The organism is Segatella copri (assembly GCF_949820605.1).
Lineage (GTDB): Bacteria > Bacteroidota > Bacteroidia > Bacteroidales > Bacteroidaceae > Prevotella.
In genome coordinates this window covers 1,429,215-1,544,557 of record NZ_CATKVU010000006.1, presented here as the reverse complement: position 1 = coordinate 1,544,557, position 115,343 = coordinate 1,429,215, and the positions used below count along the sequence as shown (strand labels likewise).

The 115,343-nt window shown below is 44.7% G+C and carries 97 protein-coding genes and 1 pseudogene (2 of these 98 cut by a window edge); 69 read left to right on the top strand and 29 right to left on the bottom strand.

All coding sequences use genetic code 11. The annotated features are described in order from the left end of the window. A protein-coding gene (gene panD, locus RCO84_RS07640) for an aspartate 1-decarboxylase (protein WP_117586254.1) crosses the window boundary here: on the top strand, window positions 1-140 show its 3' portion. 205 nt of this gene lie to the left of the window's left edge; 140 of the gene's 345 nt are visible here — the last part of the coding sequence; its start codon lies off the left edge, out of view; its stop codon occupies window positions 138-140. Between the two features lie 251 nt (window positions 141-391). Here panD and RCO84_RS07635 read toward each other — a convergent pair whose 3' ends face one another. Both RCO84_RS07635 and RCO84_RS07630 read right to left on the bottom strand, forming a co-directional pair. Continuing rightward, window positions 392-3,862: an AAA family ATPase gene (locus RCO84_RS07635; RefSeq protein WP_317584605.1), complete on the bottom strand. Its 3,471-nt coding sequence runs from the start codon at window positions 3,860-3,862 to the stop codon at window positions 392-394. Then, a complete protein-coding gene (locus RCO84_RS07630) occupies window positions 3,859-5,166 on the bottom strand; it encodes an exonuclease SbcCD subunit D (protein ID WP_317584604.1) in 1,308 nt (435 codons plus the stop codon). The genes RCO84_RS07635 and RCO84_RS07630 overlap by 4 nt, the downstream gene beginning before the upstream one ends. Window positions 5,167-5,647: 481 nt before the next feature. On the opposite strand from RCO84_RS07630, the gene RCO84_RS07625 reads away from it, so the two are divergent. Further along, window positions 5,648-6,286 carry an HU family DNA-binding protein gene (locus RCO84_RS07625; protein WP_153087073.1) on the top strand — a complete coding sequence of 213 codons (639 nt, stop codon included), beginning with the start codon at window positions 5,648-5,650 and terminating at the stop codon, window positions 6,284-6,286. A gap of 309 nt (window positions 6,287-6,595) precedes the next feature. Here the strand turns inward: RCO84_RS07625 and RCO84_RS07620 are convergent, their stop codons facing one another. Further along, entirely contained in the window at window positions 6,596-7,087 is a 492-nt protein-coding gene (locus RCO84_RS07620; protein WP_144150639.1) for a DUF6169 family protein, read from the bottom strand. Window positions 7,088-7,779: 692 nt separating this feature from the next. Here RCO84_RS07620 and RCO84_RS07615 point away from each other — a divergent pair. From RCO84_RS07615 to RCO84_RS07600, 4 genes are all read left to right on the top strand, one after another. Continuing rightward, complete coding sequence (locus RCO84_RS07615) at window positions 7,780-7,902, top strand: hypothetical protein (protein ID WP_260849528.1); 123 nt, start codon at window positions 7,780-7,782, stop codon at window positions 7,900-7,902. 151 nt (window positions 7,903-8,053) lie between these two features. Next, the gene (locus RCO84_RS07610) at window positions 8,054-10,012 is read left to right on the top strand and encodes a BspA family leucine-rich repeat surface protein (protein WP_317584603.1); all 1,959 of its coding nucleotides are present in this window, start codon (window positions 8,054-8,056) and stop codon (window positions 10,010-10,012) included. A gap of 18 nt (window positions 10,013-10,030) precedes the next feature. Beyond that, on the top strand, window positions 10,031-10,870 hold the full coding sequence (locus RCO84_RS07605) for a hypothetical protein (RefSeq protein ID WP_317584601.1): 840 nt from the start codon (window positions 10,031-10,033) through the stop codon (window positions 10,868-10,870). Between the two features lie 15 nt (window positions 10,871-10,885). Continuing rightward, window positions 10,886-11,047, top strand: coding sequence for a hypothetical protein (locus RCO84_RS07600; protein WP_287586085.1), 162 nt, complete (start codon window positions 10,886-10,888; stop codon window positions 11,045-11,047). Between the two features lie 222 nt (window positions 11,048-11,269). Here the strand turns inward: RCO84_RS07600 and RCO84_RS07595 are convergent, their stop codons facing one another. The 8 genes from RCO84_RS07595 to pheS all read right to left on the bottom strand — a co-directional run bounded on the left by RCO84_RS07595 (window position 11,270) and on the right by pheS (window position 20,029). Then, on the bottom strand, window positions 11,270-11,551 hold the full coding sequence (locus RCO84_RS07595) for a hypothetical protein (protein WP_317572375.1): 282 nt from the start codon (window positions 11,549-11,551) through the stop codon (window positions 11,270-11,272). 219 nt (window positions 11,552-11,770) lie between these two features. Beyond that, entirely contained in the window at window positions 11,771-12,580 is an 810-nt protein-coding gene (locus RCO84_RS07590; RefSeq protein ID WP_317584600.1) for a HesA/MoeB/ThiF family protein, read from the bottom strand. A 173-nt stretch (window positions 12,581-12,753) separates the two neighbouring features. Beyond that, window positions 12,754-13,179: a biotin/lipoyl-containing protein gene (locus RCO84_RS07585; protein ID WP_022120280.1), complete on the bottom strand. Its 426-nt coding sequence runs from the start codon at window positions 13,177-13,179 to the stop codon at window positions 12,754-12,756. A 10-nt stretch (window positions 13,180-13,189) separates the two neighbouring features. Next, window positions 13,190-13,339: a hypothetical protein gene (locus RCO84_RS07580; protein WP_176425588.1), complete on the bottom strand. Its 150-nt coding sequence runs from the start codon at window positions 13,337-13,339 to the stop codon at window positions 13,190-13,192. Window positions 13,340-13,458: 119 nt separating this feature from the next. Then, complete coding sequence (locus RCO84_RS07575; protein ID WP_117726979.1) at window positions 13,459-15,024, bottom strand: acyl-CoA carboxylase subunit beta; 1,566 nt, start codon at window positions 15,022-15,024, stop codon at window positions 13,459-13,461. A gap of 177 nt (window positions 15,025-15,201) precedes the next feature. Next, window positions 15,202-17,613, bottom strand: coding sequence for a TonB-dependent receptor (locus tag RCO84_RS07570; protein WP_118140723.1), 2,412 nt, complete (start codon window positions 17,611-17,613; stop codon window positions 15,202-15,204). A 791-nt stretch (window positions 17,614-18,404) separates the two neighbouring features. Beyond that, the gene (locus RCO84_RS07565) at window positions 18,405-18,956 is read right to left on the bottom strand and encodes a DUF3332 domain-containing protein (protein WP_040552794.1); all 552 of its coding nucleotides are present in this window, start codon (window positions 18,954-18,956) and stop codon (window positions 18,405-18,407) included. Between the two features lie 32 nt (window positions 18,957-18,988). Further along, on the bottom strand, window positions 18,989-20,029 hold the full coding sequence (gene pheS / locus RCO84_RS07560; protein WP_117586270.1) for a phenylalanine--tRNA ligase subunit alpha: 1,041 nt from the start codon (window positions 20,027-20,029) through the stop codon (window positions 18,989-18,991). A gap of 114 nt (window positions 20,030-20,143) precedes the next feature. Between pheS and RCO84_RS07555 the strand changes: the two genes are divergently transcribed. The 3 genes from RCO84_RS07555 to RCO84_RS07545 are packed head-to-tail and all read left to right on the top strand — an operon-like array spanning window position 20,144 to window position 22,907. Continuing rightward, complete coding sequence (locus RCO84_RS07555) at window positions 20,144-21,001, top strand: DUF4348 domain-containing protein (RefSeq protein WP_144150651.1); 858 nt, start codon at window positions 20,144-20,146, stop codon at window positions 20,999-21,001. A 33-nt stretch (window positions 21,002-21,034) separates the two neighbouring features. After that, a complete protein-coding gene (murB, locus tag RCO84_RS07550; RefSeq protein ID WP_317584597.1) occupies window positions 21,035-22,090 on the top strand; it encodes a UDP-N-acetylmuramate dehydrogenase in 1,056 nt (351 codons plus the stop codon). A 37-nt stretch (window positions 22,091-22,127) separates the two neighbouring features. Then, on the top strand, window positions 22,128-22,907 hold the full coding sequence (locus RCO84_RS07545) for an MBL fold metallo-hydrolase (protein ID WP_317584596.1): 780 nt from the start codon (window positions 22,128-22,130) through the stop codon (window positions 22,905-22,907). 256 nt (window positions 22,908-23,163) lie between these two features. On the opposite strand, the gene RCO84_RS07540 is transcribed toward RCO84_RS07545, so the two are convergent. The 3 genes from RCO84_RS07540 to RCO84_RS07530 are packed head-to-tail and all read right to left on the bottom strand — an operon-like array spanning window position 23,164 to window position 24,024. Continuing rightward, a complete protein-coding gene (locus RCO84_RS07540) occupies window positions 23,164-23,427 on the bottom strand; it encodes a hypothetical protein (protein WP_118065427.1) in 264 nt (87 codons plus the stop codon). A gap of 15 nt (window positions 23,428-23,442) precedes the next feature. Further along, window positions 23,443-23,796, bottom strand: coding sequence for a phage holin family protein (locus RCO84_RS07535; RefSeq protein ID WP_118065445.1), 354 nt, complete (start codon window positions 23,794-23,796; stop codon window positions 23,443-23,445). Window positions 23,797-23,811: 15 nt separating this feature from the next. Continuing rightward, the gene (locus RCO84_RS07530; protein ID WP_006846877.1) at window positions 23,812-24,024 is read right to left on the bottom strand and encodes a YtxH domain-containing protein; all 213 of its coding nucleotides are present in this window, start codon (window positions 24,022-24,024) and stop codon (window positions 23,812-23,814) included. A gap of 263 nt (window positions 24,025-24,287) precedes the next feature. On the opposite strand from RCO84_RS07530, the gene RCO84_RS07525 reads away from it, so the two are divergent. From RCO84_RS07525 to RCO84_RS07510, 4 genes are all read left to right on the top strand, one after another. After that, the gene (locus RCO84_RS07525; protein WP_287819213.1) at window positions 24,288-24,773 is read left to right on the top strand and encodes an SPOR domain-containing protein; all 486 of its coding nucleotides are present in this window, start codon (window positions 24,288-24,290) and stop codon (window positions 24,771-24,773) included. A 37-nt stretch (window positions 24,774-24,810) separates the two neighbouring features. Continuing rightward, window positions 24,811-25,224 carry a Holliday junction resolvase RuvX gene (gene ruvX / locus RCO84_RS07520; RefSeq protein ID WP_144150657.1) on the top strand — a complete coding sequence of 138 codons (414 nt, stop codon included), beginning with the start codon at window positions 24,811-24,813 and terminating at the stop codon, window positions 25,222-25,224. Beyond that, on the top strand, window positions 25,224-25,781 hold the full coding sequence (gene def, locus RCO84_RS07515) for a peptide deformylase (protein ID WP_144150659.1): 558 nt from the start codon (window positions 25,224-25,226) through the stop codon (window positions 25,779-25,781). Before ruvX ends, def begins: the two co-directional genes overlap by 1 nt. Before the next feature lie 103 nt (window positions 25,782-25,884). Further along, a complete protein-coding gene (locus RCO84_RS07510) occupies window positions 25,885-27,849 on the top strand; it encodes a tetratricopeptide repeat protein (protein ID WP_144150661.1) in 1,965 nt (654 codons plus the stop codon). Window positions 27,850-27,907: 58 nt separating this feature from the next. Here the strand turns inward: RCO84_RS07510 and RCO84_RS07505 are convergent, their stop codons facing one another. Then, the gene (locus RCO84_RS07505; protein ID WP_144150663.1) at window positions 27,908-30,127 is read right to left on the bottom strand and encodes a RelA/SpoT family protein; all 2,220 of its coding nucleotides are present in this window, start codon (window positions 30,125-30,127) and stop codon (window positions 27,908-27,910) included. 675 nt (window positions 30,128-30,802) lie between these two features. Between RCO84_RS07505 and RCO84_RS07500 the strand changes: the two genes are divergently transcribed. After that, window positions 30,803-32,386 (top strand): DUF4301 family protein, encoded by a 1,584-nt coding sequence (locus tag RCO84_RS07500; RefSeq protein WP_317584594.1) that lies wholly within the window; start codon window positions 30,803-30,805, stop codon window positions 32,384-32,386. Window positions 32,387-33,052: 666 nt separating this feature from the next. On the opposite strand, the gene RCO84_RS07495 is transcribed toward RCO84_RS07500, so the two are convergent. Next, window positions 33,053-34,084, bottom strand: coding sequence for an asparaginase (locus RCO84_RS07495; RefSeq protein WP_144150667.1), 1,032 nt, complete (start codon window positions 34,082-34,084; stop codon window positions 33,053-33,055). A 284-nt stretch (window positions 34,085-34,368) separates the two neighbouring features. On the opposite strand from RCO84_RS07495, the gene thrS reads away from it, so the two are divergent. The 4 genes from thrS to rplT all read left to right on the top strand — a co-directional run bounded on the left by thrS (window position 34,369) and on the right by rplT (window position 37,810). Continuing rightward, window positions 34,369-36,321: a threonine--tRNA ligase gene (gene thrS, locus RCO84_RS07490; RefSeq protein ID WP_144150669.1), complete on the top strand. Its 1,953-nt coding sequence runs from the start codon at window positions 34,369-34,371 to the stop codon at window positions 36,319-36,321. A 144-nt stretch (window positions 36,322-36,465) separates the two neighbouring features. After that, on the top strand, window positions 36,466-37,152 hold the full coding sequence (gene infC, locus RCO84_RS07485; RefSeq protein WP_144150671.1) for a translation initiation factor IF-3: 687 nt from the start codon (window positions 36,466-36,468) through the stop codon (window positions 37,150-37,152). A gap of 76 nt (window positions 37,153-37,228) precedes the next feature. After that, complete coding sequence (rpmI, locus tag RCO84_RS07480) at window positions 37,229-37,426, top strand: 50S ribosomal protein L35 (RefSeq protein WP_006846865.1); 198 nt, start codon at window positions 37,229-37,231, stop codon at window positions 37,424-37,426. A 39-nt stretch (window positions 37,427-37,465) separates the two neighbouring features. Further along, window positions 37,466-37,810, top strand: a complete 345-nt coding sequence (gene rplT, locus RCO84_RS07475; RefSeq protein WP_006846863.1) for a 50S ribosomal protein L20 — start codon at window positions 37,466-37,468, stop codon at window positions 37,808-37,810. A 275-nt stretch (window positions 37,811-38,085) separates the two neighbouring features. Here rplT and RCO84_RS07470 read toward each other — a convergent pair whose 3' ends face one another. From RCO84_RS07470 to rpsA, 4 genes are all read right to left on the bottom strand, one after another. After that, window positions 38,086-39,660 (bottom strand): calycin-like domain-containing protein, encoded by a 1,575-nt coding sequence (locus RCO84_RS07470; RefSeq protein ID WP_317584592.1) that lies wholly within the window; start codon window positions 39,658-39,660, stop codon window positions 38,086-38,088. An 83-nt stretch (window positions 39,661-39,743) separates the two neighbouring features. Continuing rightward, window positions 39,744-40,508, bottom strand: coding sequence for a porin family protein (locus RCO84_RS07465; protein WP_287613142.1), 765 nt, complete (start codon window positions 40,506-40,508; stop codon window positions 39,744-39,746). Between the two features lie 93 nt (window positions 40,509-40,601). Further along, the gene (locus RCO84_RS07460; RefSeq protein WP_317584587.1) at window positions 40,602-41,762 is read right to left on the bottom strand and encodes a PCMD domain-containing protein; all 1,161 of its coding nucleotides are present in this window, start codon (window positions 41,760-41,762) and stop codon (window positions 40,602-40,604) included. A gap of 367 nt (window positions 41,763-42,129) precedes the next feature. Then, window positions 42,130-43,914: a 30S ribosomal protein S1 gene (rpsA, locus tag RCO84_RS07455; RefSeq protein ID WP_264903878.1), complete on the bottom strand. Its 1,785-nt coding sequence runs from the start codon at window positions 43,912-43,914 to the stop codon at window positions 42,130-42,132. Window positions 43,915-44,364: 450 nt separating this feature from the next. Between rpsA and RCO84_RS07450 the strand changes: the two genes are divergently transcribed. The 15 genes from RCO84_RS07450 to RCO84_RS07380 all read left to right on the top strand — a co-directional run bounded on the left by RCO84_RS07450 (window position 44,365) and on the right by RCO84_RS07380 (window position 59,802). Then, on the top strand, window positions 44,365-45,813 hold the full coding sequence (locus RCO84_RS07450) for an SLC13 family permease (RefSeq protein ID WP_144150681.1): 1,449 nt from the start codon (window positions 44,365-44,367) through the stop codon (window positions 45,811-45,813). 138 nt (window positions 45,814-45,951) lie between these two features. Beyond that, the gene (pfkA, locus tag RCO84_RS07445) at window positions 45,952-46,929 is read left to right on the top strand and encodes a 6-phosphofructokinase (protein WP_144150683.1); all 978 of its coding nucleotides are present in this window, start codon (window positions 45,952-45,954) and stop codon (window positions 46,927-46,929) included. Between the two features lie 208 nt (window positions 46,930-47,137). After that, window positions 47,138-48,664 carry a F0F1 ATP synthase subunit beta gene (gene atpD, locus RCO84_RS07440; RefSeq protein WP_118189917.1) on the top strand — a complete coding sequence of 509 codons (1,527 nt, stop codon included), beginning with the start codon at window positions 47,138-47,140 and terminating at the stop codon, window positions 48,662-48,664. Between the two features lie 18 nt (window positions 48,665-48,682). Beyond that, complete coding sequence (gene atpC, locus RCO84_RS07435) at window positions 48,683-48,922, top strand: ATP synthase F1 subunit epsilon (RefSeq protein ID WP_022121941.1); 240 nt, start codon at window positions 48,683-48,685, stop codon at window positions 48,920-48,922. Window positions 48,923-48,958: 36 nt separating this feature from the next. Then, on the top strand, window positions 48,959-49,402 hold the full coding sequence (locus RCO84_RS07430; RefSeq protein ID WP_287581955.1) for a hypothetical protein: 444 nt from the start codon (window positions 48,959-48,961) through the stop codon (window positions 49,400-49,402). Between the two features lie 48 nt (window positions 49,403-49,450). Beyond that, window positions 49,451-50,560: a F0F1 ATP synthase subunit A gene (locus RCO84_RS07425; RefSeq protein ID WP_118079075.1), complete on the top strand. Its 1,110-nt coding sequence runs from the start codon at window positions 49,451-49,453 to the stop codon at window positions 50,558-50,560. Window positions 50,561-50,640: 80 nt separating this feature from the next. After that, window positions 50,641-50,880 (top strand): ATP synthase F0 subunit C, encoded by a 240-nt coding sequence (gene atpE, locus RCO84_RS07420; RefSeq protein WP_006846851.1) that lies wholly within the window; start codon window positions 50,641-50,643, stop codon window positions 50,878-50,880. Window positions 50,881-51,017: 137 nt separating this feature from the next. After that, window positions 51,018-51,518, top strand: coding sequence for a F0F1 ATP synthase subunit B (gene atpF, locus RCO84_RS07415; protein ID WP_317584585.1), 501 nt, complete (start codon window positions 51,018-51,020; stop codon window positions 51,516-51,518). Between the two features lie 8 nt (window positions 51,519-51,526). Next, on the top strand, window positions 51,527-52,063 hold the full coding sequence (locus RCO84_RS07410; protein WP_022121944.1) for a F0F1 ATP synthase subunit delta: 537 nt from the start codon (window positions 51,527-51,529) through the stop codon (window positions 52,061-52,063). A 23-nt stretch (window positions 52,064-52,086) separates the two neighbouring features. Further along, a complete protein-coding gene (atpA, locus tag RCO84_RS07405; RefSeq protein WP_118079073.1) occupies window positions 52,087-53,673 on the top strand; it encodes a F0F1 ATP synthase subunit alpha in 1,587 nt (528 codons plus the stop codon). Between the two features lie 6 nt (window positions 53,674-53,679). After that, window positions 53,680-54,654, top strand: coding sequence for a F0F1 ATP synthase subunit gamma (locus RCO84_RS07400; protein ID WP_022121946.1), 975 nt, complete (start codon window positions 53,680-53,682; stop codon window positions 54,652-54,654). 395 nt (window positions 54,655-55,049) lie between these two features. Then, the gene (locus RCO84_RS07395) at window positions 55,050-55,709 is read left to right on the top strand and encodes a UpxY family transcription antiterminator (protein ID WP_317584584.1); all 660 of its coding nucleotides are present in this window, start codon (window positions 55,050-55,052) and stop codon (window positions 55,707-55,709) included. Window positions 55,710-55,715: 6 nt separating this feature from the next. After that, window positions 55,716-56,513, top strand: a complete 798-nt coding sequence (locus RCO84_RS07390) for a polysaccharide biosynthesis/export family protein (RefSeq protein WP_317584582.1) — start codon at window positions 55,716-55,718, stop codon at window positions 56,511-56,513. Window positions 56,514-56,563: 50 nt separating this feature from the next. Next, entirely contained in the window at window positions 56,564-59,059 is a 2,496-nt protein-coding gene (locus RCO84_RS07385; protein WP_317584581.1) for a GumC family protein, read from the top strand. A gap of 26 nt (window positions 59,060-59,085) precedes the next feature. Next, entirely contained in the window at window positions 59,086-59,802 is a 717-nt protein-coding gene (locus RCO84_RS07380) for a tyrosine-protein phosphatase (RefSeq protein WP_317584578.1), read from the top strand. Window positions 59,803-59,840: 38 nt separating this feature from the next. Here the strand turns inward: RCO84_RS07380 and RCO84_RS07375 are convergent, their stop codons facing one another. The 5 genes from RCO84_RS07375 to RCO84_RS07355 all read right to left on the bottom strand — a co-directional run bounded on the left by RCO84_RS07375 (window position 59,841) and on the right by RCO84_RS07355 (window position 63,814). Beyond that, window positions 59,841-59,933 (bottom strand): smalltalk protein, encoded by a 93-nt coding sequence (locus tag RCO84_RS07375; RefSeq protein WP_153073356.1) that lies wholly within the window; start codon window positions 59,931-59,933, stop codon window positions 59,841-59,843. A gap of 62 nt (window positions 59,934-59,995) precedes the next feature. Next, the gene (locus RCO84_RS07370) at window positions 59,996-60,508 is read right to left on the bottom strand and encodes an N-acetylmuramoyl-L-alanine amidase (protein WP_317584576.1); all 513 of its coding nucleotides are present in this window, start codon (window positions 60,506-60,508) and stop codon (window positions 59,996-59,998) included. Between the two features lie 50 nt (window positions 60,509-60,558). Next, window positions 60,559-61,068: an HU family DNA-binding protein gene (locus tag RCO84_RS07365; RefSeq protein WP_317584574.1), complete on the bottom strand. Its 510-nt coding sequence runs from the start codon at window positions 61,066-61,068 to the stop codon at window positions 60,559-60,561. 161 nt (window positions 61,069-61,229) lie between these two features. Continuing rightward, window positions 61,230-61,439, bottom strand: a complete 210-nt coding sequence (locus tag RCO84_RS07360; protein ID WP_117692838.1) for a DUF4248 domain-containing protein — start codon at window positions 61,437-61,439, stop codon at window positions 61,230-61,232. A 101-nt stretch (window positions 61,440-61,540) separates the two neighbouring features. Then, complete coding sequence (locus RCO84_RS07355; protein WP_317584572.1) at window positions 61,541-63,814, bottom strand: BT4734/BF3469 family protein; 2,274 nt, start codon at window positions 63,812-63,814, stop codon at window positions 61,541-61,543. Between the two features lie 279 nt (window positions 63,815-64,093). Here RCO84_RS07355 and RCO84_RS07350 point away from each other — a divergent pair, with 279 nt between their 5' ends. The 14 genes and pseudogenes from RCO84_RS07350 (at window position 64,094) to RCO84_RS07285 (ending at window position 77,954) form a co-directional block, all read left to right on the top strand. Further along, the gene (locus RCO84_RS07350) at window positions 64,094-64,357 is read left to right on the top strand and encodes a hypothetical protein (protein WP_118079067.1); all 264 of its coding nucleotides are present in this window, start codon (window positions 64,094-64,096) and stop codon (window positions 64,355-64,357) included. Between the two features lie 600 nt (window positions 64,358-64,957). Then, window positions 64,958-66,121 (top strand): AAA family ATPase, encoded by a 1,164-nt coding sequence (locus tag RCO84_RS07345; RefSeq protein WP_144150699.1) that lies wholly within the window; start codon window positions 64,958-64,960, stop codon window positions 66,119-66,121. Next, window positions 66,118-66,801, top strand: coding sequence for a hypothetical protein (locus RCO84_RS07340; RefSeq protein ID WP_317584569.1), 684 nt, complete (start codon window positions 66,118-66,120; stop codon window positions 66,799-66,801). The genes RCO84_RS07345 and RCO84_RS07340 overlap by 4 nt, the downstream gene beginning before the upstream one ends. Window positions 66,802-66,896: 95 nt before the next feature. Then, window positions 66,897-67,181, top strand: coding sequence for a hypothetical protein (locus tag RCO84_RS07335; protein ID WP_118085530.1), 285 nt, complete (start codon window positions 66,897-66,899; stop codon window positions 67,179-67,181). After that, a complete protein-coding gene (locus tag RCO84_RS07330; protein WP_317584567.1) occupies window positions 67,172-67,510 on the top strand; it encodes a type II toxin-antitoxin system RelE/ParE family toxin in 339 nt (112 codons plus the stop codon). Before RCO84_RS07335 ends, RCO84_RS07330 begins: the two co-directional genes overlap by 10 nt. A 360-nt stretch (window positions 67,511-67,870) precedes the next feature. After that, complete coding sequence (locus RCO84_RS07325) at window positions 67,871-69,196, top strand: nucleotide sugar dehydrogenase (protein ID WP_317584565.1); 1,326 nt, start codon at window positions 67,871-67,873, stop codon at window positions 69,194-69,196. Between the two features lie 146 nt (window positions 69,197-69,342). After that, window positions 69,343-70,623 carry an AAA family ATPase gene (locus RCO84_RS07320; protein WP_144150707.1) on the top strand — a complete coding sequence of 427 codons (1,281 nt, stop codon included), beginning with the start codon at window positions 69,343-69,345 and terminating at the stop codon, window positions 70,621-70,623. A 1-nt stretch (window position 70,624) separates the two neighbouring features. Next, window positions 70,625-71,236, top strand: coding sequence for an RloB family protein (locus RCO84_RS07315; RefSeq protein ID WP_144150709.1), 612 nt, complete (start codon window positions 70,625-70,627; stop codon window positions 71,234-71,236). Window positions 71,237-71,257: 21 nt separating this feature from the next. Then, window positions 71,258-71,512 (top strand): annotated as a pseudogene (locus RCO84_RS07310) (UDP binding domain-containing protein); the annotation flags it as partial. Between the two features lie 178 nt (window positions 71,513-71,690). Beyond that, entirely contained in the window at window positions 71,691-73,016 is a 1,326-nt protein-coding gene (locus RCO84_RS07305; RefSeq protein WP_317584563.1) for a UDP binding domain-containing protein, read from the top strand. A 24-nt stretch (window positions 73,017-73,040) separates the two neighbouring features. Then, window positions 73,041-73,853, top strand: a complete 813-nt coding sequence (locus tag RCO84_RS07300; RefSeq protein ID WP_317584562.1) for a hypothetical protein — start codon at window positions 73,041-73,043, stop codon at window positions 73,851-73,853. A gap of 5 nt (window positions 73,854-73,858) precedes the next feature. Beyond that, window positions 73,859-74,608 carry a caspase family protein gene (locus RCO84_RS07295; protein WP_317584560.1) on the top strand — a complete coding sequence of 250 codons (750 nt, stop codon included), beginning with the start codon at window positions 73,859-73,861 and terminating at the stop codon, window positions 74,606-74,608. 392 nt (window positions 74,609-75,000) lie between these two features. Then, a complete protein-coding gene (locus RCO84_RS07290) occupies window positions 75,001-76,152 on the top strand; it encodes an IS110 family transposase (RefSeq protein ID WP_144155788.1) in 1,152 nt (383 codons plus the stop codon). A 71-nt stretch (window positions 76,153-76,223) separates the two neighbouring features. Beyond that, entirely contained in the window at window positions 76,224-77,954 is a 1,731-nt protein-coding gene (locus RCO84_RS07285) for an IS1182 family transposase (protein WP_317585505.1), read from the top strand. 222 nt (window positions 77,955-78,176) lie between these two features. Here RCO84_RS07285 and RCO84_RS07280 read toward each other — a convergent pair whose 3' ends face one another. Continuing rightward, window positions 78,177-79,382, bottom strand: coding sequence for an IS256 family transposase (locus RCO84_RS07280; RefSeq protein WP_317584557.1), 1,206 nt, complete (start codon window positions 79,380-79,382; stop codon window positions 78,177-78,179). Between the two features lie 454 nt (window positions 79,383-79,836). Here RCO84_RS07280 and RCO84_RS07275 point away from each other — a divergent pair, with 454 nt between their 5' ends. The 15 genes from RCO84_RS07275 to RCO84_RS07205 all read left to right on the top strand — a co-directional run bounded on the left by RCO84_RS07275 (window position 79,837) and on the right by RCO84_RS07205 (window position 96,018). After that, window positions 79,837-81,159 (top strand): lipopolysaccharide biosynthesis protein, encoded by a 1,323-nt coding sequence (locus RCO84_RS07275; RefSeq protein WP_317584554.1) that lies wholly within the window; start codon window positions 79,837-79,839, stop codon window positions 81,157-81,159. Between the two features lie 2 nt (window positions 81,160-81,161). After that, the gene (locus RCO84_RS07270; protein WP_317584552.1) at window positions 81,162-82,409 is read left to right on the top strand and encodes a hypothetical protein; all 1,248 of its coding nucleotides are present in this window, start codon (window positions 81,162-81,164) and stop codon (window positions 82,407-82,409) included. Continuing rightward, window positions 82,399-83,199: a glycosyltransferase family 2 protein gene (locus RCO84_RS07265; protein ID WP_317584550.1), complete on the top strand. Its 801-nt coding sequence runs from the start codon at window positions 82,399-82,401 to the stop codon at window positions 83,197-83,199. Before RCO84_RS07270 ends, RCO84_RS07265 begins: the two co-directional genes overlap by 11 nt. Before the next feature lie 35 nt (window positions 83,200-83,234). Further along, window positions 83,235-84,521 carry a hypothetical protein gene (locus RCO84_RS07260; RefSeq protein ID WP_317584547.1) on the top strand — a complete coding sequence of 429 codons (1,287 nt, stop codon included), beginning with the start codon at window positions 83,235-83,237 and terminating at the stop codon, window positions 84,519-84,521. 5 nt (window positions 84,522-84,526) lie between these two features. Beyond that, window positions 84,527-85,654: a glycosyltransferase gene (locus RCO84_RS07255; protein WP_317584544.1), complete on the top strand. Its 1,128-nt coding sequence runs from the start codon at window positions 84,527-84,529 to the stop codon at window positions 85,652-85,654. 291 nt (window positions 85,655-85,945) lie between these two features. Next, window positions 85,946-86,587 carry a hypothetical protein gene (locus RCO84_RS07250; protein WP_317584542.1) on the top strand — a complete coding sequence of 214 codons (642 nt, stop codon included), beginning with the start codon at window positions 85,946-85,948 and terminating at the stop codon, window positions 86,585-86,587. A 175-nt stretch (window positions 86,588-86,762) separates the two neighbouring features. Next, on the top strand, window positions 86,763-87,938 hold the full coding sequence (locus tag RCO84_RS07245; RefSeq protein ID WP_317584539.1) for a polysaccharide pyruvyl transferase family protein: 1,176 nt from the start codon (window positions 86,763-86,765) through the stop codon (window positions 87,936-87,938). Next, complete coding sequence (locus RCO84_RS07240; protein WP_317584536.1) at window positions 87,928-89,145, top strand: Coenzyme F420 hydrogenase/dehydrogenase, beta subunit C-terminal domain; 1,218 nt, start codon at window positions 87,928-87,930, stop codon at window positions 89,143-89,145. Before RCO84_RS07245 ends, RCO84_RS07240 begins: the two co-directional genes overlap by 11 nt. Beyond that, window positions 89,133-89,702, top strand: coding sequence for a putative colanic acid biosynthesis acetyltransferase (locus RCO84_RS07235; protein ID WP_317584534.1), 570 nt, complete (start codon window positions 89,133-89,135; stop codon window positions 89,700-89,702). The genes RCO84_RS07240 and RCO84_RS07235 overlap by 13 nt, the downstream gene beginning before the upstream one ends. A gap of 5 nt (window positions 89,703-89,707) precedes the next feature. Then, window positions 89,708-90,607, top strand: a complete 900-nt coding sequence (locus RCO84_RS07230; protein ID WP_317584532.1) for a glycosyltransferase family 2 protein — start codon at window positions 89,708-89,710, stop codon at window positions 90,605-90,607. 25 nt (window positions 90,608-90,632) lie between these two features. Then, window positions 90,633-91,400, top strand: a complete 768-nt coding sequence (locus RCO84_RS07225; protein ID WP_317584529.1) for a glycosyltransferase family 2 protein — start codon at window positions 90,633-90,635, stop codon at window positions 91,398-91,400. Window positions 91,401-91,419: 19 nt separating this feature from the next. After that, complete coding sequence (locus RCO84_RS07220) at window positions 91,420-92,535, top strand: MraY family glycosyltransferase (RefSeq protein ID WP_317584527.1); 1,116 nt, start codon at window positions 91,420-91,422, stop codon at window positions 92,533-92,535. A gap of 321 nt (window positions 92,536-92,856) precedes the next feature. After that, a complete protein-coding gene (locus RCO84_RS07215; protein ID WP_144150738.1) occupies window positions 92,857-93,963 on the top strand; it encodes an ATP-binding protein in 1,107 nt (368 codons plus the stop codon). Next, the gene (locus tag RCO84_RS07210; RefSeq protein WP_144150740.1) at window positions 93,956-94,429 is read left to right on the top strand and encodes a hypothetical protein; all 474 of its coding nucleotides are present in this window, start codon (window positions 93,956-93,958) and stop codon (window positions 94,427-94,429) included. The genes RCO84_RS07215 and RCO84_RS07210 overlap by 8 nt, the downstream gene beginning before the upstream one ends. Before the next feature lie 23 nt (window positions 94,430-94,452). Beyond that, window positions 94,453-96,018 carry an ATP-binding protein gene (locus tag RCO84_RS07205; protein WP_317584526.1) on the top strand — a complete coding sequence of 522 codons (1,566 nt, stop codon included), beginning with the start codon at window positions 94,453-94,455 and terminating at the stop codon, window positions 96,016-96,018. 51 nt (window positions 96,019-96,069) lie between these two features. Here RCO84_RS07205 and recQ read toward each other — a convergent pair whose 3' ends face one another. Further along, window positions 96,070-97,932, bottom strand: coding sequence for a DNA helicase RecQ (gene recQ, locus RCO84_RS07200; protein ID WP_317584523.1), 1,863 nt, complete (start codon window positions 97,930-97,932; stop codon window positions 96,070-96,072). A gap of 207 nt (window positions 97,933-98,139) precedes the next feature. Here recQ and RCO84_RS07195 point away from each other — a divergent pair, with 207 nt between their 5' ends. Further along, window positions 98,140-100,146 (top strand): dipeptidyl-peptidase 3 family protein, encoded by a 2,007-nt coding sequence (locus tag RCO84_RS07195; protein WP_317584521.1) that lies wholly within the window; start codon window positions 98,140-98,142, stop codon window positions 100,144-100,146. 11 nt (window positions 100,147-100,157) lie between these two features. Beyond that, a complete protein-coding gene (locus tag RCO84_RS07190; protein ID WP_006846843.1) occupies window positions 100,158-100,658 on the top strand; it encodes an NUDIX hydrolase in 501 nt (166 codons plus the stop codon). Window positions 100,659-100,805: 147 nt separating this feature from the next. On the opposite strand, the gene RCO84_RS07185 is transcribed toward RCO84_RS07190, so the two are convergent. Further along, window positions 100,806-101,420, bottom strand: a complete 615-nt coding sequence (locus RCO84_RS07185; protein ID WP_118066560.1) for a DNA alkylation repair protein — start codon at window positions 101,418-101,420, stop codon at window positions 100,806-100,808. A gap of 27 nt (window positions 101,421-101,447) precedes the next feature. Beyond that, window positions 101,448-102,308: a 4-(cytidine 5'-diphospho)-2-C-methyl-D-erythritol kinase gene (gene ispE, locus RCO84_RS07180; RefSeq protein ID WP_117692879.1), complete on the bottom strand. Its 861-nt coding sequence runs from the start codon at window positions 102,306-102,308 to the stop codon at window positions 101,448-101,450. A 177-nt stretch (window positions 102,309-102,485) separates the two neighbouring features. Between ispE and RCO84_RS07175 the strand changes: the two genes are divergently transcribed. From RCO84_RS07175 to ileS, 5 genes are all read left to right on the top strand, one after another. Next, window positions 102,486-103,625: a DUF2027 domain-containing protein gene (locus RCO84_RS07175; protein ID WP_118141458.1), complete on the top strand. Its 1,140-nt coding sequence runs from the start codon at window positions 102,486-102,488 to the stop codon at window positions 103,623-103,625. 6 nt (window positions 103,626-103,631) lie between these two features. After that, window positions 103,632-105,626 carry an NAD(+) synthase gene (locus RCO84_RS07170; RefSeq protein ID WP_317584520.1) on the top strand — a complete coding sequence of 665 codons (1,995 nt, stop codon included), beginning with the start codon at window positions 103,632-103,634 and terminating at the stop codon, window positions 105,624-105,626. Window positions 105,627-105,885: 259 nt separating this feature from the next. After that, window positions 105,886-109,263: an alpha-amylase family glycosyl hydrolase gene (locus RCO84_RS07165; RefSeq protein ID WP_317584519.1), complete on the top strand. Its 3,378-nt coding sequence runs from the start codon at window positions 105,886-105,888 to the stop codon at window positions 109,261-109,263. Between the two features lie 290 nt (window positions 109,264-109,553). After that, window positions 109,554-112,904 carry an alpha-amylase family glycosyl hydrolase gene (locus RCO84_RS07160; protein WP_317584517.1) on the top strand — a complete coding sequence of 1,117 codons (3,351 nt, stop codon included), beginning with the start codon at window positions 109,554-109,556 and terminating at the stop codon, window positions 112,902-112,904. A 222-nt stretch (window positions 112,905-113,126) separates the two neighbouring features. Continuing rightward, on the top strand, window positions 113,127-115,343 hold the 5' portion of the coding sequence (gene ileS / locus RCO84_RS07155) for an isoleucine--tRNA ligase (RefSeq protein ID WP_317584515.1). The gene runs 1,395 nt beyond the window's last position; 2,217 of the gene's 3,612 nt are visible here — the first part of the coding sequence; it begins with the start codon at window positions 113,127-113,129; the stop codon falls past the right edge of the window.

Below are 115,343 nucleotides of genomic sequence, written 5' to 3'. Positions count from 1 at the left end.
TCTGCCTGAACGGTGCTGCAGCCCGCAAGGTGCAGGTGGGCGATACCGTCATCATCATCGCTTATGCCCTGATGGACTTTGAGGAGGCTAAGACCTTCCAGCCAACCGTGGTTTTCCCTAAAGAGGGAAATAAGGTTTAAATATCGTATGATGATATAGAATTGTATAAAGAATGATAATCTCGTATGATAATCATAAAGAATATGCGTTCCTGTGGATAGATGAATCCGTAGGAACGCATATTTGTTTTGTGACGATAAACTTGCGTTTCGGTGTGGCGAAATAGCGGTAAGCCACATAGATGGTGATGCCCTGTTCACGATGGATAATGTATGTGTACCCTATATATAATGGTGTAATTACTATTTTATGAAGGTATAATTAAGATGGGTTAAGGATAGATCTCGATATGGCTGCTGCCGGAGTTGCCATTCTTGATAATCCTTATCTGGGTGGTGATGCGCTCGCTCATCGTGTCGGTATGACTGATGACGCCCACCTTCTTGCCTTGCGAACTTTGCAGCATGGCGAGGGAGTCGATGACGGTGGCTAAGGTATCGGGGTCGAGGGTTCCGAAGCCTTCGTCGATGAACAGGTTCTCGAAGGAGATGTTGCGGGAGGACAATGCCGACAAGCCCAAGGCGAGACCCAGACTTACGATAAAGGTTTCGCCACCTGATAGGGAGGTGGTGTCTCGGATATCGTCGGCACGGTCGTGGTCGATGACTCTGATGCCCAGCGAATGCTTTACCTGCTGCAGTTCGTAACGGCTGTTGAACTTTCTGATTTCCTGGTTGGCGTGCGCTATCAGGAAACTGAGCGTATAGCATTGGGCTATCTTGCGCAGCGTTTTGCCGTCTGCTCCGATGGCATCCGTAATGGCTGTCCAGTCGTCCTTTTCCTGTGTTACGAGTTGCAGAGCCTCAGCCTTGTCACCCAACTGCTTCACGGCTTCCTGATGGTTCTGCATTCTGGCGTTGGCAGCAATCAGTTCGTTGCGCTGGCTTCTCTCCTGATACTCCTGCTGAATGGCTAGGAGAGCATCACGGCTTTGTGCAGGCTGATGTTCCAAGTGCTGTTGATGCGCCTTTTCTGCGCTCTGGTAAAGGGCGGTAGTTGAAGCCACGGCTTTCTCCTTTTCGTCCTTTTCCCGTCGGATAGCATTCCAGTCTTCGACAGAGTGAAGCATCTCCCGGATGGTATTTCGGTCGATAAGGCTTGGTTCGATACTTCTTTTCTCGATGCCTTTTTCTTTAGAATCAGTCTCCTCGGAGTCTTTTCCTTCGTTGCTCTTTTCTTCAAGCTGCTTATTGTATTCCTCAATCCAAAGGTCGAGTTCCTTTTCCTTCGTCTGCAGAGTCTCCTTTGTTGTCTTGTTCTGAGACAGCATGGTTTGATGCGAACCTTTACTGTTGGCGAGTTCAGCCTTCAGTTTGTTAATATTCTCGTTCTGAGTATCAGCTGCTTTCGTTGCCTCATCCTTTGCTGCTGTCAGTCTTTGTTCTGCCGCATCTGGTTCTTCGCCATTCAGAATCTGCTTATATTTCTCCTGCCATTCCTCCATTTCCTTCTTGGCGCTATTCCATGTCTGAAGGGCTTTCACGTAAGCCTCCTCCTTGCTCTTTTGCTGTGAGATGAGGTTGATGGTAAGTGCTTTCTGCTCAGCCAGTTTTGTGGCGCAGGTTGATGCAGTTTCCTGGACTTCGTTCAGTATTGTAGAAGCCTTGCTTTCATACGCAGCTTCATCCTTCACAGCCTTATCCTTGAGTTGGGTCAGCCGTTCTATCTCTTTCTGAATCTTGTTAAAGAGGCTCAGTTTGCTGCTCGCATCTTTCGCCTTGTTTTCATAGATAGGCAAGAGCGATTTCAGTTCTGCCTCTGCCTTCGGAATCTTTGGATACTGGGCGATGAGCGCCTTCCATTCCTCTTCGTAAGTTGCGATTTCTCCCGAGAGCTTTTCCTGTTGTTTCTGGAGCGTCTGTACTTCGCCGTCGTTCTGTTTTCTTTCGCCGGAAAGATCCTTCTCCTCTTTCTGCTGCAGTTTCAGTAGATCCTCCTTGGCTTTCAGAAGTTGCGAGAGTTCCGTGGTGGCTTCCTCAAACTGCCTGTTGTCGGTATGATAAGGATGGGTCGTGCTGCCACAGAGCGGACAAGGTTTGCCTTCGGTCAGGTTGGCACGATGAATCTCCCATTTCTCGCTCACCATGAGGGTATAGGCATTTCTCAGCGTCAGGGACTCTTGGGTCAGCGCCTCGATGGTCAACTTGCCCAGCGCTTCATCTATCTCTGCGTTTCTCTTGCCCAAGACCAGGATGCGCTCCTCATTCTTCTGCTTTTCTGTTGTGGCAACATCGAGATGAGCCACAACCTTGATGGCTTGCTGGACATCCTGCAGTTTCCTGTCGGCTACAGTCTTGCTGTTCTGCAGTTCCTCTATATTCTGTCCGGCAGTCTTATTTCTTTCCGTCTCCCAAGCCTGTTCAGCGGCTTGCGTCGCTTCGTGAAGAACCTGTTTCTGCTTGGCAATCTCTTCCTGTGTCGCTTTGAGGGCGAGGTTTGCTTTCTCCGTTTCTGCTTCCCATTTTTGGATGTTTCGGGCGTTTTCCTCCACGTCTTTCAGGGCAGTTTGATTCTCTTTCTGAGCCAACTCCAATGCCTCTTTCTTTTCTTTCAGATTCGGCATAGCCGCTTCCATTTTGGTTTTCAGCGCTCTTGCTTCAGCGATGACCGGCTGCGCCTTTTCCAGCTGTTCCTGTGCCTTGCTGACTGCTTCCTTCAGACTGGCGAGAGTTTTCTCGCTTTCGTCGATGGCAGACTCTTGACTTTTGATGTTTCCTTCCGCTTTCAGAATGTTTTCTTCCTGCTCGTGGATGCTTTGCGTCTGTCGCTCTACTTCCTGCAGCTGGTTGACGGCAGGCTGTACTTCATCGTGCAACTGCAGACGGAGAATCTGGGCTTGCATCGCTTTAATGGCATCTGCTGCTTGCTCCATATCTGTTTGGCAGATAGTGATTTGCTTGATTTGCTTATCGTTTTCCTCAAACCATTGCAGGTCTTTCGAAATGGCTTGCAACTGGCTGTCGAGTTCCTTCTCAGCCTTTTCCAACCGGGCGATTTCCTCCTTCAGTTGGGCAAGTTCTTCATCGTTCAGCAGGTTCTGTTTTACGGCTTCCACCGATGCTGCCATCTGGTTATAGGCATCCGTCGCCTGGTCTTTCGCCTTCTTGATTTCAGTAGCGATGTTCGTATAAGTTTCCTCGCATCCGATGAGTTTTTCCAGGAGTTCGTACCGCTCGTTTTCCTTCGCCGTCAGGAAGTTGGCAAACGAGCCTTGGGCGATGAGTACGGTACGGAGAAACTGGTCGTAGTCGAGTCCGATGATGTTCGGCAGCTCGTTCCAGTCGGCAGTTTCCTCCGTTATCTCTTCGCTGTTTCTCGTGATTTTATAAAGCGCAGTCTTGGCGTTCTCGTAGCGCACTCTCTGGAATCTGACGTGCCATTCTGCGCGGTAGATGCTGCCGTTGTTGGCAAGGAAGGTGAGTTTGCTGTAGCCTTCCTTCTTGCCACGTGTCAGGATGTTTCGGCTGTCGGTAGGAGCCAGACGGTTACTTTCGCTGGCATCGGCAGCTCCGAAAATCTCGATGTTCTGGTTCTTGTCTCCTTTCTTTCTGGGATAGCGAGGGGCGCGGTTGTAGAGAGCCAGACAGATGGCGTCGAGTAGGGTAGACTTGCCACTTCCCGTCGGACCTACGATGCTGAAGATGGTGCTCTCGCCTAAGGCACCTTCTTCAAAGTTGATGACCTCGCCTCCCTGTTTGTCAAGCGAAGCGAGGTTGAGTATTTCGAGTTGTAGGAATTTCATAATGATGATGTCGTTAATAAATCGGATAACATTTTCTCCTGTCTTTCGTTCATCGGGGCGTTGTGTCTGATGGCGAAGGCTTCTTTCAGCGTGTCGAGCGGAGGACGGTTGATGATGTCTTCTATGCTGGTGATGTGCTGGGAACCCTGGATGGTGGAGAGGTCCAGTTGCGGGATGATGCGCTGGATTTTGCAGAGCACGGCATCCTTTTCGTTGACGAGTTTCTCCAGTTCCTTGATGTCATCGCTGGTCAGTTTCTCCTGTTTCACTTTCAGCATCACGTAGTCGAAATGGTCGCTCAGTTCGCCGTCAGTTCTCTCCGAGAGTTCTGAATTGATGAGCTTCTGCCATTTCTTGAAGGTCAGTTCTTCCTCATCTTCGGGCAGGATGCGGAGGGCGTGCTGAGGCTTGTATTCCAGGAAATCTACTTTCCATTCCTTACTCTTGCCGGTTTCCTTTCCTTCCTCCTCTTCTCCGTGTTCTATGGTGATGAGGTCGATGCCGTGAGTGTAGTCTTTCTCGGCAAACGACATCGGGAGGATACTTCCCGTATATCTTGCCCAGTCGGTGTTCCAGATATGTTGCCGTTTGTGGATGTGTCCGCAAGTCATATAGTCGGGATGGTCGTTCCATCCTTCCAGGTCCACTTCCTCCTGTCCGCCGATGATGATTTTCTCGCTCGCATCCTTTTTGGCGATATCCGAACCCTTGGCGTACATGTGTGCCATCATGATGCATTTCCTGCCCGGGTATTTCTTTCGAGCCTCAGCCGTCAGTTCTCTCAGAAAGTCGTTGACTCCCTGCGAGTAACTGGCGTTCTGCACCACATCGCTTCTTAGGAAAGGTACGGCGAGTATGATGACTTCTTCTCCTGCCTCGTTGGTTACGGGGATGATGAGGTCATCGAAGGAATAGATCCAATGTCCGCCGGTCTTATCATCGTCCTCGCTTTCTCCCTGCTGCCAGATTTTCCTTACGTTTCCTCTTATTTCCACGTGGTATCGGGTGAGTAGCGGACGGGGAGCCTCCAGTCGGCTGGCGGAATCGTGGTTGCCGGCGGTAATGATGACCTGCATGTTCGGGCACAGTTGGGTAGCATCGGCAAGAAACTCGTAATAAACGGTCTGTGCCGCTGCCGATGGATTTCCGTTATCAAAGATGTCTCCTGCGATGAGGAGAGCATCGGGCTTTTGTTCAGCGATTTGTTCCAGGAGCCATTTCAGGAAATGCTTGTGTTCCGGCAGACGGTCGTTGCCGTGAAACAGGTTGCCCAGGTGCCAGTCGCTGGTTGCTAATATCTTCATACTCATAAGAATGTCTAATCTTAGTCTTTTTCTTTGTCTTTGGCTTGCAATCCTTTAGCCTTTGGTTTGCAATCCTTTGACCTTTGGTTTGCAATCCTTTGGCCTTTGGTTTGCAATCTGACTACAAAGTTAACACAATTATTTGGGATACGCAAAGAAATAAGCTCAAAAAACGAAGAATTATGGCCGGAAAAGTAAAGATATTCAGGAAAAGTCTTGTTTTATATCTGATAAAGTTGTATCTTTGCAAGGTAGAAATCTTCGTTCACCGACGTTGAACCGCCATTCACCGACGTTGAACCGCCGTTCAGCGACGTTGAACGGACATTCAGCGTCGGTGAACGGAGATTTCTCCTAGGATAAAATACTTTTCTTCCTAGGTTTGTGGTCTTTTCTTCTTAGGTATGATCATAAATACTATAGGATGCAAAGGCTGCTGCAATAAGGAGTGATAACAATCTTAATAAGAAAGGAAACAGATATGGCTAAGTACAAGTTGCAAGAGTTGAATGATTTGCGTGATGAAGGCAAGCGCAGAGTTTATCCCAAGATGGTGACCAACCGTACACTATCCAGAAAAGAGTTCGTCAAGATGATGCAGAACTACCATCGCGGTATTTCGGAAAGTACCACGGAGGCTGTATTGACCGATGTGGTTGATATGCTGACAGACATGCTCTCCATGGGGTACAACGTGAATCTGGAAGGTTTCGGCACCTTCTCCCTCTCTCTCGCTTTCGAGGATGAGAAGCCTAGGGAAATTCTGAATCCAGATGATAAGATGACGTACCGCAAGGTGGGCGTGAAGGACATCAACTTCAAGGCGTCTCCTGAGTTTATCAAGGATGTGAAGCGTGAAACCGACCGTGACCTGGAGCGTGATATGGGTGGTGTAAAGGTTATCCGTAAGCAGCTCTATTCCAGGGAAGAGCGCATCGCCCGTGCCCTGGAGGTGATAGAGAAGAACGGAGTCCTCACCCTAGGCGATTATGCCTCCATCAACAACCTGAGCCGTACTGCTGCCTCTATGGAACTGAAGGAGCTGACAAATGACAAGACTTCGCCGATAGATTCGTTAGGTCGTGGCAGCCATAAGGTTTGGGTGAAGAGAAAAGAATAAAAAACAGGAGTGTGGCAATAGGTGGCAATAGGTGATAATAAAAAATGCCCTCATTGCCACGCTTAAAACGCTAAATACCAGAGCGTTATCAGAAAGTGTGGCAATAGTGATATTAGTTTAGAGAAAAAAGATTTTTCTTTAGATAATTGAACTTTCGCAAGTTTTACCCCACGCGCCCTGAAAGGGCAAAAGCTCCTAGCCCAGGGCAACACCCTGGGTATTAGGGTGTTGTAACCTTGCGCCCTGTAAGGGCAAAAGCCTTGAATATATGCTGCTTTATAACCAATTTTATTTGGAATTTGCAAGAAACTATTTCTCTTTTAAATCATTTGCCGACTTTTCGAAATCAGCTTTGATTTCATCTAATAGTGGATTTCTGTTTTCTACAATGATAGAAGAGTAGAATCCTTGACCTTCAATGGTTGTGTTAGCAGACTGGATGGTATACTTTTGTGGGTCTGCATATTCCTTGAACCATCTTATAAATAAACGGTTTCTAACTTCTTCACGGTTGTCACTTGTGTCGCAAATATATAGTAAGACGTTCAAGTTTTGAAGGAAGAACTCCTCAATGATGGCAATAATCGTTGTGCTTATTTTATTATCGTATGAGCCATGGATTTTATTGTCATTGTGTATGCAAAATTGATAGCTCATACAACCGCCAAGAGGAAACTCTTCCGTAAAAGAAATGGTATAGTTAATCCCCTTGTCTGTTGCAAACAGATAATCACCCTTATCTGAGCATATAACTCGATAAGGTGATTTGCTGTTAATGTGATGTAGAGACAATTCTTTCATGCGTTTGCAAATTTAGCATAAATGTCAATGCCATCATATTGTTTTGCTCTTTCGAGCATCTCCTCTTTATGTTTTAGGAGTTGTTTAAACTTTCTGATGGTTTCCTCCTTTGAATTGTTCTTTGTTGCTTGCATAATAACCTCCTTTTTAATGTTATTGTTATTAATTTGGTGGCAAAGATAAGAAAAGTAAATGAGATATGCAAGAAAAAAGACCTAAAATTTTGTGAAGCCAATTCTTTTTCGTACTTTTGCAACCGTCTTGCTGTGGATGGCTGGCGATGAGTCGCCGGCTAAGTAAAAGTCCATGGCTTGGCCTATCATAATTAAGAAAGACGTGTACTACGTTTTCTTCTGACCTATTGAAACCTAGGAAATTTCAAAAGAGGCATTCAGATGAAGACAGCGGTAGGCGCCTTCGCTTTATGTGTGTATGTACACAGGCATAGGTGTGCCCTTTCCATTCGTTTGGATAGGGTACATCCTGTGCTATTATATATGCAAGTTTGGCGTAGGTTTCTGTTGCTTCTTATTCTTGTTGCCAAAGGTTTTCCTAGGACCTCAATAGGCAAGGGTAATGCGAGTAATATGATTCCTACGCTTTTCTTTTTATTATAGCCATTACAAACACGAACAATCTTCTCTGCTTAAGGAATCGGTGGAGTATATTTTGTAGAGCTAGGAGACACCGATATGGCAAAGAAAATAGATTTGCAAGCTTTGCGCCAGCAGATAAATGAGCTTCAGATTGATAAAGATTTGAACAGGGGAAAGCTGCACCCTCTTTCGGAGAAATTCACTATATTTGCAACATGAAGGAAATATAGAAACTATACCAAGGATAGAGTTAGCCCTGATTATCATCGGGGGGGCATCCATATTTATCTTCTTAATAAACCTCTTGTATTTTCTGGAGTGAACTTAACAATAAGCAGACAAATTTAAATAACAATTATAATATTAATTTATGAAAAAAATTACCAATCAATTCAATGGATCGCATGCCGACCGTATTAACAATGGGGGAGGTAGGTTCCGAAGGATCGCTCTGTTCCCATTGATGTTGTTCATGTTGTTGCTTGTGCCTACCAGTATGGTGGCGCAGACAGATTATGACAACACAGTAACCTTCACAGCCTTAGAGGGTAATCCTTTGGGCATATCTGATGCAGAAAGTTACCATAAACTCTTTGATGGCCAAAAGAAAGAAGGCAATTCCACCAAGTGGTGCTGCAATTTCTATGGCAGTGCCTATGTCATCTTCGAAGCTAGCAAGGCAGGAATTCCTGTGGGCTACACCATCACAACTGGTAACGACAACTCCAATTGGAATGGCCGTAACCCTAAGTCGTGGAAACTCTATGGAAACAATGAAGGCAAAGATGGAGAATGGACGCTCATTCAGGAGGTGAACAACGATACGAAGCTTCAGGATGTGAACTATACTTCTTACGACTTCACCTGCGGGGGAGGTAAATCTTACAAATATTTCAAATGGGAAATATCGGCTACTCATAGCGGAGACGTGTTGCAGGTATGCGAATTTGAACTCAAACTCCAAACTTGTACGCACACAAATGCCGATGGCTCGTCTGCCCTTGGCAATGCAATAAAAACTGTGGAAACTACTTGCACCGAGCATGGCTATACCACATACAAATGCTCTATTTGCCACTCAACAGTAAAAAAATATAAGACTGATGAGCTAAAGAAGCATACACTCACTCACCATGAAGCTACAGATGCGATAAAGGAACACTGGCTGTGTAATGTATGCCACAAATACTTTAGCGACGCAAATGCCACTCAAGAGGTTAGTTATGCCAGCCTTTTATATAAGGGTTACGCCGTGTTTGACGGAAGCACAAGAACGCTTACATTCAGATATGGTCCTTCCAAGCCCGAAGGAGCTTATGACTTGAACGAAGGCACTAATTCCCCTGCGTGGGAGAAACAACGAGCCAATATCGAAAAGGTAGTCTTTGATGCCTCGTTTGCTAATGCAAGGCCAACGAGTTGTTATAAATGGTTCTGGGCTTTTAATAACTTGGCACAAATTGTAGGTATTGAATATCTTAATACTGAAAAAGTAACCAACATGGACTGGATGTTCTCTGGCTACTCTAATCTTCCCTCGCTCGACCTCTCTAACTTCGATACTCGGAACGTGACAAGTATGAGAGGTATGTTCAATGCCTGTAAAGGTATTGGCTCGCTCGACCTCTCTAACTTCAATACTCAGAACGTGACAGATATGTGCTGTATGTTCTGGGGGTGCTCTGAGCTTACCTCACTCGACCTCACTAACTTCGATACTCAGAACGTAGAAGATATGAGTGCTATGTTCATAGATTGCTCTAATCTTACAACCATCTATGTTGGTGACAAATTTGTCACAACAAACGTAAGTAATGGAGCTAATATGTTTGCTGGCTGCAAAAAACTCAAAGACTATACTAATAGCAAGACAGATCACAACTATGCCAACTGCACGACTGGTTACTTTACTCCTGGATGTGGGTATGCCATGTTTGACGGTGTTACTGGAACTCTTACATTCAGCTACAAGGGAGTCAAGCCCGAAGGTGCTTATGACCTTAATGTGGGGGAAAATTATCCTGGTTGGTATCAACAAGCATCTAAGATAAAGAAGGTAGTCTTCGATGCTTCGTTTGCCAATGCAAGACCAACGAGCTGTAATGTGTGGTTCTTTAATTGCAGTAATCTGACCACAATAGAAGGCATTGAGTATCTTAACACAGCGAAAGTGACGAATATGGAAAGTATGTTCGATTACTGCGAGTCTCTCAAATCTCTCGACCTCACTAAATTCAACACAGAGAAGGTGACGAATATGCAGGATATGTTCCTGCTCTGCCACGCTCTCACAACCATCTACGCCAGCGATAAGTTTGTTACGAACTAGGTTACTCATGGTAATGATATGTTCTATGGTTGCGAAAAACTCAACGGCTATGACGGTAGCAAGACCAACTACAAATATGCCAACTACAAGACTGGCTACTTCAGCAAGCTGGTAGGTAAGAATGGCGACGAAAAGATTGGGGCATCAGGAGAAACTCTTACAGCAGCGAGTCTTGCTCTTGACGATGAAAAGGACTTTGTGGCTTACGAACCGTTCTCAGCCAAGGCTGCATCTTATAGCCGTGAAATGAAGGAAGGCACCACATGGGCAACGCTCTGCTTGCCTTTCGAGGTGTCGCTTGCAGATAAGAACTTCCGTGCCTTCAAACTGCTTTCGGCTAACGAGAGCACAAGCACCATTCAGCTCGAAGAGATTGAGACAAGCATCACAGCAGGCACTCCTGTTATCATCAAGATGAACAATGGTGAGACCACTTTCAGCATCTCTGAAGCCAACAAGGAGATTGCGCAAAAGGTAGTATCTGCTGCTGATGGTAGCTATCTGCTCCAGGGTCTCTATACAAAGAAGGTGTTCGACAAGGTTGCTGACAACAACTGCTACATCGTGAAGGGCGACAAACTGATGAACCCTACCAAGCTGTTGGAGAACACAAGCACAACACAGGTGGGCAGCAAGCCTTTCCGTGCTTACATGGTAGACAACACTTCATCATCTGCTGGTGCTAAGATGTTCAGCATCGCCATCGGTGACAACACAACAGCCATCGACAGCCTCAACACCATTGCAGACGATAAGGCTGTATATTATGACCTGCAGGGCAATCGCCTCAGCGCTCCTCAGAAGGGCATCAACATCGTGAAGCGTGGCAGCAAGACAATGAAAGTTATCATCAAATAAAAAGAACTGAGAATTATGAAAAAGAAAGAATATATAAAGCCAGAACTGAATGTCTACCAAATGGAGACTATATCTATCCTCGCGGGCTCTGAAATATTGAAAGCAAAGGAAGAGGATTATAGCGAAGGATCGGTTAGTGACTATCGCGATGCAAGTGGCAGCATTTGGGCAGACTAAAAAGCCTCACCTTCAATAATAATGATACCCCATGGCATGAGTGCCATGGGGTATTATCATATTTGCGCTCTGTTTCGTCTGCCATTTCTTGGAAACGACTAGCTTCCTCACCATAGAGTGTTGGTATTGCTTTTATTGCTAGTGCCATAATTCTGTTCCTCCTATTAATTATATTGTTATTTATGTCGCTGCAAAAATAGTGCAAGGAATACGGGAGGAAAGTTACGGAAAAAGCTTATTCAGTTTATTCTTGCAGTTCTTTCTAAAATCTTCTATACTGATAGAACGTTTCCAATCTTCTAGCCACGGGTCTTGTGCCGTTAGTTCTTTTTCAAAGTCATCTGCATTTGACCATGTTCGTTCTTCATTTAGTTTATTGAAAAACTCTTCTTCATTATAGCTAACACCTGTCCTTTCATACTCCGCCTCAATAGCTTCAATCCTAGCCATGGCTTCTTCTTCATTAGCCGGATGCCAGCCAATAGGATATCTTTTCTCTTTCATAAGCTTGCGTATTTTATCTGCTGCAAAAATACGATTATTATCTGAATCATGCAAGAAAAATGGGAGAAATGTTTTTAAAGTATCTTATAATCAAGGTTTTTGTTCTTTGTTGGGCTTGGGGACGGTTCTGAAAAAAAGTCACAATACCTAGCTGATAGAGCTGGGTATTGTGACTTTGCTTTTTGTTATATGTGTTTATTCGAAAATAATCACTAAATCTTAGTGGTGTTTCAAATCACACGCAGCCTGCTCGTAGTCGATGAGATGATCGATGGTAGGGTGGTCGCCGCAGATTTCACAGGATGCACGCTTCTTTACCTTGATGGTGCGGAAGTTCATCGTCTTGGCATCAAAGGTGAGCAATCGGTCGGTGAGCAGTTCGCCCACACCGAGGAAGTACTTCAACGCCTCGGCAGCCTGGATGGTTCCGAGCATACCAGCGATGGCACCAAGGACTCCTGCCTGGCTACTGGTAGGAACAGTGCCTGCTGGAGGTGGCTCCTTGAAGAAACAACGGTAACAAGCCGTGCCTGGCAGATGGGTGAAGGTCTGCCCCTGGAATCTCAGGATGCCGCCATGCGAGAATGCCTTGCCCAGTCGCACACAGGCATCATTGATGAGGAACTTCACCGGGAAGTTATCGGTGCAATCGATGATGAAATCCCATGGCTTGATGATTTCCTCGGCATTGTCTGAGGCGAGGAAAGTATGATATGTTGTCACCTCTACATCAGGATTGATGGCAATCATCTTCTCCTTGGCGCTTTCCACCTTAGGAGTATTCAAGTCTTTGGTCTGATGGATAACCTGGCGTTGCAGGTTACTGAGGTCAACCACATCGGCATCCACGATACCGATATGTCCCACGCCAGCTGCAGCGAGGTAGAGGGCAACTGGGGACCCCAATCCTCCAGCACCCACGATGAGTACCTTGGCATTGAGGAGCTTTTCCTGTCCCTCGAGGCCTACATCCTGAAGGAGGATGTGGCGGCTGTATCTTTCTATCTGTTCTTCTGTTAAATCTATCATTTTATTGTACTTTATGTCTTTTTTCTTTAGTAAAAAAATTACTTTGTATAGCAGTTTATGCTCATACAGCAGTATAGAAAAAGGTCGCAAACAATTAACAGCTTGCGACCTTTGATATTCTTTATAAATTCCCGAATCAGGAAGTATAATTCTCTCATTCTCAAATTCTTGATTTACTCGATAACTACGAGTGCATCCTCTTCGAGCACAGCCTGTCCAGGTTTTACGCAGATAGCAGTAACCTTACCATCCTTCTCAGCCTCGATGTTGTTCTGCATCTTCATAGCCTCGAGAACGACAACAGTATCACCTGCCTTTACCTCCTGACCAACAGCTACCTCGATGCTGGTGATAGTACCAGGGAGAGGAGCCTTTACAGCATTGGCTGTATTTACGTTGGCAGCTGGAGTAGCCTCAGCATCATCAGATGCTGCAGCTGGCTGACCGAGCACAACCTTTTTCTTCTCTGGCTCAGCCTCCTGTTCCATTTCAACCTTGTAAGCTTCGCCATTCACGTTCACGCTTGCGATGTTACCCTCAACAGCGTCAATCTGAACCTTGTATTCTTTTCCGTCAATTGTATATTTAAACTCTTTCATTTCTATTACATTATGGTTTAGCTGTTAAACTCAAGAACTTGGCGTTCCACATCGTCTGACGTGGCTTGATAGTGATGATGCCAGGCTCCTTGTCGTGTACGTTATTGCCCTGATACTCATAGAGTGCCATGGCAATCGCAGCATAAATATTCTTATCCATTCGTTTTTACTTTAATTTTGAGTGTTGATTGTTGAGTGTTGAATTAGGCTTGCGCCCTTCTGTTATGTTGAGTCTGTATATAACTCAACATTCTACACTCAACATTCAACATTTCTATATTACATTGGCATACAGCCATGCTTCTTAGCTGGCAAGCTCTGACGCTTGGTAGCGAGCTGAGCCAAACCACGGCAGATGCGGAAACGGGTGTTACGTGGCTCGATGACATCATCGATGTAACCATACTGAGCTGCCTGATATGGATTAGCAAACTTGTCAGTATACTCCTGCTCCTTTTCAGCCAGGAATGCCTTTACATCCTCGCCAGCTTCCTTCTTAGCCTTGGCTTCCTTACCACAGAGAACGGCAACGGCACCGCTGGCACCCATTACGGCAATCTCTGAAGATGGCCAAGCGAAGTTCAAGTCGGCACGCAACTGCTTGCAACCCATCACGATGTGGCTACCACCATAGCTCTTACGCAATGTGATAGTAATCTTTGGCACGGTAGCCTCGCCGTAAGCGTAGAGCAACTGTGCACCGTGGAGGATGACAGCATTGTACTCCTGACCTGTACCTGGCAAGAATCCTGGTACGTCAACGAGAGATACGATAGGAATATTGAAGGCATCGCAGAAACGAACGAAGCGGGCTGCCTTGCGGCTAGCGTTTACATCGAGTACACCTGCGTAAGCTGCTGGCTGGTTGGCTACGATACCAACGCTCTGACCATTGAAGCGGGCGAAACCTGTGATGATGTTCTTGGCGAACTTAGGCTGAACCTCGAAGAACTCTCCGTTATCGGTTACTGCACCAATCACCTTATACATATCGTATGCCTGGTTTGGATCGTCTGGGATAATCTCGTTCAGAGTATCGTCCATGCGGTCGATAGGGTCTGTGCACTCTACGCGTGGAGCTTCTTCTGTATTGTTGCTAGGGATGTAAGAGAGCAGGCTCTTGATCATCTCGATAGCCTCTTCCTCAGTCTTAGCAGCGAAGTGGGTTACACCACTCTTGGTTGCGTGAACAGATGCACCACCGAGGTGCTCTGCATCGATGTCCTCACCAGTTACGGTCTTGACAACCTTAGGACCAGTCAGGAACATGTAAGAAGTCTGCTCCTTCATGATGATGAAGTCGGTCAAACCTGGAGAGTAAACGGCACCACCGGCGCAAGGGCCCATGATAGCAGAAATCTGTGGGATGACACCAGAAGCGAGGATGTTGCGCTCGAAAATCTCACCATAACCAGCGAGGGCGCAGATACCTTCCTGAATACGAGCACCACCTGAGTCATTCATGCAGATAACAGGTGCACCCATAGTCATAGCCATATCCATTACCTTGCAGATCTTCTGTGCCATAGTCTCAGAGAGTGAACCACCATTTACGGTGAAGTCCTGAGCATATACGTAAACCAGACGGCCGGCTATAGTAGCGCTACCAGCTACAACACCATCACCGAGGTACTGCTTCTTCTCCATGCCAAAGTTAGTGCAACGATGCAACTTGAACATATCATACTCCTCGAAACTGCCGGCATCTACCAACATTTCGATACGCTCACGAGCGGTATATTTGCCACGTGCATGCTGCTTCTCGATGGCCTTCTCGCCACCGCCAAGACGAGCCTGTTCGCGCTTAGCGATCAGCTCCTTAATCTTTTCTACTTGTTTGCTCATAATTGATTATTATGTATTATTTCTTTATTCTTTATAGAATGGTTTCCTGAATCCATGGAATGAGCGGACGAACCGTCATCGCATAATTCGGGCGCAAAGATACGAAAAAAACCGCAGATAGCGAACTATCTACGGTTAAATATTTAGAATAATGTGAAAAATCACTATTATTTGGTCCTAAAATTCCAAAAGAATGCGGGCATTGAGCTGTCTGCCGGTAAGATAATTAGGTACGGCGTATTGCTGACTGGTTACATCTGTCACCCAGTAATAGCTGTTTACGTTGTCTATGCCGAAGAGGTTGAGACAATCTACCCCCAACATCACATTCTTCAGGAAGGTCTTCTTCTCCCGGCGGCTGTTGTCGAGCAGCTGATAACTCATACCGATATCTGCACGGCGATAGGCGGTGGCACGGAAACTGTTGGTCTCCAGCTCTCTGTGGGGTGCTGCAAAAGGAAGACCATCGGCAAAGGCGAGTTTCAAAGACATGCGCCACTTCTTGCTGCCCGGGAAATAATCGGTGAAGAAGAGGTTTACCGCATAACGCTGGTCGGTAGGCAAAGGGATGCTCTTGCCACCCAGTTTCATCTTTGTATCCATGAGCGAAAGACTGAGCCAGGAATCGGTACCCGGAACAAATTCTCCGTAGAGTTTGAAGTCGAGTCCTGCCGCATGACCGCTGCATTCGTTCTGTCCGTAATAAACTACCTTCACGTTACTTACAGAATAAGGAACCAGATTGCTCAAAGCCTTGTAATAGGCTTCGGCAGAGAATTTATAGCGTTGGTCTCCTAGCTTGAACCTATAGTCGTAGCCGGCGATGAAGTGGATGCTTCGCTGACTCTTGATTTTCTCGTTCAGCGATGCGATGGTTATGCCGTTCACCGTAGATGTATCTCTCAATTCCTTGAAGAATGGAGCCTGATAATACAGACCTGCCGCAAAACGGAGAGTGGTATTTTCGTGGTTGGCTGGTATGATGGCGAGCGACAGACGAGGACTCACGATGGTTTCTCTGTTGAAATTCCAATGACTCATTCTGATACCATAGTTCAGGGTGTAATGTGTCTGTCCATTACCGGTACTGTCGGCTGTTCCTCCCGAAAAACGGTAGGTGTCCTGGATGTAAGCTTCCATTCGGTTGGCATTCAGTTCGTTGCGAGCCTTCAGTGAATAAACCATATAGAGGTCTTTGCCATTGTGAGGAATACTGTATCCTGCGGAATCACGCATCTCATATTCTACAGAATTCTCCTCGATATGTTCACGCTTCAGACTTACTGCCGCTTCCATCTGATGTTTCTTCACCTTGTGCTTGAGCATCAGTTTGGCACTCATCACGCGAGCCGTAAGATAGTTTCGGGCATGTTCGAAATAGGTACCTACACCCAGGTTTTCTGAGGTTTCGGTCTCATCGAGCCAATATTGACCCTGAATGTCATATTTCTCCTGTTCCTTGGTATAGAAAGCACTGCCCAGAAGCGAGAGACTGGTGTTGGCTGTAAACTGGCGGGTAATGCCGAGTGTACCGAAGTAGGTGAGGAAGCGGTCTTTCTCCTGACCGTCAAAATATACTCTGAAGCTCTTTACGTTTTCCATTGTTCCGAACTTCGTTTCCCGGTCTTCCGGTTCGAAGTTGTAGTGATTATCAGAGATGTAGCCTATGAAGTCTAGTTTCCAGCGTTTGTTGGGCTGGTAACTCAGATAGGTCTGATAGTCCAGATAGTTTGGCTTGTATTCGCCTTTGGTTTCCATCGAACCGAGCAGGTAAGAGGTGGTTTTGTAGCGCACGCTGTTGAGCCATGAAAGCTTCTGGGTTCCCAGACCTATGTATGCATCAGCACCCAGCAGACTGGCAGCCAGGCTGCCTTCAACCACCGGCTTCTTGCTTTTTGCTTTCAGGGTTTTGTAGGTGATGTCGAGAGCCGAACTCATCTTGTCTCCGTATTTGGCAGCATATCCTCCGGTTGAGAAACCGATTTTATCTACCATATAAGGGTTGATGACGGAGAGGCCTTCCTGCTGTCCGCTGCGAACCAGGAATGGGCGGAATACTTCTACGTTGTTGATGTATACTGAGTTCTCATCGAAGGCACCGCCACGTACATTGTATTGCGAAGAGAGTTCGTTATGGGTACTCACGCCAGCCTGTTGCTGAACCAGACTTTCCACCCCATTTCCGTTGGCAGATGGCGTCATCTTCATGTCCTTAGTCTTCAGCTCCTGTATCTGGTCCGACTGTATTTTCTCTCCCTTGATATTCACCTCATCGAGGGTGGTGGATGCTTCGCGAAGTACCACCTGCAGGGTTTGTTTTCCTCGCGGTCTTCTCAGCACTTTTGTTTTTGTCTTGAAGCCGATATATGAGAATTTGACTACCACGCTGTCTGCAGAATGCAGTTTGAGGCTATAGTCTCCCTTGAGCGAAGTAACGGCAGTCTTTCCCTGGCTAGCCACCGAAACGATGGCAAACTCCAGTGGCTGATTGTTCTCGTCTACCACTTTGCCGTGAAGGGTAAACTCCTGCGCCATCATCTTTATGGTTGCGATGAGGCATATTGTGAGTATCAATAATCTATTTTTCATACTTTTATTAACGAGAAAAACTGAAAAATATTGTAGATGGTTGCAAGTTTTGATGAATGTCACTGGTTGTAATGCATTTGCGTCAGCCCGATTTGGCAGTCATGACGAGACCATAACTACATCAACCTTTATGATTGATGCTGCAAAGATACATTCTTTTCTGTTTCATAACTATGCGATTTGTGACAATTGTGTGGATTCGGGAAATAAAGTAGGCGAAAATTATATTTTTATGCCTTATCTTGCAATTCGAAGAAATATTTCCGAAGAATAGAAAATTATCTCCGAAGGATAAAATGATATTTCCGAAAGATAAAATGATATCTCCGAAAGAGATTTTTCTCCTGATTATATATCCCGGCACAGATTGCTGCAGATGATTTTCTGTTGCATGCAGAACAGAATTTTGGATGTGATTTTTGGGAGGTGAAGGTGAAGGGTGTATTTTTAATCTTTATATTATATTCTTTATTTTAGGGTTTTTCCGATTTTTGACCCTAGGGTCTTTTTTTCGGTTTTTACCCTTACCCTTCACGCGTATATATAAAAAAGAGTTTTCAAACCTTCACCCTTCACCTTTTTGGCGATTCTTTTGATGGTCAGAGAGTTACGGGTGAAGGGTGGTGAAGGCACTTTCTTGTTTTGTATTAAACACTTTTTTGCATTTGGACATTTTAAGGAGAGTTTGGTTGGAAACGGAGAACTATGAACTTGCTTAGGAAAAGAGAAAGAGGATCATGAAAAAGCCCGATAAAAAGAGACTTTTATCGGGCTGGAATTGTTATGATTATTTACTTGTTGAATGCATAGAACAAACCATCATTCATAGCCATGCGAACCTGGTATAAACCATTGGCATCTGCTGGGACGTTGATCTTCTCGCCACTTGGCAAGCAAGCCTGGATGCTGCCATCCTCGTTGAAGCTGAAAAGCTCACGGATATCGCCATCCTTGCTGTATGACCAACTCTTGTGCTTCTTGTCGAACACAAAATATGATTTCTCACCATCTGGGTCAGTAATCTCGTAGCCATTCTTCAATGTCTTGATGGCATACATGCGACCATCCTTACCCATTACGTCCTTAGTAGTTCCTACCTGGCCAATCACCTTGTCGCCTGTCCAGAACTCGATAGAGTTGATAACGAGAAGGTCTGCAAATGAACATACTGCGTAAGCTGGAGAGATAAGCACGAAGATAATCTCGTTTACAAACTTGTTGTCTGTTGCTCTCTTGTTCCAGTCAAGTACGGAATTTGTCAGACCAAATGAGCCGATGCAAGAACTGAATGTCAAGGCGCCCAACAGGACTGCGATGACAGGTTTAGTTAAATTTTTCTTCATAGTCATAAATTAATTTATATGTTGAGAATCTTTTACTTCGCAGACTCAAACTCGCGCAAGAAACGAGTATCGTTCTCAGAGAAGAGACGAAGGTCGCTCACGCGATATTTCAAGTTGGTGATACGCTCAACACCCATACCGAAGGCATAACCCGTATAGACATTGCTGTCGATACCGCAAGCCTCAAGATCATGAGGGTCAACCATACCGCAACCTAAAATCTCAACCCATCCGGTATGCTTGCAGAAGTTGCAACCCTTACCGCCACAGATGTTGCAGGAGATATCCATCTCGGCACTAGGTTCTGTAAATGGGAAGTAGCTAGGACGGAGACGAATCTTGGTATCTGCACCAAACATCTCACGGGCAAAGGTAAGGAGCACCTGCTTGAGGTCGGTGAAACTTACGTTCTTATCTACATAGAGACCTTCTACCTGATGGAAGAAACAGTGAGCGCGGGCGCTGATAGCCTCGTTACGGTAAACGCGGCCTGGGCAGAGCACACGGATAGGTGGCTCATGGGTTTCCATATAGTGAGCCTCGTCGTTAGATGTATGGCTGCGGAGAAGCACATTTTTGGTAACGTCGTCGCTGTTGGTCTTCTCTATAAAAAAGGTGTCCTGCATATCGCGGGCTGGGTGGTCGGCAGCAAAGTTGAGCATCGTAAATACGTGCTTGTCGTCATCTACCTCAGGACCCTGGAAAAGAGTAAAGCCCATGCGAGCGAAAATGTCGATAATCTGATTCTTCACCACGGTGAGTGGATGGCGGGTACCGAGTGCTACAGGGTAGGCGGTACGGGTCAAGTCGATATCATCGCTTGATGCCTCAGCTTCTTCCATCTGCTCCTTCAGTCCGTTGATCTTCTCAAGGGCTGCGTTCTTCAGTTCGTTGATTTTTACACCAACCTCTTTCTTCTGGTCGGCTGGCACTGTGCGGAAGTCGGCCATAAGGGCGTTAATCTCGCCCTTTTTGCTCAGATACTTGATTCGAAGCTGCTCTACTTCTTCTGCGTTTTGGGCAGTCAAAGTGCTCACTTCTTTCAAGAGTTCGTCTATTTTTTCTAATAACATATCTATATTTTTATCTTTTTTGACTGCAAAGATAACATTTTTTGCTTAAAAGATGAAATAATTCAAAAGAAAGTTGTACTTTTGCATGGAAAATTTGAGAAATTTAATAGGTTTATGAAAAAACTCTGTTTATTAACGGTGTTAATGGCGGTGCTTACCATCGTTTGTTTCACGTCTGTGGGATGCACAGACAAGAAGCCTGCGCCTGCCATTGATTCGGCTTCATCTGATACGGTGATTGCCGACACCCAAGCGATGGACTCTACAGAACAGCTGATAGAGGAGACTCCGATGCCAAAGGCGGCTGACGAGCTTTTTGATGATTTCGTGTTTAATTTTGCAGCTAACAGAAAGTTGCAGAAAAGTCGTATTGTCTTCCCGCTGCCGGTATATCACGGTAAGAAACTGACCAAGAAGATAGAAAAAAATCATTGGAAGATGGAGCATTTCTTCATGCGCCAGGATTATTACACGCTGATCTTTGATAATCAGAAACAGATGAAACTGATGAAGGATACTACTATCGATCATGTAGTAATAGAAAAGGTGTTCTATAGTAAAAAGACAGTTCAGCAGTTCGTGTTTAATCGCATCAATGGCCAGTGGATGATGACTAGCATCTGCTACAAGCCTATGTATCAGAATAATAATGCCAGTTTCCTGAAGTTTTACGGCCATTTTGCAACTGATACCGCTTTCCAGGCTCGCCACATCCATAATCCGGTGAAGTTTACCGGTCCTGATCCTGATGATGATTTCAGTACGATGACAGGCGATATAGAACCGGAAACATGGCCTGCCTTTGCGCCAGTACTGCCTCACGGCATGATTTACAATATAATCTATGGTCAGAAATATACCGAGAGCAACCAGAAAATCTTCGTGATCCGTGGTATTGCCAATGGTATGGAAACCTCTCTTACTTTCAAAAAGATTGGAGGAAAATGGGAACTGATCAAACTGAATATGTAGCTTTTTAGTTAGTAGTAATAGTTTTAACCAGATATGAAGGATATTCGTAACTACAGCCTTTTGGCTCACAATACGTTTGGCATCGATGCCAAATGCAGCAGATTTCTGGAGTATGAATCGGTTGAGGAAGCCCGACAGATAGTGGGCTTGCTGACAGAGGCAGATCAGCCACTGCTCATTTTGGGCGGTGGTAGCAATCTCTTGCTGACCGGTGATTATGCAGGTACAGTACTCCATTCGGCTATTATGGGTATTGAGGTTCTTGACAACAAGACTTTGACAGCTGCAGAGGGGGATGATGCTTTGTGCAATCCGGATTGGGTGTTCCTTTCCTGTGGTAGTGGCGAGGTGTTTGATGATGTGGTAGCTTATGCCGTAGAGCATGGCTATCATGGAGCGGAGAATCTGAGTATTATTCCGGGTGAAGTAGGTGCCAGTGCGATTCAGAATATCGGTGCCTATGGTGTGGAAGCTAAGGATATTATATATAAGGTGGAAGCGGTTGAGATAGCTACGGGCAGAGTAGTGGTGTTTGATAATGCTGACTGCGAGTATAGTTACCGTCAGAGTAAATTTAAGCATGAGTGGAAGGATAAGTATCTGGTGACGCATGTGATTTACCGTTTGCAGAAGACCTTCTGTCCGGATCTGGATTATGGTAATATCCGTTCTGCGCTCGAGGCTAAGCGTATTGCTGAGCCTACAGCCCAGCAGCTTCGTGATGTCATCATAGAAATTAGAGAGGCAAAATTGCCTGATCCTAAGGTGTTGGGTAATGCAGGCAGTTTCTTTATGAATCCTATTGTAGAGAAGGCTAAGTACGAAGAACTGGCTGCTCTTTATCCGGGTATGCCTCATTATACAATCGATGAATCTCATGAAAAGATTCCGGCTGGCTGGATGATTGATCAGTGTGGCTGGAAGGGAAAGAGTCTGGGACGGGCCGGTGTGCATGATAAGCAGGCACTGGTGCTAGTGAATCGTGGCGGCGCTACGGGCGAGGAAATCGTAAAACTCTGTGAGACCATCCAGGAGGATGTGAAGCAGAAGTTTGGTATAGAGATTCATCCGGAGGTGAATGTTAAGTGAAGAATTCGTTTGTTTTCAGAAAAATATTTGATAATTAATGAAGGTAACTTTATTAGGTACAGGCACATCGGGCGGGGTTCCTTCGCTGGGGTGTAACTGTGAAGTGTGCCGAAGTACGGATCCGCATGATAAAAGATTGCGTAGTGCGGCAATGATAGAAACGGAGAATACCCGTATTCTGATAGATGCCGGACCTGATATCCGACAGCAGTTGTTGCGTGTGCCTTTCAGAAAGATAGATGGCGTCCTGGTTACGCATATCCATTACGACCATGTTGGTGGTATTGATGATTTGCGCCCTTTCTGTATCTTTGGTGATATCAATATCTATGGCGATGAAATCGTTACTGCGGGGCTGCCTCATACGATGCCTTACTGCTTTCCGAGGAATGCAGAAAAACTCTATCCGGGAGCTCCTAAACTCAAATTGCATACCATTCATCCGCATGAGCTTTATGAGATAGGAGACATTGAGTTTGTTCCTATCCGTGTGATGCACGATAAGATGCCTATTCTCGGCTATCGGTTTGGTAGGTTTGCCTATATTACTGATATGAAATCTATGGGTGATGAAGAATATGCTTATTTGGATGGTGTGGAAACACTCGTAATTAACGCACTCAGATTTGAGAAAACACATCACAGCCATCAGCTTGTATCTGATGCTATTGAGGTGTCGCGCAGGATAGGAGCAAAACATACTTATTTTATCCATGTGACTCATCAGATAGGTTTTCACGATGAGGCGAATAAAAGGCTGCCCGAAGGCTTTGAATTTGGCTTCGATGGAATGGAGATATATGTAGAAAATAGATGAGCTTTTACTAAAAAAGGCTTAAAAACAGGTTGATAAAAGTTAATTAAATTAAAATAATAGATCTTTTGCTAAGAAAAATTTGCGAGTATCATAGATTATTTCTATATTTGCATGTGTGTTTTTCATAGTATTAGATTTAAGGTTAACAAGGTATTGGGGTCGCAGCGGCGACCCTTTTTTGTTTTTATCCCCTTTGGGATGACTAAAAAATACCTTTTTCCAAGGCATCTTTCCTTTCTCCAAAACGGTATATGGTTCATCTCTTCCGAGGTTTGAATCTCCGGTAAAGTTTCCAAGCCAACAGTGCACCGTCGAATGCTCCTGCTCCCACCTGCAGCAAACTCTGCAGTCGCTTGCTAGGACTCGCATTGCGTGACAGGATTTCAGGTTTTGTGAAAAGCGAGTTCCATAAAGTCTGAATCTTGGCATCATCGGCATCAATTTCCTTGCGTATCGTCTCTTTTTTGAGTCGGATATCGTTTAAGGAATTATATTCTGTGATTTCTGAATGATTTGTCATGTTGCGAAAAGGAGGTTATTTTTCCATCAAGAGGCTTGCCAGAAATCTGACCAATGGTCTCTCGATCCACTTATGGCGGAAAATTACAAATAATATTAATATAAATAGGTATACTGCAGCAACAATGCAGAATCCGAAAGTCAGACTACCTATTAAGTCTGCCAATGCAAAAGCAGCGCCAAAGGATAGGTAAATGAGGGTAAGCGTAAGTAAGCCCAGGAGTACCACCGTCATGGTAATGACGGTAAGCAGGCGTACCACCTTATCCACAACATCGAGCTTCAGATATTCGCTCTGAAGCCCGATGTAATGTTTAAGCACCTCAATGAGCTGCCCGATAGTTTCTACATTTTTATCGTTCGAGAACATCATGATAGGTGATGATTAAACCTCAGGAGCTGCGTCCTTGATGTCGTCAACCAGATCATCAACGTCCTTACGGCTCAACTTGATGTCGTGCTTTTTGCAGAAATCGTCTACTGCACCTGCAATCTTACTACGTGTATCCTCACCCTTCTCAGGAGCGAAAATCAAACCGAGTGCTGTACCGGCGATAGCACCGCCGAGGAAAGCACCAATGTAACCTAATGTTTTCATATGCTATAAATTTTAAACGTTAAACGATTATCTTCTTGTCATTTTCATTTGACAATGCAAATATACTAAATTCTCTTTAAAAAACAAGCCTTTTAGCCTTAATTTTTCATTAAAAATGTTTTAATAGCCTTATTTAACAAACTTTAGGCGGCATATTCTTCGTTTTTCGGGCATTTTTTTGTATTTTCGCAGAGTAAAAAACGCATAACGCGAAATTTATATTGAATGAACAACAATAATAAACAATAAAACGAATAAGAATTATGAAGAAAATTACAGTATTAAGCATGGGAATGTGCGCAGTTTTGGCGCTCGCAAGTTGTGGTACATCTAAGGAAAGTGCATACAAGAAGGCATATGAGAAGGCTCAGCAGCAGGAACAGCAGGCAGCTCAGGCTCCTGTTGCTCAGGAACCAGTTGTAGCTCCTCTCGAGACTCAGGCTCCTTCTGATGAGCAGACAGAGGTTGATAATGCTACTGTTCGTTCTGAGGATGTTTCTCTCATCTCTGGTTCTGGCTTGTCAAGCTATAGCGTAGTAGTTGGTTCTTTCTCTCTCAAGGCTAACGCTGAGGGATTGGCTAGTACATTGAAGAGCGCTGGCTACGATTCTCAGATTGCCCTGAACAAAGAGCGTAACATGTACCGCGTGGTAGCTTCTACATTTGCTGATAAGGCTGCTGCTGTCAAGAGCCGCAATCAGCTTCGCGCTGGTAAGTATCCTGATGCTTGGTTACTCCTTAAGAAGTAATCTGATATTATATTAAGGATAAGATATCCGTAGATTAATGCGAATTTTATCTATAGATTACGGTAAAAAACGTACCGGACTGGCTGTGACCGACCCATTGCAGATTATTGCCAATGGGTTGGCCACAGTTTCTACACATGAACTTTTCACTTATATCGAAACTTATATTCAGAAAGAACCGGTGGAGCGCATTGTTATCGGAAAACCGATGCAACCTAACGGGCAGCCAAGTGAAAACCTGGCAAGAGTAGAAAACTTCTACAACCGTTGGCGAAAGGCTCATCCTGAAATTCCAATTGAATATTATGACGAGAGATTTACATCAGTCCTGGCACATAGAGCCATGATAGATGGGGGTGTAAAGAAGAAGGTGAGAAAAGAAAATAAAGGATTGGTAGACGAGATAAGTGCTACCATCATATTACAGGATTATTTGCAATCAAGAAGATAATGATTTTACCGATTTATATTTATGGTCAGCCAGTGCTGAGAAAGGTGGCTGAAGATATTACCCCTGATTATCCAGATCTCAAGGTGTTGATTAATAATATGTATGAAACCCTTGATTCCAGCAACGGCATCGGATTGGCTGCGCCTCAGATTGGCTTGCCTATCCGCCTGGTGGTTATCGACCTGGATGTGCTCAGCGAGGATATGCCCGAGTACAAGGGATTCCGTCATGCTTTCATCAATGCTCATATCCTAGAGCGCGATGAGGAAAATACCGACACTTCTGAAGAGGGATGTCTTTCTATCCCTGGTATCAATGAGAATGTGGTTCGTCCTACACGCATCCATGTAAAGTATATGGATGAGGATTTTAATGAACATGATGAGTGGATAGGGGGATATCTGGCTCGCGTGATGCAGCATGAATTCGACCATTTGGAGGGTACAATGTTTGTTGACCGTGTGTCTCCTCTTCGCAAGAACATGATAGCAGGAAAGCTCAAGAGTATCATCAAGGGCAATTTCCGTGCTGCCTATCGTACTAAGATACGTCGATAGTTCTTCCGAAAATATAGTAAGCTTCATGGTAATCGTGACGATTGGGCTTACTATATTTTTTATTCTACATTCAATAGGTTTTATTTCAGAGAGTTACGAACAGATGAAGAAGATTCTCTTAGTTCTTTTTATGGTAATGGGCGCCATGTCGACTTCTGCCCAATATCGTGTAGACCGACTTGTTACGGCCGGTCGGAGTGCATTGTATTATGAGGATTTCGTCCTTTCAATCAAGTATTTTAATCTGGCTATCGGTGCCAAGCCTTATCTGTATGAGCCTTGGTATTACCGCAGTGTGGCAAAATTTAATCTGGATGACTTTACGGGTGCCGAAAGTGATGCCAGCGAGGCGTTGCATCTCAATCCCTATATCAATGATATTTATGACTTGAGAGCCATCTGTCGCATCAGACAAAACAGGTTTGATGATGCGATAGCTGACTATAATGAGGCTATCAGACTGGAACCGCGCAACCGAAATTACTGGTTCAACCGGGCTATCTGCCAGATGGAAAACAAAAAGTATGAGGCGGCGCAGCAGGAACTGGATACCATCGTGGGAAAATGGAAAGACTGGTCGAATGCTTATTCGCTCAAGGCTGAAGTGTATCTGCATCAGAAAGATACCGTGCAGGCTGAGAAATGGCTAGACAAGAGTCTGCAGATCAATCCGTATGATGGGGATGCCTGGACTACGCGTGCCTATATGGCGTTGGCTAGAAAGGAATGGAAAACGGCTGATGAGGCGCTGACCAAGAGTCTGCATTTCAAACCTAACAATGTGAACAGTTACATTAACCGTGCTTTGGCGCGTATCAATCTGAATAACCTCAGGGGGGCGATGAGCGATTATGACAATGCCCTTGAGCTGGATCCGAACAATTTCCTGGCTCATTATAATAGAGGACTGATGCGTGTACAGTTGGGTGATGATAACCGTGCTATCACCGATTTCGACTTCATTATCAAGATGGAACCCCAGAACTTCATGGCTATCTTCAACCGAGCTCTATTGCATGACAAGACCGGTAATCTGAGAGCAGCCATCAAGGATTATACTATGGTTATCAACCAGTTCCCTAACTTCTGGACCGGTTTGTCTAACCGTGCCAGCTGTTACCGACGCCTGGGCATGACAGCCAAGGCAGAGATGGATGAATTCCGTATCTTCAAGGCGCAGATGAACAAGCATATCGGAATCCAGCCGAGATGGAGCGCAAAGACCAAGAAGGAGATGCGTAAGCGCTCTGAGGTTGACCCGAATAAGTTTGCTTCGCTGGTAGTAGATGACGAACCGAAGTATGAACACAACTATAAGAGCGAGTATCGTGGTAAGGTTCAGAACCGTCAGGTAGAAACCGCCTTCCTGCCGATGTATCAGCTCTCTTATTTCCCAAACAATCAGAATGTAAATGGAGTTCAGGCTTATGACAAGGAGGTTGATGCGCTCAATCAGCATACCAAGGCAGACAAGGTTTATATCGTTTGCAGTAAGGAGCAGCTCGATGAGAATGGTTCTATGAAGATATTCTCGATGATTGATAAACTTTCGGCAGAGTTGAGTGTGGCGAGCGATAATGAAACTAGAAAACGTCTCCTGATGCGCAGGGCCATCGCTCATAGTGTACTTCGTGATTTTGAGGCTGCCATCAGTGATTTCACCTATTATATCTCGCTCGATGACAAGAACTCTTTGGCTTACTGGCAGCGTGCTGTCTGCCAGGCTGAGATGGATGAATTTAACAAGGCTGAGGGCAAGGGTGTTCTGAACATCCATTCTGCTGAGGCTGATTTCAGTGATGCCATCCGCCTGAACAGTAACAATGCTTACATCTATTATAATAGAGGTAATCTTCATGCAGGCAGAAACGAACTTTCAAAGGCAATAGATGATTATACCATTGCCTTGAGAATTGATAACCGCCTTGCAGAGGCTTATTATAATAGAGGTATAGCACGAGCCAAGAGTGGCAATAAGCAGACTGCCATCCAGGATCTTTCAAAGGCAGGAGAACTTGGTTTGTATGATGCTTATTCTGTGATCAAGCGCTTGAATAAGTCGAAATAATAAAAAATCCCGCAGAGAAAATCTGCGGGATTTTTTTATGTATTTCTGTATTCCGGTTTTATATTCTCGTTACCTGCTTAACGCCCTTCACGGCGCTCAGTTTCTTGATGAGTGCATCAGTTTTGCCGGCATCATCAATCATTACGGTAACATTGCCAGAGAAGAGACCATCCTTGGAAGAGATGTTGATGCCTCGCATGATGAGTTTGTCTTCCTTGGAAATGATGTTGGTGATGTTGCTCACGATACCGATATCGTCGTTTCCGATAATGCGGAGCGTGATGGCATACTTGGATGTTCCCTTGCCGCTCCATTTCGCCTTCACGATGCGGTAACCGAAACGGCGGCGCAGTTCCTTGGCGTTAGGACAATCCATGCGATGAACCTTGATGCCCTTGCTGATGGTAACGAATCCGAAGATTGGGTCGCCGTAGATAGGGTGGCAGCAATGAGCCAGTTCGAAATCGATGCCCTTGAGGTGCTCATCGATAACCAGCACATCGTCGCTCTGCTTCATCAGTTCCTCGGTAGGATTCTCAAACTCGAAATTCTCTGCACTTTCTGCAGTCTTGTTGGTATTGGCAAGGTTCAAGTCATGGTCGCGCTCCTCGATGTATCTCTCGATGATGCTGTTCACGTCGATTTTCTCCTCGGCTACATCCTTATAGAAGTCTGAGTTCTCCTTATATCCCATCTTCTTGATGATGCGCGCCATGATGCTCTCATCAATTTCCAGTTTCCTGTTCTTGAATCGGCGCTCCAGAAGTTCCTTGGCATAGAGGCCGTCCTTCTTCTGGGTTTCCTTCAGTGCTAGACGAATCTTGGCTTTAGCCTTAGATGTCTGCACGATGTTGAGCCATTCGCGGCGTGGCTTCTGGTTGCTCTGTGTGAGGATTTCTACCTGATCTCCCGAATGGAGTTCCTGTCGGAAGGTGACGGCTCTTCCGTTAATCTTTCCGCCCACACAGGTATTGCCGATGCGGGAGTGGATATAGTAGGCAAAGTCGAGTACTGTAGCTCCCTTCTGGAAGTTCAGCAGGTCGCCCTTTGGAGTGAACACGTATACTTCATCTTCCTTCAGGTCGGTGGTAAACTGGTCCATCAGCTGCAGGTCGTCATTGTTTTCGAGGGCAGAACGGATATTGGCAAGCCATTCGTCGATACCGCCTTCTCCCTGCTTGATACCCTTGTAGCGCCAGTGGGCAGCGAGTCCGTGCTCTGCAATATCGTCCATGCGCTCGGTTCTGATCTGTACCTCTACCCATTTGTTTTCAGGACCCAGCACAGTGGTATGCAGACTTTCATAACCGTTGCTCTTAGGCACGCTGAGCCAGTCGCGCATACGCTTTGGGTTTGGCTGATACATGTCGGTGATGAGGGCAAAGGTCTGCCAGCACTGCATATACTCTTTCTCTCTTGGTGCATCGAGGATAATACGGATGGCAAAGAGATCGTATACACCCTCGAAGGCGCACTTCTGCTTTTTCATCTTCTGCCAGATGGAGTGGATACTCTTGGTGCGGCCTTTCATGTGATATTTCAGACCGGCAGCATTGAGCTTCTCCTGGATTGGCTGGATGAAGCGGGCGATATAGGCATCGCGCGAAGCCTTGGTGGCGTTCAGTTTGTCCTTTATCATATAGTAGGCGTCGTGCTCGAGATACTTCAGACTTAGGTCTTCCAGTTCGCTCTTCAGTTTGTAGAGTCCCAGTTTGTGTGCGAGTGGGGCATAGAGGTAGCTTGCCTCTTCGCTTACTTCATGCTTTGCCTCTTTCTGTTCGGTATCACGTATCTGTCTCATCACATTCACGCGGTCGGCAATCATGATGAGGATGACGCGCATATCCTCAGAGAATGAGATAAGCAGATTCCTGAAGTTCTCGCTCTCGATGATAGGGTTGCGCTTATATAAATCGTGGATGCGAAGCAGACCACTGATGATGTGGGCTACGCTATCTCCGTATTTCTTCTGTATCTCTTCGATGGTCTGATAGCCATCGATGACGCTGGTCTGCATCAGGATGGCGATGATGCCATCTCGTTTCAAACCGATTTCGTTTACTGCGATTTCTGCGGTTTGCAGGGCAGCGAGTATTGGATTCATTCCGAAGACATTGCGTTTAATCTGATGGTTTATGAAGGCATGCTGTATGTCTTCACGCAGATGCTGCTCGTCGCCTGGCTTGAATGTATCGCCTACGGCAGTTCTCAGGTGCTCCAGGATTTGGAGTGTCTGTTCCTTTTCTTCGGATGTGAATTTAAAAGGTGTTTCGTTCATTGTCGTTCCCTCCTGCTGATGATATATTTATTGAGTCATTATAGCTCGTCTATCCATTTCTGTCCAGATTTGGTGTAGCTCCAAATGGCTAAGCTCATACCAATAACAGCTCCTATACACATTACTAAAGCAAATCCTTCCATAATACTTATATTATATGTTATAAACTGTCTATCCACTTCTGACCTGATTTTGTGTTGAGCCAGATGGCGAAGCTGGCGCTAATTACGGCACTCAGCCCCATAAATATTGTTATTAACTCCATAATTATTATTTTTTATCGTTATACTTCATCACTCTGTTAGCACTATAGGCAAGGAAGAGTGCTGAGGCAATGCCCAGTACTAAGAAGAGGATATTGTAAATGCCAATAGTTTCGCCGGTAACCAAGGGGGAAAAACCTCCAATTCCGGTTCCACTAATGAATAAGTTTGATACTCCGTACAAATACGTTGATAGCAACGTTCTTCTGTCGTGCTCTTTTGCTAATTTACTAACCATGTCGCAATATTCCATTTAAATTTGACAAACAATGGCGATTCGGCGTTAAAAAACGCCTACTTCGTTAAATTTTCAATGCAAAGGTACAAAAAAAAGCGGAAATATTTCTGATTATCAGAAAAAACTAGTATCTTTGTAGCACATATAGTGTAAATTTAACATAAATATGGTATTATGAATCAGCAAGATCTAACCCAAATCTCTGCTCGCGGTATCTCCGAGCAGCAGATTGAACATCAGTTGGAACAAATCAAGAATGGCTTCCCTTTCCTCAAACTTGAGGGCGCGGCTGCCATCGGTAAGGGTATCATGGCTCCTACAGCTCAGGAAGTAGAGAACTACGAGAAGGCGTGGAACGACTACAAGGCTGAGGGTCACAAGATTGTGAAGTTTGTACCTGCTTCAGGTGCGGCAAGCCGCATGTTCAAGAACATGTTTGCTTTCCTCGATGCTCCATACGATGTTCCTACTACTGACTTCGAAAAACAATTCTTCGAGAATATCAAGAAGTTTGCTTTCCGCAAGGCACTCTGCGACAAGTGCCATGTAAACAACGAGAAGGGCATCATGTGCCTTATCAAGAAGGGTGATTACAAGGCTATCGTGGCTAATCTCCTCAAGCCAGAGGGATTGAACTACGGTCAGTTGCCTAAGGGATTACTCCAGTTCCACGAGTATGAGGATGAGGTTCGCACTCCAATGGAGGAGCACCTGGTTGAGGCTGCGCTCTATGCAAGCAGCAACGGCGAGGCAAATGTTCACTTCACCGTTTCTCACGACCACCTGGAACTCTTCAAGCAGATGGTAGCCGAGAAGGCAGATAAGTATGCACAGCGCTACGGCATCAAGTACAACATCTCATTCTCAGAGCAGAAGCCTAGCACCGATACTATCGCTGCCAATCCAGACAATACTCCTTTCCGTAACGAGGATGGATCATTGCTGTTCCGTCCGGGCGGTCATGGTGCACTCATCGAGAACCTCAACGAAATTGATGCTGATGTGGTATTCATCAAGAATATTGACAATGTGGTTCCTGATCGCCTGAAGCCTGAGACTGTTACCTGGAAGCAGGTGATTGCAGGTGTATTGGTTACTCTGCAGAAGCAGGCTTTCGATTATCTGAAGGTCTTGGATTCTGGTCAGTACAACCATGAGAAGCTGGAGGAGATTATCCGCTTCGTTCAGCGCGACCTCTGCTGCCGCAAGGCTGATATCAAGGAGCTGGAGGATGCCGAGCTGGTTATCTATCTGCGTAAGAAGTTGAACCGCCCTATGCGTGTCTGCGGTGTCGTTAAGAACGTGGGCGAGCCTGGTGGTGGTCCATTCCTTACCTATAATCAGGATGGCACTGTAAGCCTTCAGATTTTGGAGAGCTCTCAGATTGACAAGAATAACGAGGAGTATATGAAGATGTTCACCGAGGGTACTCACTTCAACCCAGTAGATCTCGTTTGCGCTACCAGGGACTACCAGGGCAATGCCTTCGATCTTCCTAAGTTCGTTGATCCATCTACCGGTTTCATCTCCAGCAAGAGTAAAAATGGTAAGGATTTGAAGGCACTCGAGTTGCCAGGTCTCTGGAATGGTGCGATGAGTGACTGGAATACAGTATTCGTAGAGGTTCCTCTCGGTACCTTCAACCCAGTGAAGACCGTGAACGATCTGCTCCGCGACCAGCATCAGGCTGTAGAGGGTGGTATCAAGCACGAGCATCATCACGAGCACGGAGAGGGCGGTTGCTGCGGTAAGCACTAATCTACGATTCCGTATATCTCGTTGACAAGATATAAACACAATAAAGGCTCAGTTCCCGGTTTTATTCGAGGATTGAGCCTTTATCATTGAGCTAATAATGTGTCTGCTAAAAATTATAAGATGTTCTGAATCAAATAAAAATAGCCTTTTGCTTCTGTTCTGCTAAAGGAAAACTATCTGATACAAAGGATAGGAATCCTTAGCAGGAAGTTCTTAGTTGTACCAAATTTCTCCACCTAATACTGTTGGATACTCTTCAGCTGTTGTTCTTTCTACAGGAGCCGCAATTTCTACGAACTCACCATACTTCTTTACCTTGTTAATGTTCATAATTTGTAGGTTTTGTTGATTTATTAATTATATTACGGATTGGTATCTATTAAGGATACTGATCTTTTTTTTTCTACGCTGCAAAGTTACACAAAAAATGAAACGCAACAAGTTTTTTTGCCAAAAAACTATCGATATTTAACCTACGTTAAATGTTTCCTGCATATTTCCTGCAATACTATTCGTTTTTGTAGGGTAATTTTCTTTGTTTCGCTAAATGACTTATAATGAGCGAGTAAATGACAGTTTGCCAATCTGTAGTTTTATCGTATACACTATCGGGAGACTGTCATTTACTTTATTGCTTCATTATATGGATGAAGATTTCACCTTATATTATATAGATATTTCACCAGCCAGAGATTCAGTCAGTTTTTCTCTTACCTTTTTGTTGTCTGCATATCTTCCCTGCAGATACATCATCTTGGTGACCATAGCCTCTACAGTAGAATCGTATCCGCTTATCACATGAGCAGTTTTCAACTGGAAGCCGGCTCCGTAGCGTTCCATCTCTACACTGCCCGTAAGACATTGGCTGATATTCACGATGTTTACTCCGCGATGGGCAGCCTGATCCAGAAGACGCATGATCCATGGCGTGTGAGGAGCGTTGCCCGAACCGAAAGTGCGCATCACGATGCCGCGGAGGTCTGGTGATTCCATCACGTGGCGCACAATGTTATCCTGGATACCTGGGAAGAGACTGAACACGATGACGTTTGGATCGAGCTTCAGATGTGGAACCATTGGCTTTCTGTAATCCGGCTTAAGAATATGATGGTCGTGATATTGGAAATTGATTCCTACATCGCAGAGGTGAGGATAGTTGAATGATTCGAAAGCATGAAATCCCTCGGCATTGATCTTGATGGCACGGTTACCGCGAATCAGCTTGCCGTTGAAGAAGATGCATACCTCGGGCACCATCGGGCGTCCTTCGGCATTCTTGGCAGAAGCAATCTCTATGGCTGTCATCAGATTCTCTTTGCCGTCGGTTCGCAATTCACCGATAGGCAACTGGCTACCTGTCAATATTACAGGCTTGGTCAGATTCTCAAGCATAAAGGACAAGGCGGATGAAGTGTAAGCCATTGTATCGGTGCCATGAAGAATTACGAATCCGTCATAGTCGTTGTAGTTGTTGGATATCATGCTTACGATTTCTGCCCAGCGCATTGGATCCATGTCGCTGGAATCGATAGGTGGGTCGAATTTTCGTACATCGATTTCTGCCTGAATGAGCTTGAATTCGGGCATGGAAGAAACGAGGTGATTAAAATCAAGGGGTTCCAATACACCTGTCATCGGGTCCTTTCCCATACCGATGGTACCACCGGTATAGATGATGAGAATCTTTGGTTTTGCCATTTTCTTTGTTTCTTTACATTTTGTCACGTTATCGGATGCAAAGATAATGAAAATATTTGTTTCTCCAAAACTTATTGGCTAAAAATGTATCTGAATTTTACAAAGTGTTACGAAATATGGGTAGAATAGCAGATGAAAACTTCAATATGTCAGCATTTTCGTCTTAAAAGCCCTTAATATAAAGGGGTATTAGCAAAGTTTAGCAAAATAAATGCATTTTTATTCGCTTGTTACAAAAAGAAATCGTACTTTTGCAGGCGATTTAATAAAAATACTAAGTTGTTATGGTAAAAATCACATTCCCAGACGGATCTGTTCGTGAGTATGAACAGGGCGTAACTGGCTTACAAATCGCCGAGAGCATCTCACCGGCTCTCGCTCGCAACGTTGTATCTTGCGGTGTTAATGGTGAGACAGTAGAGTTGAATCGTCCTATCAATGAGGATGCAAATGTAGAACTCTACAAGTTTGAGGATGAGCAGGGTAAGCACACATTCTGGCATACATCTGCCCACTTGTTGGCTGAAGCTCTTCAGGAGCTTTACCCAGGCATCCAGTTCGGTTTCGGTCCAGCCGTAGAGAGTGGTTTCTTCTACGACGTAATGCCAGCCGAGGGTCAGGTGATTTCAGAGAATGATTTCGCCAAGATCGAGGCTAAGATGATGGAACTTGCCAAAAAGAACGAACCTGTGGTTCGCAAGGAGGTGTCTAAGGCTGATGCTCTCGCTGAGTTCAAGGCTGACGGTCAGACTTACAAGTGCGAGCATATTGAGCAGGACTTGGAGGATGGTACCATCACCACATATACCCAGGGCAATTTCACCGACCTTTGCCGTGGTCCTCACTTGATGAACACTGGCCTTATCAAGGCAGTGAAGATTACAAGTGTGGCTGGTGCTTTCTGGCGCGGTGATGCCAAGCGCGAGCAGATGACCCGTATCTACGGTATCAGCTTCCCTAAGAAGAAGATGCTCGATGAGTACTTGGTAATTCTCGAAGAGGCTAAGAAGCGTGACCACCGTAAGATCGGTAAGGAGATGGAACTCTTCATGTTCTCAGAGCGTGTAGGTAAGGGTCTTCCTATCTGGTTGCCAAAGGGTACACAGCTCCGCCTGCGTCTGCAGGAGTTGCTCCGTTCTCTCTTGAAGCCTTACAACTATCAGGAGGTTATCTGCCCAGGTATCGGTGGCAAGAGTCTTTATGTTACATCTGGTCACTATGCTCACTATGGCAAGGATGCATTCCAGCCTATCCATACTCCAGAGGAGGATGAGGAGTATATGCTGAAGCCAATGAACTGTCCTCACCACTGCGAGGTCTACGCTCGTAAGCCTCGTTCTTACAAGGATCTTCCTTTGCGTATTGCAGAGTTCGGTACTGTATTCCGCTATGAGAAAAGCGGTGAGCTCCATGGTTTGACTCGTGTTCGTACATTTACTCAGGATGATGCTCACATCTTCGTTCGTTCAGATCAGGTGAAGTCGGAATTCGAGAATGTAATTGACGTAATCCTGAAGGTATTCAAGATCTTCGGTTTCGAAAACTACGAGGCACAGATTTCTCTCCGCGATCCTAAGGATACAGAGAAGTATATCGGTACTGATGAGATTTGGGAAGAGAGCGAGAACGCTATCCGCGAGGCTTGCAAGGAGAAGGGTCTTGAGACACGCGAGGAGGTTGGCGAGGCTGCCTTCTATGGTCCTAAGCTCGACTTCATGGTAAAGGATGCCATCGGTCGTCGTTGGCAGTTGGGTACCATCCAGGTGGATTACAACTTGCCAGAGCGTTTCAAGCTGGAGTATACAGCAGAGGATAACTCTAAGAAGACTCCTGTGATGATTCACCGTGCACCATTCGGTTCATTGGAGCGATTCACAGCCGTTCTCATCGAGCATACCGCCGGTCACTTCCCATTGTGGTTGACTCCAGACCAGGTTGCAATTCTTCCTATCTCTGAAAAGTTCAACGATTATGCCCAGAAGGTACGTCAGTACTTCGACAAGCAGGGTGTTCGTGCTTTGGTTGATGACCGTAACGAGAAGATTGGCCGCAAGATTCGTGACAACGAGTTGAAGCGTGTTCCTTACATGGTTATCGTAGGTGAGAAGGAGAGTGCCGAGGGCTTGGTATCTATGCGTAAGCAGGGTGGTGGCGAACAGGCTACCATGAGCATGGAAGAGTTCGCTCAGCGCATCAATGCCGAGGTTGCAGAGCAATTGAAGGCCGCTGAAGAGTAAAAATGAGATATAAATCCGCAGGTTTCTTTGGAAATCTGCGGATTTTTTTAAAATAACCCACTGAAAATTTGGTGGTTTCACAAAATAATCGTAACTTTGCAGCCGTTTAATCAAAAAGACAAAAAAGAATATATCGAATAGTTAATGAAAAATGACAAAATGAAAAATCAGTACCGCGTAAACGACCAGATTCGTGCACGCGACGTGAGAGTAGTGAGTGATGGTGGAGCAGAAGTGATGCCAGCACGTAAGGCGTTGGAGTTGGCACGTCAGCAAGAGCTTGACTTAGTCGAGATATCTCCTAATGCGCAACCACCAGTTTGCCGTATAGTTGACTATTCTAAATTCCTTTACCAGCAGAAGAAGCATGCAAAGGAAATGAAGCAGAAGCAGGTAAAGGTGGAGACCAAGGAAATCCGTTTCGGACCTCAGACTGATGAGCACGACTATCAGTTCAAGCTCAAGCACGCTATGGAGTTCCTCAACGAGGGTAACAAGGTTCGTGCATACGTTTTCTTCCGTGGTCGCTCTATTCTCTTCAAGGAGCAGGGTGAGGTTCTTCTTCTCCGTTTCGCCAATGATTTGGAAGAGTACGGAAAGGTGGAGCAGATGCCAAAGCTTGAAGGTAAGAAGATGTTCCTCTACATGAGTCCTAAGAAGGCTGGTACTGCAAAGAAGAGTCAGCAGAAGATGGACCGTGAGAAGCGAGAGGCTGAAGCTAAGGCTGCTGCAGATGCAGAGCGCGCTGCTAATGCTGAGAAGAATGGCTTGCTCGCCAATGCTAAAGGCGGCGATAGCCTGAAGAAACTCGCAGAAGGAACAGAGAATTAAGAAAAAAGATGCGTAACGCCCTGGTATATGCGTTGCCATCGCTATAATAAATAACAATTTAAAATTAAAAGTAAAAATGCCAAAAGTAAAGACTAATTCCGGCGCAAAGAAGAGATTCCGTTTCACCGGTACAGGTAAGATTAAGCGTCATCACGCTTTTCACAGTCACATCTTGACTAAGAAGACAAAGAAGCAGAAGAGAAATCTCCTTGGTGAGACTCTCGTAGACCGTTCAAACTTGAAGCAGGTTCGCGACTTGCTCTGCCTCCGTTAATTATTAACTTTTTAGTCGAACTTTTAAAGAAAAAAAATTATGCCAAGATCAGTAAATCACGTTGCATCAAAAGCAAAAAGAACAAGAATCTTGAAGCTCACTAAGGGTTACTATGGAGCTCGCAAGAATGTATGGACAGTAGCTAAGAACACTTGGGAGAAGGGTCTTACCTACGCTTATCGCGATCGTCGTAACAAGAAGCGCACATTCCGCGCATTGTGGATTCAGCGTATCAACGCTGCTGCTCGCCTCGATGGTATGAGCTACAGCCAGTTGATGGGTGCTCTTCACAAGGCTGGTATCGAGATTAACCGTAAGGTTCTCGCTGACCTCGCTGTAAACAACCCTGAGGCTTTCAAGGCTATCGTTGCAAAGGTGAAGTAAATCCGACGCTAAATTTTTTATCGTGTTAGTGATAACACATAGGGAGTTTAGCCTCTAGATTTTGAAAAGATTGAATCCCCAGCTATCATTCATTTGATGGCTGGGGATTTTTGTTTTCTCCACTTCCTGTATTTTATTTTCTCTAGCTTCCGTTCTTGAGCAGTTACGCATATCTCATTCTCGCAGTCTGCATATATAAAAAAACATGCGTCCCGGAGTGGGGCGCATGCCTTTTATCTATAGTTTTATTTCTTGATCAATTATTTCTTGATTAATTATTTCTTAATCATCTTCTTGCTCTCGCCATTGGTGTACTTTACGATGTAAACTTGGCCACTTTGCATGTCTGTAACCTGCTGACCAGCCATGTTGTAGATAGCCTTCACGCCGTTTGGCAGGGTGAGGGTCTCAACGTTCTTGATGCTAGTGGTATAGTTTTTCAGGGTGATGGTGCGGGTTACGCAGTTCTTCAAGTCGTTGGATGTGACAGTAAAGCTAACGTAGGTATCAAAACCATCGGTTGTAATCTTCTTCGTAACATAGGCTCCGGCTCCGATGGCCTCCAATTGGAAGTTGTTGATATCCAATTCCTTATTGTAGCCTTCAAACTCCAATCCTCCGGCTTCATCAAACTTGTTTGTTATGTCCTCACCATCCATGGTAACCTTCTTCACATCAGCATTGTAAACCATCTCTACATCGTCTACATACAAAACGTCTGGATTGGTCTCGCTCTTGCTGCCGCCGCTAGGCACAGCGCAGGTTGACATGGTAACCAGGGCTGCCTTAGGCATTTCCTCAGCATTGTCGTATGTAAATGGGATGGTAATCTCCTGCCACTCGTCCTTGCTCTCGATAGAAGAGTTGTTGGCACGGGCGATGATGTTGGCTGCATACTTGTCGTCCTCCGGGTCCTGAACCATGTTGCCGTTGGTCAAGAGGGCACTGATGGTAGCCTTAGGATTCTTGTTGCCGTCGCCAGCCTTGAACTTCACCCAAACCTTCATGGCATCAGGCTTGTTGTTGAGCACTGCATAGAATGGATCGCCGTTGGCATCCACATCTGTAGAGCTGAAATCCAGGAATGAGCAGTTGTCCTTGCTTGATGCAGTCATGCTGCCAGCCTTCAGACGACCGGTGGTGATGGTACCGTTGGCAGAAGCTGCAACAATTGAACCCACCTTCACTGGAGTAGAAACAATCTTTACACACTGCTTGTTGTCTTCTGTTGCGTTCTCGCGCACCTCAGAAGATGCATAGGTATGTACAGCTGCTGAAACCATACTTGCCATGCTGCCCGTAGAGCTCATGAAAGAGTGCCATCCGTTAGGCTCCTTGCTCTTGGCACTGCTATAGGATGCCTCGTGGAAATTCTCGAAACCGGCGTTTGGCAACTGACCCATTTCGTTGCAATTCTTGCCGAGTTTTACGCCAACAATCATGTTGCCAGCCAATGGAATATTGAGGCAGGCGTTGAAATTATCGCCCTTCAGTTCACCCTTCAGGAGGATGTTCACGTTGCCGAGACCTGGTCCCATCCATTCTACGTTCTCATCGTCACCCTTGGTTATCTGGATATCCCTTGCTGCATTGAGCATGATCACGTTGCCACACTTGGTAGCCTCTACATCCTTGATAACGATGTTACCAATCTGCATGAATTCGTTCATCTTGAAGTTGAGCAGGCTCATGGTGTATTTGCCGTCTTTCTGCTCATCCACGCTCACCTTGATGTCGCCCACAGGCATGTCCGTTCCCATCATGTTAACCACGAGAGGGCAGGTGTAGTCCTTTGCCATCATCGACATAGAGCAGAGTGCTGCTGCTACTAAAGTAAAAATTTTCTTCATAAGTTTTCCTTTCTTTTATTATGATATAATTGATTTTTCTCTCCTATACATTATTATATATAAGATATTCTGGAGCAGATTTCCTATTTCAGCTGATAGCTCAATCCGATGGTACCATAGATAGGATACATCGATTGCTCTATCACGTGGAAGTCTTTCTTGAATACCTCTGATAAGCCCCAGGTAAGGCCCACATAGGCTCCCCAGCGCTTCGAGAAATACCAGTCGGCACCCACATCGATGCCAAACTGCCAGTTGCGCATATCGCTTGAGAAGTCGTATTCGCCACGCTCTCCGTCCTCATGTCCCAGTTCTACCTTGGGTCCCGTAGGGTCTCCCTGGCGCAGATAACCGTCGTAGGCACTGCCCTCAAACTTATGCGAGGTGACGTAGGAAAAGTAAGGACCCAGCTTCAGGCGAACCTTCTCTGTAACGTCGTAAGTGGCTTGCACTGGGATAGTTGCGAGGCTCTGGTCAACCTTTGTTATAACGTTGCCCGTGAACACGCCATCCAGCTGCTCACCACCTTTCACCATGGTCATGTGGTAGTTCTTTACGCCCGCATCAATCTTCATGCCCTTGCCTTCGAAGTGCAGGCCGAACATCAGTCCCCACTTGTTGTCCAGGGGATAGTGGGCGTCGATGCCGAGCAGCAGGTTAGGCTGCAGCGTGTAGCTGTGGAGGGTGCGGATGGTGGCAGGCATGCCGATAGGGGCAGTGCCACCCAAGTTGTAGCCGATGCGTGCCTGGTAGGTGAATTTGTGGAGCAGTTCTCCTAGATTCTGTCCCCATGCCTCAGCAGAGCAGAGGGATAGGATTGCGGCTGATATGATGAATGACTTTTTCATTGTCTTGTCTTCTTTTTTAAAATCTTCTCAATCTCTTCTTAATGAATCTTCTTTGTAAGAATCTTCTCATTGAATCTTCTTTGGCAGAATCATTTATTCCTTTTCGCAGGCGATGCGGAACTGATCCACCCACAATGTACTTCCGATGGCTCCCATGAACGAGGCGCCTTCTACGCTCGATGAGCAGACGATGGCCAAGCTGTAGCCCATGTTTCTGAGTTTCTGGGCATCCACCTCCTTCTTATAAACGAAGTCGATGTCGAAATGGGTCCACTCGGGTGTGTCATCGATGTCTGGCACTTTGGCGATTGCCACCACCTGAGGGCTGGTCTGCACGTTGTCGCCATAGAGCACGATGCTGTTGCCATCGGTGTCGTGGTTGTCGTAGAACACGGCATAGATGGTGCCGTAGTCTTTCTTGCCTTCCACCACCTTCTTCTGGCGGTCTGTGAACACATCGCCACGCTTGTATCGGTAGTAGCCGCTGAATTTGGTAGGCTTGAAACTTACGGGTACGCCAAACTGGGTGGTCTTCATGGCATCCTTCAGTGCCTGACCGGCGTCGAACTTTCCGATGAAGAGGTTGCCTGCAGCGATAGGCATCTTGGCCGTTGCGCCAAACTGGTCGGTATCGCTGGTGGTGAGCTTCACGCAGGCACCGTCGTATCCTTGCTCCACAGGCACCGTTGGATATTGGTCTGGCTTGGCAGAGCTTCGGCTCATAAAGAAGCCCGGATTTCCCGTAGCCCAGTTGTTGGCAAGCGTACCGTCGTCGTTCTTGTCGCTCCAGACATAATATTTATGAACAGGCTTGTTTTCGTTGAGGAAATAGTTTTCGAAGTCGTACTTCATCACTTCGTAAACCACGGGCGGGAAGATGAATCCCACTCTGTACTGCCGTTTCCAGTTGCCATCCTCGGAAGTAACGGTGTAGGTTACTTGCCCGTTGGTGAAATCCTGCACCGAACCGTTGGCAGGCGATAGGGTAGCACCTGGGGTAATCTGGAATTTCGGTGCGAAGTGCGAGAGATCGGTTCCCTTTTTTACGAGGAAGCAGATTTCATTTTCTGTAGGCATCACGTTCTGTAGGGTATCTGTGGCTTTGAGGAAGCATTCTTCCCAGTTGCCGCTGTTGGGGATGAAGGCCTGCTCGATGTCGCATTCGGCATTGAGCGGTTCTTCCTTGAAGCAAGAAGAGAGGGTAGTGATGCAACTCATTGATAGAGCGGCTACTATGAATCTTGACTGTTTCATATCTTGAACTTTCTTTTTCTTTTGTAATCTGGAGAATCGCTTCTCTTTCTTTTCTGATAGTTATTGAGAGAATGATTTCTCTAGCTTATGTAATTAATTATTTTTATCGGTGCAAAGATAAACAGAAAACTTTAAACCACCAAAGGTTTTTGTGTTTTTCGACATGTTTTTATAGAAAAATACCATGAATTAGTGGTTTTAGAACGTGAATTAGTCGAGATGAGTTTACTGAAGTTGGCAAATAGTGCCCGATAGTTTATTTTTTTTATACACATAATAAAAAAGGGAACTGATATCTCATTACTGAAATTTCAGTCCCCTGAATGTTATTTAGCTAATGAATAGCAAAAGCCTGATCTGTTTAAGATTAAGCCTTGCCCTCCATCTGAGCCTTCAACTTAGCGAGTGCATCGATATCACCGAGTGATGTGCTAGCAGCAACGTTGTTGATCATAGCTGTCTCGTTGTTATTCTTGCGACCGCCGTTTGCACGCTTGTGAGTTGGCTTAGCAACTGGCTCGTTACCCTCCTCGAATGTACGAGAGTGAGAGAGGATGATGCGCTTTGTCTCCTTAACGAACTCGATAACCTTGAAGTCGAGAGTCTCGCCCTTCTTAGCCATTGTGCCGTCCTCCTTAGTGAGGTGCTTAGGAGTAGCGAAACCTTCACCACCCTCAGCGAGAGCTACAACAGCACCCTTGTCCATCAACTCAGTGATAGTACCCTGGTGAACAGAACCTGGAGTGTAGATTGCCTCATACTCATCCCATGGGTTCTTCTCCAACTGCTTGTGGCCGAGGCTCAAGCGACGGTTCTCCTTATCGATTTCGAGAACTACTACGTCGATAGAAGCGCCTACAGAAGTGAACTCAGATGGGTGCTTAACCTTCTTAGTCCAAGAGAGGTCAGAGATGTGAATCAAACCATCAACACCTTCCTCGAGCTCTACGAAGATACCGAAGTTAGTGAAGTTGCGAACCTTAGCAGTGTGCTTGCTGCCAACAGGATACTTAGTCTCGATAGCCTCCCATGGATCTTCCTTGAGCTGCTTGATACCAAGGCTCATCTTGCGCTCAGCGCGGTCGAGAGTCAGGATAACTGCCTCTACCTCGTCACCTACCTTCATGAAGTCCTGAGCAGAACGCAAGTGCTGGCTCCAAGACATCTCAGATACGTGGATCAAGCCCTCTACACCTGGAGCAATCTCAACGAATGCACCGTAGTCAGCCATAACCACTACCTTACCCTTCACGTGGTCACCTACCTTGAGGTTTGGATCAAGTGCATCCCATGGATGTGGAGTGAGCTGCTTCAAACCGAGAGCAATACGCTTCTTCTCCTCATCGAAGTCGAGGATTACAACGTTGATCTTCTGGTCGAGAGATACAACCTCGTGTGGATCGCTTACACGGCCCCAAGAGAGGTCTGTGATGTGGATCAAACCGTCAACACCGCCGAGGTCAACGAATACACCGTAAGTAGTGATGTTCTTAACGGTACCCTCGAGAATCTGACCCTTCTCGAGTTTGCCGATGATCTCCTTGCGCTGCTGCTCGAGCTCCTGCTCGATGAGAGCCTTGTGAGATACAACGACATTGCGGAACTCCTGGTTGATCTTTACAACCTTGAACTCCATTGTCTTGCCTACGAATACGTCGTAGTCGCGTATAGGGTGAACGTCGATCTGGCTTCCTGGCAAGAAAGCTTCGATACCGAAAACGTCAACGATCATACCGCCCTTAGTGCGGCACTTGATGTAACCCTGGATAACTTCCTCGTTCTCGAGAGCTGCATTAACACGCTCCCAAGACTTGCTGAGGCGAGCCTTCTTGTGAGAGAGTACCAACTGGCCCTTTACGTCCTCCTGGTTCTCTACATAAACCTCAACCTTGTCGCCTACCTTGAGGTCTGGGTTGTAACGGAATTCAGAAGCAGGGATAATACCATCGCTCTTGTAACCGATGTTTACGATAACCTCTTTCTTGTCTACAGAGATTACTGTACCCTCTACAACCTGGTGTTCTGTTACCTTGTTAAGAGTTTCGTCATAGGCCTTCTCGAGGTCTGTTTTGCTGACGTTTGCGCTTGTGCCATTCTCAAACTCATCCCAATTGAAGTCGTCCAATGGCTTTACGTTCTTTAAATCTGACATAAAAAATAATTAAAAAATTAAAATTAATAAAGTTTGACTTTATGTGAATTGTATAAATCGGGCGCAAAATTACTCATTTTCTTTGAGTTACAGGCATTTACTCTTGATTTTCTTCTTTTCGTTAGTAATATTTAACTAAAATCACTGTTTTTGGTGGATTTCTTCGGGGAAATACATTATATATATGAGCTCAACCTTTCAATATTCTGATAACTTCCTCCTCGATATTTCTTCCTGTGATGTTCTTCTCTGTTATCCGTGTTTTCATCTAATTCTATGATAAAAATGAAGAGGGATGAAAAATAATGGCGAAAGAAAAAAACGGACGAAATTTTCATTTGTATGAAAAATGAGTTAAATTCATTAAAAAAAAATACCGAAATGTTGGCGATTACAAAATAATTGTTACCTTTGCGTTCAAAATGTAATGAATATAATAAAATAAATGATATGACACTAGTCATCCTTGCCATACTGATACTGGCATATATTCTCATTGCAACCGAGAATATTACCAAGGTGAACCGTGCTGCCGTAGCCATCTTTGCTGGAACGGTAGGATGGGTCCTCTATATCTGTTTCGGTATGGACTTCGTGACCAGTGAACACTCTTCTGATTATTCGCGCTATCTGAATCTCGGAATGTGGAACGAGATAGAATCCACCAGTACAACGGTGAAGTATTTTATTGCTCGTAACATCTTCCTTCCTTATGTGGGTAGAGCAGCAGAAATCGTACTCTTCCTGCTTGCTACTATGACGATAGTTGAAATTCTCAATAACAATGGTTGCTTCGATTTCATACGCCAGTTGTTACGTACCCGAAGCGCCAAGAAAATGCTATGGATTCTCGCTGCCGTAACCTTTGTTATTTCGGCAAATCTCGATAATCTTACTACAACAGTGATGATGCTTACGATGATGCATGGGGTAATTCCAAACCGTCGTCAGCGCATGGTGTATGGAGGTGCCATTCTTCTTTCTGCCAACTGTGGCGGAGCTCTTACCGTTATCGGAAATCCGGAAGGACTGGTGATGTGGAATATGGGTGCTGTAACGGCTACTCATTATTTCCTGTCGCTTCTGCTGCCATGTCTTGCAGCCTGGCTCATTCCGTTGTTGATGATGCAGCGCATGCTGCCTGAAAGAGTAGAGACAGAATGGATTGCTATGCCATACCGCGGGGATGATACCCGTCTCAATGTATGGCAGCGCTTGCTGATGCTCTTTGTGGGCATCGGTGGATTGTGGTTTATCCCTACCTTCCATAATATTACGAAATTAAGTCCTTTCCTCGGTGCGCTCTGCGTATTGGGCGTACTTTGGATTGTGAACGAGATATTCAACCGTAAACTCATGAATATGGATGCGATGGCTGACCGTCGCACTCCTAGAGTGTTCCAATACGGAGTCGTCCAGATGATTCTCTTCGTGATGGGTATCATGCTTGCCATCGGAGTGGTGAAGGAGACCGGCGCTTTTGACGATTTTGCTACTCTTCTCAACTCTGTCGGTATGGATGATAAGCGTCCTGGCGTGCTGTTGCATGGCGTCTTGGCTGGTATCATCAGTACTGTACTTGACAACTTTGCTACAGCCATGAACTTTTTCTCCCTTCATGATCTGCCAAATGTGAATGATCCTTCATTCAGCATGCTTACTGATTATCATACCAATGGTATCTACTGGCAGATGATTGCATATTGCGTAATGGCTGGTGGTAACGTTCTTGGTATCGGTACAATCAGCGGTCTTGCCCTGATGAAGATGGAACGTATGCACATGGGATGGTATTTCCGCAATATTGGCTGGAAAGCTTTGGTGGGTGGCGTCATCGGACTTGCTATCCTTTGGCTTTCCCATATTCTGGTGGCTGGTGCCGCAAACCTAATTATTTAAATCGATAAGTCCAAACAAAGCAAGCGGTATACCCTTGGATACCTACTGTATATGTAGGGGTAATGGATGAAAAACATCATCCTGAGAGGATAATAAACTAACATTAAAAAAATATATATAATATAATAAGGTATAGTTATGGCAAAGATTAAGACTATTGGAATTTTAACATCTGGAGGAGATGCTCCAGGTATGAATGCTGCTATCCGTGCGGTTACCCGTTCGGCTATCTACAACGGTTTCACTGTGAAAGGTATCTATCGTGGTTACGATGGTCTCATCAATGATGAAATTAAAACCTTTTCTACAGAGAATGTAAGCGGTATCATCGGCACAGGTGGTACGATGCTGAAGACAGCCCGTTCTAAGGAATTCATGACCGAGGAAGGTCGTCAGAAGGCATTTGAAACGATTCAGAAAGAGGAAATAGATGCGCTTGTCGTGATTGGCGGTAACGGTTCGCTGACAGGTGCGATGAATTTCGCACGTGAGTTTGATGTATGCTGCATCGGATTGCCTGGAACAATTGATAATGACCTTTTTGGTACAGACAATACGATTGGTTATGATACTACGATGAATACTATCGTAGAATGTGTAGACCGCATCCGTGATACTGCGCAGAGCCACGAGCGTATCTTCTTTATCGAGGTGATGGGCCGTGATGCTGGTTTCCTGGCTCAGAACTCAGCTATCGCCAGTGGAGCAGAGGCAGCCATCATACCAGAGGATTCTACCGATGTAGACCAGTTGGCTCAATTCATGGAGCGTGGTATCCGTAAGTCTAAGAAGAGTTGTATCGTCATCGTGTCAGAGAGTCCTAAGTGCGGTGCTCTTTATTATGCCGACCGTGTGCGCAAGGAGTTCCCTGAGTTTGATGTACGTGTATCTATCCTGGGTCACTTGCAGCGTGGCGGCCGTCCATCAGCCCGTGACCGTATTCTTGCGAGCCGTACCGGTTGTGGTGCCATCGAGGCTATCATGCAGGGACAGCGCAATGTGATGATTGGTGTACGCAATAACGAGGTGGTATACGTTCCGCTTTCTGAAGCCATCCGCTCAGATAAGCCATTCGACCGTAAACTGATCAAGGTTTTGGATGAGTTGAGTATCTAATTTATAGAGATAAGGGTAAGAAGAGTGGAGTTTGGACTCCTGACTTCTTGCTTTTGCATAGGAAAATGGTTTAAAGGGAACTAAAAATGGTTTAATAAGGTATAAAAGCCGAATAAAACTTTTAATTAATTTGTGGTTTCCATAAATTGTTGTTACTTTTGCAGTCAAGAATAATGTAAATATATATAATTTTTAAACTAATAAGCTTATGTCACAAATTAACGGACGTATCTCTCAGATTATCGGTCCTGTTATCGACGTTTACTTCGATACAAAGGGCGAGAATCCAGAGAAGGTGCTTCCTAAAATTTATGAAGCTCTGAAGGTAAAACGTCCAGACGGACGCGAGCTTGTCATCGAGGTGCAGCAGCACATCGGTGAGGATACAGTTCGCTGTGTCGCTATGGATAATACTGACGGTTTGCAGCGCGGCTTGGAGGTTATCCCTACAGGTAACCCAATCCAGATGCCAGCCGGAGAGCAGATCAAGGGTCGTATGATGAATGTCATCGGACAGCCTATTGATGGTATGAATGAATTGGACATGAAAGGTGCTTATCCTATCCACCGTGAGGCTCCGAAGTTTGACGAACTTTCTACTCACAAGGAGATGCTTGCTACCGGTATTAAGGTGATCGACCTGCTCGAGCCTTACATGAAGGGTGGTAAGATTGGTCTTTTCGGTGGTGCCGGTGTAGGTAAGACGGTGCTTATCATGGAGTTGATCAACAACATTGCCAAGGGACACAACGGTTACTCTGTATTTGCCGGAGTAGGTGAGCGTACCCGTGAGGGTAACGACTTGATTCGAGACATGCTCGAGTCTGGTGTTATCAAGTATGGCGAGAAGTTCCGTAAAGCGATGGAAGAAGGTAAGTGGGATCTCTCACTTGTCGATCCTGAGGAACTTGCCAAGAGTCAGGCTACTCTGGTATATGGTCAGATGAATGAGCCACCTGGGGCACGTGCTTCTGTAGCTCTCTCTGGTTTGACCGTAGCTGAGGAGTTCCGTGATCACGGAGGTAAGAATGGTGAGGCAGCAGATATCATGTTCTTCATCGATAACATCTTCCGTTTCACCCAGGCTGGTTCTGAGGTATCTGCGCTGTTGGGTCGTATGCCATCAGCCGTAGGTTATCAGCCAACGCTGGCTTCTGAGATGGGTGCCATGCAGGAGCGAATCACTTCTACCAAGAATGGTTCCATCACCTCTGTACAGGCCGTTTATGTGCCTGCCGATGACTTGACCGACCCTGCTCCAGCTACCACCTTTACTCACCTGGATGCTACCACTGAGCTTTCCCGTAAGATTGCATCTCTCGGTATCTATCCTGCCGTAGACCCGCTGGGTTCTACCTCTCGTATCCTCGACCCGCTGATTGTGGGCAAGGCGCACTACGATTGTGCACAGCGAGTAAAGCAGTTGTTGCAGCGTTATAACGAGTTGCAGGATATCATCGCCATCCTCGGTATGGATGAGCTCTCTGATGAGGATAAGTTGACCGTGAACCGTGCACGCCGTGTACAGCGTTTCCTGAGCCAGCCATTCACCGTAGCAGAGCAGTTTACCGGTTTGAAGGGTGTGATGGTTCCTATCGAAGAGACTATCAGGGGCTTCAACGCCATCCTCGACGGTGAGGTAGATGACCTGCCAGAGCAGGCATTCCTCAACGTAGGTACTATCGAGGATGCCAAGGAGAAAGCTAAGCAGTTGCTCGCAGCAGCACAGGCGTAATCTTTAAATCCACGGCTTATGTTACAGCTAAAGATAGTATCTCCTGAGAAAGTAGTCTTCCAGGGTGAGGTAGAGAGCGTACTGGTTCCGGGAACCCTCGGCTCGTTCGAGATTCTCAAGGATCACGCGCCTATCATCTCTTCGCTCGAAGTGGGCAAGGTGGAATACACTACCAAGGAAGGCAAGCAGGTAATGAACATCAAGGGCGGATTCGTGGAATGTAAGAAAAACGAAGTAAGCCTTTGCGTAGAAGTTTAGATAAGTGATTAATTTTTAGTGATTAATTATTAGATAATGGAAAAAGACGAAAAGTTGCGCTTGCAGACTATCAGACAGGCGAGTATCAGGTATAAGCAGATTTCTTTGTGGCTTACAGCAGCAGTGGCTCTTGCCGTGCTCTTTGCCTGCAGATTATCTGCTCAATGCGATGATATGATAGCCCAGGTTGTTAACCCGCTGGTAGTGAGTGCGATATTCTCACTCGTTGCAAGTACTGCTTATGGTGAAGCATGGAAGGCTGTTGCAAAGTCATCGCCAGCCAATCTCGCCAAGTTCTATCTGGCAGCCATGATGCTGAAGATGATGGCCGGAGTACTGGTGTTCCTCATCTATGTGCTGGTATGCGACAAGCAGAACATTCTGGGCTTTACCGCCATCTTCGCCCTTTTCTATGTCGTACTTCTCGTGTTCGACTGCATCTACTTCGCTCGGGTAGAGAAAAAGAACCGTCTTTCATAAGCGGTTCTGAAACAAATAATTAATAAACAAAAGTAAGAATTAAAGAATATGAAACATCTCAAGCAATTCCTCTTGATGGCGATGCTGCTCTTCACGCTGGCACCTCTGCAGGTATCGGCTAAGGAGAACATCGATGTGAAAGAGATATTGTGGGGTCATATCAAGGATTCTTATGAATGGCATATCACCAAGGTGGGAGATCATCCCGTAGTGATTCATCTGCCAATCATCGTTAACACCACTTCGGGCTGGCACGTGTTCTGCAGCAGCGAATTCTCGGAAGAGAAGGATGCCAATGGAGACCGTCCAGGACCTTTCAACCTGGTGATCAAGAACGCTGATGCGCAGGCGAATCCCAACAAGATAGTAGAGAAGGTGGGAGGCCAGGAGGTTCGTCCGCTTGACATCTCCATCACGAAGACCGTTTGCGTGCTCTTCATCGATGCTATCATCCTGTTGCTCTGTGTCCTGATACCAGCCCGCTGGTGCAGGAAGCACAAGGTGGATGACCCTGCACCAAAGGGATTTGTGGGACTGATGCACATGTTCATCATGTCGGTATATACCGATGTAATTGAGGCCACCCTGGGTAAGGAGGCGCCAAAGTACGCACCATGGTTGCTTACTTGCTTCTTCTTTATCTTCGTGGCGAACATCATGGGTATCGTACCATTCCCTCCAGGTGGTGGTAACCTGACGGGTAATATCGCCTGCACCGTATTCTTCGGTGTAACGACATTCCTGATTACCAACTTCACCGGTACCAAGGAATACTGGAAGGATATTTTCTGGCCTGAGGTACCAACCTGGTTGAAGGTCCCTGTGCCACTGATGCCATTCATCGAGCTCTTCGGAATCTTTACGAAACCGCTGGCTCTGATTATCCGACTCTTCGCCAACATGATGGCGGGTCACGCCATCGCACTTTCGTTTGCGGCTATCATTTTCATCATGTTCAACATCAGTGAGAATGCTATCGCCAACTATGTGGCAGGTACGGGTATGACAATAGTAAGTGTTGCGATGAGCGCCTTTATGATGCTCCTCGAAGTATTGGTAAGCTACATTCAGGCATTGGTATTCACCATGCTGAGTGCAGTATTCATCTCGCTGGCTCATGTAAAGTCTCATGAGGCTGAGCCAGAGGTAGTGAAGTAGTTTATAGATTATAGATTACGGATCTAATTTCATTCAGATAATAAACAAAGAAAATATAAACAACTTAAATTATTAAGATTATGTTATCACTTTTATTAGCAGCAGAGATTGCAAAGTTGGGTGCCGCAGTAGGTGCAGGTTTGGCCGCTATTGGCGCAGGTATTGGTATCGGTCGCATTGGTGGCCAGGCTATGGACGCTATGGCTCGTCAGCCAGAGAAGATGGGCGACCTCCGTTCTTCTATGATTATCGCAGCTGCGTTGGTTGAGGGTGTTGCGTTCTTCGCTGTCATCATCGCCATCCTGGCAATCGTTATGTAATCATCTCATCTGTCACTATCATCTGCCCCGATTAAAGAAAGTCTCAGGCATCAGCCTGATGTCTTTCCGGGGCATGATAGAGATGATTCTAGAGTTAGTTAAAATAAAACGTTTAAGTAAAACTTTAACCAGTATATATGGATTTATTAATTCCGGATAGCGGTTTGCTCTTCTGGATGACGCTGGTCTTCATCATCGTCTTCATCATTCTTTGGAAGGCTGGATTCCCAGCCATCATTAAGATGGTGAACGGACGCAAGGCTTTCATCGATGAAAGTCTGAAGAAGGCTCACGAAGCCAACGAGAAGCTTGCCAATATCCAAAAAGAAGGTGAATCCATCTTGCAGGAAGTTCGCGAGAAGCAGGCTGCCCTCCTCAAGGAGGCTGCCGAAACCCGCGATGCCATTGTAGAGAAAGCACAGGATAAAGCACGCGAAGAAGGCGCACGTCTCCTCTCTGATGCCAAGAAGCAGATTGAGACCGAGAAGCAGAACGCCATTCGTGAAATCCGAGGCCAGGTAGCCGAACTCTCTGTTCAGATTGCAGAGAAGGTGCTCAAGGCTAAGCTCTCTGACGACAAGGCACAGATGGATATGATAAATCGACTGCTGGACGAGGTTTCTTCTGACAACAAATAGTAAAGCTTATGGATATAGGTGTAATATCGGTGCGTTATGCCCGTGCCCTCATCAAGGCTGCACTCGGCATGAAGCTCGAAGATCAGGTCTACCAGGAGATGCAGACGCTCTTTAAGAGCTACATCGACGTGCCTGAACTGAGATTTACGATAGACAACCCTATGCTTTCCAAAGACAAGAAAGAGGCACTTCTCATCACAGCCCTGGGCAAGGAGCCTACGGAACTGAGCAAGAAGTTTATCGCTCTCGTCTTGAAAGAGGATAGGGAGAGCACCCTGCAATTCATGGCTGCTTCGTATATCACTCTTTACAGGAAACAGAAGAACATCATCCGCGGTAAGCTGATCACCGCCACTGCCGTTGACGCCTCTACTGAGGACAAGATGCGCAAGATGGTGGAGCAGAGAACGAAAGGTACTGTGGAGTTCAAGACCGAGGTGAACCCTGAACTGATTGGTGGTTTCATCCTTGAGTATGATACTTACAGAATGGATGCGAGCGTGAAGACTAAGCTCAACAACATTCTGACACAGCTCAAAAAGTAAAATTAATTAAAGTAAATAACAAAATGTCAGATAAAATTAAACCAAGTGAGGTGTCTGAGGTTCTTCAGCAGCAGCTCCAGGAGGTTAATGGCTCTCAGCAGTTTGACGAGGTGGGTACCGTGCTTACCGTCAGCGATGGCGTGGCTCGTATCTATGGTCTGCGCAATGCCGAGGCTAATGAACTTCTTGAGTTTGAGAACGGAACCATGGCTATCGTCATGAACTTGGAGGAAGACAATGTAGGTTGTGTCCTCTTAGGTCCTACAGCTGGCATCAAGGAGGGACAGAGCGTGAAGCGTACACACCGTATTGCTTCTATCCGCGTAAACGACAACTTCCTCGGACGTGTCGTAAACCCTCTGGGTCAGGCTATTGATGGTCTGGGTGACATCGACCTCACCGATTCTTTCGAGATGCCTTTGGATCGTAAGGCACCTGGTGTAATCTATCGTCAGCCAGTAAAGGAACCTCTTCAGACTGGTTTGAAGGCGGTAGACTCTATGATTCCTATCGGTCGTGGACAGCGTGAGTTGATCATCGGTGACCGTCAGACCGGTAAGACTGCCATCGCAGTGGATACCATCATCAACCAGAAGAGTTTCTATGAGGCTGGCAAGCCAGTATATTGTATCTATGTAGCTATCGGTCAGAAAGCATCTACCGTTGCAGCATTGGTACAGAACCTCAAGGAGCATGGCGCCCTGCCATATACCATCATCGTAAGTGCTACCGCTGCCGATCCTGCAGCCATGCAGTATTACGCACCATTTGCCGGTGCAGCTATCGGCGAGTACTTCCGCGACCGCGGTTACTCAGCTCTCGTAGTATACGATGACTTGAGTAAGCAGGCTGTGGCTTACCGTGAGGTATCTCTGATCCTCCGCCGTCCATCCGGACGTGAGGCTTACCCTGGTGATGTCTTCTATCTCCACTCTCGTCTGTTGGAGCGTGCCGCTCGTATCAACGACCAGCAGGAAGTAGCCGAGCAGATGAACGACCTTCCAGAGTGCATGAAGGGTCACGTTAAGGGTGGTGGTTCTTTGACAGCCCTCCCTATCATCGAAACACAGGCAGGTGACGTATCAGCATACATCCCAACCAACGTGATTTCCATCACCGACGGTCAGATTTTCCTTGAGACCGACCTCTTCAACCAGGGCTTCCGTCCGGCTATCAACGTAGGTATCTCCGTATCTCGTGTAGGTGGTTCTGCCCAGATCAAGAGTATGAAGAAGGTGGCTGGTACACTGAAGATTGATATGGCTCAGTATCGTGAGCTGGAGGCCTTCTCTAAGTTCTCTAGCGATATGGATGCCGTAACAGCGATGACTCTGGACCGTGGCCGTAAGAACGACCAGTTGCTGGTTCAGCCTCAGTACCGCCCAATGCCGGTAGGCGAGCAGGTAGCTATTCTCTACTGTGGTGTTCACGGATTGATGCACGACGTGCCAATGGATAAGGTTCGCGACTGTCAGGATCTATTCCTCGATGCAATGCGCAGCCAGCACGCTGATGTGATTGAGACTTTGGGCGATGGTAAACTCACCGACGATGCCATTAAGGCAGTCGAGGAGACCATGGCTAATGTTGCAGGACAATATAAAGCGTAATAGCCTATGCCGTCATTAAAAGAGATTAAAACTCGCATAGCCAGCGTTAACAGTACCCGTAAGATTACGAGTGCGATGAAGATGGTGGCTTCCAGTAAGTTGCATCATGCTCAGGTAGCTATCCAGAATATGCTGCCTTATGGAAATATGCTGGAACATATCCTCAAGAGTTTCCTGGTAAGTACTCCGAATGTCGACCATCCGTTGCAGTTGGAGCACAAGGAGACCAAGCGTGTAGCTCTTGTGGTATACAGTTCTAACAGCAGCTTGTGTGGTGGATTCAATTCCAACGTTATCAAGATGATGATGCATGCGGTGGACGAGTATAAGGCTCAAGGCATTGACGACATCACGGTGTATCCTATCGGACGAAAAGTGGCAGAGAAGGCACAGAAACTGGGTTTGAAGATTGGCGGTAACTTTAATGATCTTGCCGATCATCCTCATGCCAGCGCCTGTGCAGATATCGCCCATTCACTTGCCAAGCAGTATGCTGCTGGTGAGCTCGATAAGGTGGAGATGATTTATCATCACTTTAAGAGTGCCGGTTCACAGATTCTGACCCGCAAGACTTTCTTGCCTATTGATCTCAGCACTGAGGCAATAGGAGTGGACAACGATCGTGACCTTACCTCTAATGTGGCTACGGCAAAGGCTCAGGAATATCTGCGCCAAAAGCAGGCTGAAGCTGACGGACGCCAGAGTTCTGAGGCAAAACCTCTGAATGATGACTTCATTGTAGAGCCAGACTTGGAGACTGTTTTGGGAGTCTTGATTCCTAAGCAGCTTCGTCTGATGATTTATACAGCGTTGCTGGATAGCCAGGCGAGTGAGCATGCCGCCAGAATGGTGGCCATGCAGACCGCTACGGATAATGCCGATGAACTCTTGCGCGAACTCAACTTGCAGTACAACAAGAGTCGTCAACAGGCCATTACCAATGAATTGCTTGATATTGTGGGAGGTAGCGTAAACAACTAAGTTTCCTTCCATCTGTATAATGTTTAATCGGGGTAAATCACTTATAGAAAGAGATTTATCCCGATTTTATGTTTTGTATGCAAATAAAATAGTGAAATTAACGTATATTAAGAAAATGGCTAAAAAAACTAATTTTAGCTAAAGTTGTGCTAACATTCTTTCGTTTTTTTTTTTTTGTTAACTTTGCGGCGCGTTTGAGAACTAAACCAGGAAATATGAGGTTTAGTTACCCAAATGGGATTGCGGGTACAGCATCGCCTGGATCAGGGTTGCTCCGAACGACAGAAGCTTTACGAGAAGTATACTGTCTTAATCTCCTTGCTGCTTGTGACGACTCGTTTCGACACAAGGGGGAAGAGAAAATGTGTCTATATAAGAATACTTAAAATGAAAGAATGGACAATTCAATAAAAGATATCAATCATTCTCTAAGCATACAAGCCGAGACTCTTGGCGAACCAGCCGAGACAGAGGCATTATGGTATGCCATGCGCGTGTTCATGAACAAAGTGGCGCTTTGCCGAGACTTGTTCAACCTGTTCAACAACGTGCTTAAGGATTCTGACCAGATGAAAGACACATTCCCCGAAGATATGATGGGCGATGTGATGGAATATTACGCCCCCTTCGTAAAAGAGAGACATGTAAACAGCCAAGGCAAGAAGATTGTGGTGGAGCGCCCACTCATACCCTCGCTTTTCTTCATGCGCAGCAACAAGCGACAGGCGCTATGCCTGGAGCGGGAACTGTGTGGCAAGGCAAGGCTATATCGCCAGCTGGTGGACTTCGATCCACAGCCCATCGCCATTCCCAAGCGACAGATGCAGATGTTCATGATGGTGTCGTCGGGCGATCAGGAGGGGCTGGAGTATTTCGAGGATGGAGCCTTCAACTGGAAGAAAGGTGAACGTGTCAGGGTCATCGACGGCAGGTTCAAAGGTCTGGAGGGCGAAATCAAGCGTATCAATGGCGACCATCGGCTCATCGTCACGATAGAGGGAATCTGTGCCGTCGCCACCACCTATATACCAAGATGTTTTCTAGAAAAAATATAAAATCATATGAAATATCGTAAATCATTGCTTTCTGGAGCTTTTTGTACGGGACTTCTTGTCCTGTCAGCTTGTGGAACCCCACAACAAATAGCTTATTTCCAGGATTTTAACCAAAATCCTGACACGCTGATCAATCTGAAAAGTGCGGTAATCACCGCCAAACCAACAGATAAACTCTACATCGGCGTGAAGAGCAAGGATCCACAGATCACACAGCTCTTCAACCTTACGGGAACCACCACCAGTTACTCTACGTCGTCCATCGCCAAGGATGCCTATTATTATACGGTAGACAGCAAGGGCAACATCGACTTTCCTGTGCTGGGCACCCTGCATGTGGCAGGTCGTACCCGAGAGCAGATTGCCGAGGAAATCAAGAAAGTTCTGGTGGACCGCAACTTGGTGAAGGATCCCGTGGTGACCGTCAGCCTGACAAATCTCCACTATTCGGTGATTGGTGAGGTGGCACGCCCTGGACAGTATGAAATCGAGGACGAGAAAGTGACTATTCTCGATGCCCTTAGCAAGGCGGGCGACCTGACCATCTATGGCACCCGTGAAGACGTGATGGTGTTGCGCCAGGAAAACGGCCACCAGAAGATATACAAGATTAATCTCTGCTCGGGAAACAGCGTGTTCAACAGTCCGGTATATTACCTGCAGCAGAACGACGTGGTTTACATCAGCCCCAACGAGACCAAGGCTCGCCAGAGCACGGTCAATGGCAACAATGTCAGGAGCACGGGCTTCTGGATTAGCCTTGCCTCACTTGCCACCAGCGTGGCGGTACTTATCAAGAAATAATGTAAGAGTTGAGTGAACACTCAACATTCAACATTCAACATTCAAATTCAATGATTCAGAATAATCAAGCGACGATGCAGAATGCTCCGGGTCGTCGCCCCCAGCAGGCAGAAGACTTTATTCGTCTGCAAGACTTAATGTATCTGTGCCTTGTGCGCTGGCGATGGTTTGTCATCTCGCTCGTCGTCACCCTGGGCATAGCCACTTATTACCTCCTCTCCACGCCGGGTGTCTATCAGCGCACGGCATCCATCCTCATCAAGGAAGACGGCAAGAGCCAGAGCATCAACAGCGATGTGGCCAGTATGTTCTCCGACATGGGACTCTCGGGAGGCAAGTCGAACGTCAACAACGAGTTGATTGCCATTCAGTCGCCAGCCGTCTTGCTGGAGGCAGGCAAGCAGCTCAAACTCGACGTAAACTACAGTGAAGACGGTACCTTCCATCCTGTGGCTCTCTATGGCAGAACGCTGCCTGTAACCGTTCATTTCTATGGCTTGAACGATATGCAGAGCGCCAATTTGGATGTAGAGGTAAAGCATGGCAACCAGTTTTCCATCGTACATGTGAGTGGTACCGACAAGGCTGGAAACGAAGTGGAATCGGACGAGGAGGTACAGGGCAAGCTGGGCCAGACCGTCCGCACGGCGATGGGCTATGTATGCGTAGACCAGGCACCGGGCTATTCAGCCTTCGTCAATGGATATGAGAGCAGGAAACTGCATGTGACTCGCACCAACCTCTATGCCATGACCGACCATATCAAGGCGTCGCTCTCGGCAAGCATCAGCGAGGAGAAGGCAACAGTCATCGACCTGACCTATAGGGACCAGCTCACCCAGCGCGCCGAGGACGTGCTGAACACCATCATCTCCGTATACCGCAAGAACTGGATGGAGGACAAGAACCAGATGACCGTTTCCACCTCCCATTTCATCACCGAGCGCCTGGGTGTCATCGAGCGAGAACTGGGCGACGTAGACAAGGACATCTCCTCGTTCAAGAGCCGCAATCTGCTGCCCGACGTAGAGACCGCCGCACAGCAATATATGCAGAAGAGCGGCGACGTAGACAAGCAGATACTCGAGCTGAACTCACGCCTCTCCATGGCACGTTACCTGCGCGACTTCCTGACTGGCAAGGTGGGCAAGAACCAGCTCCTGCCAGCCAATATCGGCATCGACAGCCCGGGTATCGAGCAGCAGATTACCGAATACAACAAGCAGCAGCTGGAGCGCAACAACCTGGTGGCTAACTCCAGCGAGCAGAACCCATTGGTGGCAGACTATGACCAGAGCCTCGCCTCCATGCGCCATAGCATCGTAACCAGTATCGACAACTTCGTGGTGACACTCAACTCGCAGCTTGGCAACCTGCAGGCAAACGAGGCGCAGACCACCAGCCAGATAGCCAGCAACCCTAGCCAGGCAAAGTACCTGCAAACAGTGGGTCGCCAGCAGAAGGTGAAGGAGGCGCTCTACCTCTTCCTCTTGCAGAAGAGAGAGGAAAACGAGCTTTCCAAGGCTTTCACCGCCTACAACACGCGCATCATCACCCCTCCTACGGGCGACATCAAGCCCGTGCAGCCTGTGCGCCGCAACATCATCCTCGTGGCTTTCGTTCTAGGATTCCTGATACCTGTGGTAGTCATCTTTATCCGTGAGAACATGAACACGACGGTGAGGGGCAGAAACGACCTCAAGAACATCACCATACCATTCCTCGGTGAGATACCATACAGCATCAGTCGTAAGAACAGACCAACTCTTCTGCAGCGCATCCAGTTCTGGAAGAAGCCGAAGGAGACGCGACAGATTGTGGTGAAGGCAGGCAAGCGCGACATCGTGAACGAGGCGTTCCGCGTGCTGCGCACAAACATGGAGTTTATGGTAGGCACCCATCCCGAGCAGAACGTCATCATCCTTACGTCTTTCAACCCAGGCTCGGGCAAGAGTCACTTGGCAGGCAACATCGCCATGTCGCTCGCCATCAAGAAGAAACGGGTGCTCGTCATCGATGGTGACCTCCGCCATGGTTCCGCATCCATGCTCGTGGGCAGCCCTGGCGAGGGACTCAGCGACTATCTCAACGGCAGGACCGATGACCTGGAGGGCATCATCTGCCATGGCGAGGAGCATGGACTGGTGAAGGATTTCGACGTGCTGCTTATCGGTACCATGCCGCCTAACCCTACGGAGCTCCTCTTCACCGAGCGTCTGGAGAAGATGATCAAGCAGGTGAGGGGTGAGTACGATTATGTGTTCATCGACTGTCCACCAGTGGAAATCGTGGCAGATACCCAGATTATAGAGAAACTTGCCGACCGCACCATCTTCGTGGTACGCTCGGGCTTGATGCAGCGCAGTATGCTGGGCGACATTGAGCAGCTCTACAAGGACAAGAAATTCAAGAATATGTCGCTCATTCTGAACGGAACCAAGGCTCAGGGCGGCCGCTACGGCCACTACTATCGCTATGGCTATCACTATGGCTACGGCTACCACTACGGCTCCGACAAGAATGGGGGGGCAAAAATAGGAAAGTAGAAAATTGGATAAAAGAATAGAAAAATATGAATATATTCCGTGAGGCGTTCCGTTGGATTTGCAATCCGACGGCAGGCAAGAAAGCACCATCAGAGAGACTCCCCGGCGGCATCGACTGGCACTGCCACATCCTGCCCGGCGTGGACGACGGATTTCAAGAGGTAAAGAAGTCGTTGGAAATGTTGTGCCTTTACGAAGGCGCAGGCATGAGGGATGTCTGGCTTACGCCTCATATTATGGAAGACGTACCCAACGAGACCACCCATTTGCGCCAAGTATTTGCAAACTTCCAGAAACAATATCAGCAGGACTTCGCCGAGCGAAACCCTGCTGACAGAAAAATGCTCCGGCTGCATCTCGCAGCCGAAAATATGCTAGATGCGCTCTTCGAAAAGCGCCTGAAGGCAAACGACCTGTTGCCGCTGGGCGAGGATGGCAAGCTCCTGTTGGTGGAGACTAGCATCTTCTCTGCCCCGATGAATTTTCATGCCCTCCTGGAGCGCATCAAGAACAAGGGCTACACGCCCGTGCTTGCCCATCCTGAGCGCTACCTCTATATGGAGAAGTGCGATTACGAGAAGCTCAAGTTGATGGGCATAAAGTTCCAGCGAAATGCGTTCTCGATAGATGGGCAGTATGGCAAGAAGGTGCAGAAACGATGCAAGTGGCTCATGAAGCAAGATATGTACGACATGGTGGGCTCCGACATGCACCGCCTCAGCATCTTCTGGCAATACTGGTAGAATTAGAACTTAAGGTTAAGGTTTGATTACTGGGAATTTTACTGGCAGCTCTGTACGCAGAATGCGCTAGCTACGGCGGTAAGTACGGTGATGATGAAATTGATCACCTTCTTGATGGTTTCTTTCTTCATATTTCAAATTAAAATTAAAAATTCAACACTCAACATTCAACACTCAACATTTAACATAAGCATTAAAGTGGAAATTTTTTCGCTGCATCGAAGCAAGGGCATGCCTTCGGGGTGGTGCCCGGCAAGTCACGATGACCCACTATCTTAGCCTGTGGGAACGTGATCTTGAGCTTGCGCAGCAGATTCCACATTGCGTCATACTGGGCACGGGTAAGGGTGTCGGCAGGACGACCCTCGTCATCCAGCCCGCCCTCGTAACAGATGCCGATGGAGCAGCGGTTGTATGGGCGGGCATGTGAGCCCACCTCCAGAAGCTTTCTGAACTGCGTGATGCTTCCGTCCTTGTGGACATAGAAGTGGTAGCCCACGGTGCGGAATCCACGCTTCTTGTGGTCGCGCATCAGTTGCTTGTCGGTGTAGTTACGGTCGGCACGTGTTGCCGAGCAATGAATTACGAGAAAACGGACGCTCAGAGGTGAGTCCATCATCTCGCCGTTCTCTGTGTAGGCGAGCAGGAGATGCTCATTGAGCGCCTCCTCGCTGCCAATCGTCATCGGAAATCGATCTTGTGTCATTTTCGGTCAATTGATTTTAAAAACTTGTTAAGGGGATTCGCAATCCTCGGTTACTCAAGTCCTGAGTCACCCGAATCGCTGCCTGGGGCTGTGGTGGAGCCCGAATCGCTGCCCGGGTCAGTGGTGGAGCCAGAGTCGGTGGTGGTCGAAGACTTCTTTTTCTTAGCACCATACTTCTTCAAGTTGGCGTCGAGGTTGAGATTCACAGAGCGGAAGTCGCCCGTGGCGCGGGCTTTCATTCTTACTCCTTCGATGTTCTTAGATACGGTGAAGTCGTCGGCTTTCTCTACACCCATCTTGTTCTTGATGCTGATGTAGAAGATGGCGAGGTTGTCGAGCTTTACATTCTTGCCCATGAGCAGGAGCTCCTTGATGTGGGTCACGGCATCGATGAGGATGCCCTTGATGGTCCCGGCTGAGAATGGAGAGTTGTGACCATGCATGTGGTCGGCGAGCTCATCGAGATCTACAGTTTCACTAATGTGGGGCTTGGCGTAGTACTTGCCATAAGCCTTCACGTTCTTCTTGTTGTTGTTCTTCTTTAAATCGTACTCAATCATAAGGCTAATAAATTGTTTTATGGTTCGTGTTTCATGTATTAAAGCGCTGCGCAGTGCTTGTTTCTTGTTTACGGTTGCAAAGATACGACTTTCATAAGAGGCTTCTGTACGATAGGGGTGAGATAGGGATACGATGGGGCATAAAACTGGAAAACTCAGTATTATGGCTCGCCCAGATACTCATAGATGAGCAGCGTCTGGCGCATGGTGAAGGTCTTCGCCAACCGTTCGTAGCCCTCTCTTCGCAAGGCTTCAAGCAGAGGCGGACAGTGGTTTACCATTCGCATCAGGTGGTTTAGTGCCACGTGTTTCGACTGCTCCGGAAAGTAGAGCTTGGCAAGCTCGAATTTTTTGTATATCTTGATTTTCATATAAATTTGACTTTTATGAATCGCGGTAATAATACTTAGCGTTTCTCTTGATGATACTTAGCGTTGCTGGCAATGCTGGTTAGCACTTGCCAGAATGCTGCTTATTGTTGGTCAGAACCATTCTGGCTATCCGTAGCTATGGTTCTGTACGGTTTCAAGTACGTTTCTGCGCATTCGTTTGGGCTGCAGATCGCCTCGGTGTTGATTTCTCCCGGATTCTTCTCTATCACGAGCCATCCGTTACCTTTGGCGCGGTGTACCTTCTTGAAGCCCAGTCGCTGCATCACGGCACTCAGATTTTGGTGACTCATGTTGCGGCTCAGGGCAGGACTTCCGCCTATGCGCTCCATGATTTCCGATGAATAGCGGAACTTTACATATTGAGGGTCGGTGTCTGATTTCGGCACCTTGTAGAAGCGCAGTATCTGGTCTTCCATGAAGTTGGAAACCATGAACATGCCGTTGTGCTCCCTCATCACGTCTATGTCGACGGTGGTGAGCCAGTATACCCATCCCTCTTCCTGGTTCTTCACCCGATTAGTTACCTCTTGTCCCAGAGCTACAGCCTGGGAATAGACGTGCTGGTAGTCGATGGGTGTCTCCCTAGGGCTCTCGATATTGTCTACGAACCATGGTGAGTAGCGGCGGTTCTCCTCGTCGGTGATGATCTGTATGCTGTTGCTGGTGCCGCAGAGGGCACCACGGTGCAGCAGTTCCGAACGATACTTGTCGTAGGGGCGGCGGATGGAGAACACCAGCTTGGTGACGTTGCTCTTGAGGGCGCTCAGCCCCTTGCCGAAGGTAGACTCCAGCTCGTCGAGGCATATTAGTGCCTTGCTTGAGAAAGCCTCCATGAAGTCCTTGTCGGTATAGTTGGCGGTTGACTCGTTGATGAAGTACTGGCGCAGGCATGGTGGCAGGATATAATAGAAGAATGTGGTTTTGTTGATGCCACCCCTCCCGATGAATATCAGGATGGTCTGGCTCACCACTCTTGGTGATACCCATGCCACCACCATCGATACGAGCCATTTCTTGAAGAAGTATCTGAACTCTTCCTGCGAGTGGTGGTAGCCAGGGCAATAGTTGATGGTTACCCGGTTGGCAAGCTCGTTGATGTAGTCGGTCTTTCCGTCCCATTTGGGCAGACTCCTGAGATATTCGTCGAAGGGATCCCAAGGCTCGCTGAAGTCGCTGTTGATGATGGCGTGCAGCTTGATGGCGGTCACTTCGAGTCCCATCTCGTCCATCTGGGTCCAGATGGTGTTCTCTATGTTGTCGTCGATGCGGGTCCACTTATGGTATTTGCCTTTGATTATATCGCGACTCAGCACCTCGTGAAATCCCGTCACCTCATTGTGGTGAAACTCGTATCTCATCGAGAGCCACTGCTTGATTACCTTGACAGTCGCCTTACCCGAGAAGCCCTCGCCTTTGCGGTAGAAGTGCCAGGTGCCTAGTTTCTCGGTGTGCTTGTAGCATGATTTCATCACGCTGTCAGCATCGGGATAGTCGGAGCTGAAGTTGCTCTTGGCGTAGGTCATTGCCTCTTCCTTGTCTATGCCATAGCGCACGCACACCTTGCCGAAGTGGAGCACATACTCGTTGTGGACACCGCTCTCAAACTTGTAGCCCCACGTGTCGAGTAGGTTCAGTATGTGCTGCGCTGCCTCGTCCATCGTGGGAACCCCCTTGCCAAGTGCCACCATCTTCTGGCTGTTTCGCTTGCGCTTGCTGGCACGTTTGGCATATTTCGCTTCGTTGGCCTTCTTGGTGTAGAGCGCCTTCAGGTCGTGGGTGTCCAAGCCGAAAGGCTCTGCGTCCCAATGAAAGTAGGCGGTAGGGTCGTGGGCGAGTCCGCACATCCGGGTGATGTCTACGCATTGCTCGTCGGCAGGCACGCCTAGCAACTTACTGTAATAGCTCATCGCCTTGCGTATGATCACATCGAAAAGTTCCAGTGCGGTCACCTCGTCGTCATCTATGGGCAGGTATCTGGAGATGATGCGCAGACCCCGTTGGCTCACGGTGATGAACCTCATCATGGTATGAGGGTCGGCGTCCGCCTTCTGTACGACCTCCTTCATCTTTTCTGCAGGAATCTTGTCGATGTCCACGGCGATCATCTGGGTGGTCTTCACCACGTTGCGCAGTTCCTTGCCCCGTCCGTCCATGAGCACGGAGGTAGTGATGCCTGGCATCATCACCTTGGTTTGATGAGCGAGCTCGCTGCTGATGCGCATGTTCTTGCGGTAGTCTTCGGTACGCGCCTGGGTCATGGCGTCGAGGGTGATGATTCGCTGCAGTTCATCAAGACTGATGAGTTGTCTGCTTTCGCTGGAGGCGATAGCATAGAAGAAAGATGGTAATACCATTTCTTGTCTTTGTTCTTGTTCTGTTTTTGTCATTTTTAAGCAAATGATTATAAGTTGTTTTAAAATTGAATCATATAGATTCCGCTGCAAAGCTAAGCATAAAATTTGGCATTGAAATCAAAAAGTTCCGATTTTGGAACATAACATAAATTTATTTAAAATGTTTTTCAAAAAAATCAGAAGTGAAGTCATGGGAATCAAGGATTCCTACGACTACAGACGGGCATGATTTCTGTCCACAAGTGTTTTAATCTTTTAGTCCACAACGTGTTCTGGGCTATGCGTGAAGAACTGAAGGAAGATCGTTTTGAAGGTGGTCTTACTGAGGAGGAGAAGCATTGGGCTTCCACCAAGTCAGCCATCCGCAAGGAGTTCCGGCTGTCTGATGCGTACACCAAGAGTCTGGAGGCGATGGACCGTGATGTTTCCATCGACGACTACTGGGGCGCGATACGTTGGATGGAGTCGTTGGTGGGCGAGGCTCACAGAGACGAGCTGCTTCGTCTGATTGACGGGTTGCTGGAACCATTGTCGCCGAAATGAGCGATTTTTAGATTAGCAAACAAAGCGTGAAGTGTGAAGGGGATATATGAACTTTAGCGTGAAAAGAGTGTTAAAAAGAAGGCATAACTATCTGATACCCTTTCTCTTTATCTTTTGCGCACGATGTATATACAAAAGTTCTTATACACCCCCTTCACACCCACCCAAACATACAAACGAGAAGAAGTGATCGTAAAAGTCTGTGAAAATCTGACCGAATAGGTCTCATCTGCGGATAAGAATAGTAGAAGGAAAATCTGCGTCATCTGCGCAATCTGCGTGACTTTTCCCAGACCGAGCAGGTCTCTCAAATCTGTGTACATCTGTGAGATCTGTGGGACCTTTTCTGCGAGCACACCCATTCATAAAAATCAAATTCAGACAAGTTTTACTCAATCAATATCCAGGTAAGAATACGCTAAAAACGATTATTAATAAGGTGGAGCCGATGGGCGAGAGAAATGATTTTCGTACACGGATTTCACGGATTCTTTAGACTTGTTCTGTCTTTTTTCTTCTTTTGCTTGGTCGTTTCAATAAAAAAGTGTATTTTTGCAGCCATAAAAATGTTTTTTTAGTGAATACAATCAGAAAAAGTATATGAAGGAATATATTACCATACACAATGTTGGACCGCTTCGCCATATTGAACAGTTGGAGATTCTGCCTCTTACAGTTCTTATAGGTGAGTCTGCCATCGGAAAAAGTACACTGATGAAGGTACTTGTCCTGATGCGCTATCTATATAAGCGAGCTAATATTCGATCATTTCTAAAGCATTCGAAAATAACAAACTCTCCTTTCAGAATACGCTTTGAGTCTTTGCTAAAGACAACTAATCTTGTGGCTTTCTTTCAGAGTAATTCATATATACGATATGAGGTGCATGCAGATTCTGGTAATGTGTATAGCATAGAGTATGGCAATTCCAAGATCAAGCGTACGCTCTTGCCAGAGATAAGAGAAGAAGATTTGACCTTTTGGAAAGAGTCTTTTGTCTCGGAGAATAGAAATGTCATCCCTTCATGGTCGGCTAATGCTTTGACGAATAAGAATGCGTCGTTGGGATTTTATTTTCATGAGACTATGAATGACTTTGCCCAGGCGGTGAAGGATGACAAGGAATATGATCTCTCTTATTTGGGACTGAAACTTTCCGTGAAACATCCTAAGGGGCGTCCTGTGAAGTTGACTGTTATGCCTGTTGACGATGCCTATGCTCCAATAGAGCTTACCCAGGCTTCATCTGGTATCCAAACATCCACCCCTCTTTCCGTCATCGTGCAGCATTTTGCCAAGGATTATTCCTTTAAGGAGGCTTTCCGTAGGTCTGTGCTTGACTACCTTTATGATAACGAATTGTTGACAAAGTTTTCTCCGGTTATCGAACTGGCTGATTTACCAAAGTATGTGCATATTCATTTAGAGGAGCCTGAACTTAGTCTTTTTCCTGATGCTCAGTGCCGCTTAATAGATGATTTGGTGAAGACAGTTAATGCAGCTTCTTCCAATGACCGTAAGATGGGAATTATAATGGCTACACATAGTCCTTATATCTTGAACTACTTGAACGTTTTGATTCGTCAAACGGCTGCGGATCGTGCGAGAGTTGAGCCTGAGAATTTGGCAGTATATAGAATATACGATGGAAATGCTCAAACTCTCATGGCAACGGATGAGGAAGGAAAAGCCCTGGTTGATACATACGACTTGACAGAGATGATGTCTGCCATATATAATGAGTTTAACGAGTTGAGCAGATGAGAGACGAAGTGTTGATAGAACGATTGTTGCAAGTGCATTATCCTCAGGAGTATGACTTGGATATCCATGGGGTGGTTGTAGATATGGCTATCCATAGAGGGCTTGTCGAATTATCAGACTCCAAGGCTTGTGATGATTGTCAAGGACATCGTCCACATCGTGCTCAATGTGACAGGGTTAATTTGAGACTGGATACATCTGCCTGTCCTGTAGCCATTGTGGATTTTGAGAAGTATGTCAATCAATTTGATAATACTGTAGCTGCGATGAGGGATAGGTGCGATTACTTATTGGTCGATGCAACGGACGAGCATAACAAAATTGCCTTTTGTGATTTGACTTGCTCCGAAGAGAAGTATGTCAATCCCAATGATGGCAAGTATCCTTTGGGCAAGCGAGCCAAGGCTTCTTCACAGATGAGGAAATCCTTGGAACGATTATTGTTAGATCCATTGATGGCTCATTACATATTGACTTTTCCAGAGAAAATCTGCCTGTTTGGTTGGAGAGATTATTATGCTCCTGACGTAACTCCTCTGCGTGGAGATGCCGCTAGAAATATGTTGGCGTTTATGAGGACTCCCTCTGCGAATAGTCGAACATTAGCCAAGGAGATTTCCGTTATTGGGCATAATTTCAGCTTTGTCCAAGTAAAATATCCTTCTGTATATAAGTGGTGACGAATGATGTGTTAAAAACCAGAAATCCCTTGGCTATTTCAGATATTTCCCTTATATTTGCAGCATGTAAACAATAAAATAGGGAGGATTTGATTATGTATATGACAAATTCTGTTGAAAGAAATAATACAGTTGTTCCATTTTGGAATGAGATAAAGAAATTGAGTTGGGAAGATAGAAGCAATCTTGCCGAACTTATAGAGTTATCTTTACAAGAAGAAAAATGTGACGATAAGAAGATGCAATCATTTATCGATAACTTAGACGAAACAGCAATGAAAGCCGCTGCCGATTTCGCCTATAAGGAGTCTTTGTCTCAGAAAACGATTCCTCATTCAGAAATTTTGAATGTCGTGAAGGAGGAATTGGGGTGGAAATAAAAATCACCTGGTCAACATTGGCAAAGCAGCAATTGAAAGATATAGGTCAGTATGTTGCTGATAATTTTGGAGAACGTATAGCTAATAAATCTTTAGAGCGAATAGTGAAAAAGGTTAATAGCCTGTATGTATTTCCAGAAAGTGGTTCTTTTGATAAAAAATACTCGACAGACAGTTATACCGTACGACATTTAACGATTCATCCTAATGTTGTATATTATATTCAGTTTGCAAATCAGATTACAATAATGGCTGTAGCTCATGAGAAGCAATCGCCCCAAACGGTATCATCAATGATTACTCGCTTTATAGAGCATCATACGAAATAATGTCATCTGACCGAACGGTCTCATCTGTGGATAATGATTGTAGCAGGAAAATCTGTGTTCATCTGTGAGATCTGTGGGACCTCTACGGTGAGGTAGAAAAAAACAATTTCAAAACTAATTTTACTCAATCAATATCCAGATAAGAATACCCTCAAAGCAATTCTTATCTGGCAGGGACTCTATGTCCTTCATTTCCGATACGAAACAATTATATTGTTAGAAATAACAAAAAAATATATAAAACGAAAAGTAGCTTAGTAGTGTGGGCGCTACATAATCACCCACAACGCATCCTGTAGCTCTCGGCAAAAAGTAATTCCAACCAAGGCTCAGGATGCTATTATTCAAGAACTTAAAACTATGCGTAATTTTAATCAATTAAAAATTGCCGTAGCCGGAACCGGTTACGTAGGACTTAGTATTGCTACGCTTTTATCCCAACACCATGAGGTAACAGCAGTAGATGTAATTCCCGAGAAAGTAGATAAACTGAATCATCATATATCACCGATACAAGATGAGTATATCGAGAAGTATCTGGCAGAGAAGCCTCTGCATCTTACAGCTACCTTGGATGGCAAGTCAGCTTACAAAGATGCCGACTTCGTAGTCATTGCAGCACCAACGAACTACGACCCAGTGAAGAACTTCTTCGATACCACTCATGTAGAAGAAGTTATTGACTTGGTATTGGAGGTAAATCCCGATGCAGTGATGGTAATCAAGAGTACCATCCCAGTAGGTTACACCCGAAGCCTATATCAGAAGTATGCCCAGAAGGGAGTGAAGCAATTCAATCTCCTTTTCTCCCCAGAGTTCCTCCGAGAGAGCAAGGCACTCTATGATAATCTCTATCCAAGCCGTATCATCGTAGGCTATCCTAAGCTGCTAGATCGTCCTGAGTTCGCAGAAGAAAATGAGGCAATCTTGAAGGTTACTGATGTAGAAAAGTTGAAAGAAGCAGCCAAAACTTTTGCCGCTTTGCTTCAGGAAGGAGCCATTAAGGAAAATATCGATACACTCTTTATGGGCATGAAGGAAGCAGAAGCCGTCAAGCTCTTCGCCAATACCTATCTTGCCCTAAGAGTAAGTTACTTCAATGAATTGGATACATACGCCGAAGTCAAGGGCTTGGATACCAAGGCAATCATTGATGGCATAGGCCTTGACCCACGTATCGGCACCCATTACAACAACCCAAGTTTCGGCTATGGCGGTTATTGCCTGCCAAAGGATACCAAGCAGCTTCTGGCAAACTATGCCGATGTACCAGAGAACCTGATAGAGGCAATTGTAGAGAGTAACCGTACAAGAAAAGACTATATTGCCGATGCCGTGCTGAAGAAGGCTGGATATTATGGCTATGCCGATGACAATAGTTATGATGCAAGCAAGGAGCACGCTTGTGTGATAGGAGTTTATCGCTTGACGATGAAGAGCCACAGTGATAACTTCCGCCAGTCTGCCATCCAAGGCATCATGAAACGTATCAAGGCAAAGGGTGCAGAGGTGATTATCTATGAGCCTACATTGGAAGATGGTACAACCTTCTTTGGCAGCAGAGTAGTAAATGATATGGCAGCATTCAAGTCACAGAGTCAGGCGATTATTGCCAACCGCTATGACCCCTCGCTCGATGATGTGAAAGAGAAGGTATATACACGAGATATCTTCCAACGGGATTAGGAGGTGCCGCAGAGAACTATATGTGTTAAATTATGGTTAAAATGTAGTATGTTTACAAAAAATATAGGTTGATTCTTGCAAATAAAAAAAACAATTTGTATTTTTGCAATCAAATTACAATAATTATATTAATATATATAGATATTATGATAAGAGATTTCTGGGTAAAAAATTATCTTTCTATTCGAGATAAACAGGAGTTGAATTTCTTGGCAAAGGAGTCTTCTTCGGAACTTGTTACAGAGATAGCCGAAGGAACTTTCTTGTACAAGTTAGGAATTCTGTATGGCTCAAATGCTTCCGGAAAATCAAATATGCTGATTGCATTGAATGAAGTATTTCGTTTGTTAATTCTACCCAAATCAGATGCTACTCAAAGAATAAATGGAAGCATTCCTTTCATGCTCACCAAGGATGATCCAACCGAAATGCACGTTTCGTTTTATGCCAATGGTGTCCGATACGACTATGATGTAGCATTCAATGACAAGTACATATTGAGCGAAGCACTTTATTATTATCCTAACAAATCAAAGTCGTTGTTTTATGAACGCACATTTGTAGGAGATAACGTGCAGGCTGAGATCAAGTTTGGTCCAAGTCTCAGGCTGCTGGTAAAAACGCAAGAGAGCATCCGTGAGAACACCTTGAATAATCATAGTGTTTTGTCTGTTTGTAGGAAAGCTGCCTTGAAAGAAGATATTGATCCATTCAATATTCTTCATGGCTGGATTATGGAGAACTATCACGATGTTGACGGTGACGGCGAAAAGGGGATCGTGGAAATCCTAAAGGATGCTTATGCAAATTCTAAAAAGCGTAAGTTCTACAACATCATGCTTCAAAAGGCAGATTTGAACATCTTGGAGTATAAGCCTATCGTAGAAGATCGGTTGGTGCCTAATGAGTTCCGTCAACGTATCCTCATGGAAAATATTCCAGAAGATATGAAAGTAGCTCTGCTTCAATCCACCTCCGATTCCGTGGCATTTGTCAATCACTCTACAAATGGAGATTTTGACATTCCGCTCAGATTGCAGTCAAAGGGTACTCAAAAATATATACGTATTTTAGAGGCATTATATGATATGATAACAGCTTCTCATGTGTATTATCTTGATGAATTAGGTGAGGATTTACATAATGACCTGTTATACTACTATCTCAATGTCTTTATCTTTAACTCCGAAAAATCGCAGTTGATTATCACCAGTCAAGAAACGACCCTGCTTTCTCAAGACCTTATCAATGAGAATAGAGGCGTTGTGTGGTTTGTGGAGAAAAATAAAGAGACCGCATCTTCCGAGTATTCTCGTGGCGATTCTTTCGGGTTGCACAAGAATCTGTCTCTTTATAATTCTTATCGCATCGGACGTTTGGGGGCAAAGCCCGAATTAGGTAGTATCTTTATAAATCTGGAGGATTGATATGGGCAAGTTACGACAAACAGCACTTATCTTGGGTGAAGGACCTACGGAATTTTTCTATTTCAAATCCTTATGCGATGTATTCAAACGCTTGACTATCAAGCCAGACTATCCCAAGCATACAAGTATCAAGGAACTTGATTTGAAAATATCTGAGGGGGTGGCGATGGGATACAACCACATATTCTGCATAATTGATATGGACACGAAAGATGTAGAACCAGAGCGTTCCCAATATCAAAGATTAAAGGCAAAATATGCCAAGCCCATCAATAAACCCAAGAAAGGCATATACTGCAAGGTTGAGTTCTTTGAGACCCACCGCTGTACGGAACTGTTCTTTCTCTACTATTTTCGATACACATCACGTCCATACGATACGCAAGAACCATTGCTCAAGGATTTGAACCAATGTGTGGAATACAGGAAAACCATCTCCTTCTTCAACAAATCCAAAGGCTTACACTCCTACTTTGAACGCAACGGGGGAAGCCTTGAAAAAGCTATTGCTAATGCCTCTCGTTCTATGGATGAAGTACAAAAGGAAGGTAGGGATTATACTTTCTCGGAGCTTGGTAGGTTGATGAAAAGACTGGCAGCACTCTCAGAATAAATACAAATGTAGTAATCCATGATGAAGAGCAACAGCGATAACTTCCGCCAGTCTGCCATCCAGGGCATCATGAAGCGAATCAAGGCAAAGGGTGCAGAGGTGATTATCTACGAGCCTACATTGGAGGACGGTACCACCTTTTTTGGTAGCAAGGTGGTGAATGATATGGATGCTTTCAAGTCTCAGAGCCAGGCGATTATCGCCAACCGCTATGATGCTTGTTTGGATGATGTACAAGATAAGGTATATACACGAGATATCTTCCGGAGAGACTAGGAGATGCCGCACCTCCTACAGGGAAGAATTCAATTGCCCCAGCAAATCAACACTAGCGAAAAGTAGCTTGGTAGTGTGGGCACTACATACTCCACCTACAAGGCATCCTACAGCTCTCTTTCGGAAACTGACCCACCGAAAGAGGCTCAGGATGCTTATTATTCAAAAACTTAAAACAATGCGTAATTTTAATCAATTAAAAATTGCCGTAGCCGGAACCGGTTACGTAGGACTCAGTATTGCTACGCTTTTATCCCAACATCATGAGGTAACTGCAGTAGATGTAATTCCCGAGAAAGTAGATAAACTGAATCATCATATATCACCGATACAGGATGAGTATATCGAAAAATATCTGGCAGAGAAACCTCTGCATCTCACTGCCACATTGGACGGCAAGTCTGCTTATAAAAATGCAGACTTCGTAGTTATTGCAGCACCAACGAACTACGACCCAGTGAAGAACTTCTTCGATACCACTCATGTAGAAGAAGTTATCGACTTGGTGCTGGAGGTAAATCCCGATGCAGTGATGGTAATCAAGAGTACCATCCCAGTAGGTTACACTCGAAGCCTCTATCAGAAGTATGCCAAGAAAGGAGTGAAGCAATTCAATCTCCTTTTCTCTCCGGAGTTCCTCCGAGAGAGCAAGGCACTCTATGATAATCTTTATCCAAGCCGTATTATAGTAGGTTATCCAAAGTTGATAGAACGCCCTGAGTTTAGAGATGAGAACGAGGCAATCTTGAAGGTTACTGATGTAGAAAAGTTGAAAGAAGCAGCCAAGACGTTTGCCGCTTTGCTCCAGGAAGGAGCCATTAAGGAAAATATCGATACACTCTTTATGGGCATGAAGGAAGCAGAAGCCGTCAAGCTCTTCGCCAATACCTATCTTGCCCTAAGAGTAAGCTACTTCAATGAATTGGATACATACGCAGAAGTCAAGGGCTTGGATACCAAAGCAATCATTGATGGCATAGGTCTTGACCCACGTATCGGAACGCATTATAACAACCCAAGTTTCGGCTATGGTGGTTATTGCCTGCCAAAGGATACCAAGCAGCTTCTGGCAAACTATGCCGATGTACCAGAGAACCTGATAGAGGCAATTGTAGAGAGTAACCGTACAAGAAAAGACTATATTGCCGATGCCGTGCTCAGAAAGGCTGGTTATTACAGCTATGCCGATGCCAATAGCTATGATGCAGGTAAGGAACATAAGTGTGTGATAGGAGTTTATCGCTTGACGATGAAGAGTAACAGTGATAACTTCCGCCAGTCTGCCATCCAGGGTATAATGAAGCGAATCAAGGCAAAGGGTGCTGAGGTTATCATCTACGAGCCAACATTGGAGAATGGCAGTACCTTCTTCGGAAGCAAAGTAGTAAATGATATGGCTGCATTCAAGGCACAGAGCCAAGCCATCATTGCCAATCGCTATGATGCTTGTTTGGATGATGTACAAGATAAGGTATATACACGAGATATATTTAGAAGAGACTAAGCTAAGTCATAAAGATTATATGGTATGTGGTTTGATAAGAAAGATCCTGAAGAGCTTTATCCTCCTAAAGATGAATATCAGAAAAAATATCGTCAAGCATTTGATGGCATTGTAGATAAGTATTTGATTTATCATTGTGAGGATGAGAATGCCAAAATACTAATTTACATTGATCTAGATAATGATATAGATTGGATCATGAAGAAAGATCCTTTAGATGGAAATGAAGAATTAAACCAGGAGAGAAACAAATGGCTAGCCAATCTAGATATAGCACAAGCTTCACCATGTTTGAATCTGAGTGAGAAAAACATCATAAAGTTCAAGATAATGCTAGGAGCTGGTTATGAGAGTGCCTTATATGGAAATTTCGATTCAGTTCAGTCATGCATTGATCAAGCTTTGCTTTTCCTAAAAGCAAGAAACAAAGAACAGAGTAGATACATTATTTTAAGCGTATCGACGACAATTGTTATTATGTCTTTAATAGCAGGTTGCATTTGTAACTTGTTTTCCGATAAACAAATAGTCGGGTTAGAACTTGGTGTTCTTGGTTCTTATGTTTCCATTTGGTCAAGGTTTGGAAAAATGAATCTGACAGGTCTGGCTTCTAAGAAGATTCATTATTTGGAGGCTTTTGCCCGCTTGTTTTGTGGTGGTATCTTTGCTTTTGTAGCCATATTGTTTATTGATACAGGATTAGTTTTAAAAGATATTACAGTTTCAAACCCGTGGGCATATCATTGTATAGTTGGTTTTATTGCTGGTTTTAATGAGCGATTTGTACCTTCTATCATAGAGTCATTTACGTCAAATGTAACAGAAGAAAAAAAGTAATGATTATGAGACGCAAACTATATTTAATTATAAGTGATGGCGGAGGAAATACTCCTCTTCGTGGTGTTCACATAGATAAAGATAATTTTCTGAATTTCTTCAAGTCTCCAGAAGGTGGAGCATGGAAGGATGACGAAATTCTGGTTTTTGAGAATAATGATTTTGATTTAGATATCCTTCGGATAAATGACCTTAATGCAAGAGTAGATGAGAAACCGATAGATTTCTATTTAATAGTATATTGTGGTCATGGTTTTACAGACCAGCATAAACAGATCAATTTTGAAGTTCGACCAGATAATTATTTAAATCTTAATGATTTGTTGGGAGCAGTTGCTCAAAGCCGCTGTTTAGTGATAGCTGATAGTTGTAGAGCTATATATCATTTGCAGGAAGGTGGTCGTATTGCAGATCTACGCATGTTTAGTACTAGTGAAGTTGCACGAAATAGTGTTTATGCAGACTTATGTCGAGAGACGTATAATAACTTGATAGAGGCTACTCCTACAACAATGCAGGTGGTTTATTTCTCTAATTCTTATGGTGAAACCGCTGATGAAAATTCTCGTGATGGTGGAGTTTATAGTCATGAGTTATTGGCTGCTGCCAAAAGAAAAAAAGAAGAATTTGAAACATTACAACATACTAATAATAATTCTTATTATGCGACCATTGATGAAATTCACGCAGAGGCAGCAGGTATGGTGGTGAATAAAAGGGGGTGTAATTTAAACTGTGTCAAGGCTTGTTCTTAACTTTCATTCCCACGAGGGTGTGTCATAAGTCTGTGACGCACCCCTTTTTATTTTTTGCCTTTTCACAGATACGAAATCTTTAAAAAACATTTTTATTTACAACAAAGCCCAAACTTTCACAAGCTCGGGCTTTGCCTTTCCGCAAAAGATTTGTATTTTTGCAGAAAACTTCTTAAAGTATGGCAAATTTAGATAAAATTTCTGAATTATAAGCCAGTATAATAAAAAACTTCAATGATTTCCCTCGAATTGTGCGAAATTAGCCTTGTTTTTCGAGAAATCAAGACCACAACTGCAAAAAATCCTACTAACGTGCTCTGAGTCACAAAAATATTTATTATCTTTGAAGCAGTGTTCGTTAACTGATTTTTTAACTTCAAAAATGTAGGCTTATGAAAGCAGTATGTGGTCTTGACGTGCACAAAGATAGTATTTTTCTTTGTATTTTGCACAGTGATGGTGAATTATTTGAGCAAGTTTTCGGTGTTTTAACATTTCAGCTGGAAGAAATGCGGAAATTGCTCCAAAAGCATCATGTTTTTGAGGTTTGTATGGAGAGTACCAGTATCTATTGGATACCAATATGGCGTGTGCTTTCTCCTCATTTTACTCTGCGTCTGGTAAATCCTTATTTCATCAAGCAACTTCCAGGTCATAAGAGTGATATCAAGGATGCCCAGTGGATAGCAGAATGTACATTGAAGGAATTGGTTAGGGGAAGTTTCGTTCCTCCAGAGATTATTCAACAGCTTCGCCAGTACGATCGCCGAATCTTTGACCTCAATGCGGAGATTGTCCGTAAGGTTTCCAAGGTGGACGGCGTACTCCAACGTTGCAATATCCGCTTGAGCAATTATGTATCCAACATCGAGTGTAAGAGTTACCGCGATGTCGTGCGCAGGCTCTCGGAAGGTGTCACAAATCCAAACGAGCTGATGAAGCTTGTTCATGGTCGCATTATCAATCGTCATGGTGCGGAGACGATATTAGCCTCATTGACAGGCGTTGTCTCCCAGGCAGAAATAGATGTACTGCGCCAACTCCATGAGGAGATTGGCATCGCCGAGAGCCACAGAAACGAATGTCAGCAGAGAATGTTGGAGATATGCGAGAAGCATTTTCCAGAGGAACTCGAACGCTTGCAGAAAATTCCCGGAATCAAGGAACGTGCCGCAACATCATTGATCGCAGAGATCGGAACGGATATGAGTAAGTTCGAAACGGCAAACCACCTTGCTTCCTGGAGTGGACTGAGACCAAGAAATGACGAGTCCAACAAGAAAATCAAGTCTCGTAAAATTACCCATGGCAATGTCTACCTCCGCAACACCATCATTCAATGTGCCTGGGCTGCCAGTCGTCAGAAAGACTGTTTCTTCAGTAGATTCTCGTATCACCAAACAATTGTGAGAAGAAAGAACAAAATGAAGGTGATTGTTGCTGTGGCGAGAAAGTTACTTGTCGCCGTATGGCATGTCTTACATGACAAGACAGACTATGTCGACTTCAAACCAGATCGTGAAGAATCCGCCAACAACGGATGACCATGATATACCTTCCATGATAAAGCTATTATCTTTGTGATGGGTTTAGACCTCGTTTGCAAATTAACTTAATGTCATGGGAGGCTATGGAAGTCAGTATGAGTAAAACTCGAAGAGGAAAGTATACTGATAATCGCATTTGCTATATAAGCAAGTGCAAGGGAGACATGCGCCTTTATTTACGAAGAAAAGGCAAACTCTCTTGTTTTAGTTACCTTGTGCGAGGGAAATCATTTTCGTTTTATAGAGGAAAGATACAAATAAAATCTGAAACTCGGCACGAATTGAGCTTTTTTCCTAACTCTTTCGATGATTATGTGCCAAAAGACAGCAAAGTTCGTATGGTGGATCGTATTGTTCGCAGTATGGACATCAACCCTCTCATGGATACCTATGATGGGATTGGTGCTCCTCCTTACAGTCCGAAGATGCTTCTAAGTTTAGTTGTTTTTGCCTATATCAATGGCGTTTATTCCTGTCGTGGCATAGCGGACGCACTTAAATACGATGTTCGCTATATGTGGATTTGTGGAGGTAAGCAATTATCTTTCGCAACAATCAACCGCTTTAGATCCAATCATATGATTAAATGCATCGACTTTTATTTTGATGCAGTCGTCTCCATATTGGCTGAAAAGGGCGTGATTAGTCTGGAGGAACAATATGTTGATGGTACTAAGATAGAGTCGAAAGCAAACAAGTACACGTTTGTATGGAAGAAGACTGTGGAAAAGAACAGAGCTAAGCTCTTGGAAAAGACCTCTGCTGCATTGGCTCAGATAAAAGAACAAATTCGCCTGAATGGCGGGAGTGACATTAGGGAAGAAGACAGCGAGCCAGCCACTTTCGCCAAGGATGTAGAGAGAAGTGCACGTTTGTGTGAGAGGCAAGTGAAGAACCTTCCTAAGGCAAAGCTTACAGGAAGAGAGAAGCAAAAGCTAAATACTCAGATAGATCACTTGTTCAAAGCCTCGGACAAACTGTGCGAGTATGAAAAATCACTGGATATACTGGGCGAGAGAAACAGTTACTCCAAGACTGATCCCGATGCGACCTTCATGCGCCTCAAGGAAGATGCCATGAACAATGGGCAGACAAAGCCTGCCTATAACCTTCAAATTGCGACAGAGAATCAATATTGGACGAATTTCGCCCTTTATCCCAATCCAACAGACACCCTGACCTTCAAGCCTTTTTTGGATAAGTACAAGAAAAGATATGGAAAGCAATCCAAGAGCGTCACCGCAGACTCAGGGTATGGCTCGGAGGAGAACTACGAGTACCTAGAGATGGAAGAGATGATGGGTTATGTAAAGTACAACTGGTTTCACAAGGAACAGCATAAGCCTTTCAAGGAGGATGCCTTCAACCAAGCGAACTTCTACTACAACAGGGATGATGACTATTATGTCTGCCCCATGGGACAACACATGGAACCTTGTGGACAACGGCAAACGAAAAGTGACTCCGGCTATGTGTCTGTCATTACATTATATAGAGCACAACGATGTGATGGATGTCCGCTTGGAAGTCTCTGCAAGAAATCCAAAGGCAACAGAACCATATATGTCAACCATAAACTGAATGCATATAAAAAGGAAGCCTTCCTGCTACTAACGTCTCAAGAGGGCTTGAAACACAGAAGCCAGCGACCGATAGAGCCGGAAGCTGTATTTGGGCAGATGAAGGCAGATATGCATTATAAGCGATTCAGGCATTTTGGAATGGACAAGGTTTACATGGATCTAGGATTGTTCGGAATGGGATTCAATTTGAAGAAATATTTGGGTATAAAACGATAAAACTCAATTTTGTTTTTTTTATCGTCAGGGATAACTATGCCCTTTTGTGAGCTTTGGGGCTGTTTTGTTATCGATAAAACAAGAAAAGTAAAGTTTCTATACAATATAATAAGATTCCCTTTGTGAAGAAAGACTACGATTCAACTAGAAGATACAGAAACACACAAAAAAAAGGGTGTGTCACAGACTTATGACACACCCTCAGCCTTTTCGGCTGCAAAGTTACATAATTTTAAATCTATCTCCAAATTTTATTGCCATTTGTTGAGAAATTTGTCCCCAATTTGCCAGTGGCATAGTCCATTTCTTACGGATGTTGCGGTAAGCTAAGTACACAAGCTTCTCCAAAGAATTATCCGTAGGAAAGACCCCTTTAGTCTTTGTGACCTTTCTTACCTGTCTGTGATACCCCTCAACCGTATTGGTCGTATAAATGAGTTTACGGATGGTTGGAGTATATTGGAAATACTCTGTCAGACGTTCCCAATTGTCACGCCATGACTTGATGACAATTGGGTACATCTCTCCCCACTTAGACTCTAACAGGTCTAAATTAGCAGCAGCGGAGTCTTTGTTTACTGCACCATATACTGTTCTTAAATCCTTGATAAACTCCTTTTGATGCTTACTGCCAACATACTTGATAGAATTGCGTATCTGATGGACAATACAGAGCTGCACAGAACTCTCAGGAAATACGCTTTGGATGGCATCCGGGAAGCCTTTGAGACCATCAATACAACAAATCAAGATGTCTCGAACACCACGGTTCTGAAGATCCGTAAGAACTTCTAGCCAGAAGTTAGCTCCTTCACTCTTAGACACATACATACCTAACAGTTCTTTTTGGCCTTCCTTGTTGATACCAAGAATGTTGTAAATGGCTCGTGTGACAGCTCTGCCATTCTCATCCTTTACCTTATAATGGATAGCATCAAGCCAGCAAATGGCATATACAGGATCGAGCATGCGAGACTTCCAGGCGGTGATTTCGGGTAATACACGGTCTGTTATAGAGCTGATTGTATCGGCTGATAGAGTTGTGTTGAACTCACGCTCAAAGTAGCTGCTGATGTCACGTGTGCTGGTGCCCATGGCGTACATCTCAATAATCTGGTCTGCCATGCCATTGGCAAGAATAGTCTCACGCTTCTTTACGGTCTCAGGTTGGAAAGTTCCGTCTCGGTCACGAGGAGTCTCTATAGTGACCTCACCATATTTTGTTTGAACCTTCTTACTCATCTTACCATTACGACGGTTGCCGGAAGAGCGTTCCTCTTCACTTAAATGAGCGTCCATCTCACCTTCGAGAGCTGAGTTGAGAATACGCTCTAACAATGGAGCTAATGCTCCGTCCTTGCCAAATAAGGCTTCACCACTACGCAACTGCTGAGCTGCTTTCTTGTAATCAATTTCTAAGTTGTCCATAATATAAAAACTGTGTTAAACTACTTTTATTGTAGCTTGACACAGTTTAGTTTACACTCTCGAATAAAACGCATAATCGACAGCATCCTGAGATATATCTAGATTGCAGGTCGAAAGCACGCCTTCCTTTTGTAGTTGTTCCATATTGGCAATTGCAATTAGATGATTAATTCAGTGAACATTAATTATATACAAAAAGAGAAGTAGCTTAGTAGAGTGGGTGCTATGTAATCACCCACACAGCATCCTGTAGCTTTGAGGCTGGATTATATTCAGACTTATTGCTCAGGATGCTTTTAAAATAAAGTTATTGTGTTTTATTTTTTTGCTTTTAATAAGAATAAGTTATTTGTAGTTCGTTGTTTAAATCCTCCCCAAAATATTTGTAAGTAGAAATTGTTAAAATTCCTTCTATTTGAGATCTACATCTAATATTATAGCCAAAAGAAGTATTATGAATGGAGAAAAAAGAACTCTTGTTGTTAAGAAAAATATAATAGGTGCGTTTGTCAACAAAGCATTTGCTATTTTAATTTCGTTGTTATTGGTTCCTGCTACAATCGGTTATTTGGATTCCGAGCAATATGGTGTGTGGTTGACTGTAAGTTCAATTGTAGCATGGATTTCATATTTTGATATAGGTTTAGTTAATGGTTTTAAAAATCGTTTTGCCGAGACTAAAGCTATTGGTAAACATAGCTTATCTAGACAGTATGTTAGTACTACTTATGCAATGATGTTAATTATTTTCTCGGTTGTGATAATATTGACAGAATGTTTGAATTCATATATTGACTGGGCAAAATTTCTCAATTTGTCTTCTATATATGAAGATTTATTGCGAAGAGTTGTAAGTGTTCTGTTAATATTTGTCGGTTTACAATTTGTATTAGGAGTTTTAACTGCATTATTGTCTGCTGATCAAAAAAATGCATTTAGTTCTTTTATTACTACGATTGGACAAGGTTGTTCATTGCTTGTTATTGTGTTGCTGACACATTATACTTATCCTAATATGCTTAATGTATGTTTGGCTTTAGTAGGAACACCTTGTTTTATTCTAATGTTGTTTTCTGTTTATCTTTATAGAACAAAATATAGGGAATATAGTCCTAATGTTAAATTTGTAAATTTTAAACTTTGTAATAATATTTTATGGCTAGGACTTAAATTCTTTGTAATACAGATATGTATGTTGTTGATATTCCAGATTACTAATGTAATCTTATCTCGCCAGCAAGGTGCAGATTCTGTAACTATTTATAATGTGACATATAAATACTTTTCGGTTTTTCAGATGTTCTTTAATATATTGTTGTCTCCATTTTGGGCTGCATATACAGATGCTTATGCAAAAAAAGATTTTAGTTGGATGGCAAAGACATATAAAAAATTACTTAAAGTTTTTTTGTTCGCCGTACCTGTAATGGTGTTGATGTATATTTTATATCCCTATGTTTTTGATATTTGGCTCTCTGGTAAAGTAAGTGTTCCTTCAAGTGTTGCATTAGGTATGTGTATATACATATTAATTCTATCTTTCTCTAATTTATTAATGATTCTTATTAATGGAACAGGAAAAGTCTTTCTTCAAATGCTAGTATATGTGTGTTGTGCTTTGTTCTCAATACCTTTGATGAGTTATCTTTGTGAATTGCATGGCATCTTAGGTGTTTTGTTTGTGCTTGGTTTTGTCTATGCCGTTCAAGCGTTTTTTGGCTTTATTCAATTAAATAAAATTTTAAATAATTCTTCTTTTGGTATTTGGAATAAATAATTATGAAAGTACTGAATGTATTTTATTTCCTGGTAGGATTATTATCCTTCTTTTTAACAAGAGTATTTGGAATAATATCTTTTGGAGAGATTTTAATTATTCTATACGTTGCATGGTTGGCCTTAAGTGGTCGTATATCATTTGGAAAATCTATTATTGATGATAAACTTAGAAAAGTTCTAATATTTTTAGGATTAGCGATTACTTCAGCTTTGATTTCAAGTTTGCTAAATGGGTCTTCTGATATAGAAATAGTTAAATATGTTGGAACAATAATATTGCTTCCATTTTCCTTTTTCTTTTTTAGGGATATGTTAATAAACGACCAACATGGAATAGTCCCTTTTACCTTAGGTTATGGATTGTCAAATATAATTGTGAATCTGTTTTTCGTGCAATTTTCTGACTATGTTGTAGGTCAAAGAGGAGATGATTTTCAACAATTTCAGGATGATTTCTATGCATATACAATCTGTTATTTAGCTTATGTTGTAAATGCATATTATTATTGTCGAAATATAAAGTTGTTATTTTTATTGAATCTCATATTAGCGCTTTTATGCTTGATGGGAAATTCAAGACATTTATGTTTGATGCTAGTTATTCATGATTTCTTTTTATATTTGATTTATTATGTAGATAAAAATAATATAAGTGTTTCTGTAGGTAAAATTGCTTCCTGGGGGTGTATGCTTGCCTTAGTATTATTAATGACATATAAAGGATATGGCTATATGGCAAAGTCTGGTGCTTTAGGTGAATATGGTAAATGGAAATATGAAGTGCAAGAAAAGAAAAAAGGAGGTATTGCCAGTTCGCGTTCATGGTCAATGCGTGGAATTATTGCTTTATCCCATCATCCATTAGGTGGTCTAAAAGATTCTGGAAAAGAAGTTGCTGATAACGAAGAAATAAGACGGGAATACGCTCAGTTTATGAATATTTCGATTTCTTCAAATAAGAGTCTTATGGGACACTCTACTATTCTTGATTGGTGGATAGTATATGGGATTTTTACTGTTCCTTTTTGGATATATATAATTAAATTGACTGTTATGGCATTAAAGGGAATGTTGAGTGATGCTAGTAATTCTTTATTAGCTGTTACTTTATATTCCTGTTTAAATATGCTTTGGGATATATTTTTTTCTCCGTTTGGAGGAAGAATTGGTTATGGCCTAAGTATAATGTTAGTAATTTATAGTATTAGTTTAACCAAAATGAATAAAGATCAAGGAAATGAAGTTTAGTATTGTTATTGCAAATTTTAATAGCGGTACGCTATTAAAACAGTGTCTAGAATCTGTATTTTCACAAAATTATACCGATTTTGAGGTAATTATGGTTGATGCAGATAGTTCTGATGAAAGTAAACAGATTTTGTTAGAATATAAGGATAAATTTGCGTGGTGGTGTTCTGAGAAAGATAAAGGACAGAGCGACGCTTTTAATAAGGGATTTGCTCATGCAAAAGGTGATTTTTTCTTTTGGCTAAATGCTGATGATTTACTTTTACCAGGTGCTTTGAAAGCTGCTGGTGAATATTTAGACAAACATCCAAAATGTAAATGGCTTACTTTTGATACGATTTTTATCGATATTAATCGAAAGATTCAATTTGTTAATTATGGTACATGTTGGAAGAATATTTTTATAAAATATGTTGGACCGGAAGTCAATGCACCAACTTCAATTTATCATCGATCCTTGTTTGAAAGTAGTAATAAATTTGATTTAGAATTGTATTATGCCATGGATACTGATTTATGGTATCAATTTATGGATATGGGCTATAAGTTTGAAAGGTTACATTATTTCTTTTATGCTTTTAGAATACATAAAGGTTCTAAAACAACGGATGAAGGATTTAATGCTAAAACTACCAATCCCAAGAAAATTCAACAAACAAGATTGTTAGAATCTAAACACCCTTTGATTCATAATAAGTTTATGACTACTTTAAATGCTATAATAAAAGTATTTACGTGTAAAAAGTATACCTGGTATTATAATGCAAAGTTAAAGGGTAAGATTATTTAATTTCGTATCAATTTTTATGTTAATTATTAATGCTAATGTTAGTAAATCTTTCCTATATATTATTGCATACTACCTATGCTAAAATTCTCAAAAAAGCGGCTTGCTTATTTGAAAAAAATCTAGCTATAGAGAAGTATCAAGTTGAAAAGTTTAATGAGGTATGGAATGATGCTTTTCATAATGTAAAAATCTATAAAGAATGGAAGTATAGATACAAACTACCGGATTTTATATCTTCTCTTTCAGAACTTGATAATTGGCCTGTACTTACCAAAAAAGATATTTTAGAAGAAATAAAGTATGTAAAGAGAGATGTTCCTCCTACGGGGAAAGTTATAACTTCTGGTTCTACGGGAGTTCCTTTAAATCTGCCTGTTTGGCATGATGAGGAAACGCAATCTAATATGTGGATTGGTAGGGCTGCTAACGGAATATTGCCAGATGATAAAACATTCCTAATTTGGGGGCATCATCATCTTTATGGTAAAGGGTTGACTCGTATCAAGAATATAATAATTCGACGTGTTAAAGATATAATTCTTGGATATAAACGAATTTCAGCTTATGATACATCTGAGTCAGCAATGATGGCTGCATTGAAGAAATATGAAAAATTCAAACCTGCTTTTGTTATAGGATATTCTAGTAGTGTTCTTTCTTTTGTTCGTTGTAATAAAAAAATAGGGGTAAAAAATCATCCTAAACTTGTTTTGTGTACAGCTGGTCCTCTTTCATATAAGGAAAAAGAAGAAATTCGAGATTTCTTTAGTTGTCCTTTATGTATGGAGTATGGCAGTGTCGAATGTGGTGTTATGGCTTATACAGTAAATGATTGTAATTGCTATAAAACATTTTGGACGTCCCATTTGCTGCAAGGGAAAAAAGATAGTAATGGTAAAATTAGAAATCTTGTAACAAAGTTGTCTAAGAATTATTTTCCTCTTATACGTTATGATATAGGTGACTATTTGGACGTTCCAGAAGGTGAAAACCTAGATTCTATATTGAATATTAACACTATCTTGGGGCGACCTACTGATATAGTAACTCTTGATAATGGGGTCTCTTTCTTTGCGATGCTAATTGAAGCTTGTGTAGAACATCTTGAAGGATTGATTTCGCATCAATTGTTAGTGAAAGGAAATTCACTTGAGATTTTATTAGTAGCTTTAAGACATCTTGATGAAAATGATTTCAATAGTGTTCTAAAAAAGCTTCAAGCAGTTGTTCCTAATTTGAATGATTGTGACATTGTGATAAAACAAGTAGATGAATTGAATAAGAATAAAGGTGGGAAAACACCGCTTGTTATTAGATTGTAAGACTAATGAGAATATTATACACTGGTACATTAAACGTGAATGCTGGAGGACCGGCATTTAGTACATATCATACGATGAAAGGTTTAAATGCTATTGGCGTTAAAACCGAATTGTTGGGTTTTGAGTTTGGTAATAATGGAAAATTGATAGGAACAGATGTGCCTATGCATTTTGCAAAGCGTTCATGTGTACCAGTCATAGGTTATTCACCTTCTTATAAGCAATCCATTAGAGAGTGCGGAGAGTTTGATATCTATCAAGCTCAAGGTGTTTGGCAATATAATACCTACGCATTAGTGGATGTAGCCCGTGAGAAGCATAAACCTTACATTATTACGCCAAGAGGTATGCTTTATCCACAAGCCATCATGAATGGTAAGACTTGGTTTAAAAAACTATCGTTGAAACTTCGACTTCTTAAAGATTTAAATCAAGCAGCTTGTGTCCATGTAACTTGTGAGGATGAAATGAATTATTGTCGTGATATTGGCGTTACTTCACCTATTGCTGTAATACCTAATCCTGTTAAGATTGAGAAGCATCCTGAAAAGAAAGATAAGGTCTTTAGATTGGGTTATTTAGGAAGAGTGTCAAAGCGAAAGAATATTGAGAGCTTAATTTATGCTTGGGATGCTTTGAAGAATAAAACTACTGGAGCAGAACTTGTTATAATTGGTGGCGGGGATGAGCAATATTTTCAATTTTTAAAAGATGAATGTAATCGCCTCAAACTTGATAATGTGAGGTTTACTGGCTTCATCTCTGGTACGGAAAAAGAAGATACATTATCAAGTATTTCTGTACTGGCTATGCCAAGTGAGTTCGAAAACTTTGGAAATGTAATTGTAGAGGGCTTAGTACGTGGAATTCCTTGTATTGCAACAAAGGGGGCACCATGGAAAGATCTTGCCGACTTTCATTGTGGTTGGTGGGTTAACTATTCTCAAAAAGAAATAACTTCAGCTGTTGATAAGGCTTTAGATTTGTCAGCAGAAGAACTTCATGAAATGGGAGAAAGAGGCAAACGATTGGTGATGGAAAAATATGCAATAGAAGCTGTAGCCAAACAAATGAAACAACTCTATTCTTGGCTGCTGAACGGTGGTGAAAAACCTGGGTTCGTGTATGAATAATCGAAAAAATACAGACATTGAATAATGAAGAAATACCATAGATTCTTGATTTATGGGGGGTAGTTTGGTCCTCCTCGTGGTCCTGGAGATTGTTCTGAGAACAGCGTGGGGATTTGGAAATATGCCGCTCTATGCGGCGAGTAGCGAATGGGAATATATGACTGTGCCCGAGCAGAGCGGAAGGAGGTTGGGCAACAATTTTTACTTTAACCGTTATGGCATGAGGAGCGAGGAGGTGGATTCCATCAAGAAGCATGTGTTGGGACTGGGCGACTCCGTTATAAATGGGGCGTGCAGACCGAGCAGGACAGCTTGGCTACCTCTATTTTCTCTGCCGAAACAGGCATTCAGATGCTCAATGTGTCGGTGGGTAGCTGGGGACCAGACAACTGCGCCGCCTACCTGCGCCACTATGGTCTCTTCGATGCCAAGGGGATGTTTCTGCTGGTGAGCAGACACGATGCCCACGACAATATTGACTTCGGACCCGTGGTGCGGGTACATGAGAGCTACCCCGACAGGCAGTATTGCTGCGCCATCGTGGAGGTGGTGTGCCGATATATCTACCCTCGCTATATCCGCAAGTTCTTCAAGCAGACGAAGGAGAATCTGGATCCAGACCAGAAGGTGCTGGCCCACGTGGGCATCCATAAGATCGGAAAGAAGTTTAACCCCGGTTTCGATGAGCTGAAGCAAATGGCCGACAGCGCACGCATTCCCCTCGTTGTGTTCCTGCATGCCGAGAAGCCCGAGATGCAGGTGGGCAAGTATAATGAGCAGGGTCAGGAGATTATCGCCTGGTGCAAGAAGAACGGGGTGAAGCTCATCAAAGACATAGACTGCGGATTCATCCTCGACGACTATCGTGACGATATCCATATCAATGCTAGGGGACAGAGAAAACTGGCCTCGGTGATGGAGAAAGTCTTTTAATATTTAGTGTTTTCAAGAATATAGAACCATGGACTGTCGTGGGTGGCAATCCTGCTAAATACTTAAAAATGAGAAAAATGAATATTACTAATAAGGAGGGGGTAATTCTCTATAGTTTACCCCACGGTCCATGGACCGTCGATGCAATGCTCCATAATGAGTGGAGGATTGCGGGATGAAAGAAAATGGATCTACCCAACAAAGAACTAAGAAAATTGGAGTTATCACCATTCTGAAAGTGAACAACTATGGTGCCGAGCTCCAGGCCTATGCCACCCAAGCCATCTTGAAGAAGATGGGGTGGAAGGCTGAGATTATTGATTATCTCTTTTATAAAAACCCTGATTTTAAGAAAACAAAGATGTCTAAACCTTTGTTTCCTGTTGGACTTTTAAAGAAAGCTAAAGAATATTTTTATCCCCTTTTAGCACGCTTGAAAAGTTGTAGGGCTAGTGATGCTGCACAAAGAAGAAAAAAACGGTTTGATTCGTTTCATCAGTTAAATACTTCTTTGTCAAGTACTTATCAAACTATTGATGAATTGTATGGTGCTAGGCTTGATTACGATATTTATATGGTGGGTAGTGATCAGGTATGGAATCCTGGAATATATTCATCATTAGAACCATACTTCTTGACTTTTGCTCCTAAAGGTAAAAAGCGAGTTTCTTATGCTTCTAGTTTTGGTGTTTCTGAGATTCCGGCAATAGCTAAGCCATTTTATACAAAGGTCCTGAATGATTTTGATGCAATTAGTGTAAGAGAAAAAAACGCAGTTGGTATGGTAGAACATCTAACTGGTAAAAAAGCTCAATGGGTATTAGATCCAACATTGTTGCTAAACCATACGGATTGGGATGCTGTTGCTAGTAAAATATACAATGGAGATGATAAGTATGTTTTAGTATATGAATTGACTCCTTGTCCATATATCGCAGAGCTAGCAAAGCATATAGCTCAAGAGAAAAATCTGAAAGTGGTGAGAATATGTAAAAATGCAGCTCGTGAAGATCGAGATGATATGATAGAAAATATACTTGATGCTGGTCCTGCAGAATTCCTGGAATTATTCGGTAAAGCTTCTTGGGTGGTTACTAATTCCTTTCATGGTACGGCATTTTCTATTAATTTCTCGAAACCATTTTATACAGTTATTCCTAATAGAAAAAATAATAATTCCAGGCAGCAAAGTCTGTTGGGTATGTTAGAATTGGAGGACAGAATGATAAAAGAGAATTCGCCATACCCATTATTAAATGAAATGATAGACTATTCTCGTGTTAACAAACTGTTGAATGAACAGAGAATGCTGTCTGTTGATTTTTTAAAGAATGCTATCGATGGAGAATAAAAGATTACCTCAATTATGTGAGCCTGAGCAATGTACTGCTTGTTCGGCTTGCTTTAATGTATGTCCGAAACACGCTATCCAAATGGTAGAAGATGAATGTGGAGAATTGCATCCGCAGCTGTCGTCTGAGTTTTGTATAGGATGTGGGCTTTGTGAAAGAACTTGCCCTGAATTAAAGCATAATTCTATCTTACGATATGGAAAGCCTGATGTTTATTGTTGTTGGTTGAAAGAATCTGAAATTAGGAAGGAAAGCACTTCTGGCGGTGCTGCTTATGCTTTGTCTTATGCGATTATTCAAAAAGGTGGGCATGTTTGGGGTGCTGCTTATGATGAAGATATGTCGGTATGTTACCAGGAAGCTAGTACCCTCAATGAACTTAAAAGGCTACAGAAGTCTAAGTATGTACAGAGTTATGTAAAAGATTGTTTTAGAAAAATCAAACGAGAATTGGATAATGGTGATTGGGTGTTATTTACAGGAACGGGGTGTCATGTTAAAGGATTACGCTCTTTCTTGAAAAAAGATTACCCTAATCTTTATACCGTAGATTTGGTCTGCCATGGTGTACCTGGACAAGGTGTATTTATGAAATATGTGAATTGGTTGGAGCTGAAATTTCAAGATAAGCTAATAGATTACATTCCTAGACATAAGAGAAAAGACGGTCAGGAGATTGGGTATTATACGATGGCTACTTTCAAGCATCGTGGTGACGTTAAATTGGAGAAAGAGAATAATGGTTACTTTATAGGGTTCCAACATAATATATTTTTAAGAAGTAATTGTTTCAAGTGTTCTTCAAATGGAGAACAAAGATATGCTGATTTTACTGTTGCTGACTTTTGGGGATTAGGAAAGGTTAAACCTTTTCGCCAGAATGCTGAACGTACAAAAGGTATATCAATGCTTGCTTTAAATTCAGATAAGGCAAAGTTGTTATTTGAAAATATTAAAGATCAATTGGTTTATGAATTACGTAGTTACGAGGAGGCTTCATTTAGTAATACACAATATTATAAACCTGCAGTTCCATCTCCTAGAAGAGAGGCTTTCAGAAGAGAGTGGAAGCAATTGACTTGGGAACAATTAACTGCAAAATATTTCAAATATACGAAGAAAGAAATAGTGCTTTATACGATAAAAAAAATCACCCCCCCCACTATTCTATCTCATGTTAAATCACTGGCGAAATGGATCAAATAAAAAAAGAACCTCAGAAGGTGTTTGAAAAATATAAAGACACCCTTACGCTGAAAAATAAAATACATCGCATGTTGTGGAACATCGTATATGTTCTATTATTCAGACCTTTTGCTTTACCATATCTCAAACATTGGCGTAACTTCCTGTTGCGTTGTTGGGGGGCGCAAATAGGAGAGGGTAGTGTTGTGCATGCAAGTGCTGTTATCTGGGCACCTTGGAATTTGGTGATAGGTTGTAGAACCTGTATAGGTCCTCATGCAATCATCTATAATCCTGGTAGGATTATTTTGGGTAATAAAGTGGTTATTTCCCAGTATTCGTATCTTTGTACTGCTAGCCATCACTATGAGTATAAAGATAACAAACTCTTTTGGAAGGAAATCATCATAGATGATTATGCTTGGATTGCTGCTAAAGCTTTTGTGGCTCCTGGAGTTCATATTGGTACTTATGCTGTAGTGGGTGCTACTGCATCAGTCTATAAAGATGTTGAACCATGGACTGTTGTTGGTGGTAATCCTGCTAAGTTTATCAAGAAAAGAATAATGAAAGATTAAATATCATGCTAGACATTACAGCTATAATCCTCACGTATAACGAGGAAATGCATATTCACAGATGTTTAGAGAATGTGAAGCAATTTGCTAAAAGAATCATTGTCGTGGATTGCTTTTCAAAAGATAAAACCTGCGAAATAGCCAAAGAAATGGGGGCGGAAGTGATACAACATGAGTGGCCAGGGAATCAGGCAGAACAATTTAACTGGTTGATAGATAATGTGTCTATCAATACAAAATGGATTCTCAGACTTGATGCTGATGAGTATCTCATGCCTGATCTCATTGCAGAACTCAATGAAAAACTCCCAATAATGGACGAGGGCGTCTCAGCCCTCTCTCTCTCTCTCGCGCGCGCTTATTGCGGAAAAATACTTCATCATGGTATTGTGAATGGTATCAGAATCGTGAGAATCTTTCGAACAGGTAAGGCTCGTTATGACAAGCGTATCATGGATGAGCATCTCTCAGTCTTGGATGGTAAAACCATCGAAATGAAACATCAGTTTGTGGATGACAATCGTCTGACAATCGGTCAGTTTACCATCAAGCACGAGAACTATGCATCACGTGAAGCTGCTATCCTGCTAGATGCAGAATATCATCTATCAGATACAAGTAAGTTGGAGAAAGATCATGGCGAGGAAGTAGAGAAAAAGCGTGCACAGAAAGCGAAGTATGCCAAGATGCCACTATTCTGGAGAGCTTTTGGCTACTTTATATATCGCTATATCGTGAAAGGAGGATGGCGTGATGGTAAAGAGGGATTCTTATGGGACTTTCTGCAGGGCTGGTGGTATCGAACATTGGTAGATGCCAAAATCTTCGAGGTTAAGAAGGCGTGTGGAAATGATAAAGAGAAGATAAAAAGATACTTGAGAGATAATTATCACATAGATATTTAGCATATTAACATAATCACAAAAAACAATGAAAATCTCTATCATTACCGCTACGTATAATAGCGGGAAGACGGTGGGCGATACGCTGAAGAGTGTGCTCGCCCAAACCTATCACGACTATGAATTGCTGGTCGTGGATGGAGCTTCTAAGGATAATACCCTGGAGGTGGTAAAGAAGATGGAACCTCTGTTTGAGGGGAGAATGAGATATATCAGCGAACCCGATAAGGGAATCTATGATGCCATGAACAAGGGTATCAGGATGGCTACGGGGGAGGTAATCGGTATTCTTAACTCGGACGACTTCTATACTTCGGATGATGCATTGGCTTGTATCGCATGGACTCTGGAGAAAGAAAAGGTGGATGCCGTGTATGGCGACATACACTATGTGGACGATGATGATCTGACGAAATGCGTAAGATACTATAGTTCCAAGCCTTTCAGAAAATGGATGATGAGACTGGGATTCATGCCTGCACATCCTTCGTTCTATTGCCGTAAAGAAGTGTATGAAAAATTCGGTGCCTTTGATGCTGAAAACTATCGGGTGGCTGCCGACTTTGAAAATCTGCTTAGACTTATCTTTGTAAACAAAATCAAAACGCATTATATCTCTAAAGACTTTGTTACCATGCGTACCGGTGGCGCTTCTAGCTCTGGATTAGAGAGCCATAAGCGCATCATGCGTGACCACCTGAAAGCGCTTAAAAAGAACGGTGTGTATTCTAACATCTTCCTGCTGGGATTACGCTATCTATATAAAATAGGTGAAATATTAAAAAGTAAATGCTAAAAAATAATAGTATAGATATATGATTCAGCCAATTTATTTTTATTTGCTGGGTGCCTTTATCGTGGCGATAATCATTGCCAATATCGTGTTGCCTAACATTCTGCTTATCTCTCATAAGAAGAGATTGTTTGATATGCCTGATAAGAGAAAGGTGCATCATGCTCCGATACCAAGGCTGGGCGGTCTGTCGTTCTTCCCCGTGATGCTGATTACCATGGGTGGTCTGGTGCTGGTACATCATCTGATGGGTCTGAAGAGTGGGGGCATGCAGGGGGAGGCTCCCTATGAATACCTCGCCCTGCTGGTGGGTAGCATGATGCTCTTTCTTGTGGGGCTTGCCGATGATCTCCTCGGAGTGGGGTATAAGAAGAAGTTCCTGGTGCAGATATTGGCGGCAAGCCTGCTCGTGGCTTCGGGCGTATGGATCAAGTCGCTCGACGGACTCTTCGGGGTGTATCAGGTTTCACCATGGTTCGGCATGCCGTTTACCGTGCTCATCGTGGTGTATGTTACCAATGCCATCAATCTGATTGACGGTATCGACGGTCTGGCTTCGGGGCTCTGTGCCATCTCGCTGGTGGCTCTGGCGGGGCTGCATATCTGGCTGGGACTGTACTCCTATGCCCTGCTCTGTATCTCGGCACTGGGTGTGATCATCCCATTCTGGTATTATAATGTGTTTGGAAACGAGATGAGGGGCAGGAAGCTCTTCATGGGTGATTCGGGATCGCTCTCGCTGGGATATATCATCAGTTTCCTGATGATTCACCTGAGTACGGTGGATGTGCATCCCCGTGCCGTGAGCGACTATAACATGGTACTGGCGTTTACTACCATGCTAGTGCCGCTGCTCGACGTGGTGAGAGTGGTGGGTCACCGGTTGAGAAACAAGAAGAACCCGTTTTTGCCGGACAAGAACCATATCCACCATAAGCTGCTGAGGTGCGGACTGAGGGTGAGACAGGTGATGGTGGCTATCTGCGTGCTCTCGCTGATGTTCATCCTGCTCAACTTCCTGATGATCGGCCACGTGAACATCACGTATATCCTGGGCATCGACATCGTGGTATGGATTGTGTTCCATCTTATCCTAGATGTCATCCTGCACACCAGGAGGGCGGAAATGGATATTTAATCCTCTATATTTAAATATATGCTATTCCCGGCTCGGAGATTCTATGGAATCTCTGGGCCGGGAATTTTGCGTTTGTGTGGGGGGAGTGGTGCTTTATGGGGAAAAGGTTATATGGGTGTAATGTGTAAAAATATATAAAAAGATAAAGTAAGAAGTGCATTTTTGAGTTTTATTGCGTAACTTTGCATTTGAACATTCATTATTATAGATATGCCTAAGGTAAGAATTAAAAATATAGGCCCAATTGTTGATACGGGAGACATCGCTTTGTCTGCCGTAATGCTTATTGTGGGTAAACAGTCTTCGGGAAAAAGTACCTTTATGAAAATATTGTGCTTCTGTCGCTGGATAGAAAAGCGAATCATGCTTGATGGCGAGAATCTGCTGAAGAAATATACTCATTATGGCCGCTTCCTGAAAGAACTGAAGAAGTTTCATCGTTTCGATGATGCTTTCTTTATTGCCGATTCTTATATCTTTTATGATGGTGATTGCCTTACCATCGAGATGAATGGCGTGAAGGCGAATGTGAAAATCAGAAAGAAAGCGAATTTCAAAACTGAGCGCTATAATGCGAAACTGAGTTTTATTCCTTCGGAGCGCAATCTGGTTTCGGCTATCCAGAACATTGATAAGGTGTATCGCTCCTCTGATTATGATTCGATCTTTAATTATCTCCTGGAATACCAGGAGGCGAAGAAGAAATATGATATCAAGCATCCGCTGAGGATTCCCTTTGATGATAATATGAAATATTATTATGATAATGTTACGGATACTGACAGAATCGTGTTGGAGAAAGCGGGCAGAACGATAGCGCCTGTTTATGCTTCCAGCGGTATCCAGTCGGCTTTGCCTTTGGCTGTACTTGTGGATTATGTGACCGGACAGGTGGGGAAGATTCCTAAGTCGAGCCTTACTGATTTAACGAGTCTGGTGGCAAAGATTGTGCTTGATGATGAGAATAAGGAAATCAGTGCGGATGATGTGATTAAGGGAACTAAGATGTATAGATATAAATTCGCCCAGCTGTATATTGAGGAGCTAGAGGAAAATCTGTTCCCGAAGTCGCAGTTTGCGATGGTGAAGGAGATTGTGAAAAATATCAAGAAGGCTTATGAGCAGTCGGGGACAAATAGTTATGTGGTTATGACCACACATAGTCCGTATGTGCTGACTTCTCTGAATGTGCTGATGAAGGCTGCGATGGCTAAGGAAAAAATGCTGGATGAGAAAATGGGGGATATGTTGGAATATGCAATCCCGATTTCATGGTATTCGGCATACTGCATGACGGATGAAGGAAAAATGGAGAATATCGTGGATGATGAATACCATTTTATCATGGGTGATTATCTTGATTCTCTTTCTGATGAAATATCTGAATTATCTTCTGAACTTGATGAGATGATATATGGCAATGAATAATAATTTTTTGGCAGGTTATCTGGCTGAAAAGGAAGTTAGAAAATGTCCGAAAATCAGTCTGAAGGAGCGTTCGACAGTTTATTTGCTGAACTTTGTTCCTCCGATGGATTGTGTGGCTTATCAAGTAGATGATAACATTATAAAAGGTGCAGATAAGGACAAGTGTGACAAGCTTATTGTTGCAACAACCGATACGGATGAAAGAGTAAGTGTGTTTGTTGAACTGAAAGGTTCTGATGTGGCTCATGCTGTGAAACAGCTTGATGCAACATTATCTTTTCCCCTATTTGCTCGAAACAGAACGAAATGGACGAAAGCTAGGATTGTTGCAAATAAAATTCCTGCAAACACAGGAAGGTCTGTTGTTGAAAGAGCGAAAGTTGATTTCCGCAGAAAGTATAATTGTGAATTAATCTGTTTGAAGTCTGGTCAGCCTGACTTTTTGAGGCAAGACAAACTGAAATAGATTTCATTAGATAGCATTTGGTTATGGCAAGAAAATTATATCCTATAGGAATTCAGACATTTGAACGGATCCGCAAGGAGGATATGTTCTATGTAGATAAGACGGAATACGTCTATCGTATGACACATACCGATGGAAAGTATTTCTTCTTGAACCGACCACGCCGTTTCGGCAAGTCGCTGCTGGTTTCCACCTTCAAGAGTTATTTCGAAGGCAAGAAGGAACTGTTCAAGGGGCTTGCCATTGAGGAGCTGGAGAAAGAGTGGAATGAATATCCCGTGCTGCACTTCAGCCTTGCTGGAGGCAAACATATGGAGAAGGAACAGCTGGATCAATACCTCTTATATATATTGAAGGAAAATGAGGATAGGTTTGGAGTGGATTATAATTCTCCAGCCCCAAACGTTCGTTTGCTCAACTTGATAAGAACAGTTACTGCAAAGACTGGCAAGCAGGCTGTGGTGCTCATCGATGAATATGACGCTCCGCTGCTGGATGTGGCGCATGAGAAGGAAAAACTCGATGTCTTGCGCAATACGATGCGCAATTTCTACAGTCCCTTGAAAGATTGCGAGCCATTGCTCCGTTTCGTGTTCCTTACGGGTATCACGAAGTTCTCGCAGCTCAGCATCTTCAGCGAGCTGAACAACATCAAGAATGTGAGCATGGATGAGCCTTACGCCGGCATCTGCGGCATCACCAAGGAGGAAATGTTGACCCAGATGAGCGATGACATCAACGCTCTTGCCGGGCATCTGGAACTGAGCAGGGAGGAGACCGTCCAGGAGCTGAAAGACCATTATGATGGTTATCACTTCACTTGGCCATCTCCTGATGTCTTCAATCCTTACAGTCTGCTCAATTGCTTTGCCGATGGCAGAATGGATGATTACTGGTTTGGCTCGGGCACTCCTACTTATCTAATCAACATGATGAGAAAGTATGATTTTTTGCCTGCAGACCTTGGCGAGGCCATAGAGGTGGGCAAGAAGGACTTTGATGCCCCCACAGAAACGATGACCACCATCGTACCTTTGCTCTATCAGAGTGGATATGTCACCATCAAGGGATATGACAAACCGACAAAGTTGTATCTGTTGGCATTGCCTAACCAGGAGATAAGGGTGGGGCTATATGGTAGTCTCTTGCCTCATTATCTGATGGACAAGTCAGCGAAGGCTAACACGACCATCGCCAAGATGTCGGTCTTTGTAAAGAAGGGGGATATGGATGCCGCTTTCTGCCTGCTGAACGACTTCCTGGAGACGGTGCCTTACTGCGACAACACCCACCACGAGGGGCATTGGCAGCAGACGCTCTACATCATGTTTGCCCTGCTTACCAACTATAGCATCCTAGTGGAACCTCATACAGCGAAGGGCAGAATCGATATTATGATGGAGACGAATGATACCATCTACGTGATGGAACTGAAGTTCAACAAGAGTGCCGAGGAGGCTCTCGCCCAGATAGACGCAAAGCACTATGCCGACGCCTTCAAGATGAGTGGCAAGAAGGTGGTGAAGATTGGCTTGAACTTTTCGGTGAAGGACGAGGTGAACAGCCTGGAATGGAAGATTGTATCTTAAGACAGAATTGTATCTTGAGGCAAGACAAGCTGAAAATGCAGAAAATTTCTGTTATAGTCCTGTATATTTCCTAATAGCCTTGATGAAGGTATCGCCATATTTATTGAGCTTGAATTCTCCGATACCACTGATTAGGCTCATGGCATTCTTGGTGGTAGGTTTCATTCTTGCGAGTTCATGAAGACTCTTGTCGCTGAGTACGATATATGGAGGATAACCCTGTTCGTCGGCAAGGTTCTTGCGTATCTTTCTGAGGTGTACAAAGAGCCCTTTGTCTTCCACGCCTTTCGAGTCTTCCTGGAAGATGACACGTTCGGCATGCACCTCAGGAATGAGATTTCCCGGCTGGGCGATGGCGCCCTTCCTGTTGCGTACTGTTTTCTGTGGGCGGGTGGCTTTATCATCTTTTTCGATATAAGCCAGCGAAACATGGTGTTCTCCCTTCAGTACTTTCCAGCCTAAATCGGTAACTTTCATGTAGTTGTGGTTGTTGTAGGCAATCTCGAAGAATCCCATCTGCAGCATCTGCAGCAGATAAGCATTCCAGTCCTTAGATGTTGTATCCCTGCCCACACCGAAGGTTTTCATCTCGTTGTATTTGTTTTTCACAACGGCAGAAGAATGCATGCCTCTCAGAATCTCGATGCAGGTACCTACTGCAATATGCTCACCCGAACGGACCACGGCACTCAGGGCTTTCTGGGCTCTGATGGTGCCGTCGAAGGTGCGTGGAGGATTCTTGCAAACATCACAGTTGCCGCAGTTGCAGGATGATGTCTCGCCAAAATAATTCAGCAGAATGCGTCGTCGGCATACTCTCGATTCGGCATATTCCTCCATGCGGCGCAGTTTCTCCATGTTCACATCACGCTGTCCGCTTTCTTCACAGAAAGAACGGAGGGTGATGATGTCGGCCATCGAATAGAACAGCACAGTATCTGATGGTGCTCCATCTCTTCCGGCTCTACCTATTTCCTGATAGAAACTCTCTATGCTTTTAGGCATATTATAGTGGATTACCCAGCGCACATTACTCTTGTCGATGCCCATTCCGAAAGCGATGGTAGCACATACCACCTGAATCTGGTCCATCTTGAACCGCTCCTGTACTGATGCTCTGGTCTGGGCAGTCATTCCGGCGTGATAGGCTGCGGCATTGATACCCAGATCGATAAGCTCCTGTGCCACCATTTCGGTGTTCTTGCGTGAGAGACAGTAGATGATGCCCGCTTCTTCCGGATGATTACTGATGAAGCGGGTGATGTATTGGAGCTTTGCCTTTTTGGTGCTCTCCTGTCTTACGGTGAGGGAGAGGTTGGGGCGGTCGAAACTGCTTACGAACGTCTGCCCATTGAGATGAAGCTGGCGTATGATATCTTCGCGTGTTATCTTGTCGGCTGTGGCTGTGAGCGCCATCACCGGGACATTGCGGAAATTCTCGTGCAGCATACCGAGTTGCGAATACTCCGGACGGAAATCGTGTCCCCACTGGCTGATGCAGTGGGCCTCGTCAACGGCAAAGAGCGAAATCTTGATGTTGCTGAATAAATAAGGTATCTCGCTGATGAGTTTTTCGGGCGAAACATAAAGGAGTTTCAGTTCTCCCTTCTCGCATCGGCGGCGGATGATGAGTTCATCGGTCGTGTCGTTTCCGCTGTTCAGTGCTTCTGCCGGGATACCGTTTGCCTTGAGCGCCTCCACCTGGTCGTGCATCAGACTGATGAGCGGTGAAATGACCACAGCGGTACCTTCCATCGCTAATGCGGGAACCTGGTAGCACAGACTCTTTCCACCACCAGTCGGCATGAGAACCAGACAGTCGTGTCCCTGCATTACCTCTCTGATAATCGCTTCCTGGTTGGGGCGAAAGGAATCGTATCCAAAATAGCTTTTTAATATCTCATTTATCTGCATGATTGCCGTTTTATGATTTATGCCTTTACCGGCATGTTTTTGTTTTGTTTTTCATGCAAAGGTAATGAATAATTTGCATAAATAAAAGTTTTCTCCAAGAAAAAGTGCATATTTCAAGTAAAAAACTTTGCAAAGAGCGAAAAACAGGAGAAAAAGTTTGATATGTGAAAAAAATGTGTTACTTTTGCATGGTAAAAACAGATAAAAATGGCAAAATGTAATGTAAACACTCAAGAGCGATTTGCCGATATCCAGATGCTCCGTTATGAGCTGAAGGGTTTCGAAAACCTGTCGCTCACACAGAAAATTTATATTTATTGCTTGTCGAAGGCAACCCTCTTGGGACGTGATATCACCTTCGACCAGCAGGGCAAATACAACCTGCGTATCCGTAAAACCCTGGAGGCTGTATACCGTCATTACGAGGGTAATCGAGAAAGCGAAGATTTCAAGGCTTTCGAAGTTTATCTGAAGCGTGTCTGGTTTGCCAGCGGCATCCATCATCACTATGGATGTGAAAAGTTTGTGCCAGGATTTTCAGAGGAATCTTTCTATGAGATGGTTGGGGCGATTGCCGATGAATATCTGCCTCTTTCCAAGGGACAGAGCAAGGAAGATCTGTTGGGCATTCTGGTGCCTGTCATCTTCAATCCGGAAGTCATGCCTAAGCGCGTGAATCAGACGGATGGCGAGGATCTGGTGCAGACTTCAGCCTGCAATTTCTATGAGAATGTTTCTCAGGCAGAAGTAGAACGTTTCTATGCCAGGATGAAGGAAGAAGGCAACGAACAGGCACCTTCGTATGGACTGAACTCTAAACTGACCAAGCGTAATGGTGAACTGGTGGAGCTGAAATGGACAGAAGACGGCCTCTATGGCGCAGCTATCAAGGAGATTGTTTCCTGGTTGCTCCGTGCTCAGAAATATGCAGAAAATGAGGAACAGAAACATCTCATCGATCTCCTGGTGAAGTATTACCGTACAGGCGATCTCAAGGATTTCGACCGTTACAGCATTGCCTGGGTGCAGCAGCACGAGGGAATGATTGATTTCATCAACGGATTTATCGAAGTGTATGGCGATCCGCTCGGACTGAAAGGTACTTGGGAAGGCATCGTAGAATATAAGGATCTTGAAGCAACGAAGCGCACCCAGACCATCAGTCAGAATGCCCAGTGGTTTGAGGACCATTCACCTGTAGACCCACGTTTCCGCAAGCCGGAGGTGAAGGGTGTTACAGCCAATGTCATCTGTGCGGCGATGTTGGGTGGCGAAGAGTATCCAGCTTCTGCCATCGGCATCAATCTTCCGAATGCCAACTGGATTCGTCAGGAATATGGTTCTAAGAGTGTGACCATCGGTAACCTGACCGAGGCATATAACAAGGCAGCTCAAGGCAATGGTTTCCGTGATGAATTCGTTATTGACGAGGATACCATCAGTCTGATGAATCAGTACGAGGATATTACAGATGATTTGCATACCGACCTGCATGAGTGTCTGGGACATGGTAGCGGACAGCTTTTGCCTGGTACCGACCCTGATGCACTGAAGGCGTATGGCAGTACGATAGAAGAGGCGAGAGCCGATCTTTTCGGACTCTATTATGTAGCCGACCATAAATTGGTAGAACTGGGTTTGACTCCGAATGATGAGGCATACAAGGCTCAGTATTACGGTTATCTGATGAACGGTCTGCTCACCCAGACCATCCGCATCAAGGAAGGCGACAAGATAGAGGAAGCCCACATGCGCAACCGTGCGCTGATAGCCTGGTGGGTGATGGAACATGCCGAGGGTGCTGTGGAACTGGTGAAGATGGATATGAACTATGCTTCTGCCGAGGATGCTTTGAAGGACAGTGAGGGCAATATCATTACGACGAAGACTTATGTGAAGATTAATGATTATGCCAAGCTCCGCCATCTCTTCGGCGAGTTGCTTGCTGAAATTCAGCGCATCAAGAGCGAGGGCGATTTCGAGGCTGCCCGCCTGTTGGTTGAGAAGTATGCCGTGAATATTGATCCGGAATTGCATCGCGAGATACTGGCAAGATACAAGAAACTGAATCTCGCTCCATACAAGGGATTTATCAATCCGAAGATGACGCTGGAGATGGATGAAGAAGGCGAAATTACAGACGTGGTATTGGATTACGAGGAGAGCTATGTCGACCAGATGTTGCGCTACTCTGATGAATACGGAACTTTGTAATAAGAGAAACGATGATAGATAATAAGAACGAGGAATTTCCGATAGTAGATGAAATGGGCAACATCCTGGGTGCTGTAACCCGCGGTCATGCCCATGACGGAAGCAAGATCTTGCATCCGGTTGTTCATCTGCATGTATTCAACAGCCGGGGTGATCTGTATCTGCAGCATCGTCCAGCCTGGAAGGATATCCAGCCGGATAAATGGGATACAGCCTGCGGCGGTCATGTAGATTTAGGCGAAAGTGTGAGTCAGGCATTGCATCGCGAGGTAAGGGAAGAATTGGGTATCACCGATTTTGAACCGGAATCTCTGGGGCATTATGTCTTTGAGAGTCAGCGAGAAAAGGAACTGGTTTATGTACATCGCTGTGTATATGATGGCGAGGTGAAACCGAGCCAGGAAGAATTGGCCGGTGGCAGATTCTGGACCAAGGATGAAATCAGCGAAAACATCGGCAAAGGTGTTTTCACTCCGAACTTCGAAAACGAATACCAGAAGTATTTCATGTAATGACGAAAATAGCCATAAAAATACGTCCCGACGTAGCATTTGCTGCATCGGGACGTATTTTTTTGTATGTCGGGACGCAGCAAATGCTACGTCGGGACGTATTTTTAGTAGGGTCGTGGCCTGTTTCTGACCGCATCTGGTGAACCTTTATATCTCGTAGATTCCCTTGAGTGCGCCTCTTGCGATTTGTTCGAAATCTTCACCGAAGTCGCAGAAACGGAGAACCGCATTAGAGGCAGCATGTTTTATTCCCATGTTGTCACCCTGCAATGCCGTGGCAGCCTGATCCAGGAATTCGTTGATGCCACGCTCGTTAGGCTCTTTCCCATTGGCAAAGAGACGGGCAAGGAGCTGGAAACCGGCAATCTCATAGAGCGGCTTGTCACTTGCTATCCACTGGTAGGCGATGACAGGCGCATAATCTACGTGCTGCAAAAGGTTGAAGGCAAGCATCTCTGCCATCTCCTGACTCTGTACCTGTTCCATCCATAAATCTGTGATTTCAGGAAGCATCTTGTCGGCAGGCATGATGAGTGTAGCCAGAATCTTGCACTCCCGGATATCTTCCTTCCACAGTTCGATGGCGAGGTCATAGTCTTTACCATATTCCTCAGCCATCTTTTTCAGTTCATAGAATGGTACGCCCCAATTCAGTTTATATCCCAGTCCCTTATCGCGCATAGATTGCGATCCCGGACCGTTCATCAGCAAGCGGAAGCTTCGCTTGATAGTCATCAGTTTCTGATGTGTTTCTTCGTTCATTATATTTTGAGTAAACAATTAACTAAATTAAAGTTTCATTATTTTACAGAACATTCCTTCGAACTGTTCCTCTATATTTGCAGGTTTATGCTTGAAGATACCGAAGATGGCACTTCCGCTACCACTCATCGCTGCATATACGGCACCCAGGTTGTACAGCTTCTGTTTGATTTCTGCCAGTTCCGGGTGCATCTTGAAGATAGGTGCCTCAAAATCGTTGACAAGTTCCTCTTTCCAAGTCTCGATAGGCTGGCGTACAATGTCGCGGCAACATTTGGCTGGTGCCTGTGGGGTGATGGCTGCATAAGCCTCTTTGGTGCTGACGGCAATGTCATCGCGCTTCACCACAACCAGATGATAGCCCCTCAGATTATCGCCAGGACCACTTACCGGCATCAGTTCTTCGCCGATGCCTTCTGCATAGCAAGCAGTGTCACCATCTTCGGGGTCAGCAGAAATGAAGTAGGCACAGTCTGCGCCCAGCTTGGCAGCGTATCTTTCCATCTCCGGATTACCGATATTGAGGCGGAAACGCTCGTCAAGCAAACGGATCATGAAGGCTGCATCGGCAGAACCGCCACCCAAACCAGCCTGCGAAGGAATACGCTTCACCAGGTGAGCATGGATGCGTGGAATCCTGAAGTCGGCAGCCAGGAGATTATAAGCTTTTACAACGAGATTGTTCTGTTCATCGCAATCCACTGCGTTACCTGTAATCTTCAGATCACAAGGAACATCGCTAGGGAATTCATCGCCCATGAGTTTGATTTCAAGTGCATCGGTCAGCGGAATAGGGTAGAACACCGTTTCAAGATTGTGGTATCCATCTTTCCGCTTGCTAACTATATTTAAACCAAGATTGATCTTGGCGCAAGGAAATGTAATCATAACTTTTCAGTTTAAAGGGTTCGTTACTATTTCTTTTTCTTTGCAAAGATACGGAAAAATATCTAACATGGTGCATCTTTTACAGGATTATTTTTATCAGTAGCATTAAAAATATTAAAATAAGCCCTGTTTTGCAATATCTTTTGTATCTTTGCAATTACAAATTATTAATAGATTATGAAAAAAGGAGATAAAGTCAGATTCTTGAGCGAAGTGGGTGGCGGAAAGGTTGCCGGCTTCCAAGGTAAAAATATTGTGCTCGTTGAGGATGAGGATGGTTTTGAGATTCCGATGCCTATCAACGAGGTGGTTGTGGTGGAGCAGGATGAATACTCCATGGGCAAGATGATTTCGGCTAAGATGGATGCGCAGCAGAAGGCTGAGGAGCATGCCAATACCGAACTGCATCAGGACAGCCGGAGTATCAAGGCCATCTTGAATGATCACGATGACGTGGATATGGATGTAGAGGAATATGATGCTGCCGACCGTGAGATAACCTTTGTGAAACCGGTTGAGGAACGTACGGGTGGCAACAAACTCAGTGCTTATCTCGCCTTTGTACCTATCAATATCAAGGACGTAACCAATACCCGTTTCGAGACCTATATGGTGAATGACAGCAACTACTATCTCCACTATACCTATCTCGTGGCTGAGGGAAATGCATGGACTCTGAAGGCAGAGGGAGAAATAGAACCGAACACCAAACTCTTCATCGAGGAATTCGGTCGTGAGGCTCTGAACGAGATGGAACATATCGCCATCCAGATGATAGCTTACAAGAAGGACAAGCCATTTCTCCTGAAGCCGGCAACAGATGTTCAGTTCCGTCTCGATCCCGTGAAATTCTACAAACTTCATCTTTTCGAGGAGAACGATTTCTTCGAGACTCCAGCCTATCTCTTTACGATTGTAGAGAACGATGAAATAGCCCGTCCGTTGGTTATCGATTCCAAGCGTCTGAAAGAGCAGATGTATAAGGATGAGAAGGTTGTCGCCAACACCAGCAAGAAGAAGAGCAAGAAGGATGATGGCACCCTTGTGATAGATCTTCATGCGGATGAAGTACTTGAAACAACTGCTGGAATGAATTCTGCAGATATTCTTCATTATCAGATGGATATCTTTAAGAAGACCATGGAGGAATATAAGAAAAAGAAGGGACAGAAAATTATCTTTATTCATGGAAAGGGCGAAGGTGTGTTGCGCCAGACTCTCATTCATGAGTTGAACTATCGCTATAAGAGTTGCACTTATCAGGATGCTTCTTTCCAGGAGTATGGCTATGGTGCTACACAGGTAACAATAAAGTAATTTATTATGAAGTACGGATTTATTAAGGTAGCCAGTGCCATCCCTGCCGTAAAGGTGGGGGATGTCATTTTCAATACCCAGCAGATAGAGGAACAGATAGCGCTGGCTGAGGGAAAGGGTGTAGAGATCATTACATTTCCGGAACTCTCTATTACGGGCTATTCCTGTCAGGATCTCTTCCGTCAGCAGATGCTTCTCGAATCATCTGAGCAGGCGGTGATGATGTTGCTCGATTTCACACGCAAACTCGATATCATCTCTATCGTGGGTGCGCCGGTGATAGCGGGCGACTTGTTGCTCAATTGTGGTATCGTTATCCAGCATGGACAGATTCTCGGTATTGTACCGAAGACATATCTTCCAAACTACAGCGAGTTTTACGAGAAACGCTGGTTTGCCTCGGCTCAGGATCTGAGAGATTGCGAAGTCCGTTATGCCGGACATAAGGTGAAACTGACGCCTGATGTTCAGATTTTTCAAACTTTCGATGGCGTACAGTTTGGTGTGGAAATCTGCGAAGATGTATGGGCTCCGGCTCCTCCTAGCAACAAACTGGCACTAGCAGGAGCAGACCTGATTTTCAATCTTTCTGCAAGCGACGAACTTATCGGAAAACATCATTATCTGAAGAGTCTGCTCAGCCAGCAGAGTGCCCGTACCATGACCGGATATATCTATAGTTCCTGCGGATTCGGTGAGAGTACGCAGGATGTGGTTTATGGTGGAAATGCCCTGATTTATGAGAATGGAGTTTTACTTTCACAGAGTGAACGTTTCTCTATTGAACCGCAGATGGTTATCTCACAGATAGATGTAGAGAAACTCCGCTCTGAGCGTCGTACGAATTCTACTTATGTAAATGCCCAGCGCAATATTAAGTATTCTGTTCTCGGCGGTCAGTTCAATATCCGTAATATCGAAGCCGATCCAACCGAAAATGAGCGCGATTTTGTGTTGGAACGTGAGGTGAATCCTCATCCGTTTATTCCTACCAGCAGCGATATGAATGCCTCTTGCGAGGAAATTTTCAATATCCAACTTATGGGACTGGCCAAGCGTATCGTTCATACCCATGCCAAGACCGTAGTAATCGGTATTAGCGGTGGTTTGGATTCTACGCTGGCCTTACTCGTTTGTGTAAAAGCTTTTGATAAACTCAAAATGAACCGAAAGGGTATCGTAGGTGTCACTATGCCGGGATTCGGAACCACAGACAGAACCTACAATAATGCTATCTCGCTGATGCAGAGTCTTGGTATTACCATTAAGGAAATCAGCATCGCCAAGGCTGTAACCCAGCACTTTGAGGACATCGGTCAGGATGCCGGTGTGCATGATGTGACTTACGAGAATTCCCAGGCTCGTGAACGTACCCAGATTCTGATGGATTTAGCCAATAAGATGGGTGGTATGGTTATCGGTACCGGCGACCTTTCAGAGTTGGCATTAGGATGGGCTACCTATAATGGTGACCACATGAGCATGTATGGCGTGAATGCCAGCATTCCTAAGACCCTGATCCGACATCTCGTAAATCATGTAGCAGAGAGTGGGGTAGACGAACAGAGCCGCATCACTCTTCGTGATATCATCGATACTCCTATCAGTCCAGAGTTGATTCCGGCAGATGAGAATGGAAATATCAAGCAGAAGACGGAAGATTTGGTGGGACCATACGAACTGCATGATTTCTTCCTCTACTATTTCCTGCGTTACGGTTTCCGTCCTTCCAAGATTTACATGTTGGCAAAGAAGGCATTTATTGATTCCGAACTGGAGCGTGTAAAGATCAGTGATAATGATCCTGACAGCTATGATGAGGAGACTATCAAAAAGTGGCTGAAGACCTTCGTGCGCCGTTTCTTCAATCAGCAGTTCAAGCGCAGCTGTCTGCCAGACGGTCCGAAAGTAGGTAGCGTAAGCCTCAGTCCTCGTGGCGACTGGCGTATGCCTAGTGATGCAGCTTCAGCCATCTGGTTGCAAGAGGCTGAAAACCTCTGAATTTGATTTTGGACAAGCCAAAAGTACAATATTCTTTCTGTTTTCTGGCGCGCCCGTTATATTAATTATATACTCTTAAAGGGGCTGGATTTTGTAAATATTTGGTTTACAGAATCCAGCCTCTTTTTCTTAATATTTGTGAAATCGATTGCACAAAAATATCAGCAGAAAAGTGAAATATCTTGTTGGGCGGCTAGAAATAGTTTGTAATTTTGCGGCAGATAATTCAACTATTCAATTTTAACTTAACAATTTCATTATGAAGAAACTTGCCGCAAAATTATGGACAGTTTTAATGCTCATGTTGGTCTCTATGCAGACGATGGCTACAGACACGTTTACTAGCAATCGTACTGACTTCCGAGACGAAAGTATCTATTTTATGATGACCACGCGTTTCTATGATGGTGACACAGGAAACAATGTGCTCTGCTGGGATAACCAGGAAGAACAGATCAAAACAAAAGACCCTTGCTGGCGAGGTGACTTCCAGGGTGTCATCGACAAACTCGACTACATTAAGGCACTCGGTTTTACAGCCATCTGGATTACACCAGTCGTGCAGAATGCATCCGGTTACGACTACCACGGTTATCATGCCATGGATTTCCAGCATGTAGATTGCCGTTATCAGAGCAGCGATGGCAGCAAGGACGGTGATGCCATGTTCCAGGAACTCATCGACAAGGCACACGCCAAGGGTATTAAGATTATCCTCGACATCGTGCTCAACCACACCGGTAACTTCGGTGAGCAGACACTCTGCAAGGAGTTCGACCGTGATACCGACTTGGCTACTCAGGCACTCATCGATGCCTGTATGATTCCTAATGAGGAGAAGTTGGGTTCCGACTACCTTACAAGTGTCGCTTATGAGCAGTATCAGCGTCGTCTTGGCTTGATGAAGAATACTCGTGGTAAGAACGAGGATGTTCACAACTACTGGCACCACTTTGGTGACTTCAACTGGGATTATCCTAATCGCTGGTGGGCTCAGATTGCAGGCGACTGCGTCGATCTGAACACCGAGAACGACTACGTAGCAGACTATCTCGTGAAGTGCTATGGCAGCTTTATCAAGATGGGTGTCGATGGATTCCGTATCGATACATCCGGTCACATCTCACGTCTTACCTTTTGCAAGCAGTTCATTCCTCAGTTTGCAGCTCTTGGTAAGCAGTATGAGGACAAGCGATTGAACAAGGCTCCTTTCTTCATGTATGGTGAGGTTTGCGCCCGTTACAGTGAGATTACATATCGTGGTCAGGAGAACCTCTCTTGCTATTATTACACATGGCAGGCTCCAAAGACCTTGCTCGACAAATGGGATGGCAGCCAGTCTTACTGGGATACACAGGTACTCTTTGATAAAGCCAATGGCGGTACTGGTGTGGATGATCATCAGATGGCTCTCTGTGAGTTAGACAAGGACCCAACACCAACAAGTGACAATACCTTTATGGTGAATGGTAAGTGGCATGAGCCAGACTATTCTCAGGCAAGCGGTTTCAATGTGATTGACTTCCCATTGCACTACAACTTCGGTAATGCTGCCGCCGCATACGGTTTGGCAAAGACCGGTGACCAGAAATATAATGATGCTACCTATAATGTAGTATATGTAGATAGTCACGACTATGGTCCTCAGCAAACCAGCGACACACGTCGTTTTGGCGGCTCTGACGCTCAGTGGGCAGAGAATCTCTCTCTGATGTTCACCTTCCGTGGTATTCCATGTCTCTATTATGGTTCTGAGATAGGTTTCCGTCGCAATGTCTTGATTGACAATGGTCCTCACGGTCCTCTCTCTGAAACTGGTCGTGCTTACTTCGGTGGTTATATCACTGGTGATGTAAATGCATCTGATTTCGGTGACTACAAGGCTACAGGCAATGTGGCTGCAACATTGAATCATGATGTCGCTCAGCACCTCATCCGTCTGAACAAGATTCGTCAGGCCGTTCCTGCTTTGCGTAAGGGTCAGTGGACCGACGAGGGTTGTACTCCTGCTGATGGCGGTATCGCCTTCAAGCGTGCTTATAAGAATGACAGCTATGCACTCGTAGCCATCAATGGTGGTGCAACATTCACAGATTGCCCTGATGGTACTTATACCGACGTGGTAACAGGCAAAACATACACTGGTTCTACTATCACCGTTGACGCTCCTGCTACTCAGGGTCAGCTCCGTGTTCTCGTGAAGGACTGGAAGGGCGGTCAGATAGGTGAGGATGGTCCTTTCATCTATAATGAGACTCCTAAGTCTAAGTCAGAGGCTGATCAGGCTTATGATGGTCATGAGGAAGATGGTACAACATGGGTTGAGCCACAGACTAATGAGTTTGGTTTGAAGTTCTCTCAGAATGGTGGTACTTTCCGCACCAATACTGTTACTGTAGAGGTAAGCCTTAGCGGTAAGGCAACTTCTGGTTGGTTTCAGGTAGAAGGTCAGGACAAGGTTGAGTTGATTCCAGGCGAGACCAAGACATTCACTATCGGTGAAGACATGAACTTCAAGCAGACCAAGACTGTAACATGGTATGCTAAGAACGACAAGAGTGAGAAGAATGGTTCTGTATCCTTCACCAAGGTGGATCCTAACGCATCTATCACCGTATATGTAAAGGCAGACAATGCTCCAACTATCTATGCTTGGGTTCCTGGCACTCCAACTAAAGAGTTGACAGGTAAATGGCACGGTAAGACCATGGATGGTCCTGAAGAGATTGGTGGTGTCAACTACTGGTACAAGACTTTCGATGGAGTAGAGAGCTTCAATGTGATTCTGAATAATGGTAATGCCAAGCAGTCAAGTGACATCACTGGTATTACTGGCGATATCTACTTGGAATATGACGGTGGTTCAAGTGTCAAGACGCTCGATGCTCCTGTCAACACAGCAGCCAAGGTTACTTTGAGTCCTAATGGTGGTGACTTCGAGAAGACTATTATTGTAACCGCAACCCTCAGCGATAATGCCAAGAGCGGTTGGTATAAGATTGGCGACGGTGAGCAGGTTAGTCTGACTCCAGGTAAGCCAGTTACCTTCACTCTCGGTGCTGACATGATGGAAGGCGAGAGCAAGACTGTAACTTGGAGCGCAACTAATGCAGAGGATAAGGTTAAGACTGGTACTGCTACCTTCAACAAGAAGGCTGAGGTGGTTATTCCTACACCAACAGGTATCTTCGCTTACTTCCTCGCTCCTTCAGACTGGAGTCTGGTAGATTGCTGGGCTTGGAGTGATACAGACAACTTTACCGGTGGCGAAGGTCATTGGCCAGGTGTAGCTTGTACCAAGACTGGTGAGAAGAAGAATGGTCTCGATGTTTGGATGTGGAAGTATGATGGTGATTTGACAGGTGCTCCTACCATGATCATCTTCAATAACGGCAATAATGGTCAGCAGACAAAGGACTTGGAATTCGTCAATGGTGCAGTTTACGACCATAGCGGTAAGACCAATACAGTCGTTACAGGTATCAATCAGGCTACAGCAGTTCAGAAGACTGCTAGGTTGAAGATTTACTCTATCAATGGTGTGAAGGTTGCCGAAGTAAACAAGGTTTCTGATGCAGAATACGTTTTGGCTCCAGGTATGTATATCTGCAATGGCAAGAAGTTTGTTGTCAAATAAACTTACCGCTACTTTGGGACTTAAACAAGCACTTCGCCTGCTCTGTAAGCGGGTAGTGTGAGTTTGTCCCCGTTCGGTTAGCAGTTTATGTACATAATATTCTCTGAATGAGGCTGATTTTTGCAAACATCCGTTTTGCGAAATTCAGCCTCTTTTTCTTTGTTATTGCGAAATCGATTGCACAGAAAAAACAATAGAAAAGTGAATTATTTTATAGTATTTATAAAAAGAATTCGTAATTTTGCGGTGTAATTATTCAACTATTCAATTTTAAACTTAACAATTTCATTATGAAAAAACTTGCCGCAAAATTATGGGCGGTTCTTATGCTCATGTTGGTCTCTATGCAGACGATGGCTACAGACACGTTTACCAGCAATCGTACTGATTTCCGAGACGAAAGTATCTATTTCATGATCACCACCCGTTTTTACGATGGAGATCCAAGTAACAACGTGCTCTGCTGGGATAACCAGGAAGCGCAGAAGAGTACCAAGGACCCTTGTTGGCGAGGTGACTTCCAGGGTGTGATCGACAAGCTCGACTACATTAAGGCTTTAGGTTTTACAGCCATCTGGATTACACCTGTCGTTCAGAATGCGTCTGGTTATGACTACCACGGCTATCATGCCATGGATTTCTCTAAGGTTGACTGCCGCTATCAGAGCGGTGACGGCAGCAAGAGTGGTGACGTGATGTTCCAGGAACTCATCAACAAGGCTCACGACAAGGGTATCAAGATCATTCTTGACATCGTGCTCAACCACACCGGTAACTTCGGTGAGGAGAAGCTCTGCAAGATGTTCGACCGTGATACTCATCTTCGTAACCAAGCATACATTGATGCTTGTATGATCCCTGATGAGAGCAAGTTGGGCAACGATTACTTGGGCAATGTAAAGATACAGTATCAGCGTCGTCTTGCCCTGATGAAGAATACAGATGGCAATAACCACGATATACACAACTATTGGCACCATACTGCCAACAACTGGAACTGGGACTTCCCAAGCCGTTGGATGGGTCAGATTGCTGGTGACTGTGTGGATCTCAACACAGAGAACGACTACGTGGCTAAGTATCTCGTAGATTGCTATGGACAGTTTATCAAGATGGGTGTCGATGGTTTCCGTATTGATACATCTGGCCACATCTCCCGCTTGACATTCAACAAGGAGTTTATCCCTCAATTTGAAGCACTTGGTAAGCAGTACGAGAACAAGCGCTTGAACAAGGCACCTTTCTTTATGTATGGTGAGGTTTGTACACGTATGAACGATGTAACCTATAGAGGTCAGGCAAACCTCTCTTGCTACTTCTATACCTGGAAGTCGGACGAGGCCTTGCTCAACAAATGGGATGGAAGCAAAAGTTACTGGGATAATCAGGTGATTCCTGAGGGTTCTGAGCCTGTAGGCCCACAACTGCTTTGCTTGGAGGAGACTACTTCTCCAAAGAGCAACAATGCCAAGATGCTCAATGGTGCATGGCACGAGCCAGACTATTCTCAGTCAAGCGGATTCAACGTCATTGACTTCCCTATGCACTACAGCTACAACACTGCCCAACAGGCTTTCAGCTTGGCAAGCGGCGACGAGTGCTATAATGACGCTACTTTCAATGTGGTATATGTAGATAGCCATGACTATAGTCCAGGTCCAAGCGATACCAACCGTTTCGGTGGTACAGATGCTCAGTGGGCTGAGAATCTCTCTCTCTTGTTTACCTTCCGTGGAATCCCATGTCTCTATTATGGTTCTGAGGTAGGCTTCCGTCGTGGTGTAGTAATTGATAAAGGTCCTAATGGTCCTCTTTCTAACACCGGTCGTGCTTACTTCGGTGGTTATATCACAGGTGATGTAGAAGCATCAGACTTCGGTGAATACAAGGCTTCTGGTAATGTGGCTGCCTCTTTGAATCATGATGTGGCTCAGCACCTCATCCGTTTGAACAAGATTCGTCAGGCTGTTCCTGCTCTCCGTAAGGGTCAGTGGACTACAGATGGTTGTAAGGCCAATGGTGGTATCGCTTTCAAGCGTGCTTATAAGGACAGCTATGCACTCGTAGCCCTCAATGGTGGTGCTACTTTCACAGATTGCCCAGCTGGTACTTATACAGACTTGGTAACAGGCAAGACTTACACAGGTCCTACTATCACCGTTGATGCTCCTAATAATCAGGGTCAGGTTCGCGTACTCGTGAAAGACTGGACTGGTGGCAAGCTCATTGAGGATGGTGCTTTCATCTACGCTTCTGCTGCTCAGCATAAGGGTGGTCAGACCTATGATGGTAATGAAGAGGCTGGTACAACTTGGATTGATGAGGCTCCTATTCAGCCTGCAAGCGTTTCATTCTCACAGGCAGGTGGATCATTCCGCACTGAGACTATTAACATGACAGTTACTCTCTCTGAAGACGCTAAGTCTGGTTGGTATCAGATACAAGGCCAGGATAAGGTGAACTTGACTCCTGGTGTGAGTGAGAACCTTACCATCGGCGAAGGTATGAACTTTGGCGACACCAAGACTATTGATTGGAGCGCAGAGGGCCAGGACGGTAAAGTGAAGAGCGGTAGCTTGACCTTCACCAAGGTAGATCCTAATGCTTCTATCACGGTATATGTAAAGACTGCTAATGCTCCTCACATCCATGCTTGGACAACAGGTACAGACGGCAAAGACTTGACAGGCGCATGGCCTGGTAAGGTAATGGCCGGTCCTGTGGAGATTGATGGTGCTAAATACTGGACTCACTCTTTCGATGGCGTAGAGAATTTCAATGTCATCTTGAATAATGGTAGCGGTGCTCAGTCTGGTGATATCACAGGTATCACAGGCGATATCTACTTGGAGTATGATGGTGGTACAAGTGCCAAGAAGATTGACGCTCCTGTCAATACTGCAGCCAAGGTTACTTTGAGTCCTAATGGTGGTGACTTCCAGAAGACTATCTCCGTAACAGCAACCCTCAGCAACAATGCCAAGAGCGGTTGGTATAAGATTGGTGATGGCGAGCAGGTGGCTCTTACTCCTGGTAAGGCTGCTACCTTCACTCTCGGTGCTGACATGATGGAAGGCGAGAGCAAGACTGTAACTTGGAGCGCAACCAATACTGACAATGAAACCAAGACTGGTTCTGCAACCTTCAACAAGATAAAAGAGGTAGTTATTCCTACTCCAACAGGTATCTTCGCTTACTTCCTCGCTCCTGCAGAATGGAGTGACATCCACGTATGGGCTTGGAATGATGCAGACAACTTTACCGGTGGTACCTGGCCAGGTGTAAGCTGTACCAAGACTGACATGAAGAAGAATGGTCTGGATGTCTGGATGTGGAAGTTTGATGGTGATTTGACAGGTGCTCCTACTAAGATTATCTTCAACAATAATGGTAATGGTGTCAACCAGACAAAAACTTTTGCTTTCGTCAACGGTGCAGTTTATAACCGCAGCGGTAAGACCAATGAGAGTGTCTCAACAGGTATCAACCAGACCGTAGCAGCTCAGAAGGCTCCTGCTAAATTGAAGATTTACTCTATCAATGGTGTGAAGGTAGCCGAAGTAAACAAGGTTTCTGATGCAGAATACGTTCTGGCTCCAGGTATGTATATCTGCAATGGCAAGAAGTTTGTTATCAAGTAGTCAATGGTTAGCCGCCATTACTTTTAGAAACATTTAGTTTATCATATTTCATTTATTTTAGGTTTAAGTACTCCTAAATGACTTGAAAAGAGCAATTTTTCAGTCATTTAGGAGTCTTTTTTGTATATATAAGTAGAAAATATATTAAAGATTTTGGGTAAAACCTTTTTTTTTTGTAACTTTGCGCCCAAAAGTAAAAACAATATAAAAATATAAGATAATATGGCTAAGAAATTTGCCGAGCACAACGGTCTGAATCTTACTCAGACAAACAATGACGTACTAGCAGCGTGGGAGAAAAACGATATCTTCCACAAGTCTATCGACGAGCGTGAAGGCTGCCCTCAGTTTATCTTCTTCGAGGGACCTCCATCAGCTAATGGCCACCCGGGTATTCACCACGTGTTGGCACGTAGTATCAAGGATACATTCAACAGATACAAGACCATGAAGGGATTCCAGGTTCACCGCAAGGCGGGATGGGATACCCACGGACTCCCTGTTGAACTCGGTGTCGAGAAGGAACTCGGCATTACCAAGAAGGATATCGACAACAAGGCTTCAGAGAAGTATATCTCTACCGAGGATTACAACCACAAGTGCCGCGAGAACGTGATGAAGTTCACCGCTGAGTGGCGCGAGTTGACCGAGAAGATGGGTTACTTCGTAGATCTCGATCATCCTTATATCACCTACGATAACAAGTATATCGAGACTCTCTGGTGGCTCCTCAAGCAGCTCTACAACAAGGGCCTGCTCTACAAGGGTTACACCATCCAGCCATATTCTCCAGGCGCAGGTACAGGTTTGAGCTCTCACGAGTTGAACCAGCCTGGCTGCTATCGCGATGTTAAGGACCTCACCACCACAGCCCAGTTCCTCATCAAGGATCCTAAGGCAGAGTGGACCAAGTGGGGCAAGCCATACTTCATCGCATGGACCACTACACCTTGGACTCTGCCATCAAACGTGGCTCTCTGTGTGGGTCCTAAGATTGACTATGTAGCCATCGAGACCTACAACCTCTACAATGGCGAGCCTATGACACTCGTGATGGCTGAGGCGCTGGTAGGTTCATATCTGAAGGCTGACCAGGAGTGCAAGGAGGGCGATCTCCTTCCATTCGACAAGGAGAAGAAGCAGTGCCCTTGGCGCATTATCGACCACATGAAGGGTACAGACCTCGAAGGCATGCACTACGAGCAGCTCCTGCCATGGGTAAAGCCATGCGAGAAGGTTGATCTCTTCGCACCGGCTTTCGTAACAGAATATGCTGCTGCTCATCCTGAGAAGGTGTTCGCTTCAGAGGATGGTCGCGATCAGTTCGTTGAGATGGATAGCGAGGCTTTCCGTGTAATCCTCGGCGACTACGTTACTACCGATGACGGTACTGGTATCGTGCACATCGCTCCTACATTCGGTGCCGATGATGCCAAGGTGGCTAAGGATGCCAATATCCCTGCTCTCTACCTTATTAATAAGAAGGGTGAGACCCGCCCAATGGTTGACCTCCAGGGTAAGTTCTATCTCATCGAAGACCTCGATGACAACTTCGTGAACGCTTGTGTCAACAAGGAGGCATACGCTCATCACGCAGGCGACTACGTGAAGAATGCCTACGACCCACAGTTTAATGTGGATGGTGTTTGGGACAAGAAGGCTTCTGAGAAGGCTGAAGACCTGAACATCGTACTCTGCTACGAGTTGAAGCAGGAGGGCAAGGCTTTCAAGAGCGAGAAGCACGTGCACAACTATCCTCACTGCTGGCGTACCGACAAGCCTATCCTCTATTATCCATTGGATAGCTGGTTTATCAAGGATACAGCCCGCAAGGAGCGCATGGTAGAACTCAACAAGACCATCAACTGGCAGCCTGAGAGCACCGGTACAGGCCGTTTCGGCAACTGGCTCGAGAACCTGAACGACTGGAACCTTTCACGTTCCCGCTTCTGGGGTACTCCATTGCCAATCTGGCGTGACGAGAACCGTGGCGAGAAGTGCATCGGCAGCTTGGAGGAGCTGTATGCTGAAATCGAGAAGTCTGTGGCTGCAGGCATCATGCAGAGCAACCCATTGAGGGAGAATGGTTTCGTTCCTGGCGACTACAGTCAGGAAAACTATGATAAGATTGACCTCCACCGTCCATACGTTGACAAGATTGTATTGGTTAACGAGGAGGGCAAGCCAATGTATCGTGAGAGCGACCTCATCGACGTTTGGTTCGATTCAGGTTCTATGCCTTACGCCCAGCTCCACTACCCATTCGAGGGTGAGATGGCCCGTGGCACAGAGGCAGACCGCGATGCACTCATCCACAGCACCTATGAGGGATATGCTATTCCTCCTAAGTTCTATCCAGCCGACTTCATCAACGAGGGCGTGGATCAGACCCGTGGATGGTTCTTCACCCTGCACGCCATCGCTACCATGGTATTCGAT

Bases quoted from the DNA above. Each gene is read 5' to 3' on its own strand.
- RCO84_RS07260 (WP_317584547.1), top strand. From the start codon at position 83,235: ATGTTAGTAAATCTTTCCTATATATTATTGCATACTACCTATGCTAAA.
- RCO84_RS07360 (WP_117692838.1), bottom strand. From the start codon at position 61,439: ATGAAAATCAAGATATACAAAAAATTCGAGCTTGCCAAGCTCTACTTT.
- RCO84_RS07630 (WP_317584604.1), bottom strand. From the start codon at position 5,166: ATGAAGATATTAGCAACCAGCGACTGGCACCTGGGCAACCTGTTTCAC.
- atpE (WP_006846851.1), top strand. From the start codon at position 50,641: ATGTTATCACTTTTATTAGCAGCAGAGATTGCAAAGTTGGGTGCCGCA.
- RCO84_RS07355 (WP_317584572.1), bottom strand. From the start codon at position 63,814: ATGGTATTACCATCTTTCTTCTATGCTATCGCCTCCAGCGAAAGCAGA.
- RCO84_RS07285 (WP_317585505.1), top strand. From the start codon at position 76,224: ATGTCATGGGAGGCTATGGAAGTCAGTATGAGTAAAACTCGAAGAGGA.
- pfkA (WP_144150683.1), top strand. From the start codon at position 45,952: ATGGCAAAGATTAAGACTATTGGAATTTTAACATCTGGAGGAGATGCT.
- RCO84_RS07575 (WP_117726979.1), bottom strand. From the start codon at position 15,024: ATGAGCAAACAAGTAGAAAAGATTAAGGAGCTGATCGCTAAGCGCGAA.
- atpA (WP_118079073.1), top strand. From the start codon at position 52,087: ATGTCAGATAAAATTAAACCAAGTGAGGTGTCTGAGGTTCTTCAGCAG.
- RCO84_RS07430 (WP_287581955.1), top strand. From the start codon at position 48,959: ATGGAAAAAGACGAAAAGTTGCGCTTGCAGACTATCAGACAGGCGAGT.
- RCO84_RS07565 (WP_040552794.1), bottom strand. From the start codon at position 18,956: ATGAAGAAAAATTTAACTAAACCTGTCATCGCAGTCCTGTTGGGCGCC.
- RCO84_RS07305 (WP_317584563.1), top strand. From the start codon at position 71,691: ATGCGTAATTTTAATCAATTAAAAATTGCCGTAGCCGGAACCGGTTAC.
- RCO84_RS07195 (WP_317584521.1), top strand. From the start codon at position 98,140: ATGGCAAAATGTAATGTAAACACTCAAGAGCGATTTGCCGATATCCAG.
- RCO84_RS07265 (WP_317584550.1), top strand. From the start codon at position 82,399: ATGAAGTTTAGTATTGTTATTGCAAATTTTAATAGCGGTACGCTATTA.
- RCO84_RS07600 (WP_287586085.1), top strand. From the start codon at position 10,886: ATGAAAAAGAAAGAATATATAAAGCCAGAACTGAATGTCTACCAAATG.
- RCO84_RS07165 (WP_317584519.1), top strand. From the start codon at position 105,886: ATGAAGAAACTTGCCGCAAAATTATGGACAGTTTTAATGCTCATGTTG.
- RCO84_RS07325 (WP_317584565.1), top strand. From the start codon at position 67,871: ATGCGTAATTTTAATCAATTAAAAATTGCCGTAGCCGGAACCGGTTAC.
- RCO84_RS07510 (WP_144150661.1), top strand. From the start codon at position 25,885: ATGAAGAAGATTCTCTTAGTTCTTTTTATGGTAATGGGCGCCATGTCG.
- RCO84_RS07370 (WP_317584576.1), bottom strand. From the start codon at position 60,508: ATGACACAAGATCGATTTCCGATGACGATTGGCAGCGAGGAGGCGCTC.
- RCO84_RS07205 (WP_317584526.1), top strand. From the start codon at position 94,453: ATGGCAAGAAAATTATATCCTATAGGAATTCAGACATTTGAACGGATC.
- rpsA (WP_264903878.1), bottom strand. From the start codon at position 43,914: ATGTCAGATTTAAAGAACGTAAAGCCATTGGACGACTTCAATTGGGAT.
- RCO84_RS07545 (WP_317584596.1), top strand. From the start codon at position 22,128: ATGAAGGTAACTTTATTAGGTACAGGCACATCGGGCGGGGTTCCTTCG.
- RCO84_RS07540 (WP_118065427.1), bottom strand. From the start codon at position 23,427: ATGACAAATCATTCAGAAATCACAGAATATAATTCCTTAAACGATATC.
- RCO84_RS07380 (WP_317584578.1), top strand. From the start codon at position 59,086: ATGAATATATTCCGTGAGGCGTTCCGTTGGATTTGCAATCCGACGGCA.
- RCO84_RS07210 (WP_144150740.1), top strand. From the start codon at position 93,956: ATGAATAATAATTTTTTGGCAGGTTATCTGGCTGAAAAGGAAGTTAGA.
- RCO84_RS07530 (WP_006846877.1), bottom strand. From the start codon at position 24,024: ATGAAAACATTAGGTTACATTGGTGCTTTCCTCGGCGGTGCTATCGCC.
- RCO84_RS07580 (WP_176425588.1), bottom strand. From the start codon at position 13,339: ATGGATAAGAATATTTATGCTGCGATTGCCATGGCACTCTATGAGTAT.
- def (WP_144150659.1), top strand. From the start codon at position 25,224: ATGATTTTACCGATTTATATTTATGGTCAGCCAGTGCTGAGAAAGGTG.
- rplT (WP_006846863.1), top strand. From the start codon at position 37,466: ATGCCAAGATCAGTAAATCACGTTGCATCAAAAGCAAAAAGAACAAGA.
- RCO84_RS07500 (WP_317584594.1), top strand. From the start codon at position 30,803: ATGAATCAGCAAGATCTAACCCAAATCTCTGCTCGCGGTATCTCCGAG.
- RCO84_RS07470 (WP_317584592.1), bottom strand. From the start codon at position 39,660: ATGAAGAAAATTTTTACTTTAGTAGCAGCAGCACTCTGCTCTATGTCG.
- RCO84_RS07225 (WP_317584529.1), top strand. From the start codon at position 90,633: ATGAAAATCTCTATCATTACCGCTACGTATAATAGCGGGAAGACGGTG.
- RCO84_RS07535 (WP_118065445.1), bottom strand. From the start codon at position 23,796: ATGTTCTCGAACGATAAAAATGTAGAAACTATCGGGCAGCTCATTGAG.
- RCO84_RS07385 (WP_317584581.1), top strand. From the start codon at position 56,564: ATGATTCAGAATAATCAAGCGACGATGCAGAATGCTCCGGGTCGTCGC.
- RCO84_RS07235 (WP_317584534.1), top strand. From the start codon at position 89,133: ATGGATCAAATAAAAAAAGAACCTCAGAAGGTGTTTGAAAAATATAAA.
- RCO84_RS07320 (WP_144150707.1), top strand. From the start codon at position 69,343: ATGATAAGAGATTTCTGGGTAAAAAATTATCTTTCTATTCGAGATAAA.
- ispE (WP_117692879.1), bottom strand. From the start codon at position 102,308: ATGATTACATTTCCTTGCGCCAAGATCAATCTTGGTTTAAATATAGTT.
- rpmI (WP_006846865.1), top strand. From the start codon at position 37,229: ATGCCAAAAGTAAAGACTAATTCCGGCGCAAAGAAGAGATTCCGTTTC.
- RCO84_RS07275 (WP_317584554.1), top strand. From the start codon at position 79,837: ATGAATGGAGAAAAAAGAACTCTTGTTGTTAAGAAAAATATAATAGGT.
- atpD (WP_118189917.1), top strand. From the start codon at position 47,138: ATGTCACAAATTAACGGACGTATCTCTCAGATTATCGGTCCTGTTATC.
- RCO84_RS07390 (WP_317584582.1), top strand. From the start codon at position 55,716: ATGAAATATCGTAAATCATTGCTTTCTGGAGCTTTTTGTACGGGACTT.
- murB (WP_317584597.1), top strand. From the start codon at position 21,035: ATGAAGGATATTCGTAACTACAGCCTTTTGGCTCACAATACGTTTGGC.
- RCO84_RS07460 (WP_317584587.1), bottom strand. From the start codon at position 41,762: ATGAAACAGTCAAGATTCATAGTAGCCGCTCTATCAATGAGTTGCATC.
- RCO84_RS07245 (WP_317584539.1), top strand. From the start codon at position 86,763: ATGAAAGAAAATGGATCTACCCAACAAAGAACTAAGAAAATTGGAGTT.
- RCO84_RS07220 (WP_317584527.1), top strand. From the start codon at position 91,420: ATGATTCAGCCAATTTATTTTTATTTGCTGGGTGCCTTTATCGTGGCG.
- RCO84_RS07160 (WP_317584517.1), top strand. From the start codon at position 109,554: ATGAAAAAACTTGCCGCAAAATTATGGGCGGTTCTTATGCTCATGTTG.
- RCO84_RS07635 (WP_317584605.1), bottom strand. From the start codon at position 3,862: ATGAAATTCCTACAACTCGAAATACTCAACCTCGCTTCGCTTGACAAA.
- RCO84_RS07595 (WP_317572375.1), bottom strand. From the start codon at position 11,551: ATGAAAGAGAAAAGATATCCTATTGGCTGGCATCCGGCTAATGAAGAA.
- RCO84_RS07240 (WP_317584536.1), top strand. From the start codon at position 87,928: ATGGAGAATAAAAGATTACCTCAATTATGTGAGCCTGAGCAATGTACT.
- recQ (WP_317584523.1), bottom strand. From the start codon at position 97,932: ATGCAGATAAATGAGATATTAAAAAGCTATTTTGGATACGATTCCTTT.
- RCO84_RS07190 (WP_006846843.1), top strand. From the start codon at position 100,158: ATGATAGATAATAAGAACGAGGAATTTCCGATAGTAGATGAAATGGGC.
- RCO84_RS07295 (WP_317584560.1), top strand. From the start codon at position 73,859: ATGAGACGCAAACTATATTTAATTATAAGTGATGGCGGAGGAAATACT.
- RCO84_RS07610 (WP_317584603.1), top strand. From the start codon at position 8,054: ATGAAAAAAATTACCAATCAATTCAATGGATCGCATGCCGACCGTATT.
- RCO84_RS07450 (WP_144150681.1), top strand. From the start codon at position 44,365: ATGACACTAGTCATCCTTGCCATACTGATACTGGCATATATTCTCATT.
- RCO84_RS07425 (WP_118079075.1), top strand. From the start codon at position 49,451: ATGAAACATCTCAAGCAATTCCTCTTGATGGCGATGCTGCTCTTCACG.
- RCO84_RS07395 (WP_317584584.1), top strand. From the start codon at position 55,050: ATGGACAATTCAATAAAAGATATCAATCATTCTCTAAGCATACAAGCC.
- RCO84_RS07255 (WP_317584544.1), top strand. From the start codon at position 84,527: ATGAGAATATTATACACTGGTACATTAAACGTGAATGCTGGAGGACCG.
- RCO84_RS07315 (WP_144150709.1), top strand. From the start codon at position 70,625: ATGGGCAAGTTACGACAAACAGCACTTATCTTGGGTGAAGGACCTACG.
- RCO84_RS07615 (WP_260849528.1), top strand. From the start codon at position 7,780: ATGGCAAAGAAAATAGATTTGCAAGCTTTGCGCCAGCAGATAAATGAG.
- RCO84_RS07605 (WP_317584601.1), top strand. From the start codon at position 10,031: ATGTTCTATGGTTGCGAAAAACTCAACGGCTATGACGGTAGCAAGACC.
- RCO84_RS07365 (WP_317584574.1), bottom strand. From the start codon at position 61,068: ATGATTGAGTACGATTTAAAGAAGAACAACAACAAGAAGAACGTGAAG.
- RCO84_RS07590 (WP_317584600.1), bottom strand. From the start codon at position 12,580: ATGATAGATTTAACAGAAGAACAGATAGAAAGATACAGCCGCCACATC.
- ruvX (WP_144150657.1), top strand. From the start codon at position 24,811: ATGCGAATTTTATCTATAGATTACGGTAAAAAACGTACCGGACTGGCT.
- pheS (WP_117586270.1), bottom strand. From the start codon at position 20,029: ATGTTATTAGAAAAAATAGACGAACTCTTGAAAGAAGTGAGCACTTTG.
- RCO84_RS07410 (WP_022121944.1), top strand. From the start codon at position 51,527: ATGGATATAGGTGTAATATCGGTGCGTTATGCCCGTGCCCTCATCAAG.
- atpC (WP_022121941.1), top strand. From the start codon at position 48,683: ATGTTACAGCTAAAGATAGTATCTCCTGAGAAAGTAGTCTTCCAGGGT.
- RCO84_RS07185 (WP_118066560.1), bottom strand. From the start codon at position 101,420: ATGAACGAAGAAACACATCAGAAACTGATGACTATCAAGCGAAGCTTC.
- RCO84_RS07215 (WP_144150738.1), top strand. From the start codon at position 92,857: ATGAAAATATTGTGCTTCTGTCGCTGGATAGAAAAGCGAATCATGCTT.
- RCO84_RS07335 (WP_118085530.1), top strand. From the start codon at position 66,897: ATGTATATGACAAATTCTGTTGAAAGAAATAATACAGTTGTTCCATTT.
- RCO84_RS07290 (WP_144155788.1), top strand. From the start codon at position 75,001: ATGAAAGCAGTATGTGGTCTTGACGTGCACAAAGATAGTATTTTTCTT.
- RCO84_RS07585 (WP_022120280.1), bottom strand. From the start codon at position 13,179: ATGAAAGAGTTTAAATATACAATTGACGGAAAAGAATACAAGGTTCAG.
- RCO84_RS07175 (WP_118141458.1), top strand. From the start codon at position 102,486: ATGAAAAAAGGAGATAAAGTCAGATTCTTGAGCGAAGTGGGTGGCGGA.
- RCO84_RS07620 (WP_144150639.1), bottom strand. From the start codon at position 7,087: ATGAAAGAATTGTCTCTACATCACATTAACAGCAAATCACCTTATCGA.
- infC (WP_144150671.1), top strand. From the start codon at position 36,466: ATGAAAAATGACAAAATGAAAAATCAGTACCGCGTAAACGACCAGATT.
- RCO84_RS07375 (WP_153073356.1), bottom strand. From the start codon at position 59,933: ATGAAGAAAGAAACCATCAAGAAGGTGATCAATTTCATCATCACCGTA.
- thrS (WP_144150669.1), top strand. From the start codon at position 34,369: ATGGTAAAAATCACATTCCCAGACGGATCTGTTCGTGAGTATGAACAG.
- RCO84_RS07400 (WP_022121946.1), top strand. From the start codon at position 53,680: ATGCCGTCATTAAAAGAGATTAAAACTCGCATAGCCAGCGTTAACAGT.
- RCO84_RS07345 (WP_144150699.1), top strand. From the start codon at position 64,958: ATGAAGGAATATATTACCATACACAATGTTGGACCGCTTCGCCATATT.
- RCO84_RS07505 (WP_144150663.1), bottom strand. From the start codon at position 30,127: ATGAACGAAACACCTTTTAAATTCACATCCGAAGAAAAGGAACAGACA.
- RCO84_RS07230 (WP_317584532.1), top strand. From the start codon at position 89,708: ATGCTAGACATTACAGCTATAATCCTCACGTATAACGAGGAAATGCAT.
- RCO84_RS07170 (WP_317584520.1), top strand. From the start codon at position 103,632: ATGAAGTACGGATTTATTAAGGTAGCCAGTGCCATCCCTGCCGTAAAG.
- RCO84_RS07270 (WP_317584552.1), top strand. From the start codon at position 81,162: ATGAAAGTACTGAATGTATTTTATTTCCTGGTAGGATTATTATCCTTC.
- RCO84_RS07350 (WP_118079067.1), top strand. From the start codon at position 64,094: ATGCGTGAAGAACTGAAGGAAGATCGTTTTGAAGGTGGTCTTACTGAG.
- RCO84_RS07570 (WP_118140723.1), bottom strand. From the start codon at position 17,613: ATGAAAAATAGATTATTGATACTCACAATATGCCTCATCGCAACCATA.
- atpF (WP_317584585.1), top strand. From the start codon at position 51,018: ATGGATTTATTAATTCCGGATAGCGGTTTGCTCTTCTGGATGACGCTG.
- RCO84_RS07340 (WP_317584569.1), top strand. From the start codon at position 66,118: ATGAGAGACGAAGTGTTGATAGAACGATTGTTGCAAGTGCATTATCCT.
- RCO84_RS07495 (WP_144150667.1), bottom strand. From the start codon at position 34,084: ATGGCAAAACCAAAGATTCTCATCATCTATACCGGTGGTACCATCGGT.
- RCO84_RS07555 (WP_144150651.1), top strand. From the start codon at position 20,144: ATGAAAAAACTCTGTTTATTAACGGTGTTAATGGCGGTGCTTACCATC.
- RCO84_RS07465 (WP_287613142.1), bottom strand. From the start codon at position 40,508: ATGAAAAAGTCATTCATCATATCAGCCGCAATCCTATCCCTCTGCTCT.
- RCO84_RS07525 (WP_287819213.1), top strand. From the start codon at position 24,288: ATGAAGAAAATTACAGTATTAAGCATGGGAATGTGCGCAGTTTTGGCG.
- RCO84_RS07300 (WP_317584562.1), top strand. From the start codon at position 73,041: ATGTGGTTTGATAAGAAAGATCCTGAAGAGCTTTATCCTCCTAAAGAT.
- RCO84_RS07625 (WP_153087073.1), top strand. From the start codon at position 5,648: ATGGCTAAGTACAAGTTGCAAGAGTTGAATGATTTGCGTGATGAAGGC.
- RCO84_RS07280 (WP_317584557.1), bottom strand. From the start codon at position 79,382: ATGGACAACTTAGAAATTGATTACAAGAAAGCAGCTCAGCAGTTGCGT.